Origin of the sequence: Microtetraspora malaysiensis (genome assembly GCF_001528665.1) — a bacterium.
GTDB classification, from domain to species: domain Bacteria; phylum Actinomycetota; class Actinomycetes; order Streptosporangiales; family Streptosporangiaceae; genus Microtetraspora_A; species Microtetraspora_A malaysiensis.
Genome location: NZ_BBYJ01000010.1, coordinates 1 through 113,957 on the forward strand (window position 1 = coordinate 1; position 113,957 = coordinate 113,957).

At 71.6% G+C, this 113,957-nt stretch carries 104 protein-coding genes and 1 tRNA gene (1 of these 105 running past the window's edge); 53 read left to right on the top strand and 52 right to left on the bottom strand.

Translation table 11 applies throughout. The annotated features are described in order from the left end of the window. Positions 1-214: HNH endonuclease signature motif containing protein (locus AWQ71_RS13630; RefSeq protein ID WP_169806564.1), on the top strand; the 214-nt coding region annotated here is incomplete at its 5' end. A gap of 637 nt (positions 215-851) precedes the next feature. On the opposite strand, the gene AWQ71_RS13635 is transcribed toward AWQ71_RS13630, so the two are convergent. After that, positions 852-1,358 carry a DinB family protein gene (locus AWQ71_RS13635; protein WP_067132406.1) on the bottom strand — a complete coding sequence of 169 codons (507 nt, stop codon included), beginning with the start codon at positions 1,356-1,358 and terminating at the stop codon, positions 852-854. Between the two features lie 288 nt (positions 1,359-1,646). On the opposite strand from AWQ71_RS13635, the gene AWQ71_RS13640 reads away from it, so the two are divergent. Together AWQ71_RS13640 and AWQ71_RS13645 are read left to right on the top strand one after the other, a co-directional pair. Beyond that, on the top strand, positions 1,647-3,434 hold the full coding sequence (locus AWQ71_RS13640) for an RNA ligase family protein (protein WP_067132411.1): 1,788 nt from the start codon (positions 1,647-1,649) through the stop codon (positions 3,432-3,434). A 34-nt stretch (positions 3,435-3,468) separates the two neighbouring features. After that, a complete protein-coding gene (locus tag AWQ71_RS13645) occupies positions 3,469-4,587 on the top strand; it encodes an RNA repair domain-containing protein (RefSeq protein WP_084258860.1) in 1,119 nt (372 codons plus the stop codon). A gap of 142 nt (positions 4,588-4,729) precedes the next feature. Here the strand turns inward: AWQ71_RS13645 and AWQ71_RS13650 are convergent, their stop codons facing one another. Beyond that, a complete protein-coding gene (locus AWQ71_RS13650; protein ID WP_067132412.1) occupies positions 4,730-5,743 on the bottom strand; it encodes a questin oxidase family protein in 1,014 nt (337 codons plus the stop codon). A 59-nt stretch (positions 5,744-5,802) separates the two neighbouring features. On the opposite strand from AWQ71_RS13650, the gene AWQ71_RS13655 reads away from it, so the two are divergent. Beyond that, positions 5,803-6,114, top strand: coding sequence for an ArsR/SmtB family transcription factor (locus tag AWQ71_RS13655; RefSeq protein ID WP_245658271.1), 312 nt, complete (start codon positions 5,803-5,805; stop codon positions 6,112-6,114). Positions 6,115-6,154: 40 nt separating this feature from the next. Here the strand turns inward: AWQ71_RS13655 and AWQ71_RS13660 are convergent, their stop codons facing one another. The 6 genes from AWQ71_RS13660 to AWQ71_RS13685 form a co-directional block, all read right to left on the bottom strand. Next, positions 6,155-6,505 carry an MmcQ/YjbR family DNA-binding protein gene (locus AWQ71_RS13660; RefSeq protein ID WP_067132414.1) on the bottom strand — a complete coding sequence of 117 codons (351 nt, stop codon included), beginning with the start codon at positions 6,503-6,505 and terminating at the stop codon, positions 6,155-6,157. A gap of 35 nt (positions 6,506-6,540) precedes the next feature. Continuing rightward, positions 6,541-7,047 carry a MarR family winged helix-turn-helix transcriptional regulator gene (locus tag AWQ71_RS13665; RefSeq protein ID WP_067132419.1) on the bottom strand — a complete coding sequence of 169 codons (507 nt, stop codon included), beginning with the start codon at positions 7,045-7,047 and terminating at the stop codon, positions 6,541-6,543. A 69-nt stretch (positions 7,048-7,116) separates the two neighbouring features. Then, complete coding sequence (locus AWQ71_RS13670) at positions 7,117-7,302, bottom strand: YbdD/YjiX family protein (protein WP_067132422.1); 186 nt, start codon at positions 7,300-7,302, stop codon at positions 7,117-7,119. After that, positions 7,299-9,500: a carbon starvation CstA family protein gene (locus AWQ71_RS13675; RefSeq protein ID WP_067132425.1), complete on the bottom strand. Its 2,202-nt coding sequence runs from the start codon at positions 9,498-9,500 to the stop codon at positions 7,299-7,301. Before AWQ71_RS13675 ends, AWQ71_RS13670 begins: the two co-directional genes overlap by 4 nt. A gap of 154 nt (positions 9,501-9,654) precedes the next feature. Beyond that, complete coding sequence (locus AWQ71_RS13680; RefSeq protein ID WP_067132427.1) at positions 9,655-9,843, bottom strand: hypothetical protein; 189 nt, start codon at positions 9,841-9,843, stop codon at positions 9,655-9,657. 294 nt (positions 9,844-10,137) lie between these two features. Beyond that, entirely contained in the window at positions 10,138-11,349 is a 1,212-nt protein-coding gene (locus AWQ71_RS13685; RefSeq protein WP_245658272.1) for an alpha/beta hydrolase family protein, read from the bottom strand. A gap of 363 nt (positions 11,350-11,712) precedes the next feature. On the opposite strand from AWQ71_RS13685, the gene AWQ71_RS13690 reads away from it, so the two are divergent. The 6 genes from AWQ71_RS13690 (at position 11,713) to AWQ71_RS13715 (ending at position 18,847) form a co-directional block, all read left to right on the top strand. Next, positions 11,713-13,359 (top strand): AMP-binding protein, encoded by a 1,647-nt coding sequence (locus AWQ71_RS13690; RefSeq protein WP_084258861.1) that lies wholly within the window; start codon positions 11,713-11,715, stop codon positions 13,357-13,359. Positions 13,360-13,548: 189 nt separating this feature from the next. After that, a complete protein-coding gene (locus tag AWQ71_RS13695) occupies positions 13,549-14,013 on the top strand; it encodes a hypothetical protein (RefSeq protein ID WP_067132430.1) in 465 nt (154 codons plus the stop codon). Positions 14,014-14,265: 252 nt separating this feature from the next. Beyond that, positions 14,266-16,536, top strand: coding sequence for a protein translocase subunit SecD (secD, locus tag AWQ71_RS13700; protein ID WP_067132432.1), 2,271 nt, complete (start codon positions 14,266-14,268; stop codon positions 16,534-16,536). 106 nt (positions 16,537-16,642) lie between these two features. Then, positions 16,643-17,569: a helix-turn-helix domain-containing protein gene (locus AWQ71_RS13705; protein WP_157570339.1), complete on the top strand. Its 927-nt coding sequence runs from the start codon at positions 16,643-16,645 to the stop codon at positions 17,567-17,569. 186 nt (positions 17,570-17,755) lie between these two features. After that, a complete protein-coding gene (locus AWQ71_RS13710) occupies positions 17,756-18,166 on the top strand; it encodes a VOC family protein (protein WP_067132438.1) in 411 nt (136 codons plus the stop codon). A 177-nt stretch (positions 18,167-18,343) separates the two neighbouring features. After that, complete coding sequence (locus AWQ71_RS13715; protein WP_067132440.1) at positions 18,344-18,847, top strand: HAD domain-containing protein; 504 nt, start codon at positions 18,344-18,346, stop codon at positions 18,845-18,847. Between the two features lie 12 nt (positions 18,848-18,859). On the opposite strand, the gene AWQ71_RS13720 is transcribed toward AWQ71_RS13715, so the two are convergent. Then, complete coding sequence (locus AWQ71_RS13720; RefSeq protein ID WP_067132447.1) at positions 18,860-19,636, bottom strand: maleylpyruvate isomerase family mycothiol-dependent enzyme; 777 nt, start codon at positions 19,634-19,636, stop codon at positions 18,860-18,862. A 51-nt stretch (positions 19,637-19,687) separates the two neighbouring features. After that, entirely contained in the window at positions 19,688-20,560 is an 873-nt protein-coding gene (locus tag AWQ71_RS13725; protein WP_067132450.1) for a 1-aminocyclopropane-1-carboxylate deaminase/D-cysteine desulfhydrase, read from the bottom strand. Between the two features lie 72 nt (positions 20,561-20,632). On the opposite strand from AWQ71_RS13725, the gene galK reads away from it, so the two are divergent. Next, positions 20,633-21,754, top strand: coding sequence for a galactokinase (gene galK, locus AWQ71_RS13730; RefSeq protein WP_067132453.1), 1,122 nt, complete (start codon positions 20,633-20,635; stop codon positions 21,752-21,754). 147 nt (positions 21,755-21,901) lie between these two features. Here the strand turns inward: galK and AWQ71_RS13735 are convergent, their stop codons facing one another. Both AWQ71_RS13735 and AWQ71_RS13740 read right to left on the bottom strand, forming a co-directional pair. Beyond that, positions 21,902-22,705 carry an enoyl-CoA hydratase-related protein gene (locus AWQ71_RS13735; RefSeq protein ID WP_067132456.1) on the bottom strand — a complete coding sequence of 268 codons (804 nt, stop codon included), beginning with the start codon at positions 22,703-22,705 and terminating at the stop codon, positions 21,902-21,904. A gap of 127 nt (positions 22,706-22,832) precedes the next feature. Continuing rightward, a tRNA-Asn gene (locus tag AWQ71_RS13740) sits at positions 22,833-22,908 on the bottom strand. A 155-nt stretch (positions 22,909-23,063) separates the two neighbouring features. Between AWQ71_RS13740 and AWQ71_RS13745 the strand changes: the two genes are divergently transcribed. Continuing rightward, positions 23,064-23,378, top strand: a complete 315-nt coding sequence (locus tag AWQ71_RS13745) for a hypothetical protein (RefSeq protein ID WP_067132459.1) — start codon at positions 23,064-23,066, stop codon at positions 23,376-23,378. A gap of 56 nt (positions 23,379-23,434) precedes the next feature. Here the strand turns inward: AWQ71_RS13745 and AWQ71_RS13750 are convergent, their stop codons facing one another. The 4 genes from AWQ71_RS13750 to dnaG form a co-directional block, all read right to left on the bottom strand. Continuing rightward, entirely contained in the window at positions 23,435-23,959 is a 525-nt protein-coding gene (locus AWQ71_RS13750) for a hypothetical protein (RefSeq protein WP_084258862.1), read from the bottom strand. A gap of 42 nt (positions 23,960-24,001) precedes the next feature. After that, positions 24,002-25,246 carry an MGH1-like glycoside hydrolase domain-containing protein gene (locus tag AWQ71_RS13755; protein ID WP_067132462.1) on the bottom strand — a complete coding sequence of 415 codons (1,245 nt, stop codon included), beginning with the start codon at positions 25,244-25,246 and terminating at the stop codon, positions 24,002-24,004. 594 nt (positions 25,247-25,840) lie between these two features. Then, positions 25,841-26,944 (bottom strand): RNA polymerase sigma factor RpoD, encoded by a 1,104-nt coding sequence (gene rpoD, locus AWQ71_RS13760; protein ID WP_245658273.1) that lies wholly within the window; start codon positions 26,942-26,944, stop codon positions 25,841-25,843. Between the two features lie 178 nt (positions 26,945-27,122). Beyond that, a complete protein-coding gene (dnaG, locus tag AWQ71_RS13765; RefSeq protein WP_067132468.1) occupies positions 27,123-29,135 on the bottom strand; it encodes a DNA primase in 2,013 nt (670 codons plus the stop codon). Between the two features lie 139 nt (positions 29,136-29,274). On the opposite strand from dnaG, the gene AWQ71_RS40135 reads away from it, so the two are divergent. Beyond that, positions 29,275-30,204, top strand: a complete 930-nt coding sequence (locus AWQ71_RS40135) for a M23 family metallopeptidase (protein WP_084258864.1) — start codon at positions 29,275-29,277, stop codon at positions 30,202-30,204. Positions 30,205-30,276: 72 nt separating this feature from the next. Here the strand turns inward: AWQ71_RS40135 and AWQ71_RS13775 are convergent, their stop codons facing one another. The 3 genes from AWQ71_RS13775 to ppdK form a co-directional block, all read right to left on the bottom strand. Further along, a complete protein-coding gene (locus AWQ71_RS13775; RefSeq protein WP_067132471.1) occupies positions 30,277-31,503 on the bottom strand; it encodes an NAD(P)/FAD-dependent oxidoreductase in 1,227 nt (408 codons plus the stop codon). A 111-nt stretch (positions 31,504-31,614) separates the two neighbouring features. After that, positions 31,615-32,886, bottom strand: coding sequence for a deoxyguanosinetriphosphate triphosphohydrolase (locus AWQ71_RS13780; protein ID WP_067132473.1), 1,272 nt, complete (start codon positions 32,884-32,886; stop codon positions 31,615-31,617). 156 nt (positions 32,887-33,042) lie between these two features. After that, positions 33,043-35,679, bottom strand: coding sequence for a pyruvate, phosphate dikinase (ppdK, locus tag AWQ71_RS13785; protein ID WP_067132476.1), 2,637 nt, complete (start codon positions 35,677-35,679; stop codon positions 33,043-33,045). 372 nt (positions 35,680-36,051) lie between these two features. On the opposite strand from ppdK, the gene AWQ71_RS13790 reads away from it, so the two are divergent. Beyond that, a complete protein-coding gene (locus AWQ71_RS13790; RefSeq protein WP_067132479.1) occupies positions 36,052-37,548 on the top strand; it encodes an alpha/beta hydrolase in 1,497 nt (498 codons plus the stop codon). A 242-nt stretch (positions 37,549-37,790) separates the two neighbouring features. Here AWQ71_RS13790 and AWQ71_RS13795 read toward each other — a convergent pair whose 3' ends face one another. Both AWQ71_RS13795 and AWQ71_RS13800 read right to left on the bottom strand, forming a co-directional pair. Beyond that, positions 37,791-39,176 (bottom strand): glycine--tRNA ligase, encoded by a 1,386-nt coding sequence (locus tag AWQ71_RS13795; protein WP_174550704.1) that lies wholly within the window; start codon positions 39,174-39,176, stop codon positions 37,791-37,793. A 161-nt stretch (positions 39,177-39,337) separates the two neighbouring features. Further along, positions 39,338-39,649: an antibiotic biosynthesis monooxygenase family protein gene (locus AWQ71_RS13800; RefSeq protein ID WP_067132482.1), complete on the bottom strand. Its 312-nt coding sequence runs from the start codon at positions 39,647-39,649 to the stop codon at positions 39,338-39,340. Positions 39,650-39,719: 70 nt separating this feature from the next. Between AWQ71_RS13800 and AWQ71_RS13805 the strand changes: the two genes are divergently transcribed. From AWQ71_RS13805 to AWQ71_RS13830, 6 genes are all read left to right on the top strand, one after another. Next, complete coding sequence (locus AWQ71_RS13805; RefSeq protein WP_084258865.1) at positions 39,720-40,181, top strand: DUF6703 family protein; 462 nt, start codon at positions 39,720-39,722, stop codon at positions 40,179-40,181. A gap of 113 nt (positions 40,182-40,294) precedes the next feature. After that, positions 40,295-41,230, top strand: a complete 936-nt coding sequence (locus tag AWQ71_RS13810) for a metal ABC transporter solute-binding protein, Zn/Mn family (protein WP_157570340.1) — start codon at positions 40,295-40,297, stop codon at positions 41,228-41,230. A 25-nt stretch (positions 41,231-41,255) separates the two neighbouring features. Further along, positions 41,256-42,050, top strand: a complete 795-nt coding sequence (locus AWQ71_RS13815) for a metal ABC transporter ATP-binding protein (protein ID WP_067133108.1) — start codon at positions 41,256-41,258, stop codon at positions 42,048-42,050. After that, complete coding sequence (locus tag AWQ71_RS13820; protein WP_067132486.1) at positions 42,047-42,880, top strand: metal ABC transporter permease; 834 nt, start codon at positions 42,047-42,049, stop codon at positions 42,878-42,880. Before AWQ71_RS13815 ends, AWQ71_RS13820 begins: the two co-directional genes overlap by 4 nt. Next, on the top strand, positions 42,877-43,266 hold the full coding sequence (locus tag AWQ71_RS13825) for a Fur family transcriptional regulator (protein ID WP_067132489.1): 390 nt from the start codon (positions 42,877-42,879) through the stop codon (positions 43,264-43,266). Before AWQ71_RS13820 ends, AWQ71_RS13825 begins: the two co-directional genes overlap by 4 nt. Before the next feature lie 82 nt (positions 43,267-43,348). Continuing rightward, the gene (locus AWQ71_RS13830) at positions 43,349-43,897 is read left to right on the top strand and encodes a CGNR zinc finger domain-containing protein (RefSeq protein WP_218001778.1); all 549 of its coding nucleotides are present in this window, start codon (positions 43,349-43,351) and stop codon (positions 43,895-43,897) included. Positions 43,898-43,906: 9 nt separating this feature from the next. Here AWQ71_RS13830 and AWQ71_RS13835 read toward each other — a convergent pair whose 3' ends face one another. From AWQ71_RS13835 to recO, 3 genes are all read right to left on the bottom strand, one after another. After that, complete coding sequence (locus tag AWQ71_RS13835; RefSeq protein WP_067132492.1) at positions 43,907-44,980, bottom strand: glycoside hydrolase family 18 protein; 1,074 nt, start codon at positions 44,978-44,980, stop codon at positions 43,907-43,909. Between the two features lie 361 nt (positions 44,981-45,341). Then, positions 45,342-46,118: an isoprenyl transferase gene (locus AWQ71_RS13840; protein ID WP_067132495.1), complete on the bottom strand. Its 777-nt coding sequence runs from the start codon at positions 46,116-46,118 to the stop codon at positions 45,342-45,344. 31 nt (positions 46,119-46,149) lie between these two features. After that, positions 46,150-47,001, bottom strand: a complete 852-nt coding sequence (gene recO / locus AWQ71_RS13845) for a DNA repair protein RecO (protein ID WP_084258866.1) — start codon at positions 46,999-47,001, stop codon at positions 46,150-46,152. Positions 47,002-47,232: 231 nt separating this feature from the next. On the opposite strand from recO, the gene AWQ71_RS44370 reads away from it, so the two are divergent. Then, a complete protein-coding gene (locus tag AWQ71_RS44370) occupies positions 47,233-48,822 on the top strand; it encodes a CDP-alcohol phosphatidyltransferase family protein (RefSeq protein ID WP_067132499.1) in 1,590 nt (529 codons plus the stop codon). Next, positions 48,819-49,532 (top strand): DUF5941 domain-containing protein, encoded by a 714-nt coding sequence (locus tag AWQ71_RS44375; protein WP_067132503.1) that lies wholly within the window; start codon positions 48,819-48,821, stop codon positions 49,530-49,532. Before AWQ71_RS44370 ends, AWQ71_RS44375 begins: the two co-directional genes overlap by 4 nt. A gap of 73 nt (positions 49,533-49,605) precedes the next feature. On the opposite strand, the gene AWQ71_RS13860 is transcribed toward AWQ71_RS44375, so the two are convergent. Next, a complete protein-coding gene (locus AWQ71_RS13860; protein WP_084258867.1) occupies positions 49,606-50,091 on the bottom strand; it encodes an ATP-binding protein in 486 nt (161 codons plus the stop codon). Between the two features lie 300 nt (positions 50,092-50,391). On the opposite strand from AWQ71_RS13860, the gene AWQ71_RS13865 reads away from it, so the two are divergent. Further along, on the top strand, positions 50,392-51,285 hold the full coding sequence (locus tag AWQ71_RS13865; RefSeq protein WP_500778564.1) for a Sco1979 family transcriptional regulator: 894 nt from the start codon (positions 50,392-50,394) through the stop codon (positions 51,283-51,285). A 30-nt stretch (positions 51,286-51,315) separates the two neighbouring features. On the opposite strand, the gene AWQ71_RS13870 is transcribed toward AWQ71_RS13865, so the two are convergent. Continuing rightward, positions 51,316-52,227 (bottom strand): LysR substrate-binding domain-containing protein, encoded by a 912-nt coding sequence (locus tag AWQ71_RS13870; protein WP_067132505.1) that lies wholly within the window; start codon positions 52,225-52,227, stop codon positions 51,316-51,318. A gap of 356 nt (positions 52,228-52,583) precedes the next feature. Here AWQ71_RS13870 and AWQ71_RS13875 point away from each other — a divergent pair, with 356 nt between their 5' ends. The 3 genes from AWQ71_RS13875 to rocD all read left to right on the top strand — a co-directional run bounded on the left by AWQ71_RS13875 (position 52,584) and on the right by rocD (position 55,246). Next, positions 52,584-53,024 carry an Lrp/AsnC family transcriptional regulator gene (locus AWQ71_RS13875; protein WP_067132508.1) on the top strand — a complete coding sequence of 147 codons (441 nt, stop codon included), beginning with the start codon at positions 52,584-52,586 and terminating at the stop codon, positions 53,022-53,024. Between the two features lie 162 nt (positions 53,025-53,186). Further along, positions 53,187-54,038, top strand: a complete 852-nt coding sequence (gene ddaH / locus AWQ71_RS13880) for a dimethylargininase (protein ID WP_067132512.1) — start codon at positions 53,187-53,189, stop codon at positions 54,036-54,038. Further along, complete coding sequence (gene rocD, locus AWQ71_RS13885; RefSeq protein WP_067132516.1) at positions 54,035-55,246, top strand: ornithine--oxo-acid transaminase; 1,212 nt, start codon at positions 54,035-54,037, stop codon at positions 55,244-55,246. The genes ddaH and rocD overlap by 4 nt, the downstream gene beginning before the upstream one ends. Here rocD and AWQ71_RS13890 read toward each other — a convergent pair. Together AWQ71_RS13890 and AWQ71_RS13895 are read right to left on the bottom strand one after the other, a co-directional pair. Beyond that, positions 55,233-56,813, bottom strand: coding sequence for an alkaline phosphatase D family protein (locus tag AWQ71_RS13890; protein WP_245658274.1), 1,581 nt, complete (start codon positions 56,811-56,813; stop codon positions 55,233-55,235). The two genes, rocD and AWQ71_RS13890, sit on opposite strands and share 14 nt — an antisense overlap. Before the next feature lie 100 nt (positions 56,814-56,913). Next, positions 56,914-57,420, bottom strand: coding sequence for a MarR family winged helix-turn-helix transcriptional regulator (locus AWQ71_RS13895; RefSeq protein ID WP_084258868.1), 507 nt, complete (start codon positions 57,418-57,420; stop codon positions 56,914-56,916). 147 nt (positions 57,421-57,567) lie between these two features. Here AWQ71_RS13895 and AWQ71_RS13900 point away from each other — a divergent pair, with 147 nt between their 5' ends. From AWQ71_RS13900 to AWQ71_RS13910, 3 genes are all read left to right on the top strand, one after another. After that, positions 57,568-58,671, top strand: a complete 1,104-nt coding sequence (locus AWQ71_RS13900; RefSeq protein ID WP_245658275.1) for a substrate-binding domain-containing protein — start codon at positions 57,568-57,570, stop codon at positions 58,669-58,671. 141 nt (positions 58,672-58,812) lie between these two features. Next, positions 58,813-60,234, top strand: coding sequence for an APC family permease (locus AWQ71_RS13905; protein WP_067132522.1), 1,422 nt, complete (start codon positions 58,813-58,815; stop codon positions 60,232-60,234). After that, positions 60,231-61,241, top strand: a complete 1,011-nt coding sequence (locus AWQ71_RS13910; RefSeq protein WP_067132524.1) for an acetamidase/formamidase family protein — start codon at positions 60,231-60,233, stop codon at positions 61,239-61,241. The genes AWQ71_RS13905 and AWQ71_RS13910 overlap by 4 nt, the downstream gene beginning before the upstream one ends. 39 nt (positions 61,242-61,280) lie before the next feature. Here the strand turns inward: AWQ71_RS13910 and AWQ71_RS13915 are convergent, their stop codons facing one another. Beyond that, complete coding sequence (locus tag AWQ71_RS13915; RefSeq protein ID WP_067132529.1) at positions 61,281-62,198, bottom strand: Gfo/Idh/MocA family protein; 918 nt, start codon at positions 62,196-62,198, stop codon at positions 61,281-61,283. Between the two features lie 66 nt (positions 62,199-62,264). Between AWQ71_RS13915 and AWQ71_RS13920 the strand changes: the two genes are divergently transcribed. Both AWQ71_RS13920 and AWQ71_RS13925 read left to right on the top strand, forming a co-directional pair. Beyond that, the gene (locus AWQ71_RS13920) at positions 62,265-62,594 is read left to right on the top strand and encodes a PadR family transcriptional regulator (RefSeq protein WP_067132531.1); all 330 of its coding nucleotides are present in this window, start codon (positions 62,265-62,267) and stop codon (positions 62,592-62,594) included. 1 nt (position 62,595) lies between these two features. Then, positions 62,596-63,084, top strand: coding sequence for a hypothetical protein (locus AWQ71_RS13925; RefSeq protein ID WP_067132536.1), 489 nt, complete (start codon positions 62,596-62,598; stop codon positions 63,082-63,084). Here the strand turns inward: AWQ71_RS13925 and AWQ71_RS13930 are convergent, their stop codons facing one another. Both AWQ71_RS13930 and AWQ71_RS13935 read right to left on the bottom strand, forming a co-directional pair. Then, the gene (locus tag AWQ71_RS13930; RefSeq protein ID WP_067132539.1) at positions 63,085-64,014 is read right to left on the bottom strand and encodes an NAD-dependent epimerase/dehydratase family protein; all 930 of its coding nucleotides are present in this window, start codon (positions 64,012-64,014) and stop codon (positions 63,085-63,087) included. Positions 64,015-64,054: 40 nt separating this feature from the next. Then, positions 64,055-64,402, bottom strand: a complete 348-nt coding sequence (locus tag AWQ71_RS13935; RefSeq protein ID WP_067132542.1) for a YrdB family protein — start codon at positions 64,400-64,402, stop codon at positions 64,055-64,057. Positions 64,403-64,514: 112 nt separating this feature from the next. Between AWQ71_RS13935 and AWQ71_RS13940 the strand changes: the two genes are divergently transcribed. From AWQ71_RS13940 to AWQ71_RS13950, 3 genes are all read left to right on the top strand, one after another. After that, on the top strand, positions 64,515-65,213 hold the full coding sequence (locus AWQ71_RS13940; RefSeq protein ID WP_067132545.1) for a TetR/AcrR family transcriptional regulator: 699 nt from the start codon (positions 64,515-64,517) through the stop codon (positions 65,211-65,213). 79 nt (positions 65,214-65,292) lie between these two features. Next, on the top strand, positions 65,293-65,928 hold the full coding sequence (locus AWQ71_RS13945; protein ID WP_067132548.1) for a type IV toxin-antitoxin system AbiEi family antitoxin domain-containing protein: 636 nt from the start codon (positions 65,293-65,295) through the stop codon (positions 65,926-65,928). A 16-nt stretch (positions 65,929-65,944) separates the two neighbouring features. Continuing rightward, positions 65,945-66,847, top strand: coding sequence for a nucleotidyl transferase AbiEii/AbiGii toxin family protein (locus AWQ71_RS13950; RefSeq protein WP_067132550.1), 903 nt, complete (start codon positions 65,945-65,947; stop codon positions 66,845-66,847). Positions 66,848-67,033: 186 nt separating this feature from the next. Here AWQ71_RS13950 and leuA read toward each other — a convergent pair whose 3' ends face one another. After that, on the bottom strand, positions 67,034-68,758 hold the full coding sequence (gene leuA / locus AWQ71_RS13955; protein ID WP_067133121.1) for a 2-isopropylmalate synthase: 1,725 nt from the start codon (positions 68,756-68,758) through the stop codon (positions 67,034-67,036). A gap of 267 nt (positions 68,759-69,025) precedes the next feature. Here leuA and AWQ71_RS13960 point away from each other — a divergent pair, with 267 nt between their 5' ends. From AWQ71_RS13960 to AWQ71_RS13990, 7 genes are all read left to right on the top strand, one after another. Continuing rightward, positions 69,026-69,271, top strand: a complete 246-nt coding sequence (locus tag AWQ71_RS13960) for a DUF2630 family protein (RefSeq protein ID WP_067132552.1) — start codon at positions 69,026-69,028, stop codon at positions 69,269-69,271. Between the two features lie 124 nt (positions 69,272-69,395). After that, the gene (locus AWQ71_RS13965; RefSeq protein WP_067132554.1) at positions 69,396-70,379 is read left to right on the top strand and encodes a GNAT family N-acetyltransferase; all 984 of its coding nucleotides are present in this window, start codon (positions 69,396-69,398) and stop codon (positions 70,377-70,379) included. A 40-nt stretch (positions 70,380-70,419) separates the two neighbouring features. Beyond that, complete coding sequence (locus AWQ71_RS13970; RefSeq protein ID WP_067132557.1) at positions 70,420-72,717, top strand: glycoside hydrolase family 6 protein; 2,298 nt, start codon at positions 70,420-70,422, stop codon at positions 72,715-72,717. Positions 72,718-72,776: 59 nt separating this feature from the next. Next, positions 72,777-74,924: a glycoside hydrolase family 6 protein gene (locus AWQ71_RS42640; RefSeq protein WP_067132560.1), complete on the top strand. Its 2,148-nt coding sequence runs from the start codon at positions 72,777-72,779 to the stop codon at positions 74,922-74,924. Positions 74,925-75,008: 84 nt separating this feature from the next. Beyond that, positions 75,009-75,401, top strand: coding sequence for a hypothetical protein (locus tag AWQ71_RS13980; protein ID WP_067132563.1), 393 nt, complete (start codon positions 75,009-75,011; stop codon positions 75,399-75,401). Between the two features lie 70 nt (positions 75,402-75,471). After that, positions 75,472-77,892 (top strand): DUF4132 domain-containing protein, encoded by a 2,421-nt coding sequence (locus AWQ71_RS13985; protein ID WP_067132564.1) that lies wholly within the window; start codon positions 75,472-75,474, stop codon positions 77,890-77,892. A 131-nt stretch (positions 77,893-78,023) separates the two neighbouring features. After that, positions 78,024-78,503 carry a hypothetical protein gene (locus AWQ71_RS13990; protein ID WP_157570341.1) on the top strand — a complete coding sequence of 160 codons (480 nt, stop codon included), beginning with the start codon at positions 78,024-78,026 and terminating at the stop codon, positions 78,501-78,503. Positions 78,504-78,667: 164 nt separating this feature from the next. On the opposite strand, the gene era is transcribed toward AWQ71_RS13990, so the two are convergent. The 7 genes from era to AWQ71_RS14025 form a co-directional block, all read right to left on the bottom strand. After that, on the bottom strand, positions 78,668-79,573 hold the full coding sequence (gene era, locus AWQ71_RS13995) for a GTPase Era (RefSeq protein WP_067132566.1): 906 nt from the start codon (positions 79,571-79,573) through the stop codon (positions 78,668-78,670). A gap of 1 nt (position 79,574) precedes the next feature. Beyond that, positions 79,575-79,910, bottom strand: coding sequence for a cytidine deaminase-like protein (locus AWQ71_RS14000; RefSeq protein ID WP_067132569.1), 336 nt, complete (start codon positions 79,908-79,910; stop codon positions 79,575-79,577). Next, the gene (locus AWQ71_RS14005; protein WP_067132573.1) at positions 79,907-80,563 is read right to left on the bottom strand and encodes a hypothetical protein; all 657 of its coding nucleotides are present in this window, start codon (positions 80,561-80,563) and stop codon (positions 79,907-79,909) included. Before AWQ71_RS14005 ends, AWQ71_RS14000 begins: the two co-directional genes overlap by 4 nt. Before the next feature lie 455 nt (positions 80,564-81,018). Next, positions 81,019-82,308, bottom strand: a complete 1,290-nt coding sequence (locus tag AWQ71_RS14010; protein WP_067132576.1) for a hemolysin family protein — start codon at positions 82,306-82,308, stop codon at positions 81,019-81,021. Between the two features lie 7 nt (positions 82,309-82,315). Continuing rightward, positions 82,316-82,792, bottom strand: coding sequence for an rRNA maturation RNase YbeY (gene ybeY / locus AWQ71_RS14015; RefSeq protein ID WP_067132583.1), 477 nt, complete (start codon positions 82,790-82,792; stop codon positions 82,316-82,318). Positions 82,793-82,853: 61 nt separating this feature from the next. Next, the gene (locus tag AWQ71_RS14020; RefSeq protein WP_067132586.1) at positions 82,854-83,873 is read right to left on the bottom strand and encodes a PhoH family protein; all 1,020 of its coding nucleotides are present in this window, start codon (positions 83,871-83,873) and stop codon (positions 82,854-82,856) included. A 53-nt stretch (positions 83,874-83,926) separates the two neighbouring features. Next, positions 83,927-84,271 carry a histidine triad nucleotide-binding protein gene (locus tag AWQ71_RS14025; RefSeq protein WP_245658276.1) on the bottom strand — a complete coding sequence of 115 codons (345 nt, stop codon included), beginning with the start codon at positions 84,269-84,271 and terminating at the stop codon, positions 83,927-83,929. Between the two features lie 247 nt (positions 84,272-84,518). Here AWQ71_RS14025 and AWQ71_RS14030 point away from each other — a divergent pair, with 247 nt between their 5' ends. Together AWQ71_RS14030 and AWQ71_RS14035 are read left to right on the top strand one after the other, a co-directional pair. Next, entirely contained in the window at positions 84,519-84,998 is a 480-nt protein-coding gene (locus AWQ71_RS14030) for a SigE family RNA polymerase sigma factor (RefSeq protein ID WP_067133127.1), read from the top strand. Next, on the top strand, positions 84,995-85,702 hold the full coding sequence (locus tag AWQ71_RS14035; RefSeq protein ID WP_067132589.1) for a hypothetical protein: 708 nt from the start codon (positions 84,995-84,997) through the stop codon (positions 85,700-85,702). The genes AWQ71_RS14030 and AWQ71_RS14035 overlap by 4 nt, the downstream gene beginning before the upstream one ends. Before the next feature lie 18 nt (positions 85,703-85,720). On the opposite strand, the gene AWQ71_RS14040 is transcribed toward AWQ71_RS14035, so the two are convergent. From AWQ71_RS14040 to hrcA, 3 genes are read right to left on the bottom strand one after another with little or no spacing between them, the layout of a single operon-like run. Then, entirely contained in the window at positions 85,721-86,464 is a 744-nt protein-coding gene (locus tag AWQ71_RS14040; RefSeq protein WP_067132592.1) for a 16S rRNA (uracil(1498)-N(3))-methyltransferase, read from the bottom strand. Between the two features lie 27 nt (positions 86,465-86,491). Continuing rightward, a complete protein-coding gene (gene dnaJ / locus AWQ71_RS14045; protein WP_067132595.1) occupies positions 86,492-87,625 on the bottom strand; it encodes a molecular chaperone DnaJ in 1,134 nt (377 codons plus the stop codon). Next, positions 87,626-88,639 carry a heat-inducible transcriptional repressor HrcA gene (gene hrcA, locus AWQ71_RS14050; protein WP_067132599.1) on the bottom strand — a complete coding sequence of 338 codons (1,014 nt, stop codon included), beginning with the start codon at positions 88,637-88,639 and terminating at the stop codon, positions 87,626-87,628. Between the two features lie 161 nt (positions 88,640-88,800). Between hrcA and AWQ71_RS14055 the strand changes: the two genes are divergently transcribed. The 3 genes from AWQ71_RS14055 to AWQ71_RS44380 all read left to right on the top strand — a co-directional run bounded on the left by AWQ71_RS14055 (position 88,801) and on the right by AWQ71_RS44380 (position 91,219). Further along, positions 88,801-89,496 (top strand): hypothetical protein, encoded by a 696-nt coding sequence (locus tag AWQ71_RS14055; protein ID WP_084258871.1) that lies wholly within the window; start codon positions 88,801-88,803, stop codon positions 89,494-89,496. Positions 89,497-89,586: 90 nt separating this feature from the next. Further along, the gene (locus AWQ71_RS14060) at positions 89,587-90,396 is read left to right on the top strand and encodes a DUF3097 domain-containing protein (protein WP_174550705.1); all 810 of its coding nucleotides are present in this window, start codon (positions 89,587-89,589) and stop codon (positions 90,394-90,396) included. A 73-nt stretch (positions 90,397-90,469) separates the two neighbouring features. Then, entirely contained in the window at positions 90,470-91,219 is a 750-nt protein-coding gene (locus AWQ71_RS44380) for a DUF4870 domain-containing protein (RefSeq protein ID WP_067132602.1), read from the top strand. Between the two features lie 22 nt (positions 91,220-91,241). On the opposite strand, the gene hemW is transcribed toward AWQ71_RS44380, so the two are convergent. The 3 genes from hemW to lepA all read right to left on the bottom strand — a co-directional run bounded on the left by hemW (position 91,242) and on the right by lepA (position 94,869). Next, on the bottom strand, positions 91,242-92,459 hold the full coding sequence (gene hemW / locus AWQ71_RS14070; protein ID WP_067132605.1) for a radical SAM family heme chaperone HemW: 1,218 nt from the start codon (positions 92,457-92,459) through the stop codon (positions 91,242-91,244). Positions 92,460-92,544: 85 nt separating this feature from the next. Next, positions 92,545-92,865, bottom strand: a complete 321-nt coding sequence (locus AWQ71_RS14075) for a hypothetical protein (protein ID WP_067132608.1) — start codon at positions 92,863-92,865, stop codon at positions 92,545-92,547. Between the two features lie 177 nt (positions 92,866-93,042). Further along, positions 93,043-94,869 carry a translation elongation factor 4 gene (gene lepA, locus AWQ71_RS14080; protein ID WP_067132610.1) on the bottom strand — a complete coding sequence of 609 codons (1,827 nt, stop codon included), beginning with the start codon at positions 94,867-94,869 and terminating at the stop codon, positions 93,043-93,045. Between the two features lie 122 nt (positions 94,870-94,991). On the opposite strand from lepA, the gene AWQ71_RS14085 reads away from it, so the two are divergent. From AWQ71_RS14085 to AWQ71_RS14110, 6 genes are all read left to right on the top strand, one after another. Continuing rightward, entirely contained in the window at positions 94,992-95,984 is a 993-nt protein-coding gene (locus AWQ71_RS14085) for a glycoside hydrolase family 18 protein (protein ID WP_067132612.1), read from the top strand. A 159-nt stretch (positions 95,985-96,143) separates the two neighbouring features. Continuing rightward, a complete protein-coding gene (rpsT, locus tag AWQ71_RS14090; protein ID WP_067132614.1) occupies positions 96,144-96,416 on the top strand; it encodes a 30S ribosomal protein S20 in 273 nt (90 codons plus the stop codon). 375 nt (positions 96,417-96,791) lie between these two features. Beyond that, positions 96,792-99,428, top strand: coding sequence for an FtsX-like permease family protein (locus AWQ71_RS14095; RefSeq protein ID WP_067132616.1), 2,637 nt, complete (start codon positions 96,792-96,794; stop codon positions 99,426-99,428). Next, positions 99,425-101,935 (top strand): FtsX-like permease family protein, encoded by a 2,511-nt coding sequence (locus AWQ71_RS14100; protein ID WP_067132617.1) that lies wholly within the window; start codon positions 99,425-99,427, stop codon positions 101,933-101,935. The genes AWQ71_RS14095 and AWQ71_RS14100 overlap by 4 nt, the downstream gene beginning before the upstream one ends. Further along, entirely contained in the window at positions 101,919-102,839 is a 921-nt protein-coding gene (locus tag AWQ71_RS14105) for an ABC transporter ATP-binding protein (RefSeq protein ID WP_084258873.1), read from the top strand. The genes AWQ71_RS14100 and AWQ71_RS14105 overlap by 17 nt, the downstream gene beginning before the upstream one ends. Beyond that, complete coding sequence (locus AWQ71_RS14110; RefSeq protein WP_067132620.1) at positions 102,836-103,519, top strand: ABC transporter ATP-binding protein; 684 nt, start codon at positions 102,836-102,838, stop codon at positions 103,517-103,519. The genes AWQ71_RS14105 and AWQ71_RS14110 overlap by 4 nt, the downstream gene beginning before the upstream one ends. Before the next feature lie 10 nt (positions 103,520-103,529). Here AWQ71_RS14110 and holA read toward each other — a convergent pair whose 3' ends face one another. From holA to AWQ71_RS14145, 7 genes are all read right to left on the bottom strand, one after another. Then, the gene (gene holA, locus AWQ71_RS14115; RefSeq protein WP_067133136.1) at positions 103,530-104,492 is read right to left on the bottom strand and encodes a DNA polymerase III subunit delta; all 963 of its coding nucleotides are present in this window, start codon (positions 104,490-104,492) and stop codon (positions 103,530-103,532) included. Positions 104,493-104,720: 228 nt separating this feature from the next. Then, positions 104,721-107,195, bottom strand: coding sequence for a ComEC/Rec2 family competence protein (locus AWQ71_RS14120; RefSeq protein ID WP_084258874.1), 2,475 nt, complete (start codon positions 107,193-107,195; stop codon positions 104,721-104,723). Further along, positions 107,192-107,911, bottom strand: a complete 720-nt coding sequence (locus tag AWQ71_RS14125) for a ComEA family DNA-binding protein (RefSeq protein WP_157570343.1) — start codon at positions 107,909-107,911, stop codon at positions 107,192-107,194. Before AWQ71_RS14125 ends, AWQ71_RS14120 begins: the two co-directional genes overlap by 4 nt. 393 nt (positions 107,912-108,304) lie before the next feature. Further along, on the bottom strand, positions 108,305-109,159 hold the full coding sequence (locus AWQ71_RS14130) for a DegV family protein (RefSeq protein ID WP_067132623.1): 855 nt from the start codon (positions 109,157-109,159) through the stop codon (positions 108,305-108,307). Positions 109,160-109,242: 83 nt separating this feature from the next. After that, positions 109,243-110,451 (bottom strand): imidazolonepropionase, encoded by a 1,209-nt coding sequence (hutI, locus tag AWQ71_RS14135; RefSeq protein ID WP_067132626.1) that lies wholly within the window; start codon positions 110,449-110,451, stop codon positions 109,243-109,245. A gap of 600 nt (positions 110,452-111,051) precedes the next feature. Continuing rightward, positions 111,052-112,455: a GTPase HflX gene (gene hflX / locus AWQ71_RS14140; protein ID WP_245658277.1), complete on the bottom strand. Its 1,404-nt coding sequence runs from the start codon at positions 112,453-112,455 to the stop codon at positions 111,052-111,054. Positions 112,456-112,639: 184 nt separating this feature from the next. Further along, complete coding sequence (locus AWQ71_RS14145; protein ID WP_067132631.1) at positions 112,640-113,320, bottom strand: DUF4097 family beta strand repeat-containing protein; 681 nt, start codon at positions 113,318-113,320, stop codon at positions 112,640-112,642. Positions 113,321-113,508: 188 nt separating this feature from the next. On the opposite strand from AWQ71_RS14145, the gene aceB reads away from it, so the two are divergent. Beyond that, on the top strand, positions 113,509-113,957 hold the 5' end (the start) of the coding sequence (gene aceB, locus AWQ71_RS14150; protein ID WP_067132633.1) for a malate synthase A. It continues 1,138 nt past the right edge of the window; only the first 449 of its 1,587 coding nucleotides appear in the window; it begins with the start codon at positions 113,509-113,511; its stop codon lies beyond the right edge, outside the window.

Sequence of the window (113,957 nt, forward strand, 5' to 3'; positions counted from 1 at the left end):
CGCCTACCTGGCCGAGATCGACCACATCGAACCCTGGTACCCGACCGGCCGCACCAACCTGGACAACCTCGCACCACTGTGCGCCGCGGACAACAAATGGAAGTCCCGCCACCCCGACCGGGTAGAAGTGATCGATCAAGGGGACGGGACCGTCTCAATGCGGTTCCACCGCTATTCCAAGCTCCGACCCCGACGCTGGACCGACAGACAGTGACCAACAATCCCGCGAACAGCCATCCGCGATCCGCGGTCAGTGACCCGCGGTCGGTGATCCGCGACCCGCGAACGGCGAGCCGCGAGTCCCGATCCATGATCGACGAACGGCGAGCCGTGACCCGCCACCGTGATCGACGAGCTTGATCGCGGCGGCCACCCGATGATCAGGCCCCACCCACGGGCCGGGCCCGCAGCATGCCCGAACTCCACGCGCCAACGCCCCACACGCCGGAGCCCACACGCCGGGGCATCCGCATGCCGGAACTCCCATGTGCCCCGGTGGCGTGCGCCTCGACGGAGCAGGCCATCGAGGCGCACGCCGAGGCCGTCATCGGCCCCGGACCGGGTCACCCATACGACGAGGGCAGCCGACCGGGCCCCTCCTTCGCCGCCGGCTGCGACACCTGCCCGCGCCAGACCTCGACGACCAGGGAGTGCAGGAAGTGCAGATGTCGAACGTCGGCCGCGGCGACACCAACTCGGCCGCGAAGGCGATCATCCAGTCGCCGTGCCCGCGCCACCGCTCGCATACCCGCGGCCGACCCGGCACAGCGTCCGCACGCCCGCGGCCGCCGCCGGCCGAAGCCTTTCGCCGCCGTTCCGGTGCTTTCGGCCTCAGCGCTGGGGGCGCGCGGTCACTCGCCGGTGGCGCCGTCGATGCGCTCGCGCAGCAGGTCGGCGTGCCCGTTGTGGCGGGCGTACTCCTCGATCATGTGGACGAGGATCCAGCGGTGGGAGCAGTCCTGGCCGTGGCGCTGCCGCTTGCTCACCGCGTCGAGCGGCACACCGGCCGAGATCTCCCGGGCGCGCTCGATCTCGGTTCGCCACGTGGCGAACGCCTCTTCGGCCGACGCGCCGTCCACGTCGTCGAAGTCGGCGTTGGGGGCGGCGTCCTTGCCCCACAGCCGGGGGATGTCCTCACCGTCGAGGATGATGCGGAACCACGCCCGCTCCACGTGGGCAAGGTGCCGGACCAGTCCGAGCAGCGACATGCTCGACGGCGACGCCGAACGCTCGCGGAGCTGCTCCTCGGAGAGCCCGGCGCACTTGACGGCGAGCGTACCGCGATGCCAGTCGAGCCAGTTGTTCAGCATGGCCCGCTCGTCGCCGATGAACGGCGGAGGCACACGGTCGTCGATCATGCCCGCATAGTACAGGGCGACTTATCCGGTTATCGATGGATTATCGGCGTATCGCCGCTTCCGTTCCGGCGTGTCGAATCCCCGCCGACGGCGCTCCACTCCCCGGGTCCGGCCCCTGCCGATAACGCTCCGTTCTCCCGGATCCGGAGCCCGGCCGATAACGCTCCTCCCGGACAGAGGCGCACGGGTTATTCGATGGCCCGGCCCGTGTTCGCTCTCGTACAGTCACCGGGGCAGTCACCCGGCCAGTCACCCAGGCCAGGGCGTCATCAGCAGGAGAGCGAGAACATGCGCGTCCACTACCCTCGCACCCCGCACCTGCCCTGGTCGCCCGGAACGACGGCGGACGATGTACGGGCGGGCGGCGTGTCCGGTCTGGTGGGCCGGGAGGTCGTCGTCACCGAGAAGCTCGACGGCGAGAACACCACCATGCACGCCGGCGGAGTCCACGCGCGGTCGCCGGACTCCGGGCACCACCCGTCCCGCGCCTGGGTCAAGGCCCTGCACGGCAGGGTCGTCCGCTCGATCCCGCCCGGGTGGCGGGTCTGCGGCGAGAACCTGTACGCCCGGCACTCGATCGCGTACGCCGACCTGGAGAGCTGGTTCTACGCCTTCTCGGTCTGGGACGGCGACCGCTGCCTGGACTGGGACGCGACCGTACGCTTCGCGCGGCGGCTGGGGCTCCCAGTCCCTCCGGTGCTGTGGCGCGGTGTCTTCGACGAGCGCGTCCTGCGGGCCCTGCGCCTGGACACGGCGCGGTGCGAGGGATACGTGGTGCGGACCGTCGAGGGGTTCCGCCGGGAGGAGTTCCCCCATCGCGTGGCCAAGTGGGTGCGTCCGAGCCATGTGCGTACGGACGAGCACTGGATGCTCGCGCCCGTCGTCCCCAACGGCCTGGGCCCGGCCTCCGCGCTGTGGGAGATCCGCTCGGGGGGCGCTCCTGCCGCGCCGTCGCTTCTCGCCGCGCTGGGGATGGCGACGACCGAGCACGCGACAGCCGTGCCGGACGAGGCGGCGGTCGCGGAGGTCACCGCCCGCCTCGACGTGCTGGGCCGTACGGGCGACGCGCGGCTCGCGGGTGTGCTGGCGGCGCTGTTCAACCGCACGCGCCGGGCGTGGCTGGCGCCCCGGCTGGCGGCCCCGCTCGGCATGGGGCTCGCGCGGCGGGTGGCCGACCTCGTCGGCCTGCACGCCCGGCTGCGTACCCCGTTCCCCGACGACGAGCGCCGGGCAGGCCTGGCGCTGATGGCGGCGGCGGCCGACCTGGGCGTCCTGCACGCGGTCGCCGCCGCCGCGCTGACCGGCCGCCGTGACGGCGACGCCGCCGAGGCGCGCGAGCAGATCGCCTGGTCGGAGCTCCACGCCGAGGACGCCGGGCTGCTCGCGGAGGACCCGCTGCGCCCGCTCGCCGAGGGACTGCGGGACGCGCTCGACGGCTGCGCCCCGGACGCGGCGGACCGCTGCTGGGCCGAGTCGCGGGACGCGTACGCGCGGGGCCGGATCTCCACCGCCGAGGAGGCCGTGGCGGCGACCTGGCGGTGGCGGTCGGGCCGGTTTCCCCGGCTGGTCGTCATGGTGGGACCGTCGGGCAGCGGGAAGAGCACCCTTGCCCGGAAGATCGCGTCCGGTGACCGCGACGCCGTGGTGGTCTCGCTCGACGATCTGCGCGAGGCCCGCGGATCGCGGTCGGACCAGCGGGCGAATCCCGCGATCCTCGCCGAGGGCCTGCGCCGGCTCGACGCGCTGCTGGCCGGTGGAGAGACGATTGTGTGGGACGCCACCTCCCTCAACCGGCGGCAGCGCTCCCTCGTCCACGCGGTGGCCCGCCGCCGCGACGCGCTGACGACGCACGCGGTCATGCTGGTCGGCGGCGAGGAGCTGGCCCGGCGCAACGCCGTACGAGCGGACGCGGTGCCGCCCGAGGTGCTCACGGCGCAACTCCGGCGCTTCGATCCGCCCTATCCGTGGGAGGCGCACCGCACCTGGTACGCCGATCAGGACGGCGGCGTCCGGGACACCTGCGGAGCTCTCGGCAGTACGGACCGATACGGACCGATACGGACCGACACGGACTGACACGGACTGACACGGACTGACACGGACTGAGCCGATGCGAACGAGCGAAGAAATCTATCACCGGGTGCGCTGGGATCCGCGCTTCGATCCGGCGCGCTTCGTGCTGGGGATCAACGTGCGCGGGGCCGCGCCCGCGCGGGTGCCGCTTCCCGATTTCGTGGCCGGAGGCGACATCCCCTGGCACCGCGTCGTCTTCATCGAGGCGGACGGCGAGACGGTCTGGGACCGCGCCTCCGGCGTGGACCGGCTGGACGAGACCCTGGCCGGGCGGGTGCGCGAGCCGCGCCGGCTCCGCGAGCCGTCGTTCACCGCCTGCCCGCCGTACGTCTGGGATCCGATGGCCGGGTGGCGTCCGGCTCCCCCGGTGCGGGGCGAGGGGGCGCGCCCGGGGACGGCGCTGCGCGTGCTGACCTGGAACACCCTGTGGGACCGCTACGACGGCGACCGCATCCACACGTCCCGGCGCAGGCCGCTGCTGCTGGAGGCGCTCGAATGGGCCGACGCCGACGTCATCGCGCTGCAGGAGGTGGAGAGCGAACTGCTCGGCATGCTGCTGCGCGCGCCGTGGGTCCGCTCCGCGTACACCCTGGGGTCGGACCCGACCGGCCGGGACGTGCACGACACCGGGCTGCTCCTGCTCAGCCGCCTTCCGGTGCGGGAGGCGGCTCACCACGTCCTCGGCCCGCACAAGGCCGTCGCCGCCGTCACCGTTGAGTCGGGCGCGGGCCCGATCGTGGTGGCGGCCACGCACCTCACCAGCGACCACGCGGAGGACGCCGCGTCCCGGCGCGACGCCGAGCTGGCCGGTCTCGCCGGCGCGCTGCGCGGTGTGGAGGGCGACCTCGTCTTGCTGGGCGACTTCAACGACGGCGGAAACGCTCCCGCCGACGCGCTCGGCCTGCGGGACGCCTGGACCGAGGTGTACGGCGTCGACGACCGGACGCCGACCTTCGATCCGCGCGCGAACCCGCTGGCGGCGATCTCCTCTCTGACCGGCCGGGCGGTGCGGATCGATCGCGTGCTGCTGCGCGGCCGCGGGCTGCGCGCCGTCACGGCGGAACTGCGCGGCGACTCCCCCGCGACCCCGGACGGCCTGTTCGTGTCCGACCACTACGGCGTCGCCGTGGATCTCGTCGCCTGCGAGAGCTCCTGAGAGAGCGCTTACGAGAGCTTCTGCGCGAACGCCTGAGAGAGCGACCGCGAGAACGGCTGAGCCCGCCTTGGCCGACCGGGGTCGTCCGGGGTCGGCCGGGGTCGGCCGGGGTCGGCCGGGATCGTCCGGGGTCGTCCGGGCCTCACCTGCCGAGCAGCTCCACCGAACGGGCGGCGGCGTGAAGGAAGACCGGGTCGCCGGTGAGCGCGTGTTGGCGCAGCGCCGCCTCGGTCAGCTTGATGGCGTGGGCGTCGCCGGTCTCGGCCGCCCGCCCGGCCAGCTCCTCCGGTGCCTGCGGAGCGTCGGCCGGCAGCGGCTCGACCGTCGCCCGGTAGGCGTACCCGCTGTACAGCGCGGCGGCCACCTGCCACAGGGCGTCGTACGTCGGGCGCCACTGTTCGGCGGGCAGGTGCTCCAGCACCGACGACACGGCCACCGGCGCGGTCACCGCGTGGATGAAGTCGATCGGCGCGTGCCTGCCATGGGTCAGGAACACCCCGGCGAACACCCGGGTCAGCTCGGTCAGGTCGGCGGCGACGTCCGTCGGCGGCCGCAGGGACGAGACGGTCGCGGGGAACCCCGGCAGGTCCCGCAGGTGCGCGAGGTGCGCCACGATCCGCTCGGTCGGCGCGAGCTCCAGGATGGGCAGGACGGCGACGGCCTGGTCGAGCGTGCGCGCGCCGCCGGTCAGCGGCCGTCCCGGCAGCTCGACGTATCCGGACGCCCAGTACGCCAGCGCCTGGGCCAGCTCGACGAGCCTGGGCGGGGTCTCCCGTTCGGCGAGCGCCCGGACGGCGTGCGAGGTGCGGATCACGCCGTGGGTGGCGCCGGCGGCCAGGCCGGGGGTGAGCCGCGGCCACCACTCGGTCAGCACCTCGCGCCAGGGCGCCTCGGCGAGGCGTTCGGTGAAGTAGGCGGTCCAGTCGCCGATCCGGCGCCGGTCACCGAGCGCGGCCCGCCAGTCGGCGATCCGGTCGCCCCGGCTCGGGCCGTCTTCGAGTTCCGGCAGATAGCCGGAGACCCAGCCGGGGATCGTCTCCGCCGCGCCGAGCCGTACCAGCGCCTCGACGACCATCGGACCGTGGTTGGACAGGCCGCCGCGGTACTCGGGGCCGGCGGGCGCCAGCCGGACGAGCGCCTCATCGAGATGATCCATATCGCTTCCCCTCTATATAGAAGCAAGCCTATATAGCTTCCAGGCGATATGCTACCCCCGTGGACGTTGAGGTGCTCCGGGCGCTGGCCCATCCGGTTCGGCTCGGGATCGTGCGCAGGCTCGCGGCCGAACCCGACATCTGCGCGTGCGACTTCACCGACGAGTTCGCGGTGAGCCAGCCGACGATCTCCGCCCATCTCAAGGTGCTGCGCGAGGCCGGTCTGGTGCGTACGCGGCGCGAGGGCACCACCATCTGCTACTCGCTCGTGCCGGAAACGCTCGCCGGGATCGCGTCCGAGATGCAGCGGCTCGCCGGTGCCGAGAGATCGGCGGCCGGACCCGCCGCCATGGCCCCGGCCGGGCACGCCTGACACATGGGCCGGATCCCTGCCCGGCGAGGGCCGCGGACGGCTACCGGACGACGACGCCGAGATGCGCGGCGGCCACACTCTTGGGGACGGCCATGCGCCACGCCTCGACGACGATCTCCCGCATCTCGGCCCGGCCGACGGCGGCCGTGGTGAGTTCGACCCAGTTGAACCGCATGTCGGACGGGCGCGGCAGGTGGAACTTCTCCGGCTCCGCCGCGACGAGCGCCGCGCGCTCCTCCTTCGGGAAGGCGAACCCCATCGTCGTCTCGTCGGCGGAGAAGGCGACGTAGACGATCCGGCCGACCCGGAACTTGATCCGGTCCCTGATCAGGTGCTCGGTGGTGCGCGGCAGCGCCAGCGCCACCTGGCGCACGTCGTCCACAGTGATCATCTGTCGCCCGTCCTCTCCGGCCCGCCCCGCGCGGCTCACTCCGTAGCAGAGTGGCCGGGCGCGGGCGGCAGGTCCAGTCCGGACCCGGCGATGCGGTCCCGGAACGACATGCGCCGCAGCGCCTGTACGGCCTCCGCGAGCAGGTCGGCGAGGGGCATCGGCAGCTCGGCGTCGAGCCCTCGGGCGGCGGCCGCGGTCGCGGCCCACTCCGCCTCGATGACCGGCAGGATCTCGCGGGCCCGCGGGGTGAGGCTGACGATCCGCTGGCGGGCGTCCGCGCCCGGTTCGAGCACGACCAGGCCGGAGCGGGCCAGCTGCGCCACGGTCTGGCTGGCGGCCGAGTGCGTCACGCCGACCTTCGCGGCCAGCTCACGGATGGACGCGGGCCCGTCGATCATCAGCACCCGGACGTACGGCGAGAAGCGGGGCCGGTAGTCCGGCAGGCCCAGCTCGTCGTAGACCTTCGCCACGTCGCCGTCGAGCAGCTCCAGCACGTGGCGCAGCAGGGTCCCGAGGGCGGCGTGTTCCGGCATCGTCTCCATAGGATCAATGTAACAGTACTGTCACAACTGCACCGGAGCCCGGCAACCGCCCCGCGCGAGATCCGCGCGTCAGCAGCACCGGGCGCCGGGGTCGGCGTCCCTCCGGTCGATCCGCAGCCGCTCGTACTCCCGCCGGGAGAGCGGCGGTGTGGACGCGTGGGCGCGGTGCCGTTCGAGGTACCGGTCGTACTCCGCCTCCCCGGTGATCTCCCGGACGTACCACCGGACGAAGCTCAGCAGGGAACGCGGCGTCACGGCGTCTGCGCCTCCTCGCCGCGCCCGGCGGCGCCGGCCCCCGGACCCTCGGCCGCTCCCGCGTACGCCGGCGCGCGCCGCTCGGCGGCGGTGGAGAACAGCCCGGACGGCGCAACGATGCGCGACTCGACGTACGGCGCCTCGGCGGTCGGCAGCGGCTCCCGGGCGCGTACGGCCCGCACGCAGACGACCAGGGCGTTGCCGATGACCAGGAGGACGAGCAGCGCGAACATCGCGGCGAGCACGCCGTCGACGGTGGAGTTCACGACGACCGTGTGCATCTGGTCGAGGTTCTTGGCCGGGGGGAGGACCTTGCCCGCCGCCAGCGCGTCCGCGTACCGGGCCCGCTGGGCGAAGAAGCCGATCTTGGGGTCGTCGTGGAAGACCTTCTGCCAGCTCGCGGTCAGCGTCACCGCCACGTCCCACAGGAGCGGGACGGCGGTGACCCACGCCCACCGCAGCTTGCCCGACTTGATCAGGAGCGTGGTGCAGAGGGTCAGCGCGATGGCGGCGAGGAGCTGGTTGGCGATGCCGAACAGCGGGAAGAGCTGGTTGATCCCGCCCAGCGGGTCACTGACCCCGGAGTAGAGGAAGTAGCCCCAGGCGAGCACGACCAGCGCGCTGGTGCCCCACAGACCGGGCTTCCAGCTCACCCGCCCGATCGGCTTCCAGATGTTGCCGAGCGTGTCCTGCAGCATGAACCGGCCGACGCGGGTGCCCGCGTCCACGGTGGTCAGGATGAACAGCGCCTCGAACATGATCGCGAAGTGGTACCAGAACGCCTTGAACCCCGCCCCGCCGAAGATGCCGGACAGGATCTCCGAGATCCCGACGGCGAGCGTGGGGGCGCCTCCGCTGCGCCCGATCACGGTCTGCTCCTCGACCGCCGCCGCGGCCGCCCGCAGGTCGTCCGGGGTGATGACGAATCCCAGCTTGCCCACCGCGGCCGCCGCGCTCTCGGCGGTGGTGCCGAGCAGCCCCGCGGGCGCGTTCATCGCGTAGTACAGGCCGGGTTCGAGGGCGGACGCGGCGATCAGCGCCATGATGGCGACGAACGACTCCGTCAGCATCGCGCCGTACCCGATCAGCCGGACCTGCGACTCCTTCTGGATCATCTTCGGCGTGGTGCCCGAGGCGATGAGCGCGTGGAAGCCCGACAGCGCGCCACAGGCGATGGTGATGAACACGAACGGGAAGAGGGAGCCGGCGAAGACGGGCCCGTCGCCGTTGAACGCGAAGGACGTGACCGCCTCGTTCCGCAGGTGCGGGGCCGCGACGAGCACGCCGACGGCGAGCAGCCCGATCGTCCCGACCTTCATGAACGTCGAGAGGTAGTCGCGGGGGGCGAGCAGCAGCCAGACCGGGAGCACCGACGCGAAGAACCCGTAGACCACCAGGCAGACGACGAGGGTCTGCGGGCTGAGCGTGAACGCGCCGGCCAGCGGCGAGCCCTCGATCCAGCCGCCGCCCGCGATGGCCAGCAGGAGCAGCGACACCCCGATCACGCTGGCCTCCATGACCCGGCCGGGACGCAGAACACGCAGGTAGATCCCCATAAAGAGGGCGATCGGGATGGTCATCGCGATGGAGAACGTGCCCCAGGGCGACGAGGCGAGGGCGTTCACCACGACCAGGGCGAGCACACCGAGCAGGATGATCATGATGGAGAAGACCGCGAGCAGCGCGGCGGCGCCGCCGACCGGGCCCATCTCCTCGCGGACCATCTGGCCGAGACTCTTGCCGTCCCGGCGCATCGAGAAGAACAGGGTCACCATGTCCTGGACCGCGCCGGCCAGGATGACACCGACGATGATCCAGATGGTCCCCGGCAGATAGCCCATCTGCGCGGCGAGCACCGGGCCGACCAGCGGGCCGGCGCCCGCGATGGCGGCGAAATGGTGGCCGAACAGCACGCGGCGGTCCGTCGGCTGGAAGTCGACGCCGTTGTCGAGCCGCTCGGCGGGGGTGGCCCGGCGGTCGTCCACACCGAGCACCCGGCGGGCGATGAAGCGGGAGTAGAAGCGGTACGCGATCGCGTACGAGCCGAGGGCGGCGGCCACCAGCCAGATGGCCGAGATCTTCTCGCCTCGGGACAGGGCGAGGACACCCCAGGCCACCGCGCCCACCGCCGCGACGGCGGTCCACAGGAAGATGGATCTGGGCGTGGCTTTCGCGCCGGCGGGGCGGATTCTGGACATGGATGATCCTTCTGAAATCAGGGCAGGGCTGAACGCCGCGGAGATCGCCGGAAAAGATCGGATCAGCCTCCCGGGGGTTGAGGCGGAGCCGCTTTACCGTCACCACACGCCCCCGCAATTACGGCATTACGGGCGGCGCGCGGCGCATTCACGATCAGCGCGCGTTCTGGCCATACCCGCGCCGCGCGCGGTGGGCATGACCGATCGCATTGATCGCGTAATTGGTGGACACCGTTTTCTCGCCCGTCGCGATCAGCCCGGCCACCACGACCGTCCTGATCAGGACGGCCTCGGCGGGCCGATCGCGTCGCGACGCGGACGCGGACGCGGCGACCATGAACACGACACTCCCCGGCACCCGGCAATCTGACACCAGAAGAAAAACCACATTCCGGACAAATATGGCACATCGTGGAATACCAAGGTACCCAAATGAGCACCGTCAACGAAAATGCGGGGCAGACCTCAGCAGGAATCTTCCGTACCATCCGACACGGCTTCACCACCGGCGCCCTCAGGAATTTCCGCGGCCTGATGCGCAGAGCCGCGGAATCAGGCGTTCCGGATTACCCCGTTTATCGGGGAAATTTCGCTTCTACCGACCGAGGGCCCGGCGCAACCGCGCCCCCGGCGTCCGTCAGCGCCAGAACCTCGCCTCGGGATAGCGCCGGGACGGACGGTCGAGCAGCGACTGCGGCCGCCGGCGAAGGTGCTGGTCGAAGAAGGCGGCGACGTACTCGCGGGTGATCTCCACAGCGCGGGCGCCCTTCAGCGGGGTGCCGAGATCGACGCCGATCTGCTCCGAGAGACGGGAATAGTCGGTGAAGGACCCGTGGCCCGCTCCCTCGACGCTGAGCCAGCGCTTCCAGCCCGTCATGCGCTCGAAGGCGCGGTCCCACGTCGGGTCCTCTCCGGGGACACCGCCGCTCGCGCCCAGCATGAGGAACGGCCGGGAGAGCCCCTTCTTCGGGATCGGGACGAAGAACGTGCCGTCCATGTTGATCCCCGCGCGTACACGCGAGTCGTTGACCATGGTCCAGGACGTGCTGGCGCCGCCCAGCGAGTGCCCGGCCATGCCGATCCGGGAGCGGTCGATCAGCTCGCTCCCCTTCCAGACGGCATGGCGTCCGGTCAGCCGGTCCAGCACGAAGGAGACGTCCGCCTGCCGCCCCTTGGCCGCCTTCGCGCCGAACACAATAGGGTCCCCGGACGCACCGGGACAGGCCACGCAGGTCGCGGTACGGCCGCCCGGAAGGCTCGTGCCGAACGACTCGTAGGTGTGGTCGATCCCGGCGACGACGTACCCCCTGCTGGCCAGGTCCTCGGCCAGGGTCGTGAGCGACGAGCGGGGCCAGGTGAACCCCGGCGACAGCACCACAAGGGGAAGGCCGTTCCTGCGGCCGGTGGGCGCGGCGTCGGCGATCGCGTTCGTGCGGGTCCGGCTCAGCACGTCGCTGGGCACGCCGGTGATCTTCTGCTCCTTCAGCAGCAGCGTCGACTCCTCGGCGGTCATGTACGGCGCCCGCCGCCCGCCGGACGGCTTCGCCGGGTACCACAGCGAGACCATGAGCTCGCGCTTCTTCACCGACGGTACCCACGGGTCCGGGCGGGAGCCGTCCACCAGGTGCAGCGTGGTCGTGCCGACCCGGTGCGGGCCGGTCGGCCGGGGCAGTACCGAGGCCTGGACGGCGCGCCGGGTCGTGGACGGGCTCGGTGCGGGGGTGGAGGCCGGGGCCGCGGAGGGCGCGGAGGGAACCGGCTCGGCGGCGCCGGCCGCCGTCGTGGACATCGCGAGCGCGACCGACGCGAAGCCGGCGGCGAGCGCGCCACGGTTGATCGTCTTTGACATGACCACGATGCTTCCGGCGCCCGGACGCGATCACCTCGGCCCTGGGATCCATCCGCTGGTGCGACTTTCGGGTCAGGCCGGAGTCGCGGTTACGCCCGGAATCGGAACGGCGGGTGCGTCCGGGGACCGACAACGCGCGGTCCGGGTTCCGGCGGCGTCGTCGTGGAGGGAGGTCCCACTGAGCGGGACATCAGGCCCACAAGATCACATATGGGCTGGTAATCGACGTGACGACCACCGAACCGGCCGACCCGTCACGGCACGGCACGGGACGCCGCCCCAGCACGATCCCTCCGATCCCCCCCGATCCCCCCGATCCACACGGCTGCGGATAAATCGCGATAACCCGCCAAGGAGACGCCAGTGCCCGAGGACGCCAGCCAGCCCCTCCTCGCCGATGACCGCCCCGGCCGCCCGATCACGTTCGCCGAGCTGGTCGCGGCGCGGGCGGACGACGACCGGCCGGGGCTGAGGTTCGAGGACCGGTGCTGGAGCTGGCGGGAGGTCGTCGCCGAGGCCCGGCGGCGCGCCGGGATCGCCCGCGACCTGCGGCGGCCCGGCCCCTGGCACATCGGCCTGTTCCTGGAGAACACCCCCGAGCACCTGTTCTGGCTGCTCGGCGCCGCCCTGACCGGGGCGACCGTGGTCGGGGTCAACCCGACCCGCCGCGGCGCCGAACTGGCCCGCGACATCGACTTCACCGACTGCGGGCTCCTGGTCACCGAGACCGGGCGGCACGGCCTGCTCGACGGCCTCGCGCTGAACTGCCGCGACCGGATCCTGACCGTCGACTCGGGCGACTACGCCGAGGCGCTGGCCGGGACCACTCCCCTGGCCCCCGGCGGGGACGGGATCGCCCCCGGGGCGTACTTCTCGCTGATCTTCACCTCGGGGACCACGTCCGCGCCGAAGGCGGTGATCTGCAGCCAGGGTCGGCTCGGGCGGATCGCCCTCCAGCAGCGGCAGCGGCGGGGGCTCCGCCCCGACGACGTGTTCTACGTCGTGATGCCGATGTTCCACTCGAACGCCATCATGGCGGGCATCGCGCCGGCCGTCGCCTCCGGCGGGTGCGTCGTGCTGCGGCGCAGGTTCTCCGCGTCCGCGTTCCTGCCCGACGTGCGCAAGTACGGCGTGACCTTCTTCAACTACGTCGGCAAGCCGCTCAACTACATCCTCGCGGTGCCCGAGAAGCCCGACGACGCCGACAACCCGCTGCGCATCGCCTTCGGGAACGAGGCGGCCGACCGCGACATCGAGGAGTTCGCCCGGCGGTTCGGCTGCGCCGTCATCGACTCGTACGGCTCCAGCGAGGGCGAGGTACGGCTGAACCGCGTACCGGGGACCCCGCCCGGCTCCCTGGGGGTGGCCGAGGCGGGCACCGTCGTCGTCGATCCGGAGACGTTGCGGGAGTGCCCGCGCGCGGAGTTCGACGAGGCGGGCGTCCTCCTCAACGCCGACGAAGCGATCGGGGAGATCGTCAACACGGTCGGGGCCGCCGCCTTCGAGGGCTACTACAAGAACCCCGAGGCCACCGTGGCCCGGGTGCGGAACGGCTGGGTGTGGTCGGGCGACCTCGCCTACCGCGACGCCGCGGGCTTCTGGTACTTCGCCGGGCGGAACGGCGACTGGCTCCGCGTGGACGGGGAGAACTTCGCCGCCGCCCCGGTCGAGCGGCTGCTCGCCCGATTCGAGGCGTTCGCCGACGTCGCCGTCTACGCCGTGCCCGACCCCGTGGTGGGCGACCAGGTGATGGCCGCAGTCGTGCTCGCCGACGGCCACGCCTTCGACCCGGAGAGCTTCGCCGGGTTCCTCGCCCGCCAGCCGGACCTCGGCACCAAGTGGGCGCCCCGGTACGTCCGGATCATCGGCGAACTGCCGCGCACCGCCACCAGCAAGGTGATCAAGCGGCCGCTGCGCGACGAGGGGTGGCACACCGCCGACCCCGTGTTCGTACGGCACGGCACGCCCCCGTCCTACCGCCTCCTCGAATCCGCTCCCCCGGAGCAATGACCGGCTGACCTCCCACCGGCCACCGACAAAACCGGCAGATAACGCCGCAAATAGGGCCGCAGATAAAGCTGATGGGCAAGGGACGAGCACGGAACGGCCACGGCGGCCCCGCGGCGGCGTTGCGGCTCTCTGCCGCTCGTGGACCTGGTTAGGCTGACCGGAACGTCTGCGCGGGGGAGGAGGGGAGCCGTGCGCCAGCGATCACCGCTCCTCGCCGGGCCCGCGAGATGGCTGATCTGCCTGATCTTGCCGCTCCTGGTCAGCGGCGTCCCGGCGGCGGGTGTGCTCGGCGCGCTCCCCCAGACCGCCGTCGCGGCCACGTCCGCGTCCTCCGTCCTCTCCCCCGCGAAGTCGCGCACCGCCGCACTCCACGCCGCCGAGCCGGACGACCACGCCTCGGCCTCTCCCCACTCGGCTCCCCACCCGAACGACCACAGCCCGGCCCCGCACGATCTTTCCGGCCGTCCGCACAAGGCGGTCATCGGCGCGAACCGCGGCATCACGGGAGCGGGCCAGACGGCCGTGCTCGCCGACCGGCGCCGTCCCACGACGGCGCCCGCGCGCGTCGACGCCGCGCCGTCGTCCGACGGCAGAGCGGATCCGCTGGCCGCCCCCGGCGTCTCTCCCGGGCGCGCGCCACCCATCACAGGCTGAGAGCGACCACCACCCGCTCTCGATCCCGGTATGCCCGCGCGCCCTCGTCGCGCGACGCTCTCCGATCGGTGAACGCCGACGCTCCGGCTCCCCGCGCCGTCCACGACGCGGGCGGGCGTCGCGCCGGTCCGCCACGCCCTGGTCCCGCCCCGCGCGCGGCCGTTCGCGTACCCGGCGCGGCGTGTCCCGATCCCGGTATGCCTGCACGCGCCCTGCGCGGCGCGTCATCCCACTCCGCCTGTGGAGGCTCTCATGTCGCGTGCCCCCGTGGTACGCGCGTTGGCGGCGCTCGCCGTCATCGCGACATCGCTCGTCCTCGCTCTCACCATGTCGCCGCGTCTCGGTCTCGACCTGCGCGGCGGCACCCAGCTCGTCTTCGAAACCCGGGACTCGCCGACGACCAAGGCCGACGCCGAGGCGACCGACCGGGCCCTGGAGGTGCTCCGCCGCCGCACGGACGCGCTCGGGGTCGCCGAGCCCACGCTCGCCCGCTCCGGCGAGCGCCGCATCATCGTCGAGCTGCCCGGCGTGCTCGACCCGCGCAAGGCCGCCGAGACCATCGGCACGACCGCGCAGCTCGCCTTCCACCCCGTGCTCGACTATCCGGACGACTCGGCCAAGCCCAAGGAAGGCGAGCGGATCCTTCCCGACGAGGACGGCCGCACGCTGCTCCTCGGCCCGGCCGGGCTGACCGGCGCCGCGGTCAGCGATGCCAGGGCCGGGATCGACCCCGAGCGCGCCAGCGGATGGTTCGTCTCGCTCGACTTCCGCGACAACCGCCCCTGGGAGAAGCTGACCGGCCAGGCCGCCTGCGCTCCGGCGGGCGACCCCAAGCGCCGGGTCGCCATCGTCCTCGACGACGAGGTCATCTCCTCGCCCCAGGTGAACGACACCGTGCCGTGCAACGTCGGCATCACCGGCGGGAAGACCGAGATCAGCGGATCCTTCACCACCGAAGAGGCGCAGAACCTCGCCATGCTCGTCAAGGGCGGCGCCCTACCGGTGCCGGTGGAGATCGTCGAGCAGCGGACGGTCGGCCCGACCCTCGGCGCCGCCGCCATCGAGGCGAGCGCCAAGGCCGCGATCATCGGCGTGGCGCTCACGGCGATCTTCCTCGTCCTGGCGTACCGGCTGGTCGGGCTCCTGGCCACGATCGCCCTGGGATGCTACGCGCTGATCTCCTACGCCGCCCTGGTCGCGGTCGGCGCCACGCTCACCCTGCCCGGCCTCGCCGGCTTCGTGCTCGCCATCGGCATGGCCGTCGACGCCAACGTGCTGGTCTTCGAACGCGCCAGGGAGGAGTACACCGAGGCCCCGGGCAAGGGGCTGCGTCCCGCACTGCTGAAGGGGTTCCATCACGCGTGGAGCGCCATCGCCGACTCCAACATCACCACGCTGCTCGCGGCCGGACTGCTGTTCTTCCTCGCCTCCGGTCCCGTGCGCGGCTTCGGCGTGACGCTCTCCCTCGGTGTGCTGGCCTCGCTCGTGTCCGCGATGCTGATCACGCGGGTGCTGGCCCAGTGGGCCGTCGGGCGGCCTGCCGTCGGCTCGCGTCCCCTTCTGTCCGGGCTCGGCTCGGTGGGCCGCCTCCGGACCTGGCTGACGAAGAAGGACCCCGACCTCATGCGGCGCGGCCGGCTCTGGCTCGCCATCGGTGGCACAGTCGCCGCCGTCGCGCTCGCCGGGCTGTTCGTACGCGGGCTCGAGTTCGGGGTGGAGTTCACCGGCGGCCGCATCGCCGACTACTCCACGTCCGCTCCGGCGAACGTGGACACCGCGCGGCAGGCCGTCTCGGACGCCGGTTTCCCGAGCGCGGTCGTCCAGCGATCGGACGACGGCCTCACCGTCAGGACCGGCCAGATCACCGCGGACGACGCGGCGAAGATCGAGTCGGCGCTGGAGGGCGTGGCCGGGCCGATCACCAAGCTGCGTGACGAACTGGTCGGGCCGAGCCTCGGAGACGAGCTGCGGCGCAACGCCCTCATCGCGCTCGGCGTGGCCCTCGCCGCGCAGCTCGCGTACCTGGCGTTCCGCTTCCGCTGGTCCTTCGGCACGGCGGCGGTGCTCGCGCTGGCGGTGGACGTGGCGGTCGTGGTCGGCGCGTTCGCCTGGATGGGCAAACAGGTCGACGGCGTGTTCCTGGCCTCGGTGCTCACGATCATCGGATACTCCGTGAACGACAAGGTCGTGGTCTTCGACCGGGTACGCGAGATGTGGGGCGCGTCGCCCAAAACGCCCTTCGCGCGGATCGTCAGCACCTCCGTGGTGCAGACGGTGCCGCGCACGGTGAACACGGGCCTCGGCGCGCTGTTCATCCTGGCCGCGCTCGCGCTGCTCGGCGGCGACTCGCTCACCGACTTCGCGGTCGCGCTGCTGATCGGCGTCGTGGTGGGCACGCTCTCGTCGGCCTTCGTGGCGGCTCCGCTCTCCGTCGAGTTCGAGCGGCGCAGCTCGGCGCCTCCGCCGCAGCCGGCGAAGAAGCGCGCCTCCCCCTCGCGCCAGGGCTCGGGCGCGGTCGTCTGAGCCGGCGACGCCCGGGTCGGCGGGACGCCCCCGCCGACCCGGGCGCTCAGAACGGCGCTCCCCCAATTCAGCGCATCGGTAGAACTGGCGGGAGAGAATGGACACCATGGCTGATCCGGACATCGGCCGCCCGACGGCCGAGTTCGTAAGAAGGCGTCCCGCGCCGCCGTTGCGCGGATTCGTCGCCGACTACATCGGTTATCGCGAGGCCGGCGTTCCCCCGGCCCGGCACCGGGGGCTGCCCTCGCCGTACCTCACGCTGATCGTCACACTCGACGACCCGCTCGTGGTGGACGCGCATCCCGACCCGCTGGCCACGCCCGGCACGTACGACACCCTCGTCGGCGGCCTGCACACCACGCCCGCGCTGATCAGTCATGACGGCCGTCAGTCGGGCGTCCAGCTCGCCCTCACGCCGCTGGGCGCGAAAGCGCTGCTCGGCGTACCCGCCGGAGAGCTGTCCGGCGCCGACCTCGACGGAACGGACGTCCTCGGCGGCGCCGCGAACGAGCTGCGCGAGCGCCTCCTGGAGGCGACCGGGTGGCCCGAGCGCTTCGCCGTTCTCGACACGATGCTCACCAGGCTGTCCGGCTCGGCGCCGGAACCGGGAGCGGGTCCAGGCCGCGGACGGCGGCCGGGAAGCGGCACGAAGACCGCCCTGCCCGCCGAGGTCGCGTGGGCGTGGCGGCGGCTGCTGGAGACCGGAGGCGGGCTCGGCGTTTCCGATCTGGCCCGCGAAATCGGGTGGAGCACGCGCTACCTGAGACGGCGCTTCCAGGAGGAGATCGGCCTCGGCCCCAAGGAGGCGGCCCGGGTGGTGCGGTTCGACCGTGCCCGCCGTACGCTGCAGCGCCAGGCCGCGGCAGGCTCCTCTCCCACCCTCGCCACGCTCGCGGCGTCCTTCGGCTACTACGACCAGGCCCATCTCGCCCGCGAGTTCGGGGCGCTCGCCGGATGCTCCCCGAGCCGCTGGCTCGACGAGGAGTCCCAGAGCTTCACAGCCGGCTCCCCCACCGCCGATCGCCCCACCTGACGATCACCCACTGCACTGCGCTGATCACATGCCGTTCGCGAAGTCCGACGACGTCAGGTTCACGTCGCGGGCGTTTCGGAGACCGACGCCCGCTTCCCGGAGTTCTCCTGACGGCAGAGCCGGCGGCTCGCTGAGGAATTCCGAAACGTCCAAGCCCGGGCGGGGGTGCGGCCGGAGACTGGCGGCATGACGGACAACACACCGGCACCCCAGGTCTGGCCCACGCTGCGCGCGCGTGACGCGCGCGGCCTCATCCGCTTCCTCGTCGACGCGTTCGGCTTCGAGGAGACCGCCGTGTACGGCGAGGGCGAGCGGGTCGATCACGCCCAGCTCTCGTGGCCTCCCGGCGGCGGCATCATGCTGGGCTCGGACCGGGACACGCCGGGCGACAAGTGGTCGCTGCGGCCCGGCACCTTCGGAGCGTACGTCGTCACGGACGATCCGGACGCGCTCTACGCGCGGGCGACGGCGGCGGGCGCGCACGTCCTCCAGGAACCGCAGGACACGAACTACGGCTCGCGCGAGTTCGCGGTCCGCGATCCGGAGGGCAACCTCTGGTCGTTCGGCACCTACCGCGGAGAGCCGCGCAAGGGCTGAGCGCGCGGGACCCGAGCCGGCAGGCCACCGGGGCGCCGGTGCGCGACGTCGATCGCGCGCACCGCCGCCCCGGTCAGCACAAATCTCACGAAACTCCCACAAATGACTTATGTCCCAAGAGTGGCCGTTTGAGTAGCGTGTACTGGTCGCGCAGTACCGGCCGTCCTGGAGGAGATCGTGACGACGTCCGCCCGTCCCCTGGTGCTGCTCGACGTGGACGGGGTGCTCAACCCGTTCCACCGCCCCTCCTCCCGATTCGCCAGGCATGAGTGCGTTGTGGACGGCCTCACGTACCAGGTGCTACTCGACGAACGGCACGGCGCGGAGCTGCGCGACCTGGCCGAGAACACCGGCGCCGAGCTGGTCTGGGCCACCACCTGGGAGGAGAGCGCCAACGAGGAGATCGGCCCGCGTCTCGGCCTGCCCCGGCTCCCCGTGATCGAGGTGACCACGGGAGCGCGCGCGGCGGACGGCCCGCTCTTCAAGACGGGGCCGGTCGCCGAGTATGTCCGAGGCCGCCCGTTCGTGTGGTTCGACGACGAACTCACGCCCGCCGACTGGGAGTACCTGACCGGCCACCCGGACGTCGGCGAGTTCCTCCTGATCGAGGTCGACCCCCGGAGCGGGCTGTCCGGATGCGACATCGACCGCGCCCGGGACTGGCTGGCCGCCCGCCCCTGAACCCGGGGCCCCTCAGATCGGCGTGTTCTCCAGCCAGCGGGCGAGCAGGGTCTCGTCGCCGAAGACCTCGAACCTGCCGCCGTCCGGCCGCAGCCGCCCGTACATGAGCAGCAGCAGGTCGCTCGCCGTTCCGCGCACCGCGACCGTGCCCTTGCCGTGTCCGCGCGCCCACGTGAACCCCTCGGGCCCGAGGGTGATCATCCACTCGCCGTCGGCGTCCGTCGCGTGCAGGTGCAGCGTCTCGCCGTCGCCCCGCAGCGTCGCGAGCCGCTCCGCGATCCACTCGGCGTACGGCAGGATGCCGAGGAACTCGTCCACGCCGTCGATCGCGGTCGCCGCGTCGATCTCCGGCTCGCGCCCCAGCGCCAGCTCGGCGTCGGCGAGGTGGACCACCAGCTCGTGCAGCATCCGCCGGGACCAGAAGGCCGCCCGCTGCTCGCCGGCCCAGGACCAGACCGGCGTGCCGGCCGGGGTGGCGCGCAGCGTGGCGAGGAGCCGCTCGGCCCCGGCCGAGAGCCAGGCCGCGGGGTCGTCGCCCTCGCGCAGCCGGTCCATCGGCACGTCGCGGGACATGGCCCGCCCGGAGGCGCGGGTGCGCACCAGATGCTCCGCCCAGCGCTGGGTGATCCCCACGTGCTTGGCCAGCTTGGCGATCGTCCAGCCGGGGCAGGCGGGCACGGGAGCGGCCGGGTCGGCCTCCGCGACCAGCGCGACCAGCCGGGCCGCGTCCGCCTCGATCGCTGCGCAGTACTCCTCATGGGACCGGTCGCCGTAGATCAACTCAGTCATGTCGCCGACCGTACCCCGCCTGTCCCGGAAGCGGTACGGCCCCAGCCCCGGTCAACCGGTGATCAGGGCGACGACGACCGTGCCGGGCGCGAGCTCGCCCGCCAGCGCGTAGATCCCGTACATCATCTTGGCGACGTAGACGAGGTCGAGGCGGAGGCCGTGCCGCGCCGTGAAGCCCTCGGCGAACGCGCGCAGCTCGGGCGTGGCCCGCGCGTAGCCGCCGAAGTGGAAGCCGCACTCGACCCGCCAGTTGTCCGTCACCCGGCCGAGCGCCTCACGCTGGAGCCGGGCGACTTCTCCGCCCAGGAACTCGCCACCCTTCAGCACCGAGAAGCCGACCGCCTTCCGGCCGGGGGCGAGCCCGGCCGCGAGGCCCGCGAGGGTGCCGCCGGTGCCGACCGGGCAGCAGACCAGGTCATACCGCCCGCCGAGCTGCGCGTCCAGCTCCGGCGCGATCTCGGCGCACCCGCGTACGGCGGCCGCGTTGCTGCCTCCCTCGGGCAGGAGGCGGAACTCGCCGAACTCGGCGCGCAGCGCGTCGATCACCTCGGGGGTGTGCTTGCGCCGGTACGCCGACCGGTCCAGGTAGGTCAGCCGCATCCCCTGTTCCACCGCGTACGCCAGGGAGGGGTTGAGGGGCAGGTGCTCCTCGCCGCGGATCACGCCGATGGTCGCGAAGCCGTAGCGCGCCCCGGCCGCCGCGACGGCCCTGATGTGGTTGGAGTACGCCCCGCCGAACGTGAGCACCGGGCCGGGTCCCAGGTTGTACTTCAGCTTGCGCCACTTGTTGCCGGGGATGTCGGGGTGGATCAGGTCGTCGCGCTTGAGCAGCAGCCGGACCCCTCCGAGGCGCTCGTCGCGCACCTCCTCGATCGGCGAGGGGATCCGCGCCGCCGGCGCCTCCAGACCTGCCGCGACTTCCATACCGTCAAGGCTGGCACAGGTGCGGGGACTCGCTACCCTACGTTCAGGCCGTTTGTTGAGGAGTGTTCGATTATGCGGATTCTTGAGGCTTTCCGTGCGGCGTACGGTGACGAGCCCACGGGGGTCTGGCACGCGCCGGGGCGGGTCAACCTGATCGGCGAGCACACCGACTACAACGACGGCCTCGTGCTGCCCTTCGCCGTCCCGTGGGGTGTGACCGCCGCGGTCAGCCCCCGCGCGGACGGCGTCGTACGGCTCGCGTCGCTCCAGGCGCCCGGCGAGGAGCAGACGGTCGAGGACCTCGACCAGGCGCGCGGCTGGGCCCGTTACCCGGCGGGCGTCGTGTGGGCGCTGCGCGAGGCGGGTCACCGGGTCGGCGGCGCGGACATCATGATCGACGGCGATGTCCCCCGAGGAGCCGGGCTGTCGTCGAGCGCCGCATTGGAGGTCGCCGTCGCGGTCGCCCTCGACGACCTGTACGGCCTGGCCCTCCCGAGGATCGAGCTGGCGAAGATCGCGCAGCGGGCCGAGAACGCCTTCGTCGGGATGCCGTGCGGGATCATGGACCAGGCGGCGTCGGCGCTCGGCGAGGAGGGCCGCGCGCTGTTCCTCGACTGCCGCACGCTGGGCAGCCGGACCGTGCCGCTCGACCTGGCCGCGAACGGCCTGCGGCTGCTGATCATCAATACGGGCGTCCACCACGAACTGGCCGACGGGCAGTACGCGAAGCGCCGCCAGGACTGCGAGAACGCCGCCAAGCGGCTCGGCGTGCCCGCGCTCAGGGACGTCACCGACCTGGCCGGGGCGCTTGCGCGGCTGAGCGGCGACGAGCGCCGGCGCACCCAGCACGTGGTCACCGAGAACCACCGGGTCGAGGCGCTGATCGGCCTGCTGCGGGCGGGCGCCGTACGCGAGATCGGCGCGCTCCTGAACGCCTCCCACCTGTCGCTGCGCGACCAGTTCGAGGTGTCGTGCCCCGAGTTGGACACGGCCGTCGAGGCGGCGGTCAGGGGCGGCGCGCGCGGGGCCAGGATGACCGGCGGCGGCTTCGGCGGCTCCGCCATCGCGCTCGTCCCGGAAGAGCGCCTGGCGGCGGTCCGCGACGAGGTGCTGCGGTCCTACCAGGCGCGCGGCTGGGCCGCCCCCACGTTCCTGGAGGCCGTCCCCGCGCCCGGCGCCCGCCGCCTCCGCTGAGGACGGCCGGAGCCCGCGCGAGCGGCCCTCACAGCGCCCGCAAGCCCGGCGCGGTCACAGCGGGCGCCCGGGAAGTCCCGGCGGGCGGTCAGAGGGGCCGGGAAGCCCCGGAGGGTGGTCACAGCGCGCCCGGAAGTCGGCAGGCGGTCAGAGTGGCCGGAAGCCCGGCGCCCGGCGCTCCAGGAAGCTGGCCACACCCTCGGAGAAATCGGGCTGCCCGAACGACTCTCGCATCAGCATGACCGCCCGGTCCCGCGACTCGTCGAGCCCCCGCTCCCAGTCGTCCCACACCTGCCGCTTGATGACCGCCATCGACGCGGGCGAGCTGTGCGTTGCCAGCTCCTCCGCGTACGCGAGGGCCTCGTCGAGCACCCGCTCCCCCGGTACGGCACGGCACGCCAGCCCCAGCGCGTACGCCTCCGAGCCGGGGAACGTGCGGCCGGAGAGCAGGAGCTCCATCGCCCGGGCCTGTCCGGCGAGCTTGGGCAGGATCCAGGCCAGGCCGTACTCGGCGATGAGGCCGCGCCGGGAGAACGCGGTGGTCCATTTGGCGTCCTCGGCGGTGAACACGAGGTCGCAGACGAGGGCGTAGACCATCCCGAGCCCGGCGCAGGCGCCGTTCACCGCGGCGATGACCGGCTTGCGGAGGGTGATCGGGAAAGTGGTGGGCCGGGGGTCGAGCTCGAACCCGGGCCCGTCCGGCACCTCGCCCGCGCCCACGGCGGCGAGCGCCTGGAAGTCGGCCCCGGCGCAGAACCCCTTCCCCGCGCCGGTGACCACGACGACCCGTACGGAGGGGTCGCGGTCGGCCTCCTCAAGGAGATCGAAATAGCGCCGCCCCAGATCGGGGGTCCAGGCGTTCAACCGCTCCGGCCGGTTGAATGTCAGGATCCGCACGGCGCCACGGCTCTCGGACAGCACCAGGTCGTGGTTCTCGGACAGCATCGGCATGTCGACCTCCCTGCGCAGAACTATGTTCTACACCAGTGTGAGGCGGTCGATCGACCTCGGGGACGCCGGATCGGGCCGGAAAACGCCGCGAGGCCGGGTGATCTTTCGATCACCCGGCCTCGGCCGATGGCTCCCGCGATAGGACTCGAACCTATAACCTGCCGGTTAACAGCCGGCTGCTCTGCCGATTGAGCTACACGGGATTGGAGCTTTGCTCCGCCTTTCGGGCCTTTCAGCCTTCCTTGCGGCGCGGAACTAGATTAGCGCACTCCGAGGGGTTCTTGTCACATCGGTTGCGCTTGGATAGAGCGTGGCCCCCAGGGTAGGAGGCCGGAGACATTGAGTGGGGAGGTGGAAGATGCGCTACAAGGCGATGTTCGCCGCCGGACTGGCCATCGGTTACGTCCTTGGCACTCGGGCCGGGCGGGAGCGGTACGAGGAGATCAAGCGCCTGGCACAGCGGGTGGCGGATAACCCGACGATCCAGGAGGCTGCGGGCCTGGTGGGCGCCCAGGCGGCCCGCGTCGCGGACAAGGCCAAAAGCGTGATGGGCGACAAGTTCAGCGGCAAGGTCCCGTTCATGCGCAGGCCCGAGACCGAGCACGAGCCCAAGGAATGGATGGCGGAGCGAGTGCCCAGCGGGGCCGGCTGGCCCGACCCCGGAACAACCTGATCCGGCCGCCCCGTCCGCGTGTCGCGCGCCGGCCGCTCTCCCCGGCCGCCGGCGCCTCAGACGCCGAGGCTGCGGCGCACCTCCTCGAGCGCCTGCTCGGCGAGGGCGCGCAGTCCCGGGTCGTCCGCGTCGAGGCCGGGGTCGAAGGCGAAGTCCCAGCGCGGCTGATCGGAGCCGGGCACCCGCCGGGCGACCAGCCGCACCCCTCCTCGCGCGTCGAGTGTCACGTGCCTGCTCGCCACGATCGACGAGGTGACCCGCTCGCGGATCGTCTCCGGCAGCAGGCCGGGCTCGGGCAGCGCCACCGCGTGGGTCTCGCCGTCCGTCATGACGACGATGAGGCCGTTCTCGTCCCATGTGGCCTTGTCCACCAGATGCCAGGGCAGCCGCTTACCGCCGGGCAGGTGCAGGGCCAGCGTCGTGGCGACCGCGTATCCCCCGCCGTCCGCGGTGCGCGCGTGGCTCAGTAGCCGCTCGCCCGGTTCCAGGGCCAGGGCCGTACGCACCTCGGAGGGCAGGCGGGTGCCCAGGAGGGCTCCGGCGAGACCGGAGAGCGCGCGGGAGAACGAGGATCCAGCCAAGGGGCACCGCCCGACAATCGCAACAATCGCTACAGCGGCAGGCTATCTCCCGAGCAGATCGAGGGTGAGCGCGGCCGACCAGGAGAAGTCCCGGCACCCGTGCCCGGTGCCGTCGAAGGGGTCGAAGCACTCGCGGAACCCGCCCTGCCGGACCAGCCGCAGCGTGCTCGCGACGAGGATCTCGCTCAGCCGGTCGAGGCCGTGCGCGGCGGCCGCCTGGGCGAGCAGCCAGTTGGTGCTGATCCAGGACGGGCCGCGCCAATACTGGCCGCGGTCGAACTCCGGCGCCCTGATGTCGCAGCTCGGCACGGGATATCCGGCCGCGCCCATGAAACTGGCCGACTCCAGGAGTGCGGTCAGCGCCTCGACGACGGGCCGGGGCAGCCCGGGGTCGAGCATGGGACCGAAGCCTCCGACGGTGCAGACCGGGACCAGCCGCCCGGCGCGGACGTCCCGGGCGTAGAAGGCGCCGTCCCACAGCCGGTCGAGCAGCGCGGCCCTGATCCGCGCGGCGGCCTCCAGGAAGGGCTCGGGGTCGGCGCCGACGACCTCGGACGCCAGCCGCGCCATCGCGTCGCAGGACAGCAGCCAGATGCCGTTGAACAGCGGGTCCTCGACCGCGAACGGGTGCTCGTCCCGGTAGTAGGACGCCGCGTAGCCATGGTCCCGGCAGAGCACCGCGAGCCGGAAGTACCGGTCGTGGTAGCCGTCCCCGCACCGGCCCGCCTGCGACGCCGCCAGCGGCTCGTCCCAGGCGGGGCTGTCGTCCATGCCGGACTCCCAGGGGTGGACGATCGCGGCCAGCCCCGCCCCTCCGGCGTCCCTGGTCTCCAGGTACGCGTGCTGGGCCACGAGGGACGGCCAGGCCAGCCGGACGAACCGGGCGGCGAGGTCGCGGTCGGCGGCCTGCCGCCAGACCCGCCAGACGGCGTACGCGTGCAGGGGCGGCTGGGTGAGGCCCGAGGTGTGCGTGCCGAGCGGGGCGTCCGGGGCCTCCGCCGAGCGCCACATGGACGGCCCGGGGAAGTAACCGCCGGCGTGGTGGAAGACGATGTGCGGGATCATCCCGGTCCGCCACTGGCCGGCGAGCAGCGAGAGCAGCTCCTGCCCGGCCCGCGCGGCGTCGTGCCGGGCGAGGCCGATCGCCACGAACGCCGAGTCCAGGCTCCATTGATGGGGATAGACGCCGGGTGCGGGCACGGTGGAGACACCCGTCCAGTTCGCGTCGAGAACGGCCAGGGAGGCCCGCCCGAGCGCGGCGTCGTCAACAGCAGGACGCCCCTCCATCGATCCAGATTAATCCCCTAAAGCCGGAAAATCACTGGATATGGTGGGGCCGGATTCGTCAGTCGCTCGCGTGCGCCGGGGCCGGCGCACGCGCCGCCTGCCGGGGGCGCACGCCACGCGACGCTCTGAGCGGCGGCGAAGGCCGTGGCCGATCCTTCGCCGCCACCCGGAAGGGCAGGTCACACCGCCGGAACCGGTGCGCGCCAAGAAGCCCGGAAGCGGGGTGAAATGCCCTCTGCATCAAGCATGACGGATATTAACTGACTTTCTTGACATGTAGCCACACCGGATTGATGAGTTATATAACCCATACATGGCGAATGCGGCATTTGATGCTTAATGTCGGCATAGTCCGCATCGCGGAGCGCCGGCGGCGCACCGAGTGTCCGGCGTCCGCCTGCCGGGGTTCGGCACCAGGTCGCGGGCACAGCCGCCTGGCCTCTTCTCCGGAGCGGGCCGGCCTCCGGACGTACTGGAGACCGGCCCCGCACGCGGCGCATCGAGCCGGACAACGGGTCCGGCCACCCGGACGGCCGGGCGGGCCGGGCCGAACGGCCCTGGCCCGGCGGAGACCGGGGGCGCGCGTACGACGCGCTATTCGAGGTAGTCGCGGAGCATCTGGGCCCGGGTCGGGTGGCGCAGCTTGGCCAGCGTCTTGGACTCGATCTGGCGGATCCGCTCACGGGTCACGCCGAACTCCCGGCCGACCTCCTCCAGCGTGCGGGGGTGGCCGTCGGACAGCCCGAACCGGAGCTGGATGATCCGCTGCTCACGCTCAGAGAGAGTCGCGAGGATGTCGTCGAGCTGGTCCTGCAGCAGGATGAACGCGGCGGCCTCGATCGGCACCACCGCGTCCCCGTCCTCGATGAAGTCGCCGAGGTCGGAGTCCTCCTCACCGATGGGCGACTGCAGCGACACCGGCTCCTGCGCGATCCGCTGGATCTCCACCACCCGGTCGATCGGCAGGTCCATCTCGGCCGCGATCTCCTCGGGCACCGGCTCGCGGCCGAGGTCCTGGTGGAGTTGTCGCTGCACCCGGACCAATTTGTTGATCGTCTCGACCATGTGGACCGGAATTCTGATCGTCCTGGCCTGGTCCGCGATGGCCCGGGTGATCGCCTGGCGAATCCACCACGTGGCGTAGGTCGAGAACTTGTATCCCTTGGCGTAATCGAATTTCTCGACCGCGCGGATCAGCCCGAGATTGCCTTCCTGGATGAGATCAAGAAAGAGCATTCCACGACCGACATAACGCTTGGCGATCGAAACCACGAGCCGCAGGTTCGCCTCGATCAGGCGCTGCTTGGCACGCACCCCCTCCCAGACCAGATCCTCAAGATCGAAGCGGCCGAGCCGCACCGCCGAGCCGTCACACAGCTTGTCCTCGGCGAACAGTCCGGCCTCGATCGCCTTGGCGAGCTCGACCTCCTCCTCGGCTGTCAACAGCGGAACCCGGCCGATCTCCCGCAGGTAGATGCGGACAAGATCGCTGGTCGGAGCGCGCCGGCCGTCGTCGTCCTCCCCCTTGGCCGGTTCGTCGTCACCCTGGGGTTCGAGGACCTCGACCCCGTTCTCGGCGAGCATCCGCACGACGCGCTCCAAGGCGTCAGACGGAAGCTCGGACCTGTCGAGCGCGGCGGCCACGTCGTCCACCGTGACGCTGCCGCGTTCCCTTCCCTTCGCAACGAGGTCCGCCACCTGGTCTACCGATGGCGGCCCACTTGGTAGCACCGATGCACCCACGCATCACAGTCTGCGGTATGAGCACCACAAAGCGGCAGGCCTATTTTTGTCACCCAAGGTAAGGCAGAAGTCAATACCCGATCGCAATCTAAATCGGCGTTTGCCGGTTGTTGAGATTGGAAAGGAAAGTAATTCATGCCCCGGCGGCGCGCTCACGCAACACCCGCCGCTGCTGTTCCAGCGCGACCAGTTCGCCGAAGAGCCGGTTGTACTCCTGCTGCTCCTCCACCGGGTTGAGCCGCTGGAGCCGCGACTTGATCTGCGCGACCGACCGGCCCACCGCCGTCTCCAGCAGCCGGGCGAGCACGGCCGCGGCGTACCGCTCCTCGCCGCCCGTCTCGACGCGCGGCTCCTCGACCGCGAACCGGGTGAGCGCGGGCCGCAGCTCGTCACCGGCCGCCGCGAGCAGGCGCTCGACCCACTCCTGCCCGCCGGGGCCGCCGGCGACCGTGCCGCCCACCGCCACGATCACGCCGTACAGCGCGGCGTGCTCGGGGCGGGTGAACGCCTCGCCGCCGAGGGCGTCGAACTCGGGGCCGAGCAGGGCGGGCCGCTGGACGGCGAGCTTCAGGGCCTCCGCCTCCAGCATCGCGACCGGATCGGCCTTCTCCCGCGGTTCCTGCGCCGTCGCGCGTCCCTGGGCGGGGCCGCCGTAGCGCCCCTCGTCCGGCCCGCCGTACGGGCGGCCCTGCCGCCGGCCGTACTGCTGCGACCCCTGCTGCCGGCCGTACGGGCCGGGCTGGTCCTGGTGCCCGTTCCGGCCGCGGTCGCCGCCCTGGCCCCCCTGGCCACCCGGGCCGCCCTGGCCGATCGCCTGCTGGACCCGCTGGATCACGAACCCCTCGTCCATGAAGCCGAGCCAGCGGTCCAGGTCCACGACGTACGTCTTGCGCAGCCCGGGGTCCTTGATCGAGGCGATGACGGGGGCGGCGGCGTCGAGCGCGCCGAGCCGCCCCTCGTTGGTCGTCAGGTCGTAGCGGGAGATGACGCTGCGGATGGCGAAGGCGAACAGCGGCTCACGGCTCGCGATCAGGTCGCGGACGGCGGCGTCGCCGTGCTTCAGCCGCAGGTCGCACGGGTCGAGCCCGTCGGGCTGCACGGCGACGAACGTCTGGGTGACGAACTTCTGCTCGTCCTGGAACGCCCGGAGCGCGGCCTTCTGCCCGGCGGAGTCGCCGTCGAAGGTGAAGATCACCTCGCCGCGGAACTCGGCCTGGTCGAGCAGCAGCCGCCGCAGGACCTTGATGTGCTCCTCCCCGAAGGACGTGCCACAGGTCGCCACCGCTGTCGGCACCCCGGCCAGATGGCAGGCCATGACGTCGGTGTAGCCCTCGACGATGACCGCCTGCGAGCGGCGGGCGATCTCCCGCTTGGCGAGGTCCACGCCGTACAGCACGGAGCTCTTGTGGTAGATCGGGCTCTCGGGCGTGTTGAGGTATTTCGGACCGTCGTCGGAGTCGAGCAGCTTGCGCGCGCCGAAGCCGATGACGTCGCCGGTGATGTCCCTGATCGGCCAGACCAGCCGGCCGCGGAACCGGTCGATCGGTCCTCGGCGGCCCTCCCGGACCAGGCCGCCCTTGATCAGCTCCTGCGACGTGAAGCCGCGGGCCATCAGGTGCCGGGACAGCGCCTCCCACCCGGCGGGCGCGTACCCGACGCCGAACCGCTCGGCGTCCACCCGCTCGAAGCCGCGCTCGGACAGGAACCGCCGGCCCGGCGCGGCGTCCGGCGTGGCGAGCTGCTCGGCGTAGAACTCGGCCGCGGCGCGGTGCGCCTCGATCAGCCGGACCCGCTCACCCTGCTCGCGCCCGGGGACGTAGCCGCCCTCCTCGTACCGGAGCTGGATCCCGGCGCGCTGCGCCAGGCGCTCGACGGCCTCGGAGAAGGTCAGATTCTCGATCTTCCGGACGAACGTGATGACGTCGCCGCCCTCGGCGCAGCCGAAGCAGTAGTAGTAGCCGCGCGCGGGCGTCACGTTGAACGACGGGGACTTCTCGTCATGGAAGGGGCACAGCCCCTTCAGGTTGCCGCCGCCCGCGTTCCGGAGCTGGATGTGCTCCCCCACCACGTCGGCGATCGGTGAGCGCTCCCGCACGAGCGCGATGTCCTCGTCGCTGATCCGCCCTGCACCGCTACGCCCTGCCACGCTCGCGAGTTTAGGCCCTGGAAGGGAGGTCTTGGGCGTGGGTGTCCCAGGACCGAATCTCGGTAACGGGTCGTGACCGAAATCCGCGTCAGTTACAAAGGAACGGTCGGATCTCGCTAACGTCGAGCGGGTGGAGATCATGCGATCGGGCAGACTGGCCGCCGTCGCGGCCGCCGCCATGGCCGTCGCCGGACTGACCGCCGCCTGCGGAGCGCCGGCCGGGGTCGCCGGAGTGAGCTCATTGCCGTCCGTGCCCCGCGCCGAGGAGCCGCCCCCCGAAACCTCGGGTGGCGCCGTCGCCGCCTCGAAGGGAGGGGGCGCCGTCGGCGACAGCGACCACATGCGCTCCGTCGTCCCGCCCCCCGCCCCCGACCCTGTACGGCTCCCGCCGCCCAAGGTGTCGGCCTACACGTACGCGTTCCCGGTCAAGGGGTGCCGGGTGTCGTACGCGCGGCAGCTTCTCGTGCTGCCCAAGACCGTGATCTGGGCGGGCAAGGGCTGCGCGTTCGTCTCGCCGGTGAACGGCGTGGTCCGCGAGGTCAACGTGCAGAACCGGTGGGTCCCGTCCACGGACCGCGGCCAGGACCGCGAGGGCCGGTACGTGACGGTCCTCGGCGAGGACGGCGTGGTCTACCTGGGCGGCCACCTCGACTCGATCGAGCCGGACGTGCGGCCGGGCGCCACGGTGAAGGCGGGCCAGCGGCTCGGCCGCCTGGGCAACTCCGGGAACGCCCGCGACACCGCCAGCAACCTCTACTTCGCGATCTCCTGGCCGGTCCCGCCGGAGTACTGGTGGATCAGGCGCGGCATGGTCGAGCCGTGGGACTACCTCGACGCCTGGTACGACGGCAACCGGACGCTCTCCCCGAAGAAGGCCGTGTTCGCGCTGCGCAAGCGGGTGGGCAAGCTACCCGCCTGCGACCGGCTGTGCACCGCGAAGACGCCCCCCACGACGAAGAGCGGCGCGGTCGAGAAGGCCGAGAAGGCCGACACGACCACGAAGACACGGGCCAGTGTCAGGCGGCAGAACCAACCCGAGGACGAGCCGACCATGGTCACCCCGGGGTAGATCCGCACGGCCCGCGCGCCCGGCCGCATGGAAGGGCGGGGCCGGGCGCGAAAAGATCAGCGCGAAAAGAGGTCAGCGCGGCAGGAGGTCGCCGAGCGGGACACCGGGGTCGACAAGCCGGGCCGGGTCCACGGCGGCGCCCCGCTGCCCCGCCTGTACGAGTGCCTGGATGTCGCCGGTCACGTCCCAGACGTTGACGTTCATCCCGGCGAGGACCCGGTCCTCCCGCAGCCAGAAGGCGATGAACTCCAGGCTCTCCGCGGACCCCCGGTAGACCACCCGGTCGTGGCCGGCGATGTCGCCGGAGAACTCCATCCCCAGCTCGAACTGGTCGGTGAAGAAGTACGGCACGCGGTCGTACACCACGTCCTGACCGAGCATGGCCCGGGCCGCGGCCGGGCCGCCGTTCAGCGCGTTGGCCCAGTGCTCGACCCGTACGCGGCGGCCGAGCAGGGGGTTCATCGCCTCGGCGACGTCGCCGGCGGCGTAGATGTCGGGGTGCGAGGTGCGCAGGGAGGCGTCCGCGACGATGCCGTCGGCCACCTCCAGCCCGGCGCGGCTGGCCAGCTCGTGGTTCGGGGCGACGCCGATGCCCACGACCACGTCGTCGGCGGGCAGCGAGCGGCCGTCCGAGGTGACCACCGTGCGGACGTGCCCGGGGCCCTCCAGGCGGGCGGCGGAGGCGCCGAGCAGCACCTCCACACCGTGCCGGCGGTGCAGCGCGGCGAAGATCTCCCCGATCTCGGGGCCGAAGGTCCGGTAGAGCGGTGCCGGGTCGGGCTCGACGATCGTCACCGCACAACCCGCCTGGCGGGCCGCCGCGGCGGTCTCCAGCCCGATCCAGCCGCCGCCGATGACGACGACGTTCCCCTGGTGGGCGAACGCGGCGCGCAGTGCCTGGCTGTCGGCGAGCGTGCGCAGGTAGTGGACGCCCTCCAGGTCCGCGCCCTCGACCGGGAGCGGGCGCGGCGTCGCCCCGGTGGCGAGCAGCAGCTTGTCGTACGGCTGGCGCTGCCCGGTGGCGAGGTGGAGCTCGTGCGCCGCGGGGTCGACGGCGGTGACGGCCACGCCCAGCAGCAGCCGCACGTCGTGCTCGGCGTACCAGTCCGGTTCGTGGACGTAGACCTTCGCCACCTCGGTGGTCCCCTGCAGGTAGCCCTTGGAGAGCGGGGGCCGCTCGTAGGGGCGCTCCTGTTCGGCCCCGATCAGCACGATCTCGCCGGTGAAGCCCTCCTCGCGGAGCGTCTGGGCCGCCTTCGCCCCCGCCAGGCCCGCCCCCACTATCGCGTACGTCGACATCTGCACCTCTCACTCCCGGCTTTCGCGCAGTATCCGCCCGCGCTCCGCCCGAGTCGACCGGAACGCGCCGGACGGGTACCAGGTGCCCGGGAACGGCGTCCGGATTCCTCGTCAGGCCAGGCGCCGGTGCCAGGCGACGGCGGAGACGTCGGTCAGCGACGCGATCTGGTCGACCACGGCGCGTAGCCGGCCGGCGTCGTCGGCGGCGCGCTCGAAGGCGGGACGCAGCGCGGGTTCGAGCGTGGCGGGCGCGCCCGCCCAGATCAGCGCGGCCAGCTCGGCGATCAGCTCCCGCTGCCGCGCCTGGGCCGCGTGGTGCGCCGCGCGGGACATCACGTAGTGCGCGGTGACGCCCTTGAGCAGGGCGCACTCGAGGCGCGTGGTCCTGGGGACGACGAGGTCCGCCGTGTGCCGCCCGGCCGGCGGTTCCGCGTACGCGTACGCCTCGCGGGTGGCGTCCTGGGCCGACCGGCAGAAGCGGCCGATGAGCGAGCTGGTGAGGCGCTTGAGCGCGGCGAGGTCGTCGATGCCGCCGACGAACGGACCGGCGAAGCCGGCGGGCCAGACCGGGTCGGCGACCAGCCGGGCGAACGTGTCGGTCAGCTCGGCGACGTCGGCGTCCGGGGCGTACCACTGCCGGGTCTGGCGGCAGACCTCCAGCCGCTCCTCGGGGTCGCGCAGCGCCTCGGGGGTGACGTGGCCGCAGTGCAGCGCGTCCTCCAGGTCGTGGACGGAGTAGGCGACGTCGTCGGCCCAGTCCATGATCTGCGCCTCGAAGCTGACCCGGTAGCCGGGGCTGCCCTCCCTCACCCAGGCGAAGACCTCCGCCTCCTCCGGATAGACGCAGTACGGCCCGTCGTCGCGGGCGTGGGGAAGGCCGGGGACGCGGTGGGAGCCGCTCGTCCAGGGGTACTTGCAGACGGCGTCGAGCGCAGCCCTGGTGAGGTTGAGGCCGGCGCTGCGGCCGTCCTCGGTGAGGACCTTGGCCTCCAGCCGGGTGAGCAGCCGCAGGTTCTGCGCGTTGCCCTGGAAGCCGCCGCAGGGGGCGGCCACCTCGTTCAGCGCGGCCTCGCCGTTGTGGCCGAACGGCGGGTGCCCGAGGTCGTGGGCGAGGCAGGCGGTCTCGACGAGGTCGGGGTCGCGGCCGAGGAGCTTGCCCATCTCCCTGCCGATCTGGGCGCATTCGAGGGAGTGGGTGAGCCGGGTGCGGTTGCTGTGCAGGCTGTGATCGGACGGCGTCACCACCTGGGTCTTGGCGGCGAGCCGGCGGAGGGAGGCGCTGTGCATGACCCTGGCCCGGTCGCGCTCGAAGGCGCCACGTTCGGGGTTGCCCGGAGGTTCGGGCACCCATCGTGCCTGGTCGTGCTCGTCGTAGCGGATCATCTGTCCTCCTTCCCCGACGTATCGGGGAAGGAGGACAGTACCCCTTTGGACCTCATTTCACGACAAATACCCCAGAAACTCTCAATGACCGAAGGCCATTCGAGGGCCCGCACAGACCCGCCCGCGCTCCACCGCACCGGGCGCGGGCGGGCGGCTTCAGCGGGTGTCGGAGCCGTCGGAGGCGAGCGCCGCGCGCCCCGCCTCCAGCCGGGCCACCGCGACCCGGAACGGCGAGCACGACACGTAGTCGAGGCCGATCTCGTGGCAGAAGTGCACCGACGCCGGGTCGCCTCCGTGCTCGCCGCAGATGCCGATCTTGAGGTCCGGACGGGTGCGCCGGCCCTCCTCCACCGCGATCCGCATCAGGCGGCCGACGCCGTCCCGGTCGATCGACTCGAACGGAGAGACGCCGAAGATGCCGAGGTCCAGGTACTTGCCGAAGAACGCGCTCTCCACGTCGTCCCGCGAGAAGGCCCAGGTCATCTGGGTGAGGTCGTTGGTGCCGAACGAGAAGAACTCGGCCGCCTCGGCGATCTGACCGGCGGTCAGCGCCGCCCGCGGCACCTCGATCATCGTGCCGACCATCGCGTCCACGCCCTTGTCGGCGAGGATGCGCAGCGCCTCCTCGCGTACGCTCTCCAGCTCCTGCACCGCGCCCACCAGCGGGATCATGATCTCGGCCCGGGGGTCGGCGCTCTCCTTGGCAGCGTCGGCGATCGCGCGTACCTGCATCGCGAACAGGCCGGGGATGACCAGGCCGAGCCGCACGCCGCGCAGGCCGAGCATCGGGTTCTGCTCGTGCAGCCGCTTGACCGCGTCGAGCAGCCTGCGGTCCTTCTCGTCGGCCGCGTCTCCGGCGAGCGCGACCTTGACGGCCAGCTCGGTGTAGTCGGGCAGGAACTCGTGCAGCGGCGGGTCGATGAGCCGGATGGTGACCGGCAGGCCGTCCATCGCCGCGAAGATGCCGGCGAAGTCGGCCTTCTGCAGCGGTTCGAGCGCGTCCAGCGCCGCCTGCCGCTCCTCGCCGGTGGAGGCCAGGATCAGGTCCTCGACCAGCTTGCGCCGGTCGCCGAGGAACATGTGCTCCGTACGGCACAGCCCGATGCCCTGGGCGCCGAACGCGCGGGCGCGGGCGGCGTCCTCCGGCGTGTCGGCGTTGGCCCGTACGGCGAGGCGCCGTACGGCGTCGGCGTGCCGCATGATCCGGTCCACCGCGACGACCAGCTCGTCCTCGGCCGGGCCGCCGTCGAAGTACTCCATCACCGGTGAGGCCACCACGGGCACCTCGCCCAGGTAGACGGCGCCGGTGCCGCCGTCGATCGAGATCACGTCGCCCTCGCTGACGACGACGCCACCGGGAGCGGTGCAGCGGCCGGCGCGCGTGTCCACGACCAGTTCCTCGGCGCCGCACACGCAGGTCTTGCCCATGCCGCGGGCGACCACGGCCGCGTGTGAGGTCTTGCCGCCGCGCGAGGTGAGCACGCCCTGGGCGGCGATCATCCCGGCCAGGTCGTCCGGGTTGGTCTCCCGCCGGACGAGGATGACCGGCTCGCCCCGGCCCGCCAGCTCGACGGCCTTGGCCGAGGTGAAGACGGCCTTGCCCACGGCGGCGCCGGGCGAGGCGTTCATGCCCGTGGTGAGCCGGGTGTTGTCGGCGGTGGCGGAGAAGCGCGGGAACATGAGCTGCGCGAGCTGGTGGCCGGAGACGCGGCTGACCGCCTCGTCCATGTCGATCAGGCCCTCGTCCACGAGCTGCGCGGCGATGCAGAAGGCCGCGCCCGCCGTACGCTTGCCGACCCGGGTCTGCAGCATCCAGAGCTTGCCGCGCTCGATGGTGAACTCGATGTCGCACAGGTCGCGGTAGTGGTTCTCCAGCGTGCTCATGATGTCGAGCAGCTGACGGTAGGAGGCGGGGTCGATCCGTTCCAGCTCCTGCAGCGGCACGGTGTTGCGGATGCCGGCCACCACGTCCTCGCCCTGCGCGTTCTGCAGGTAGTCGCCGTACACGCCCTGGTGGCCGGAACCGGGGTCGCGGGTGAAGGCGACGCCGGTGCCCGAGTCCATCCCGATGTTGCCGAAGACCATCGCGACGACGTTGACGGCCGTGCCGAGCTCGGCCGGGATGCGCTCCTGCCGCCGGTAGAGGACGGCCCGCGGCGCGTTCCACGAGTCGAAGACGGCCCTGATCGCCAGCTCCATCTGCTCGCGCGGGTCCGAGGGGAACTCCCGCCCCTTCTGCTCCCGGACGATCCCCTTGTACGTCTCGACGAGGCGCTGGAGGTCGCCCGCGTCGAGGTCGGTGTCCTGGCGGGAGCCCTTCAGCTCGTCGAGCGCGGCCTCGAACAGCTCGCCCTCGATGTCGAGGACGGTCTTGCCGAACATCTGGATCAGCCGGCGGTAGGAGTCCCACGCGAAGCGCTCGTTGCCGGACTGCTTGGCCAGCCCGAGCACCGAGGCGTCGTTGAGGCCGATGTTGAGGACGGTCTCCATCATGCCGGGCATGGAGAACTTGGCGCCCGACCGGACGCTGACGAGCAGCGGGTCGGCGGCGTCGCCGAGGCGCTTGCCCATCCTCGTCTCCAGCGCCTCGAGGTGGACGGCGATCTCGGCGGCGAGACCGTCGGGGACGTCGCCCTCCGCGAGGTAGTGCCGGCAGGCGTCGGTGGTGATCGTGAATCCCGGGGGGACCGGGAGACCGAGATTGGTCATTTCCGCAAGATTGGCACCCTTTCCACCGAGAAGATCCTTGAGATCCTTGTTGCCCTCGGTGAAGTCATAAACAAACTTGCGCACGCGAGCTCCTTCGGCCACTTCAATTACACGGGTCCGTCCGCATTCGCACTGTACCGAGCAACAACCCGACGAAACATCACCACTCACGAGATATCGTGTTTACCCAGCTAGACGGGCACACGGAGGTCTAATCCACTCCACCCTAGATTAAAAATGAGCATTTTTCTCGGATCGCCAAAGAGTGGTGTAAACCAATTCCATCCGACATTGGAGATCATTCATCTCGCGTTAATTGGTGTAGACCATTACACCTTCCAGTGGCGTACGGCTTTCGGAGACGGGACACGGCGGCCGGGTAACGGGAACACCGGAGCCACGGGGCCTAGGATTGATCCACCCCTCCAAAGATGATCTGTAGCGGAGGGTGTTTGCATGTCACGAAAGTTCCGGCATATCGCTATCTCGGGGGTCGTAGCACTCGCCGTGATGAGCTGTGGGGCCGGCCGGACCGAGATCTCCCCCACGCGGGTGGACGGCGTCTCCACCATCGACCCGTCCCCGCAGTCCCTCAAGTGGGGGGCGTGCGAGGGAGTGCCCTCCTCCGCGGGCTTCCAGTGCGCCACGCTGAAAGTGCCGCTCGACTACGCGAAGCCGTCCGGCGAGGCGATCGGCATCGCCCTCGTCCGCCGCCCCGCCACCGACAAGAAGAACCGGATCGGCTCGCTCGTCTTCAACTTCGGCGGGCCCGGCGGCTCCGGCGTGTCCACCCTGCTCGACGCCGCGGGCGCCTTCTCCACGCTCAACAAGCGCTACGACCTGGTCAGCTTCGACCCCCGCGGGGTGGACCGCAGCAGCGGGATCAGGTGCCTGAACAGCGCCGAGCTGGAGCGGTACCTCGCCCGCGAGCCGAGCTCCGACACCGTCGAGGAGACCCACCTGCTCACCCAGTTCGCCAAGGCCTGCGAGCAGAACGCCGGGCACGTCCTGCCGTACGTCGGCACCCTCAACGCGGCGCGGGACATGGAGGTCATGCGCGCCGCGCTCGGCGACGAGCGCCTGAACTACCTCGGCTTCTCCTACGGCACCCACCTGGGCGCCCTCTACGCGACGCAGTTCCCCAAGCACACGGGCCGCATGGTGCTCGACTCCGCGCTCGACCCGTCCGTGGGGATGCTGGATACGGCCCGCACCCAGATCAAGGGCTTCCAGAAGGCGTACGAGAACTACCTCACCGCCTGCGTGAAGCAGCCGCACGGGTGCCCGCTCGGCAAGACCACCGCGGCGGCGAACGCGGCCGTGCTCAAGCTCATCGACGGCCTGCAGGCGCGCCCCGCCAAGTCGGGCGACCGCGAGGTCACCGCCACCGTGGCCAGGACCGCCGTCGCCCAGGCGCTCTACAGCCAGATGGCCTGGCCGCTGCTCACCGAGGCCCTGGAGCAGGGGATGAGGGGCAACATGGCCGGGCTGCTGGCCCTCGCCGACCAGTACGGCGGGCGCCAACCCGACGGGACGTACTCGACCCTGCAGATGTCACTGCCCGCCATCCTGTGCGCGGACACCACCGAGCGGCCGAACGTCGAGGACGCGGAGAAGGTGGCGCGCGAGCTCAAGGACCAGTCGCCCATCTTCGCCATCACCGCGGCCAGCTCGGCCATCTGCAGCGTGTGGCCCGTCCCGGGTGAGGACACCAACCGGCACATCGACGCGTCCGGAGCCAATCCGATCGTGGTCGTCGGCGTGACCCACGACCCCGCCACGCCGTACGAGTGGGCGCCGAGGCTGACCCAGCAGCTGCGCAGCGCCGTCCTGGTGACGCTGAAGGGCGAGGGACACGGCGCCTACGGGCAGAACAACCCGTGCGTGGACAACGCCGTCAACTCCTACCTGCTGCAGGGGAAGGTCCCGCCCAAGGGCCTGATCTGCGGCTGACCTGATCCTGACCTGAACCGCCGCCGATACGACCGAAGCCGCCCCCGGGGACAGCCCCCGGGGGCGGCTTCCGCATGAGACCCGGGACGCGGTGTCCGGGAACCCTCGACCAGCCCGCCGATCCCGCGGCCCAGGTGCGGCGGTCCGCACACGGAAAAGCACCCGCCGGACGGGCCGGCGGGTGCTCTTCCCTGCTCCGATGTCGCCCCGCGCCCGCTCTTCACGGGCGGCGGGGCGGGCACTCAGTCGTTGAGGTGCGTCCGGAGGTAGGACTCGACCTGGTCGATGGAGACCCGCTGCTGCGCCATGGAGTCGCGCTCGCGGATGGTCACCGCGTTGTCCTCCAGGGTGTCGAAGTCCACCGTGATCGCGAACGGCGTGCCGATCTCGTCCTGGCGGCGGTAGCGGCGGCCGATGGCACCCGCGTCGTCGAAGTCGACGTTCCAGCGGCGGCGGAGCTGGGCGGCGAGGTCACGCGCCTTCGGCGACAGGTCGGCGTTGCGCGAGAGCGGCAGCACCGCGACCTTGACCGGCGCCAGCCGGTGGTCGAGGCGCATGACGGTCCGCTCCTCCATGACGCCCTTGGAGTTGGGCGCCTCGTCCACCGTGTACGCGTCGAGCAGGAAGGTCAGCGTCGCCCGGTCCACACCGGCCGCCGGCTCGATCACGTACGGCACGAAGCGCTCGCCGGAATCCTGCTCGAAGAACGACAGGTCGGTGCCGGACGCCTTGCCGTGCGCGGTGAGGTCGAAGTCGGTGCGGTTGGCGATGCCCTCCAGCTCGCCCCACTCAGAGCCGGTGAAGTTGAAGCGGTACTCGATGTCCACCGTGCGCTTGGAGTAGTGGGACAACTTCTCCTTCGGGTGCTCGTAGAGCCGGATGTTGTCCTTGTTGATGCCGAGGTCGACGTACCAGCGCAGGCGCTCGTCGATCCAGTACTGGTGCCACTCCTCGTCGGTGCCCGGCTTGACGAAGAACTCCATCTCCATCTGCTCGAACTCGCGGGTGCGGAAGATGAAGTTGCCCGGCGTGATCTCGTTGCGGAACGACTTGCCGATCTGGCCGATGCCGAACGGGATCTTCCTGCGTGCCGACTGCTGCACGTTGAGGTAGTTGATGAAGATGCCCTGCGCGGTCTCCGGGCGGAGATAGGCCAGGCCGGACTCGTCCTCCACCGGGCCGAGGTACGTCTTCAGCAGGCCGCTGAACTGCCGGGGCTCGGTGAACGCGCCCTTGTTGCCGCAGTTGGGGCAGGTGATGTCCGCGAGGCCGCCCGCGGGCGCCTTGCCGTGCTTCTCCTCGTACGCCTCGACGAGGTGGTCGGCGCGGTAGCGCTTGTGGCAGGACTGGCACTCGGTCAGCGGGTCGCTGAAGGTCTCCACGTGGCCGCTGGCCTGCCACACCTCAGGCGCGAGGATGACGCAGGAGTCGAGGCCGACGACGTCGTCGCGGCCCTGCACCACGGCCTTCCACCACTCGCGCTTGACGTTGTTCTTCAGCTCGACACCGAGCGGCCCGTAGTCCCACGACGCGCGCAGGCCTCCGTAGATCTCGCTCGACGGGTAGACGAGCCCGCGGCGCTTGGAGAGGCTGACGATCGTTTCCATGACGTCGGTGCGACGTGCCATTGGTGAGAACTCCATCCGGCTGGGTGTCGGGTTGGGATCGTGCGCGCATGTGCGGGGCCGCGCCGACGGGCCTGTCGTCGCCCGGGCGGAAATCGCGCCCGCTACCTGCTCGATCTCCTCCAAGCTTAGGGGAACCTCGGCCCGGCTCGCTCATAGCTCGCTCAGGTCTGATCGAGCACCGCCGACGGGGCGGCCGGGGACGCGTCCACCGGTTCGAACGCGCTCGGCTCGTTGATCATCAGGGTCATCAGCGGATACATCGCCATCCGGGCGGCGCCCAGCGCCCGGCGGTAGAAGCCGGCGCCCTCCCACTCGCTGACCAGAGCCCACAGATCGGGCTCGTCGACGGACCTGCCGAGCTGGCCGCGCAGATATCCGGGCTGGGCGGCGAACAGGTCGAGGATGTCGCGGGCCTGCGCGACGAACTCGTCCGCTTGCGCGGCGGGCACGGCGTAACGGATCAGGGCGAGCATGGGCCCAGCATCCCACGCGGTCGGCGGTGAGCGGGTGCGCCGGGGCGGCGCGCGTGACTAGGCTCGGCACGTGGCAGGTGACACAGGGCAGGACAAGGGGCCGGGCGCGCCGAAGGTTCCGGCGCATCCCCTGGCCAGGAAGCCGGCCGGCGATCCGGCGCGCGTCGGGGGACGCGGTCCGGGACGGCCGGGGGGCAAGGGGGCCGGGCGTCCGCTCCCGCCGGGCGAACAGTTCTTCACGCCGGGCGCGACCGGCCTGCGGCGGGCGGTGGAGACCAGGAGCGCGACGGCGCTGGTGTTCCTCTTCCAGCTCCCGCGCTGGGTGGTCCCGGTCGTCATGGTCGTCCTGATGCTGACCGGCGTCGTGGTGGCCGACTGGCGCGGCGGACTGGCGGTGCTGCCGGTGCTGGCGTTCGTGCTGTGGCTCGCGTACATGTCGTGGCCGTCGCTGCGCCCGGGCGCGCGCCTGCTGCGGGTGGCGCTGGTCACCTTCCTCGCCCTGCTCACAGCCACCCGTTTCGGCCTGTTCTGACAGCGGCCGCCCTGGTTCAGGGCGCTCGGAGGTGCCCTGAACCGGTTCGACGCACACTGTCGGTTTTGACAATGGTTTTCATTTTGCCGGATACTTGTGGCGTGATGTCCCGTATGCGCTCTCTCGTCCTCACCGGCGCCCTGCTGAGCGCCACCACCGCCACCGCCGCGGCCTGCGGCTCCGGAGGCGCCGCCACCGGCGACGGCAAGCCCGCGGTGATGGCCGCCTTCTATCCGCTCCAGTGGATCTCGCAGCAGGTGGGCGGGCCGGACGTGTCCGTCGCCGGCCTCACCAAGCCCGGCACCGAGCCGCACGACCTGGAGCTGACCGCGCGCCAGGTCGCCGACATCCAGGACTCCTCGCTCGTCGTCTACATCAAGGGCGTCCAGCCGGCGGTGGACGAGGCGGTCGAGGGGCACGCGTCCGCCAAGGCGTTCGACGCCGCCTCCGCCGTGGCCACCCTGCCCGCGACGGCCGGGGAGGAAGGGCACGACGAGCACGGGGAGCACGGGCGCTCCGGCGTCTCCTACGACCCGCACATCTGGCTCGACCCGAGCCGGCTCGCCACCGTCGCCGGCAAGCTCGGCGAGCGGCTGGCCGAGGCCGACCCCGCCCACGCCGCGGCGTACCGGCAGCGCGCCGCCACCACGGCCGCCGAGCTGAACAAGCTGGACGAGGCGTACCGGACCGGCCTGACCGGGTGCGGCAAGAAGGCGATCGTGACCAGCCACAGCGCCTTCGGCTATCTGGCCGCGCGGTACGGCCTGGAGCAGATCGCGGTCAGCGGCCTCGACCCGGACGCCGAGCCCTCCCCCACACGCCTCGCGCAGGTGGCCGACGTCGCCAAGCGAGAGAATGTGACTACCATTTTCACCGAGGAACTCGTCAGCCCCAAGGTGGCCGAGATCCTGGCCAAGGAGGTCGGCGCCAAGACCGCCGTGCTCAACCCCATCGAGAGCGAGCCCGATGGCGGTGACTACCTCTCCGCGGCCAAGCAGAACCTGGAAGCCCTGAGGAAGGCCCTGGAATGCCCCACGACGGAAGGGTGAGCGTGCGGTGAGTGCCGCGTTCACGATGACCGGCGGCGAGGTCGCCCTCGACGGCCGGCCCATTCTGCGGGGCGTCGACCTGACGGTGCGGGACGGGGAGTTCCTCGTCGTCCTCGGCGCCAACGGCTCCGGCAAGTCCACGCTCATCCGCACCCTGCTCGGGCTCGTCCCGCTGTCCGGCGGCTCCGTCCAGCTGTACGGCACGCCGCCCGGCAAGTTCCGCGACTGGGGGCGGATCGGCTACGTGCCGCAACGCCTGTCCGTCGGCGGCGGAGTGCCGGCCACGGTCCGCGAGGTGGTCTCGTCGGGTCGCATCGCCCGGCGCCGCCGCTTCCGCCGGACCGCCGCGGAGGACCGGCGCGCCGTCGCCGACGCCCTCGACGCCGTGGGGCTCGCCGACCGGGCCGGATATCCCGTACAGGCCCTGTCCGGAGGCCAGCAGCAGCGGGTGCTCATCGCCCGCGCGCTGGCCGGCGAGCCGGACGCGTTCGTGATGGACGAGCCGACCGCCGGCGTGGACGCCGACAGCCAGCGCCTGCTCGCGGACACCCTCGCCGGGCTGCGGGAACGCGGCAAGACGGTGGTCCTGGTCGCGCACGAGCTGGGCCCGCTCGAACCGCTGATCACCCGCGCCATCGTGCTGCGCGAGGGCCGCATCGCCTACGACGGCGCGCCTCCGGCCGCGGCGGAGGCGGGGGTCGACACGGCCGGGCACATCCACGCGCACGCCCACGCGCACACCGGCGTGCTGAACGGCTGGCCGGACGTCATCGGATCACGGGCGGCGGCCGCCGAGGCCGGCGCGACGGGAGAGGCATGAGCGGCATCCTGCAGTACGACTTCATGGTCCTCGGGCTGGTCGCGGCCGTCTTCGTCGGCCTCGCCGCCCCCGTCGTCGGCACGTTCATCGTCCAGCGCCGCCTGGCGCTGCTCGGCGACGGCATCGGGCACGTGGCGCTGACCGGTGTCGCGCTCGGCTTCCTGACCGGCACCGCGCCCCTGGTGACCGCCATCATCGTGGCCGTGCTGGGCGCCGTCGCCATCGAGATGGTGCGGGCCCGGGGCCGGACCAGCGGCGACGTGGCCCTCGCCCTGCTGTTCTACGGCGGCATCGCCGGCGGCGTGCTGCTCATCTACCTGTCGCCGGGGCAGAGCAACTCCACGCTGACGTCCTACCTGTTCGGCTCGATCTCCACGGTGGCCGAGCGGGACGTGTGGGTGATCGGCGGCCTGGCGGTGGCCGTGCTCGGCGTCGTCGCCCTCTTCGGACGCGAGCTGTTCGTGCTCTGCCAGGACGAGGAGGTGGCCCGGGCGAGCGGCCTTCCGGTGCGCTTCCTCAGCCTGCTGCTCGCGGTGACCGCCGCCCTCACGGTCGTCATCGCCATGCGCGTGGTGGGCCTGCTCCTGGTGAGCGCCCTGATGGTCGTCCCCGTCGCGACCAGCCAGCAGATCATGCGCAGCTTCCGCGGCACCATGGTCCTCGCCACGGCGCTCGGCGTGGTCGCCACGGTCGGCGGCCTCACCACCGCGTTCTACATCGACGTCCCCCCGGGCTCGGCGATCGTACTGATCGCGCTCGCCGGGTTTGTGCTCTCCCTGCTGATAGGTAGATTCGTACGGCGAAGCCGTACCTGGGAGTCGACACCATGAGTAAGAGCAGTGACGCCGTTCACGCGATCCTGCGGCAGAGCGAGGGGTTCCGAAGCGCCCAGGACATCTTCACCAAGATGCGGGCGGATGGCGCCAAGATCGGACTGACCACCGTCTACCGGGCGCTCCAGTCGCTCTCCGACGACGGCCGGGTGGACATGCTGCGCACCGACGACGGCGAGTCGGTCTACCGCGCCTGCGAGAGCGACGTCCACCACCATCATCTGGTGTGCCGCCGCTGCGGCCACACCGTCGAGGTCGCCGGGCCCGACGTCGAGCGCTGGGCCGAGGCCGTCGGAGCCGATTACGGGTTCACCGAGGTCACCCACACGGTCGAGGTCTTCGGCACCTGCCCCGACTGCGCGTCCGCCGCCGGGAGCCGCTGACCGGTTTATGACGATCCACCGCTCGGCCGCCCGCCGGCCCCCTCCGCGGGGTACGCTGCCCCCGCCGACATAGGGAGATGCCGTGCCGTTCAGCCATGACATGGTGTACTCGCTGGCCACCGCGGTCGATCTGCTCAACACCTCGCCCGCGGCGGGCGGCGACGAGGGCCTGACCAGCGTCGAGGACCTCCGCACGTTCGTGGGCCGCCGCGTGATCAGCGACGTGGAGAACCTGGACGACCGCGACCTCGTCGAGGTGCGCGAGCTGCGTGACGAGTTCTACGAGGTCTTCACCGCGCCGGATCGGGAGACCGCGGTTTCCCTGCTGAACACGCTGCTCGGCCGGACGCGCATCACGCCGAGCCTGGCCGAGCACGACGGCTTCTCCCTGCACATCCACTACTTCGCCCCGGGGGCGTCGCTGGCCGAGCACCTGGCCGCCGACTGCGGGGTCGCGCTCGCCCACGTATTGGTCGAGGACGAGCGTGACCGGCTGCGCACCTGCGCGGCGCCCGATTGCGCCCACGTTTTCGTGGACGAGTCGCGCAACCGCTCCCGGGTGTACTGCGACAGCCGTACCTGCGGGAACCGGATGCACGTGGCCGCCTACCGGGCCCGCCGCCGCGCCTAAAGGGCGACGTCAGCTCTGCCGTAGGGCGGGCATCGGGATGGGGATGGCGTACGCGGTGGCGCCGCCGCCCACTCCTCCTTCGCAGGAGTTCGGAGGCGTGGTGGTCACGCCCTTGGTGGAGGGCTGTTCGGCGGCCCAGAACATGTATCCGAGCATGCCGGGGGTGAGGCCGGCTCCCTTCGGTGCGGCCGTCTGGACGAACGATCCTGTGGACTTCTGCAGCGAGGCGGTGAAATCCGCGCATTCGGCGCGGACCTTGTTTCCTTCGGCGATGTAGAACGCGCCGGTGAACTTCGCCGGAGCCAGCGGCGGGATCGGCGGAGAGTAGGTGGGCTTTCCGTCGATGTGCTCCTGCCAGTTGGCGATGGCTTCGGAGCTGCTGGGCTGGCGGGCGGGCACCATCGCGTTGGCGTAGTCCAGGACCGGGGTGTCGGTGCGCAGCCAGTCCGCGGTGGCCTTCCTGCCGATGTCGATGAGCCACCGGTCACCTGCGGCGAGGTCGATGGTGAGCCGGGCGGCCGGGTTCGCGCCGCTCGGATCGTACGGCAGGACGGAGCGGTAGGCGTCGATGAAGGCCTGCAGCCCGACCAGGTCGGGCTTACTGTTCTCCTCATAGTCGATCTCGATGCCGACGCCGAGTCGCCGGGCGACCTCGGCCGCATTGCGCCCGAACTGCGCCGCGTTCTCCGCCAGGGCGGAGTTCCACGCAGTGGTGTACGTGATGCCGCCGATGGAGAGCATCACGCGAATGCCACGGCTGGTGAAGTAGTTCACGATGTCAGCGGTCATGCCGCGCGGCACGCCGTCGAGCGTCTGCGCATCGGTGGTCTTGTGCAACAGCTTGACCGGGTGGACGAAGCTGAGCACCACGACGTTGACCGACGGGCGGCCGTCGCCACGGTCGATCAGCCAGTGGTTCTTGGCGTCGAAGTCCACTGTGCTGCGGACGTTGCCCCAGATGCAGGCGTCCTCACCGCAGTGCCAGGCACCGTAGACCTGCAGCGGGGTCGCCGCGGCCTGGGCGGGGGCGGGAAGGAGGAGGGGGAGGAGAAGTAGGGAGACGAGTGCAGCCAGGCGGCGCATGCTGATACCTCCGTACGCGAGAAATCAGTGCCCCTGCTGGCAATCTTTGCCCCGTCGCGTCGCCAGGACGGCAGCTCACCGCGTTATCGCACCCCGCGAAAACTCCTCACAAGCTCGTCACAAGCTCGGACTTTCCGCGGGCCAGGGAATGTCGGCCGTAGGCTCCGCTACGGCGTCCTCCGCTTTGCGATGCACCACCCCGGACACCGCTCCTTCCGAGCCAGACCCTGCCGATCACGGCACTGGAAAGAACGTTAACCAATCCTGCGTGGTGCTGTCCCTCGCCTGGAGGACACATCCGCTTCCTTCTCTCGGCTCGGTGCCACGCTCTCCATCGGCGTGATCGCGACCAGGCTGGTGCCTAAGGAGTGACCGAGTTGGGGATGGCTCCGCCGTACCTGCGGTCGCGCTTGGCATAGATCTCGCAGGCCTGCCACAGGTCCCGGCGGTCGAAGTCGGGCCAGAGCTGGTTGAGGAAGACCATCTCGGCGTACGCGGCCTGCCAGATGAGGAAGTTGGACGTGCGCTGCTCGCCGGAGGAGCGCACGAACAGGTCCACGTCCGGGATCTCGGGCTCGTCGAGATAGCGGGCGAAGACCTTCTCCGACACCTTGCCCGGTTTGACCCGCCCGGACGCGATGTCCTGGGCGAGCTTGACCGCCGCGTCCACGATCTCGGCGCGGCCGCCGTAGTTGACGCAGAACTGCAGCGTCATCTTCGTGTTGTCCCTGGTCATCTCCTCGGCGTCACACAGCTCGGAGATGACGCTCTTCCACAGCCGTCCGGGACGGCCGGCCCAGCGGACCCGCACCCCCATCGCGTGGAGCTGGTCGCGGCGGCGGCGGATCACGTCCCGGTTGAAGCCCATGAGGAAGCGCACCTCGTCGGGCGAGCGCTTCCAGTTCTCGGTCGAGAACGCGTACGCCGACAGGTGGGGGATGCCGAGCTCGATCGCGCCCTCGATGACGTCGAAGAGCGACGCCTCGCCCATCTTGTGGCCCTCGGTCCTCGGCAGGCCGCGCGCCTTGGCCCAGCGGCCGTTGCCGTCCATGACGATCGCGACGTGACGCGGCACGAGGTCGCGCGGGATCGCGGGCGGCGTCGCGCCCGAGGGATGCGGAGACGGAGGACGAACCATGGCCACGAGCGTATTGGGTGTGACAGGGTCCTCAGGCGCGGAAAATGTGAGAGTTCGGTGTGGATTTCGGGTCGAATCCACGCGCCGCCCCGGGCGGTGACACCGCTCCGGGCTCCCCCGCCGACGGCCACCACTCACGGCCGGGCTCCCGCGCCTGCTCGCGCTCGACATGGCGCAGCGAACGGATCCCGTGCTCCAGGTGCCACTGCAGGTAGGCGGCCACGAGGCCGCTGCACTCGGTGCGGTGCCGCGGCTCGGACGCGTCGGCCATGGGCCAGTCGCCGCGCAGCAGCGCGATCATCAGGGTGATCGTCTCCGCTGCGGGCACCGTCGCGGCCGGCGGCCGGCAGCTTCCGCACACGACGCCGCCCGCCGCGATCGCGAAGGCGCGTACGGCCTCGGCGCCGCATCGGGCGCACTCCGACAGGGCGGGCGCGTACCCGGCCACGGCGAGGGAGCGCAGGAAGTAGGCGTCGAGCACCAGCCGGGCCTCGTGCTCGCGCTCGGCGAGGGTGCGCAGCCCTCCGACGAGCAACAGGAACTGGCGCAGGGCGGGTTCCTTCTCGCCCAGGGTCAGCCGGTCGGCGGTCTCCAGCATGGCGGTCCCGGCGGTGTAGCGGGGATAGTCCGCGACCAGCGCCTCGCCGTACGGGCGGATGGTCTCGACCTGGGTGATCACGTCGAGGGAGCGGCCCTCATGGAGCTGGAGGTCGACGTGGCTGAACGGCTCCAGCCGCGCGCCGAAGCGCGAGGTGGTCCGGCGCACCCCCTTGGCCACGCCGCGCACCTTTCCGGCGCGCTTGGTGAGGACCGTGATGATGCGGTCGGCCTCGCCCAGCTTCTGGGTGCGCAGCACGACGCCCTCATCCCGGTACAGACTCACCAGGCCATCGTATGACCTCCCGCTGACTCCCCCCTGAGATCACAAACGGTGAAATTTCAGTAATGATGCGGACTCGACGCTAACTGGACATCGCCATCAACGTGGACATTTCGGAACGTTCCCGGGAGGCTGGATGCACCGACTTGACCGAAAGGTCACTAAGCTTTGCCCCCTGGCGGACTTCCCCGCGCCTCTTCTAAAAGGCCCTGCCCCCGTGTTCGAAAGGGTGCCATGACCCTCGTGGTCCTGCTGGGCTCATCGCCCGGCCCGATCGGTTCTCTGCCGCCGGGATCCGGCGGCCGCCCCGTCCCGCCGACGGACCTGAAGCTGACATCACTCCCCGGCGCCCCCACGGCGTACGGCAGGCTGCTGGGGCAGATGGCCTCGCTCGGCCCGCAGCCGGTCACGATCGCCCGCCCGGCCGACGCGTACGCGTACCGCGAGCAGGGCGGACGGGTCGTCGAGAGCGCCGGCGTCGCCGAAGACCTGTGGGCCCTCGCCGACCTGGTCGAGCACACGACCGACAACGTGCTGATCATGCCGGCCAACTCGCTCGTCCACGACGAGCTGATCTACCAGATCACCAAGGCGAAGCGCGCCGCGCTCGCGCTGATCCTCCGCGAGGAGCGGGACGAGAACGCGCCCGAGCCGCCCCCGATCGAGGAGGCCGAGCCCGAGATCGGGCGCAACGCCCTGGAGGGCCTGCCGCAGCGCACCCGCGCCGGCCGCGGCCGCGTCATCTCGGTCGGCACGTCGTACCACGCCGTCACCCGGCCGAACGCGGCGCTGCTCGGGCCGATCCACCTCCACCAGCGGCACGCCGCGGTGCTCGCCGACGTCGCCCGCGAGCTGGCCGGCATGGCGCACCTGTTCGGCCCCGAGGACGACGTCACCGAGCTGCTCGTTCTCGGCCTGGTCCGGCGCGGCGTCTCGGTCGGTGTCCGCGGCCGCCGCGACCTGTTCTACCGCCGCCTCCACACGCTGGAGGACACGACCGAGGCCGAGCGGGACTTCGCCGGCTTCGACGAGGACCGGGCCCGCCTCGACAACGCGGTGAAGGGCGCCGACGGCTTCTTCACCACGTTCTTCGTCAGCACGTACTCCCGGTTCATCGCGCGCTGGGCGGCCCGCCGCGGGCTCACGCCGAACCAGATCACCCTCGTCTCGATCTTCTTCGGTCTGCTGTCGGCCGCGGCGTTCGCCACCGGCACGCGGCCGGGGTGGATCGCCGGCGGGGTGCTCATCTACCTCGCCTTCGTCTTCGACTGCGTGGACGGGCAGGTGGCGCGGTACGCCAGGAAGTTCGGCGTGCTCGGCGCCTGGCTGGACGCCACGTTCGACCGGTTCAAGGAGTACGCGGTCTTCGTCGGCCTGGCGATCGGCGCCACCGTCTCCGGCCAGTTCGGCGACGGCGAGGGCGTGTGGACACTCGCCCTCGCCGCGATCGCGCTCCAGTCGGTCAAGCACCTCCTGGACTTCTCGTTCGGCGCGGCCAACCGCCGCAAGGCGCCCGTCCCGCTGCCGACGCTCGACCTGCACGTCGCCGACGACAGCCCGCTGCGGGTCGCCCTGGAGGAGCGGCGGGTCAGCCGCAGCACCGGCGTGCGTGGCCTGCTGAAGCTCTGGACCAGGGCCGGGAAGTTCCGTCCCGTGCACTGGGCCCGCAAGATGATCGTCTTCCCCATCGGCGAGCGCTTCGCCGCGATCGCGATCACCGCGGCCTTCTTCGACCCCCGCGTCACCTTCATCACGCTGCTGATCTGGGGCGGCGTCGCGGCCACCTACACCCTCACCGGACGCATCCTGAGGTCTCTCGCATGATCACCCAGCCACAGGTCACCCCCACGCCCGACCCGGACGAGGAGCGGCGCCGCATCCAGACGGAGCGGCTGCTCGCCTACCGCGACGACGGCCCCCTGGTCGCCGCGCTCAAGGGCCGTCTCGGCCGTGGCCTGCCGCCCGTGCCCACGGTGCTCGTCGCACTGATCGCGATCATCGCGCTGGCCGTCACCGGCTCGCTCAAGGACGGCCCGATCCTGCTCGTCCCGGCGCTGGTGCTGGTCCTGCTGGTGGTGCCCAGCGCGCCGCGCGACCACCTCGGCCGGCTCGACTGGCTGACGCCGCCGCTGCTGCGCGGCACCGAGTTCCTCACGATCATCCTGCTCGGCCTCGCCGCGGGCACGCCCAAGTGGCTGCTGTTCGTGCTGCTCTACGTCGTCGGCTACCACACGTACGACACGGTCTACCGGACGCGGCAGAGCATCTGGCCGCCCGCCTGGATCTTCCTGGCCGGGCTCGGCTGGGAGGTGCGCCTGCTCATCCTGGGCGTGGGCGCGGCCCTCGGGCAGCTCACCCTGGTCACGGCGATCCTCACCGTCTACCTGCTCCTGCTGTTCTCCATCGAGAGCGTGGTGAGCTGGGTCCGCCTGGACAAGGCGTCGGCGCAGGCCAACGCCGACCACGAGCAGGACCTGGAGCAGTCTCCCGAGGACGCCGCCGAGCAGGTCACCGGAGACGCGGAGCACGTCTGACCGTCGCCGCCTCGATGTCCGGCCCCGTGCGATCGCCGATCGCGCGGGGCCGCGCGTTTTCCGGACGGCGCGCTCAGGCGGAGTGGTCGAGCAGCGCCCAGACGATCTTTCCCCGGCCCCTGATCAGGATCCACCCCCAGGTGAGGCTGACCGCCTCGATCAGGTGGAGGCCGCGGCCGGACTCGGCGAACTCGTCGTCACTCGGCCCCGGCAACGGCGCCCGCTCGCTGGGGTCGTGTACCGCGCAGAGCACATGCGGCCCCTGGGTGAGCAGCCGAAGCTGGATGTGCGCGTCCGGAACGGCGGACAGCGCGTGACGCAGGGCGTTGGTGACCAGTTCCGAGACCACGAGCTGCGCGTCGTCGATGAGGCCGCCCAGGCCCCACCCGCCGAGAGTGTGGGCGGTGAAGTCGCGAGCGGCGGAGGCGGAGGCGGAGGCCCCGTGGAGCGCGCAGGTCGCGAGCGGCGCGGATGACGGGCCGGTGCTGGCAGGACCGAACGCCGGCGTGGCCCACGAAGGTGCGGCGCCGGCTCTTCTGCCTGCCAGGTCTGCGGTCATCGGATCCCTACGCGAGTTGGTGTCACATGGGTGCGCTGCCGCCGTCTATCGTTCCCTGAGCCTTGTCAGGGCAAGCGCGCCCGCACTCGCAATTGCGGGAACTTAGCCGCGTCCTGCGTTGATTTACCGAAACCGTGACGTTGTCCGGCCGGAACCGCGATCATCTACTCGTCACTCTGACGAAATGAGACACTGGTTGACTGTCGTCGGAAGCCGACTGCCATAGGAACCGTCAAAGCACAAAGTCGTAGGAATCTGTCCGTAGGAATCCGTCCGCGCAATGGAGTCCATGTGAAATCCCTGCAGGTCGCCCACGCCGATCCCCGATTAACGGGGCGCCCCCGAGGCGGGCCGACCGTGCTGCGCATGCTGCTCGGAGCCCAGCTTCGCCGGCTCCGGCGGGAGAGGAACATCACGCCGGAAGAGGCGGGCCACGCCATCCGGGCCTCGCACGCCAAGATCAGTCGCCTGGAGCTCGGCCGGGTCAGCTTCAAGGAGCGCGACGTCGCCGACCTGCTCACCCTGTACGGCCTGGCCGACCCGGACCAGCGGACGACGCTGCTCGACCTCGCCCGGCAGGCCAACGCCCCCGGCTGGTGGCACAAGTTCAACGACGTCCTCCCGCACTGGTTCGAGGTCTACGTGGGCCTGGAGGAGGCCGCCTCGGTCATCCGGACGTACGAGCTGCAGTTCGTGCCCGGCCTGCTGCAGAGCCCCGACTACGCCCGCGCGGTCATCCTGCTCGGGAACGCGGGCGCGCCCGAAGACGAGATCTCCCGCCGCCTCGACCTGCGGATGCGCCGCCAGGAGCGGCTGACCGGCCCGGACGCGGTCCGGCTGTGGGCGGTGGTGGACGAGGCCGCGCTGCGCCGCCCGATCGGCGGGAACAAGGTCATGCGCGGCCAGATCGAGCATCTGATCGAGGCCACCGCCAACCCGAACGTGACAGTGCAGATCGTCCCCTTCGACCGCGGCGGGCACTCGGCGGCGGGAGGGCCGTTCACGATCCTGCGCTTCGAGGAGACCGAGCTGCCCGACGTCGTCTACCTCGAACAGCTCACCAGCGCGCTCTACCTCGACAAGCCCGAGGAGACCGACGCCTACCGGCAGGTGATGAACACGCTGTGCGTGGAGGCGCGGCCGGCGACCGCCACCCGCGCCTATCTGGAGGAGATCCTCTCCGACCTGGAGTGATCCGGTTCCTCGCGGTGGGAGCCCGGTCGGTCAGGAGAGGTTCGCGAAGAACGCCTCGCAGGTCTCGGTGAACGCGGTGGCGCGGGCGGTCAGCCGCACACCGCGCATCGAGGCCAGGACGATGTCGAGGAACGGCACCTCTTCGCTGATCGGCCGGGAGACGACGTAGCCGCCGTCGTACGTCTGGTCCGTGACGGCGCGCTGGTTGAGTATGGAGTAGCCGTGGCCTCCGGCGACCAGCGCCCGCACGGTCTCGTAGCTGGAGCTGCGGAACCGGACGCGCGGCTCGACCGGGTGCAGCGCGCGGAAGTAGTCCCGGCTGTGCGGCAGGTCGAGCAGGATCATCGGCTCGCTGGCCAGCTCGACGAGCGAGACCGCCTCCGCGTCGGCCATCGCGTGCCCGGACGGCAGCAGCACGTACGGCCGGACCCGGGTGAGGACGCGGACGTCGAGGTCGAGGGCGAGGTCGATGGCGTACAGCAGGGCGACCTCGCACCGGCCGTCGACGAGGGCGCGCTGGACGGCCGAGATCTCCCCTTCGGAGAGCGTCACCCGCACGCCCGGGTGCCGGTCGGCGAACTGGCGCAGCAGCTTGGGCAGGTAGAACGGCGACAGCGTGGTGAAGCAGCCGACCGCGAGCTCGCCGCTCAGCGAGCCGGCCAGGCCGCGCGCCGACTCGGCGAGCGCCGCCGCGTGGGAGAGGAAGTCACGGGCCTCGACGAGGAACCGCTCGCCCGCGCGGGTGAGTGAGAGACCTCTGGCGTGGTGCCGGATGAGGAGCTGGACGCCGAGCTCCCGCTCAACCTGCGCGATGGCCGCCGAGATGGCCGACTGCGCCACCATGAGCTCCCGGCTGGCCGCGGTCATGCTTCCCAGCTCGGCCGCTGTCACGAAGTAACGCAGCTGGACGAGTGTGAAATTGACGTCCGCCACGTCACCCATTGTGACCTCCTGACCGTAGGGCGCTCGCAGAAATCACTTCAAGGCTGCGTCGCGGTTCCGGCTGGATTTTTCGCGTTTCAGGCGTTCTCGCACTGGAAGGCCCGTCTGCCGACGGCCGCGCTCACGGTCCCCCACAGGACGGGCGCCGAGACGTACGAGCCGGAGAACAGCTCGCGAACGGCTTCGACAAGATACCGGAAAGGCGTGAGCCTGGACAGGAGGTCGAGCGCACCTGAAGCAGACGGTATCGGCGGGAACGCGCCCGCTCGGGACGGCGGCGTTCCCGCCACGCGCCGACGGGGCGCTCCACGGCGCCGATCGCGGGTTCCCGTCCGGTTCGCGATATACAGGTCCGCGTGAAGTTGGACGGATTGGATCGCGCCATCATCGGGGTTCTCGTGGAGGACGCTCGGGCGACATATGCCGAAATTGGTGCTCGGGTAGGCCTGTCCGCTCCGGCGGTCAAACGACGGGTCGACCGGCTTCTCGCCAGCGGCGCGATCACCGGGTTCAGTGCGCGGGTCGAGCCCTCCGCCCTGGGCTGGACCACCGAGGCGTACGTCGAACTCTTCTGCCGGGGGAAGACGTCCCCCGCCGAGATCGGCGTGGCGATCGCCCGGCACCCCGAGGTGGTGTCCGCCTGCACGGTGACCGGCGAGGCCGACGCGCTGCTGCACATCCGGACCACCGACGTACGGGACGTGGAGCGGGTGATCGAGCGCATCGCGGCGGAGCCGTTCGTGGTCCGCACCAAGAGCGCGATCGTGCTCTCCCGGCTGATCGACGAGAAGCTCTGAACCCCTCGCCGCGCCGGGCCGGGCGGACGGTTAACGGATTGCCACAAAAGCCGGGAATAACGCAACCGATCCACGGTATGGCGCAATGGCGCGGCATTGGCCGGTCATGTCCGTTTTTCTAGGCTGAGGAGCAGTCCAACCGCCTTCTCCCTGGAGTTCCGCATGCCTCTTGCGACCCTGCCCGCCGCCACGAGCGGCGACCGGACGGGTACGGCGCGCCACTATCTCATGTGCCGCCCCGAGTTCTTCGCCGTGACGTACGCGATCAACCCGTGGATGGACCCGGACCAGGGCGCGGACACGGCTCAGGCCGTCCGGCAATGGGAGGAGCTGCGCGCGGCCTACGAGCGGCTGGGCCACAAGGTGAGCCTCATCGACCCGGTGGACGGCCTGCCCGACATGGTCTTCGCCGCGAACGGCGCCCTCGTGGTGGACGGCCGGGTCTACGGCGCCAAGTTCACCCACGCGGAGCGCACCGCCGAGGGGCCGGCCTACCTGCGCTGGTTCGCCGACCGGGGTTTCGAGACGATGGAGCCGACGCACACCAACGAGGGTGAGGGCGACTTCCTCACGCTCGACGACGTGGTGCTCGCCGGCACCGGCTTCCGCACCGACGTGGCGGCGCACGTGGAGGCGCAGAAGTTCGTCGGCCGCCCGGTGGTCACGCTGCGGCTGATCGACCCGCGCTTCTACCACCTGGACACCGCCCTGTTCCCGTTGGACGGCCACAACGTCGCCTACTACCCGGGGGCGTTCTCCGAGGGGAGCCGCAACGTGCTGCGGCGGATGTTCCCCGACGCGGTCATCGCCACCGAGGAGGACGCCGCCGTCCTCGGGCTCAACGCGGTCAGCGACGGCGCCAACGTGCTCATCAACGCCGAGGCGACCGGCCTCTCCCGCGAGCTGGAGCGGCTCGGCTACAACGTCGTCCGCGTCGAGCTGTCCGAGCTGCGCAAGGCGGGCGGCGGACCCAAGTGCTGCACGCTGGAGATCCGGGAGGCCACAGGAGCATGAACGCCGCCGACCTCATCGCACTGAGCGAGCGCCGGAGCGCGCACAACTACCACCCCCTGCCGGTGGTCATCCAGTCGGCCGAGGGCGCCTGGGTGACCGACGTCGAGGGCCGCCGCTACCTCGACTGCCTGGCGGGCTACTCCTCGCTCAACTTCGGGCACGGCAACCCGGTGATCCTCGCCGCCGCCCGCGAGCAGCTCGACCGGCTCACGCTGACCAGCCGGGCGTTCTTCCACGACCGGTTCGCGGAGTTCGCCGCCGGTCTCGCCGACCTGTGCGGCAAGGACATGATCCTGCCGATGAACACCGGCGCCGAGGCGGTCGAGACGGCCATCAAGGTGGCCCGCAAGTGGGGATACGAGGTCAAGGGCGTCCCCGCCGAGCAGGCGAACATCATCGTGATGGAGGACAACTTCCACGGTCGCACCACCACGATCGTGAGCTTCTCCACCGATCCGGACGCGCACGACGGCTTCGGGCCGTACACGCCGGGGTTCCGGGTCGTGAAGTACGGCTCGGCGGAGGCGATCGGCGAGGCGATCGACGAGAACACGGTCGCCGTGCTGCTCGAGCCGATCCAGGGCGAGGCGGGCGTGCTCGTGCCGCCGGACGGCTACCTGCGCGCGGTACGCGACCTGTGCTCGGAGCGGGGCGTCCTGTTCATCGCGGACGAGATCCAGTCCGGGCTCGGCCGCACCGGCCACACCTTCGCCTGCGACCACGAGGGCGTCGTGCCCGACATGTACATCCTGGGCAAGGCCCTCGGCGGCGGCGTCGTGCCGGTCTCGGCCGTGGCGGCGAACGCCGACGTCCTCGGCGTCATCCGGCCCGGCCAGCACGGCTCGACCTTCGGCGGCAACCCGCTCGCCTGCGCGGTCGGCGCCGCGGTCGTCGGGCTGCTGCGCACCGGCGAGTTCCAGGCCAGGGCGCGCGAGCTGGGCGAGCACCTCCACGGCCGGCTGCGCGAGCTGGTCGGCGCGGGTGTCGTCGCCGTACGCGGGCGCGGCCTGTGGGCGGGCGTGGACATCGACCCCTCGCTCGGGACCGGCCGCCAGGTGAGCGAGGCCCTGCTACGCCGCGGCGTGCTGGTGAAGGACACGCACGGCTCGACGATCCGCCTCGCCCCGCCGATCGTGGTCTCCCGTGAGGACCTGGACTGGGCGGTCGACCAGCTCGTCGAGGCCCTGCGGGAGCTCAGGACAGCCTGACCGAGCCCAGCTCGGCGTCGTGGGTCCGCCAGGTCACGGTGGCGGCGTCCTGGGCGAAGTCCACGGTCGCCAGCGCGTTGTCGAACCAGGGCCCGGCCGTCAGCCGCCACCGGATCGGGGGCGGGGGCAGCCGGGCCGCCAGCGCCGCCAGGCGCCCGAGCGGGCCCGCCGCGGCGACGGCCGCCACGACGTTGGCCGCCCGGAGCGCCCGGCTCAGCGGGTTGCGGATCGGCGAGCAGACGATCTGGTGGATCCGGGAGCCTCCCTCGCCGCGCGGCGGCCGTACAGAGGCGAGATAGGAGTAGTGGACGTCGCCGGACAGCACCAGCACCGTGGCCGGCGGCCGTCCCCTGCCGCCCGCGGCCACGTCGGTCAGCAGCCGGGCCAGGTGCTCGAACGACCCGCGGAACGCCGCCCAGTGCTCCAGGTCGAGGAACCGGCGCAGGCGCTCGCCCCACCGGGCGGCCCGGCGCCCCCACACGCCGTCGCAGACGGCCTCGCTCCAGCTCTCCACGTGGTGGATGGCCGGGGGCAGGAGCACCGGCAGCGAGGAGCCGACGATCAGGTGGTCGACGTCGCCGGCGGCCGATTCCTCGAGCCACGCGCGTCCGGCGTCGTCGAGCATCCGGCGGGCGCCCGGGGTGAGGACGCGGCCGCACCTGCTGTCCAGCATGATCAGCCGGGTGGACCCGATGTCGCGGCGGTAGCTCCAGCGGGCCGATCCGGGGGCGGCGTCGGCCCGCTCCGCGAACGCGTCGAGCGCCGCGCCGCCGTCGCCCGCCCTGAGCGCGGCGAGCACGGGGTCGGCCGCGCGTTCCGCGACCGTGAGGTTGCCGAGGTGCTGGTAGACGTAGTAGGCGCCCAGCCCGGACACGATGCGCCGCCGCCACCACGGCGCCTCGGCCATGTGCTCACGCCACGCCGCCGAGGTGTTCCAGTCGTCCCTGATGTCGTGGTCGTCGAACATCATCAGGGTCGGCACCGCCGCCATCAGCCACCGCACGGCCGGGTCCGACCAGGCTCGGCGGTAGAGCTCGGCGTACTCGTCGAAGTCCACGACCTCTTCGGGCCCCTCGCCGCGTCGCCCGGCGATGAACTCCTTCATGTCCGGGGACGGCTCGTCGGCGTACACCTGGTCGCCGAGCATGATCAGCAGGTCCGGCGGCTCCCCCGACTCCATCAGCCGCGCCCCGTACGCGCGCAGGACGTCCACGCCGTGCGTCCGCGCGTATGGCCCGTCGTGCGGCACGCTGGTCCGGCAGGTGCCGAAGACCAGGCGGCGCAACCGGGTGAGCGGCCGGATCGCGGTGGCCGGCAGGTCCGGGAGCGGCCACACGTCCGCGCCGTCCAGCTCCACCGTGTACGGCACGCCTCCGGGCGGCGGGCCGGGCGGGAGGGCGACGTCGACGACCGCGTAATGGTGCCCGTGGACGGTGAAGGTGCGTTCCTCCGAACGCGCCTCGCCCGCCCGCACCGTGACCGCGCACGGCTCGCTCGTCTCCACCCAGATCGTCGCGCTCGCCGCGTCGACGTGGCGGAGCATGGGGCCGATCACCAGATGTGCCACGCCTACAGATCTACTGCGGCGCGGCGCCGGGCGCGAGGGGGCGTCCGCCCCTGACGATCACCTCCTGCCGTAACAGGTGACCGGCTGATCGCGGCGGCCGTCAGGCGTTCAGGGCCCGCACCAGGTCGTCCAGCTCGCGCATGAGCCGCGCGGTGCGCTCCGCGCCGTACACCGCGAGGACCGCCCGGCGGTGCTCGTCGATGCCCTCCTGCAGACGGCCGAGGAGGTCACGCCCGCGGTCGGCCAGGAAGACCGCCACCTTGCGGCGGTCGACGGGGTCGTGCCCGCGGTAGACGAGGGCGCGCTCGACGAGCCGGTCGACCGCCTTCGTGAGGGTGGGGTGCGGCATCAGTGCGGCCTCGGCGAGGCCGCCCATCGAGTGGCCGCGCCCGTCCGCGAGCGCCTGGAGGATGCGCCACTGCTCGACGCTGACCTCCTCGGCCGTGAGCGCCGCCGACAGCTCGCGGTTGACCGCGCGTTCGGCCCGGCTCAGCAGGTACGCGAGCGAGGACGCGAGGCCCGACGGCGCGGCCGCCCCGACCGGCCCCTCCGGCCTCTGGACCGGTAGGGCGACCCGGCTCTCGCCGGTGGATCCCGCCGCCGTCACGCGACCCCCGCCCCGTCCGCGACGTGGCGCGGCATCGTCATCATGACCATTGCGGGCCCCTTTCGTGTGTTCGGCAGTACTTTGCCGTGACGTCCCACACTTTCCGATGGTTCCCTTCACGGGGGCGGATGGACGATACTTTCCCCCGTGACCGATCCGGCCGCGATGGTCATCGACCCCCTGGAAGCGCACCTGCTCAGGGCCGACACGCTGCGCGTATGCCTGGTGGCGCCTGTCTCCGGCGTGCTGGGCCTCGTCGGGCCGGGCGCGATCAACTGCGCGCTGCTGGCCGCCTCCGAGGTGAACGACGCGGGCGGGCTGCTCGGCAGGCCGATCGAACTGGTCCTGGTGGACGGCGGCCGCGCCCCGGCCGAGGTCGGCGCGGAGGTCGCCGAGCTGGTGCGGGCCGGAGCCGTGCAAGCGGTCGTCGGCACCCACGCCAGCGACGTCCGCGTCGGGATCGAGCGCGCGCTGCGCGGCGCGGCGCCGTTCGTCTACACGCCCCCGTACGAGGGCGGCCCGCGCTCTCCGGGCGTCTACTTCCTGGGCGAGCAGGCGTCCTCGCAGGTCGCCCCGGGCATCGACTGGCTGGTCGGCCACCGGCGGGCACGGCGCTGGTTCCTGCTCGGCAACGACTACATCTGGCCGTACCTGGTTCACGCGTCCGCGCGGGCGCACCTCACGTCCCGCTCCGCGCGCGTCGTCGGCGAGCGGTTCCTGCCCGCCGGCACCCGCGACATGGGACGGGTCATCGAGGAACTGGCCGCCGCACGGCCGGACGCGGTGCTGCTCAACCTCATCGGCAGCGACCTGATCGAGTTCAACCGGGCGTTCGCGGCGAGCGGGCTGGGCTGCGCCCGCCTGTGCGGCGCGCTGGAGGAGCATGGCCTGCTGGCGATCGGAGGCGACTTCAGCGGCGAGCTGTACACCGCGATGGGGTACTTCGGCGGCATCGCCACCGACGACAACCTCGGGCTGTACGAACGCTACACGCGGCGGTTCGGGCCGGACGCGCCGCTGCTCAACGGACATGGGCACGGGTGCTACGAAGGCGTGCTCATGCTCGCCGCCCTCGCCGCCCGCGCGGGCTCGCTCGCGGTGCCCGCGGTCGAGGCGATCGCCGACGGGACCACCGTCATCACCGGCCGGGGTCCGCTCACGCTCCGGGATCGGCAGGTGTCGCAGCGCGTGTACGTGGGGCGCGCCGACGGCCTGGATTTCGATCTCGTGACCTCCTCCCCCGGACGATGACACCACCTGTGCCGGGACGCCGCATGACGCCCGTCTGACCGTCGCCGTCATGGCCTGCCACAAAGATTTACAAACGAAATCTTTTCCTTTTCAAGGAATAGTCCTATCGTACGCTCTGCCCCCCGCGTGCGAAGGAGTCTCATGTCTTCCCCCTCCACCACGCCCTCCTCGTCGGCGGCGCCGCAAAGCGCGGCGACCGGCGTGGAGCGGTTCGGATATCAGCAGGAGTTGCAGCGCTCGCTGAGCTTCACCGACCTGCTCATCTACGGCCTGATCTTCATGGTGCCGATCGCGCCGTTCGGCATCTTCGGCGACGTCTTCCAAGGCTCGGGCGGCATGGTCGCGCTGGCCTACATCATCGGCATGGTGGCGATGGCCTTCACCGCCCTGTCGTACGCCCAGATGTCCAAGGCGTTCCCGATGGCCGGCTCGGTCTACACCTACGCGGGCCGCGGGATCGGCGCCCCGGTCGGCTTCCTCGCCGGCTGGGTGATCCTGCTCGACTACATCCTCGTGCCCACGCTGCTCTATCTCGTGGCGAGCGCGGCCATGGCGTCGTTCGTGCCCGCGATTCCCATCTGGGCCTGGCTGATCATGTTCATCGTCTTCAACACGGCGGTGAACTACTTCGGCATCCAGATGACCGCGCGGATGAACAAGATCATGCTGGTCGCCCAGCTGATCGTGCTGGCGATCTTCCTGGTCGTCGGCGTCATCGCCCTCGCCCAGGGCAAGGGTCACGGCGACGCGTTCAGCCCGATCTTCGACTCCTCGACGTTCTCCGGGCCGCTCGTGTTCGGCGCCGTCTCGGTCGCGGTGCTGTCCTTCCTCGGCTTCGACGGCATCTCGATGCTCGCCGAGGAGAGCCGGGAGGACGCCCGCAAGCTCGGCCGCGCCATGGTCGGCGCGCTCGTGCTGGCCGGCCTGCTGTTCATCACGCAGACCTGGGTCGCCGCGCTGCTCGCGCCGAACCGCGAGGAGCTGCTGGCCAACGGCGGGGACAACGCGTTCTACGACATCGCCGAGTACGCCGGCGGCCCCTGGCTGAGCGTGCTGACCGCCGTCGCCACCGCGATCGCCTGGGGCTTCGCCAACTCGCTGGTCGCCCAGGCCGCCACCTCGCGCCTGCTGTTCGCCATGGCCCGTGACCGGCTGCTGCCCCGGTTCCTGGGCAAGATCCACCCGAAGCACAAGGTGCCGGTCAACGCCACGTTCCTCACCGCCGCCGTCTCGCTGGTCCTCGGACTCATCCTGGCCAACAACGACAAGGGCATCGGGCAAATCGCCTCGCTCATCAACTTCGGCGCGATGACCGCCTTCCTCGCCCTCCACGTCTCCGTCGTCGTCCACTACGTCGTACGGAAGCGCAGCCGGGACTGGTGGCGGCACCTGATCGCCCCGGCGATAGGCTTCCTGATCCTGCTGTACGTCGTCATCAACGCCAAGGTCGCCGCCCAGGCGGTCGGCCTGACCTGGCTGGCGATCGGCGTGCTGATCCTGATCGGCTTCATCCTCATGGGCCGTCGCCCCACCCTTCCTGACGAGACGGAGGTCTCCGAGTGAACGTCGTCTCCTTCCGGCCCACGGCCGAGGACCTGGCCTACACCTTCGGCGGGCGGCCCGCCGTGGCCCGGATCGCCCCCGGAACGGTCCTCGAACTCTTCACGGAGGACTGCTTCGGCGGGCGGGTGCGCGGCCCCGAGGACCTGCCGTCGAAGGTGTGCGAGTTCCCCTTCCTCAACCCGGTCACCGGCCCCTTCCACGTGGAGGGGGCCGAGCCGGGCGACACCCTCGCCCTGCACTTCGTCTCCATCGAGCCCGCCCGCGACTGGGCCGTCTCCACGACGTTCCCCCACTTCGGGGCGCTCACCGGCACCCACACCACCGCGACGCTCCAGCCTCCCCTCGACGAGGTCGTCTGGATGTACGACGTGGACGTGGAGAAGCGCACCGTCCGCTACCAGGCCCGGAACAGCGACTTCAGCGTGGAGATGCCGCTCGACCCGATGCACGGCACCGTGGGCGTCGCTCCGGCCGCCTCCGAGGCGCGGATGACGATCACCCCGGACGCCCACGGCGGCAACATGGACACCCCCGAGCTGCGGGCCGGCGTCACCGTCTACCTCGGCGTGAACGTGGAGGGCGCCCTGTTCTCGATCGGGGACGGGCACTGCCGCCAGGGCCACGGCGAGGTCTGCGGCACCGCGGTCGAGGCCGCGATGAACACGGTCGTCGCGGTCGAGCTGGTCAAGGGCGTCGGCACCCCGTGGCCGCGCCTGGAGGACGACGACCACCTGATGTCCACCGGCTCGGCCCGTCCCCTGGAGGACGCCTACCGCATCAGCCAGCACGACCTGGTCACCTGGTCGGCCGCGCTCACCGGGCTGGACGAGCTCGACGCGTACCAGCTCGTCAGCCAGGGCGGCGAGGCGCCGGTGGGCAACGTGTGCGACACGAACTACACGATGGTCGCCAAGCTGCCCAAGGCCTACCTCGGCCGCCCCGAGGTGTACGAGTCGGCCCACGCGCGCCTGCGCGCGCTCGGCGCGGAGTACCTCTCCTCGCGCTGACCTTCCGTGGCCCGATCCCGTCCCCTTCGGGGGGCGGGATCAGCTCGTCAGCGCCACCAGATCCGCGTCGGCGAGCGCGGCGGAGACGATGTCCTCGCACATCGCGTGGGTGACGAGCGCGTCGTCGGCGCGGAGCACGCGGCCCGCGCGGACCGCGTCCAGGAACGCGTGGCAGATCTGCTCGATGCCACGCTGCCGCGCGACCGGCGTCCACGGCGGCCTCCGGGACAGGATCTCGCCGCCGTCGTGATCCACCACGTCGCCGAGATCGACCACCCGCCGCTTGCGCCCGCCGCCCATGACCTCGCAGGTCTCCTCTGTCGCACCGCCGACCCGGTTCATGACGCCGATGGCGGTGAAGCCGTCGCCGCCCAGCTCCAGCACGACGTGTTCGAGCAGCCCGGACCGCACGCGGGTGCGCACCCGGACGTCGGCGACCTCGCCGGGCACGAGGAACCTCAGCGTGTCGACCACGTGGATGAAGTCGTCGAAGACCACCGCGCGCGGCACCGCCGCCTCTCCCACCCGGTTCTTCTCCAGGATCACCAGGTCCCGCGGCAGGTCGCGCAGCGCCGCGTAGCCGGGGGCGTACCTGCGGTTGAACCCCACCATCAGCGACCTGTCCCGCGTCCGGGCCAGCCGTACCAGCCGCTCGGAGTCCGCGAACGTGTCGCTGAGCGGCTTGTCCACGTAGACGTGCACGCCCGCCTCCAGGAGTGCCTCGACGATCGGCGCGTGCGCGCTCGTCGCGGCGTGGACGAACGCCGCCTCGACGCCCGATTCGAGCAGCTCCTCCACACCGGTGAAGAGCCGGTCGATCCGGTACGCCGCCCCGAGCGCGGCCAGCGTGGCCTCGTCGCGCGTGCACAGGTGCGGCACGATCCCCGGCGTGGCCGCGAGCACCGGCAGATAGGCCTTCTTGGCGATGTCCCCAAGTCCGATGATCCCAATTTTCATGGACGGGAGCCTATCGTCGTTGCTAAGTTCCACTTAGTAAGTGAAACTGAATAGAGGAGGTGCCCCATGGCCCGTCGCCAACCCGATCTGGGACGTTTCACCGACGTCGCCCTGCTGGTGCTCGTCAGCCTGGCCGAGGGCGACAAGCATGGCTATCGCATGATTCAGGACATCGAGGAGTTCTCCGGCACAACGCTTGAACCCGGCACCCTGTACGGCGCGCTCATGCGGCTGGAGGAGCGCGGGTGGATCGAGCCGCTGCCGGTGGTCGAGCGGCGCCGGCCGTACCGGATCACGCCGGGGGGCCGCGAAGCCCTGGCCGAGCAGCTCGCCACGCTGCGCCGCATCGAGGAGGCCGGCAGCAAGCGGGTCCGGCCGTCATGGGGGGTGGCCTGAGATGCGACCGCTGGCGTACCTGCTGCTCCGGCTCTACCCGCGCGCCTGGCGGGACCGCTACGGCGACGAGATGCGCGACCTGCTGGCCGCGCGCCCCGTGCGCCTTCGCACGCTGGCCGATCTGTGCTTCGCCATGCTCGACACGTGGACCCACCGGAAGCTCATCCCGTCGGGTCGGGGCTCGTTCCTCCAACCGGTGCCCCTGCTCGCGATCGGCGCGTGCACGCTGTGGGCATTCTGGAACCCTGCCACACGGGACGTCTCCAGCCTGAACAGGGGATGGGCCAACGCGCTGGCCGCCGGTGTGACCGCGCTCGGCTGGATTCCCGCGATCGTGCTGACCGTGTCGGGGGCGTCCGGCATGTCGGTCTGGTTCCTGATCCCCGTCGCGGTGAGCGCCCTGGTCAGCCTGGCGATGTGCGTCGCGGTCGCGCGGTTCGCGCTGTCCATGCCCCGGCCTGCGGGGCTCCCCGAGCCCGCGACCGCCTGATCAGCGGGTTCGTGACGAGGCGATGGTCTCCTCCAGCGCCTCGTCCATCGGGGTGGCGGCGACGCCGAAGGTCGCGGCGAAGGCCGACGAGTCCACGACGAAGGGCCGGTCGAACTGGTAACGCGTCTCCCGCATCTCGTTGAGGAGCGGCGAGACGACGCCCGCGGCCGTGAGCACCCAGCCCGGCAGGCGGCCGAGCTTGGGAGCGGGCGCCCCGGCCAGCTCACACAGCCGCTCCGCCATGGCCCGGATGCTCCGTGCCGGGCTCGTGGGGATGTGCCAGGCACGGCCCCAGGCGCGCTCGTCGGTCGCCACCGTGACCAGAGCCGTCGCCACGTCGGGAAGGTAGGTCCAGCTGTGCGGGATGTCCGGGCCGCTGAGGATCATCGCGCGCCGCCCCGAGAGCAGCGGTCCGACGAAGCGCCCCCCGAGGAACGACTGGTCCGACGCGCCCGGACCGAAGTAGTCGGAACCGCGCACCTCCGTGATCCGCGCCCGCCCGGCCTGGTGCGCGGCGAGCGCCTGCTTCCACATCGCGGCGCGCACCCGCCCCTTGATTCCCGTGGCCGCCAGCGGCGTGTCCTCGGTCATCGGCCCGTCCACGGGGCCGTAGCCGTACAGGTTGCTCAACGTGACCAGGACCGCTCCCGTCGCCTCCGCCGTGCGCAGCAGCGAGTCCGCGATCGGCGGCCAGTCCTGGGCCCACTGGTGGTACTTCGGGTTCGCGCAGTTGTAGAGCGCGTCGGCCCCCTCCGCCGCCCGGCACATCCTGGCAGTGTCCTGGGCCCGGGCGGCGACCCGTGTGATCCCGGCCCGGTCCGGACCCGAGCCCGAACGGGTGACCACCACCACCTCGTGGCCCGCCTCCGCGAGCGCCTCGGCGACCCTGCCTCCGACCTGACCGGCTCCGACGACGACGTGCTTACCCACGATCGCTCTCCTGTTCGTTCCTACGGGCGGGTGGTGATCCTCAGACCTGGTGCCAGACCAGGCGCAGGATGCCGTTGACGATGTAGAGGCCGGCGAAGACCACACCACTCGTGACCAGCCCGGACGCGACGAGGGCGGCCGCGCCGCCGCCGAACCAGGCGATCTCGAACGCCGCCCTGGCCAGGCCGTGCAGCTTGAACCTCGCGCCGTTCGCCGCCGCGAAGAGTCCCCAGAGGGTGCCGAACACCATGGGTGCGCCGAGCCCGGCGAGGATCCGGACCGCGAGAGGGGCGGAGAGGGTGAACCCCCAGGACCCCACCGAGACCAGGACACCGAGTTCGAGGAAGAACATCAGGGCGAGGTTGACCCCCTTGGCCACGGCGAGCATCGGCACTCCTTCGATTGTCGCTCTCGTTCGAGAGCAATGCTCTCTTATGAGAGCGGCTATCGTCAAGAGCAGTGCTCTCGAATTCTGTCGCCGCTCTGGTAGCCTCCGGGACATGAGCGCGAGCCGTACCGCACGGGAACGAGTCAGAGCCGAGCTGATCAGGGAGATCACCGACATCGCCCGCCGCCACCTGGCCACCGAGGGCGCGACGGGGCTGTCCCTGCGCGCGGTGGCACGGGAGATGGGCATGGTCTCCTCGGCGATCTACCGCTATTTCCCGAGCCGGGACGACCTCCTCACCGCGCTGATCATCGACGGATACAACGCCCTCGGGGAGGCCGCCGAGAAGGCCGACGCCGCCTGCGCGCGGGACGACTACACGGGACGCTGGCTGGCGGTCTGCCACGCCATACGCGGATGGGCACTCGCCCACCCGCATGAGTACGCCCTTCTCTACGGCTCGCCGGTGCCGGGCTACCGCGCCCCCGAAGACACCATCGCCCCGGCGGCGCGGGACACCGCGGTGTACGGCCGGATCCTCGCCGATGCCAACACCGCCGGGCGTCTCGTCCCGCCCGCCATCCTGCCCGAACCACCGGCGATCATCGCTCCCGACGCGGAGGCGATCCGCATGCTCATCCCGGGGGTGTCGGACGACGTGATCACGCGGGCGGTCACCGCCTGGACCGGCCTGTTCGGCATGGTGAGCTTCGAGCTGTTCGGCCAGTTCGTCGGCACGATCGACCACCGAGCCGAGTTCTTCGAGCACAACATGACCGGCCTCGCCCGCCTCCTCGGCCTCCCGGCCTGACCGCGCCATGGCACGAACCTTTCACATATGAAAGTGATGTGCCATGGCACGAACGTCTCGCTGTTGAGACAATCGCGCCATGAGTCTGGGTAACGCCCTTGGCAGCCTGTCGGCTCTCGCCGAGGCACAGTACGGCCTGGTGACGACGCGCCAGGCGGAGCGCAGCGGAGCGCACCGGCGCGACCTCAGCCGGCTCGTCGCCACCGGAGCCCTCGACCGCCTCGCCCACGGCGTGTACCGCGTGGCTGGCGCGCCGCGCCCCTCCCTGGAGGAACTGCGTGCCGCCTGGCTCCAACTCGCCCCCGCCCTCCAGGCGGACCAGCGAGGGACCGCCGACGGAGTCGTCTCGCACAGCAGTGCAGCTCTTGTCTACGACGTGGGACTTCTTGACCCCCTGCGGTGGGAATTCATCATCCCCCCACCGCGTCGTTTCCGACCCCGCCGACATGATGTGGTCATTCACCGCGCGCCGCTCACCGATGATGATGTCCAATGGCACGACGGACTCTATGTGACCAATCCATGTCGGACCGTATCCGATCTGGCGTCGATCCGTTTTGACGGTGGCCATCTGGGCCTTGTCGCGGCGGACATGCTGGAGCGGGAGCTGGCCCACCCCGATGATCTCGCCGCGGCGCTGGCGCCACATGCCTCGGCTTACGGACTGCCCGACGCGGCCGGTCAGGAGTTCCTCAGGCATCTCACCGACCGATGAGGACAAGCGGCATTCCATGCAAACCACCGGCGAGACGTTTCCCTACGCCACCTCCCAGGCTTTCGGGGCAGCCATCACGGATCGTCTCAAGAAGACCTGTGGCGATTCGCCATATTCGACCACACAACGTCGACGACAGTTCGCCTACGACCGGCTCCTCGCCCGCCTCTTCACGACGGATGAGACCGGCTGGATTCTCAAGGGCGGCGTGGCACTGCTCGCCCGCCTCTCCACCGCCCGTCACTCCGCGGACGTCGACGTCGTGGCCCACGCCGATTCACCCGAGGCCGGATTCGTCGCGCTGCGCGCGGCGTCCGAAGCCGAATTGGGCGATTTCTTCGCTTTCCGCTTCGATCGGCCCCGCTCTCTCGTCCAGGGTGTCGAGGGCATACGAGTGGGCGTGGAAGCCTGGCTGGGGCCTCGTCGCTTCGAAAGGTTCGGAGTCGACCTGGTAACCGGAGCGGTCATCACGGGCCAACCCGAGATGTCCCCGCCGATCCTCGCGCTCGACATCCCAGGGCTGTTCCGGCCCTCGTACCGGCTCTACCCTCTGGTCGACACGGTCTCCGACAAGGTCATGGCCATGATGGAGGACCACAATGGCAGGCCGAGCACGCGGTTTCGCGACCTCGTCGATCTGGTCCTCATCGCGCGGTCGCGATCACTGCGGGCCGGGGAGCTCGGCACCGCGTTCACGTCAGAGGCGCGTCGGCGGACGCTGCTTCACGACGCCAGGCTCGAAGTTCCGGACGAAGCGATGTGGACGGCGGGGTACGCGAGCCTGGTCGCCGAACTCCCCTGGATCGCGGAACGGTCGCTCCCTGAGGCGATGGCGGTGGCCAAAGCGCTGGTCGACCCGATTCTGTCCGGACAGGTCCTTTCGGGTACCTGGGACCCGGTGACGCTGAGCTGGAGCTGATCCTTCGAGGAGCCACCGCACCGGGGTGACCGTACGGAACGGGGCGGTGGCCGTGGGTCGCACGGCCACCGCCCCTCCTCATGGCTTTGGCGCCCGGTCGTCGCGGCCTCGTGGGCCTGACCGGATGTCGTCGGTCCCGGGAGCCGGGCAGATCGTGCCCGCGCTCCCGTCACCGGTGCGCGGGCGTCAGCGGCTCGCGCGGTTCACGGCGGAGATGATCGCCTTCAGGGACGCGGTGGTGGTGTTGGCGTCGATGCCCACGCCCCACAGTGTCTGGGAGCCGCCCTCGAAGGCGACCTCGCACTCGACGTAGGACGCGGCCTTGGCGTCGGCGCCCGCGCTCATCGCGTGCTCGGTGTAGTCGAGGACCCGAACGTCCACGCCGATGCCGCGCAGGGCGTCGCAGAAGGCCGAGATCGGGCCGTTGCCGATCCCCTCGATGTCACGGATCTCGCCGTCGACGCGGATGTCCGCGTTGATCACGTCCTTGTCGTCCACGGCGGAGGCCCCACGGTGCGCCAGGAGGCCGAGCCGGCCCCACGGCTTGGCGGGGTTCGGCAGGTACTCGTCGGCGAACGCCTCCCACATGGCGGCCGGGGTGACCTCACCGCCCTCGGCGTCGGTCTGCGCCTGGACCACACGGGAGAACTCGATCTGCAGCCGGCGCGGCAGGTCGAGCTGGTGGTCGGCCTTCATGATGTAGGCGACGCCGCCCTTGCCCGACTGGCTGTTGACCCGGATGACCGCCTCGTAGCTGCGGCCGATGTCCTTCGGGTCGATCGGCAGGTACGGCACGGCCCACGTGAAGTCGTCCACCGGGGTGCCGGCCGCGGCCGCGTCGCGCTCCAGGTGCTCCAGGCCCTTCTTGATGGCGTCCTGGTGGGAGCCGGAGAAGGCGGTGTAGACCAGCTCGCCGCCCCAGGGGTGGCGGGGGTGGACCGGGAGCTGGTTGCAGTACTCGACGACGCGCCGGATCTCGTCCATGTCCCGGATGTCGACCTGCGGGTCGATGCCCTGGGAGAACAGGTTCATGGCCAGCGTCACCAGGCACACGTTGCCGGTGCGCTCGCCGTTCCCGAACAGGCATCCCTCGATGCGGTCGGCCCCGGCCAGGTAGCCCAGCTCGGCGGCGGCGACGGCGGTGCCGCGGTCGTTGTGGGGGTGCAGCGACAGCACGATCGAGTCGCGGTAGGCCAGGTGGCGGTTCATCCACTCGATCTGGTCGGCGTAGATGTTCGGCGTGGCCATCTCAACCGTGGCGGGCAGGTTGACGATCACCTTGCGGTCGGGGGTGGGCTGCCAGACGTCGTTGACGGCGTTGCAGACCTCGACGGCGTACTCCAGCTCGGTGCCGGTGAAGGACTCCGGGGAGTACTGGAAGTAGATCTCGGTGCCCTCCATCTCGGCGGCCATCTTCTTGCACAGCTTGGCGCCCTCGACGGCGATGGCCGTGATGCCGTCCTTGTCCTGACCGAACACGACCCGCCGCTGCAGCGTCGAGGTCGAGTTGTACAGGTGGACGATGGCCTGCTTCGCGCCGCGCAGCGACTCGAAGGTGCGCTCGATCAGCTCGGGCCGCGCCTGGGTGAGGACCTGGATGACGACGTCGTCGGGGATGCGGCCTTCCTCGATGATCTGCCGGACGAAGTCGTAGTCGGTCTGGGAGGCGGCGGGGAAGCCGACCTCGATCTCCTTGTAGCCCATGCGTACCAGCAGCTCGAACATCATGAGCTTGCGGTGGGCGTCCATGGGGTCGATCAGGGCCTGGTTGCCGTCGCGCAGGTCGACGGCGCACCATTGCGGCGCCCGCTCGATGACCTTGTCCGGCCACGTGCGGTCCGCCAGCCGGATCGGCTCGAACGGCGTGTAGCGGTGGTAGGGCATGGGGCTGGGCTGCTGTTGCGGGTACATCATGCTCCTCGATGGACGCGCCGGTGCGAGCGGGCAAAGACGGGCATCCCGATCAGGAAAAAGGGGCTCGCCACCGGTAAATGACCTGGGGCGGCCGACGCGCACGGCAGTCTCCGCGGCGAGGGAGCCGGCCTCTTACAGGCCCTCGCCGCGGCGGATAAGAAGAAGCCCGCGCAGCACGCCATGGAGACTAGCAGACGGCGTCGAATGCTCCGGACGGTGAGGGGCCGGACACATAACCGGCCTTCCGCTGGAAAGGGGGCGAACATGAGGGACGACGAGATCCTCCGCCGCATCGACGAGCTCATCGACGAGGAGCACACCCTACGCGGAAGGCTGGCGGCGGGAGAGCTCACCACCGAGGACGAGCACGAGCGGATCCGGACGCTGGAAAGCGCGCTCGACCAGTGCTGGGACCTGCTCAGACAGCGCCGGGCCAGCAGGGACGCCGGAGAGGACCCCGACATCGGCATACCGCGGCCGGTCGACGAGATCGAGGACTACGAGCGGTGACGCGCGTCCGCGGCCGCACATAGGCGAGCGCCGGGGCCGTCCCGCCGCCGCGCTGGGGCGGCCCGGATGCTCCGTCCGGATAATCGGTCGCACCCCGACCGGCCCGTGCGGTTTCCTGGTGCGCATGCACTTCGAGCGCCTCCGCCTCTCCGACCCCGGCGACCGGGTGGCCGGCCTGTACGCGATCCACCAGGCCGTGGACGACCCCGGAGCCCCGATGTCGCCGCGGCACTTCTCGTCCATGCTGGAGAGTGGCTGGACGGGCGAGCCCGGGGAGAGCTGGGTCGTCAGGGTGGACGGCGAGATCGCCGGCGGCTACACCCTGTACTACCCGCGGGAGGACAACACCCATATCGCGAACCTGGTCTTCCTCCTCGTCCACCCCGATCGACACCGCCGGGGCCTGGGCGGGGCTTTGCTGGACCACGCGATCGGCCGAGCCCGCGACGAGGGGCGCAGTCTCCTCATCGGCGAGACGCCGACGGGCGGTCCGGGCGAGGCCTTCGCGAAGGCGAAGGGTTTCGCGAAGGCCACGGCGGAGGCGCGCCGCGTCCTCGACCTGCGCACCGTGGACTGGGCGTCCTTCGAGCTCATGCGGGCCGACGCGGCCCGCCACGCGCGGGGGTACACGCTCGAACGGTGGGCCGGCCCGGCGAGTGACGAGTTGCTCGACGACCTGGCGCTCCTGGCGGCGTCCATGAACGACGAACCGCTGGGCGACCTGGAGATGGAGGGCCATCGCTGGACCGCCGAGCGGATGCGGGCCGGCGACGAGGAGGTGGCGCGGGCCGGGCTCACGGCCTACACGATGATCGCCCGGCATGCCGCCGGCGGCGAGCCGGCGGGCTTCACCCGGATCCTGGTGGACGCGGAGGAGCACCGCGGCTGGGCGCGGCAGGTGGACACCGGCGTGCTCCGGGCGCACCGCGGCCACCGGCTCGGGGCGGTGCTCAAGCTGGCCAACGCCGCCTGGCTGCACGCCTGCGAGCCGGCTGTCGAGCGCATCATCACCTGGAACGCCGATTACAACGCGTACATGCTGCGGATCAACGAGCTGATGGGGTTCCGCCTGCTGGACACCTGGAACGCGTGGCAGCTCCGCGTCTGAACGGCTGGCTGGGCCCCGGGTCGCTGGTTATGATCCCGCAGTGGCGTCAAACGGTGGAAATCCCGATGAATCCCCGACAGGTGACGCCCTGCGCGAGGGGGATCCTCGCCGGGTCGGACCGTTCACCCTGCTCCGCCGGCTCGGCCAGGGCGGCATGGGCACCGTCTACCTCGGGCGCGCCCCCGGCGGCGACCCGGTCGCGGTCAAGCTCATCCACCCGCAGTGGGCCGCCGACCCCGACTTCCGCCGCCGCTTCACCCGCGAGATCTCCGCGGCCCAGCGCGTCGCCCGCTTCTGCACCGCCCCCGTCCTGGCCGCCGACGTCGAGGGCGACACCGCCTATCTCGTCACCGAATATGTCCCGGGGCCCACGCTCCAGCAGGCCGTACGCGACCACGGGCCGCTCAGCGGCTCGCATCTCGAGAGCGTCGCGGTGAGCGTCGCGGTCGCACTGCAGGCCATCCACGCCGCCGGGATCGTCCATCGCGACCTCAAGCCGGGGAACGTCCTGTTGTCTCCGCTCGGTCCCAAGGTGATCGACTTCGGCATCGCCCAGCTCGCCGAAGCCGGCGCCAACGTCAGCAGCGCCATCGTCGGCACCCCCGCCTACATGCCCCCCGAACAGGCCAGAGGCGAACACGTCACCCCCGCCTCCGACATCTTCGCCTGGGGCGCCCTCGTCGCCTACGCCGCCTCAGGCCACGCCCCCTTCGGCGACGGACCACCGCCCAGCGTCCTCTACCGCGTCGTCCACCACGAACCCGACCTCACCGCACTCGAACCCCACCTACGCGCCACCGTCGCCCACACCCTCGCCAAAGACCCCGCCCACCGCCCCACCGCGCAACAACTCCTCGACACCCTCACCCGCCGCACCCCCGCCGGTCAGGCCCCGTACGCGCGGGACAGCGCCGAGCCCGTTGAGACCAGTGGAACGCATGAGACCGGTGGGCCCGGCTCCACGGCGAGCACAGGCGGTATGGCGCACGAGGGCACGGTCGTCGCACGACGCAGGACCGGGGTCCTCGCCGGGGCGGCGGCCGCCGCCGTCGCGCTCCTGACGGCCGGGGTGGTCGTCGCCCTGCGGATCGGCGCGGCGGGCGGCGACGACGGTTCGCCGGGACAGGCGATCACCTCGCGGAGCGCGTCCGCGCCGCCCGCGGCCACCGCCGCCACCTCCCCCGCCGCGGCGGGAGGCGGGACCGGCGGGGAGTCCGACGATGTGAAAAACAACGCGAAAGACGACACGACAGGCGACACGACAGACGGCGCGAACGACGGCGCGAAGGACGGCAACCCGCTGACCGGCCGTGCCGTCCGGCTCTATGTGAGCCCCGACGGCGACCCGGCCCGCCAGGCGTCTGCCTGGCAGGCGGCGGGGCGGCACGGCGACGCCGCCCTCATGCGGGCGCTCGCCCGGGTCCCGCGGTCGGTCTGGCTGGAGGCGCGCATGACCGACGCCGACGCCGCCCGGATCGTGAACACGGCACTCGACGCGGCAGGGAAGCAGGGGGCGGTCCCCGTGTTCGTCACGGACCGCCTGCCGCTGCGCGACTGCTACCCCAACGGCGCGCCCGACTCGCGGGCGTACGCGTCCTGGATCGGCGCGATCGCCACCGCCATCGGCGACCGCCCGGCCGTGGTCGTCCTGGAGCCCAACAGCCTGAGCAAGGTCCCGGGCACGCCGGGCTGCGCCCTCGGTGGCCCGAACGGCGAGCAGACCCGCTACGACCAGCTCTCCAGCGCGGTCAAGCGGCTCGGCGCACTCCCGCGGACCGCGGTCTACCTCGACGGCGGACAGCGGTACTGGCCGTCGATCGAGGACGCCGCGAGCCGCCTGATCAAGGCGGGCCTGGACCAGGCCGACGGATTCTTCCTCAACGCCTCCGGCTTCCAGCCGACCGACACCGTCGAGGCGTACGGCGTGCGGCTGGCGAAATGCGTGCACCTCACGAAGACGGGCGGCGGGAGCCGCTGCCTCGGGCCCGAGGTGGACGCGGTTCCCGACGACACCCCGGGGCTGCCCCATTTCGTCATCGACACCGGCAGGAACGGCAGGGGCGAGTGGCGTCCGCCGGCCAAGAAATACAAGCAGGCCCAGGAGTGGTGCAACCCGCCCGGCCGGGGTCTCGGCCCGCGCCCCGCAACGGACACCGCGAGCGGGCTGGCCGACGCCTACCTGTGGATCCGCGACCCCACCAAGTCGAACGGCACCTGTACACGCGGCGCCTCCGGGCCGGAGGACCCCGTCTACGGGCTGGTGGCGCCGCGCGGCGGCGAGTTCTGGCCGGACCTCGCCCTCCAGCGGGCCAAGGACGCCGTCCCGCCCCTGTCCTGACGACGGCGACCTCCGCGGCCGGCCGATCACGAGCACGCAGCGACCCACGGATGGGACCGATGACGAACGATGACGTGGGCGAGCCGCTCCGCGACGGCGATCCCCGGGAGGCGGGCGGCTACCCGCTCCTGCGCCGTCTGGGGCAGGGCGGCATGGGCACCGTCTACCTCGGGCGCGCCCCCGGCGGCGACCCGGTCGCGGTCAAGCTCATCCACCCGCAGTGGGCCGCCGACCCCGACTTCCGCCGCCGCTTCACCCGCGAGATCTCCGCGGCCCAGCGCGTCGCCCGCTTCTGCACCGCCCCCGTCCTGGCCGCCGACGTCGAGGGCGACACCGCCTATCTCGTCACCGAATACGTCCCTGGACCCACCCTCCAGCAGGCCGTACGCGACCACGGGCCGCTGACCGGAGCGAGCCTGGAGGCGGTCGCGGTCAACGTGGCGGTGGCTCTGCGGGCGATCCACGACGCGGGCGTGGTGCATCGCGATCTGAAGCCCGCCAATGTCATCCTGTCGCCGGTCGGTCCCAAGGTGATCGACTTCGGCATCGCCCAGCTCGCCGAAGCCGGCGCCCACGTCAGCAGCGCCATCGTCGGCACCCCCGCCTACATGCCCCCCGAACAGGCCAGAGGCGAACACGTCACCCCCGCCTCCGACATCTTCGCCTGGGGCGCCCTCGTCGCCTACGCCGCCTCAGGCCACGCCCCCTTCGGCGACGGACCACCGCCCAGCGTCCTCTACCGCGTCGCCCACCACGAACCCAACCTCACCGCGCTCGAACCCGGCCTGCGCGCCACCGTCGCCCACGCCCTCGCCAAAGACCCCGCCCACCGCCCCACCGCGCAACAACTCCTCGACACCCTCACCCGCCCCGCCGCGGATGTCCGTACGGGCGGGGAAACGGATGCCGTCGAGAGCACCGAGGGTGGAACGGCGCTGAGCCGGCAGCGCCGCAAAAGGGTCGTCGCGGGCACCGCCGTCGCCGCGCTCGTCACGGCGGGCGTGCTCATCGCCACCCAGGCGCCGCAGGCGCGCGAGGGGCAGGGTGAGACGGCGCGATCCACCGCCGCGAGAGCCACACCATCGGGCGAGCCGTCGCCGCCGCTCCCCTCGCCGGGAGCGACCGGAGCGACCGGAGCGGGGGCACAACCAGGCGGGCATCCGCTGGCGGGAGACGGCGTCCGGTTCTACGTCGCCCCGGACGGCGACGCGGCCCGCCAGGCGTCGATCTGGAAGGCGGCCGGGCGGGGCGGGGACGCGGCCCTCATGCGGGCGCTGGCCCGGGTGCCACAGGCGGTCTGGCTGGACCGCCTGACCCCGGCAGAGGCCGCCGCCACCGTCACCTCGGTCATGGGGACGGCGACCCCGCAGGGGACGGTGCCCGTCCTGGTCACCGACCACATCCCGCTGCGCATCTGCGAAGGCGGCGAGGACGGCGGCGCGGCCGACTCGGCCGGTTATCTCGCCTGGATCGACGCGATCGCCACCGCCATCGGGGACCACCCGGCCGTGGTCATCCTGGAACCCAACAGCCTCGTCATGCCGCCCGGGTCCCGAGAATGCGATCGCGACGGCCCGGAGGAGGCGGAGGCCAGGTTCCGCGACGTGGCGGCGGCGGTCGACCGGCTCGGCGAACTGCCGCGCACCGCCGTCTATCTCGACGGCGGCGTGGACGGCTGGCCCGACCTCCGCACCTCCGCCCTCCGGCTGATCAGGGCGGGTGTCGACCGGACCGCCGGCTTCTACCTCAACGTGTACGACCACCAACCCACGCGACGTCTCACCACTTATGGGACGAAGCTCTCCAAATGCCTCCAGGTCATGACGTCGAACGCGAGCGGGACCTGCACCGACGCCGAACTCGACGCCGTCTCCGTGGACCCCCCCGGGCTCGCCCACTTCGTGATCGACACGGCCCGGAACGGCAGGGGCGCGTGGCGCCCGCCCGCCGGAAAGTACGCGGACCCTCAGGAATGGTGCAACCCACCGGAGCGCGGCGCGGGTGTCCGCCCCACCACCGACACGGCGAACGAGCTGGCCGACGCCTACCTGTGGATCCGCCCGCCCGGCGCGTCCAGCGGCGCGTGCACCCGCGGCGGCCCCGGCCCCGAGGACCCGGCGTACGGAACCGTCGCCCCGCATTTCGGCGCGTGGTGGGACCGGCTGGCCCTCGAACGCGCGCGGAACGCCGTGCCGCCGCTGCGCTGAGGGCGTAGGCGGCGGGGGACGGGGTTCTGTCGGCCCAGGATGCTAAGAATCTCGCATCGCCCCCGACGAGCGAAGGGACGTCCGATGGCGTTGGTCACCTTCCGCGATGAGACCGCGACCGGCAGGTCGCTGGACGAGTTCGTCCTGCCCGGCCTGCCCGAACGGATCACCGCCCGAGAGCTGGTACGGCTGCGCGTGCGCGAGGAGGTCGCCCGATACAACGCGGCTCCGTCGGCTCACTTCCGCGGCCTGGTCCGGCCGACCGAGGCCGAGGCCGAGCTGAACGGCTACCGGATGCGCGCCGCCCGCAGGCTCGACTGGGAGCGGCAGGCCGACGCCGCCGAGGCGGCGTTCGCCCGCAACGGCTTCATCCTCCTGGTCGGCGACCGGCAGATCGAGGACCTGGCCGACGAGATCGACCTGACGGCCGACCCCGTGGTGTCCTTCGTCAAGCTCGTTCCCCTGGTCGGGGGCTGACCGTGGGCGTCGTCGACGAGCTTGCCCACCGGTCCGGCCCGCCGTTCGAGAAGGGCGACCGCATGCTGTCGTGATCCTCCCCACGGAGTTCCTCCTCGACGACATCCTCAACGACATCGCCGTCGCCGATCCGGCCGTCGCCCCGCCACATCAAGGGATGATCCTGATGCCCCTCTCTCCCGCCGCGCTGACCCTGCGCGCGCTCATGACCGACCCGGCCGCCACCGGCGACCCGTGGTTCGAGCAGTCCTACCTGACCGCCTCCGACCTGGGCACGCTCCTGCCGTACGCGTACCGGACGACGGGGAGCGGACGCACGTCGATCTCGGCGAGGTTCGTGGTGGAGGACGCCGTCAAGGAGCGCCAGCCGTCGTTCACGCCGGAGGCGTGCGCCGACCTGTTCCTGGCCCTCGTGGACGGGCTGCCGGAACGCGAGTGGTCCGACCTTCCCCTGGCGGCGGCGGCGCTGGTGCGCTGCCCCGGCGGCCCGCCGCATGCCGACCTCGCCGAGCCCGCGCGGGAACTGGTGCGCTTCCACCTCGCCGCGGACCGCGTCGAGCACCCGCACGCGCTGCTGGTGGTCGCCGGGCTCGCCGGGCTGGACGAGGAGGTGGCCGCGGTGCTCAGGGACGCGCCGGGTTCGATCGCCGTGGGCGAGATCGACCTGCTGCTCGGGTGGGAGGCGGAGCGCCGGGCCCTGCTGGCCGAGGTCACCGAGAGGAGCTACGGCTGCCCTCCCCCGCTGCCCGACGCCTGGGAGCGGCTGGCCGCGATCCCGGAGTACGCGGCCTTCGCCCGCTCCGCGCTGGAAGCCGCCGACGCCAGGGTCGCCGCCATCCACGCGGGCGAGATCCCCTATCGCGCCGACCGCGCCTTCGACGACAAGGAGAAGGACGTGCTCGGCCGGGCCGTACGGCTGGCGCTGCGACAGGACGAACCGTGGCTGCCCGACCTTTTCGACCGGCTGGCGCGCGGCGTGGCCGTGGCGCCCACCGCGGCGCGGACGCTGCCCTCCCAGGGCCTGCTGTACGAGATGGCCCGCGCCGCCGTGGAGTTCCCGACCCCGGAGGCGATCGACGCGCTGCGGGCCGCGCGGGAGGTGACGCGGCACGCGAGCGTGCCCAAGCGACTCGACCGCACGACCAAGGGGATCGAACGCGCGCTGGCCGATCGGGTCGAGGTGGCCTTCCGGATGCCGGACCTCGGGTTCGAGCCGGGCGGCCGGCTCCGCGTGCCCCTCGGCGGGCACGCGGCCGTGATCTCCGTCGGCGACGACGTCGAGCTGACCTGGTGGCAGGGTGACAAACGGCTCAAAGGGGTGCCCGCGGCGGTACGGCGAGACCACGCCGACGAGGTCAAGCGCCTGCGCGACCTGACCGGGCGAGCCCGCCGGCAGCTCACCACGCTGATCCGCGCGCTGGAGGCGGGATTCCCCGGCGAGACCGCCCATCCGTACGCGACCTGGCGGCGGCTGGCCGGCCATCCGATCGCCGGGACCGTCGCGCGGCGGCTGATCTGGGAGATCGAGGTCTCCCCCGGGCGGCGGGTGAGCGTACTGGGCGGCGCCTCGGACACCGACATCGCCGGAATCGCCGGGGTCGCGCCGCCACCCGACGCCCCGGTCCGGCTGTGGCATCCGGCCCGCGCCTCTCTCGACGACGTTCGCGCCTGGCGCGAACGGGTCAGCGAGGAGCGGATCAGGCAGCCGTTCAAGCAGGCGTTCCGCGAGATCTACCCACTCACCCCCGCGGAGGAGCGCACCGGCGGCTACTCCAACCGGTTCGCCGCCCACGTGGTGGACTACCGGAAGCTGTACGCGCTGTTCAAGCAACGCGGCTGGGCGGCCGACATGCTGGGCCCGTGGGACGGTGGCCGCCACGGCGAGGCCCAGTGCGTGCTGGCCGGAGGACGCTGGCGGGCGTCGTTCCTCCACGAGGCCGACGATTCGGGCGAGCACGCCACCACCGACCAGATCCGCTTCAATCGCAACGAAAACGGCGAGTGGCGGCAGGTGGCGCTCACCGAGGTGCCGCCGCTGGTGTTCAGCGAGGCGATGCGGGACGTGGACCTGTTCATCGCGGTCACGTCGATCGCCACCGATCCCGGGTGGGCCGACCGCGGCGACGGCCACCGCGACTACTGGCATACTGCCGCCTTCGGCCCGCTGCCGCCGTCGGCCGAGGTCCGTCGGGACGCGCTGGCCCGCCTGCTGCCGCGCACCGCGATCGCGGAGCGCTGCGTCCTGACGGACCGCTATTTGATGGTCCGGGGCGATCTGCGGAGCTACCGGATCCATCTGGGCAGCGCCAACATCCTCATGGATCCCAGCGACGTCTACCTGTGCGTCGTCAGCGCCCCGCACGCGGCCGACGACGTCTTCCTGCCGTTCGAGGAGGACGGGCGACTCGGGCTGATCCTCAGTAAGGCGTTCCTGCTGGCTCGCGACAGCGAGATCGAGGACGAGTCCATCCTGCGGCAGATCAAGGGGTGACCCGGCACGCCTCTCCCGTGCCATGCCGTACGGCCGCGGGACGCGCTCCGTGCCGCTCCCCACACAACCACCGGCACGGGGCGCGTCCTCGGACGATGGCAGGGCGGCGCCCCGGGCCGTAGCCTGTGATCGTGGCCGACCTCACTTCGCCCCCGCACAGGGTTCCCACCGGGAGCGGCGGGGGGACGCTGATCTCCATGGCCGTGATCGTCACCGGCCTGGCGCTCGCCGTCACCGCGGTCCTTCCCTGGGCCGGGGTGACGGCGGAGTTCGGCCTGGTGGGCACCGAGCTCACCCAGGCGATCCGCGGCATCGACCGGGCCCCGGGCTGGTTCGTCCTGGGCGCGGGCGTCACGGCCACGCTGCTGGGCGTTCTCGGGATGACGCGGAGCCGGCTGTTCACCGGGTTCGCGATCCTGCCCGGCGCCGTCGCCGCGTTCGCGCTGGCCATGTTCCTGACCGATCCGCAGGAGTGGGTCGAGCGGCTGAGCTTCCGCATCCCCGGCCTGGTGGACGTGCATCCCACCGTTCAGTACGGCTGGTTCGCCGCTCTGATCGCCTCCGTCGTGGTCGCCGCCCTGGCCGCCGCCGCCCTCCTGCGCCGCCGCTGACGGCACGGCCCCGGCCCGGCGAACCGCCGCCCGCGACCTCCACCCGCGCGATCGGCCCGCGGCGCCGGTTACCGCGATCCCACGCCCTGAAGGCGGACACCCGCCGCCGCGAGGTCGTGGCGGCGGAGGCCGGACGGCCGCCCACGTTCGAGAGGCCCCCGGACTCAGTCGTAGAAGCCGAGGCGGCGGAGCTGCTTGGGGTCGCGCTGCCACTCCTTGGCGACCTTGACCCGCAGGTCGAGGTAGACGCGAGTGCCGAGCAGGGCCTCGATCTGCCTACGTGCCCGGGTGCCGACATCCTTGAGCCGGGCGCCCCCCGGACCGATCACGATCGCCTTCTGCGACGGCCGCTCCACGAACATGTGGGCGTAGATGTCGAGGAGGTCGTCCCGGCCCTCGCGCGGGCCCATCTCCTCCACGACGACCGCGATCGAGTGCGGCAGCTCGTCCCGGACCCCTTCGAGGGCCGCCTCGCGGATCAACTCGGCGACGAGGACCTGCTCGGGCTCGTCGGTCAGCTCGCCCCCGGCGTACAGGGGCGGGGACTCGGGCAGCCGCGCGGTGAGCAGATCGACGAGCACGTCGAGCTGTTCACCACTCTCGGCGGAGACCGGCACGATCTCCTCGAAGTTCGCCAGGGACGAGACCGCGAGGAGTTGCTCGGCGATCTGCTGGCGGCTGGCGAGGTCACACTTGGTCACCACGGCGACGAGCGGCGTCTTCTTAACCGCGGCGATCTTCTCGGCGATGAACCTGTCGCCCTTGCCGATCGGCTCGTTGGCCGGCACGCAGAAGCCGATCAGGTCCACCTCGGTCAGCGTGGACAGCACGAGGCTGTCGAGCCGCTCGCCGAGCAGGGTGCGCGGCCGGTGCAGGCCGGGGGTGTCCACGATGACGAGCTGTGCGTCGGGCCGGTGCACGATCCCGCGGATGACCCGCCGCGTGGTCTGCGGCTTGGACGAGGTGATGGCCACCTTCGTGCCGACCAGCGCGTTCATCAGCGTGGACTTGCCCACGTTCGGCCGCCCGACGAAGCAGGCGAAACCGGCGCGGAATTCGGGAGTGCTCACGTCAGACGTACCGGCCCTTCATCACACCGTCGGGACCGGCCAGGAAGATGGGGGCCTTGCCGAGGTCCCGGACCACGGCGACGTCCCGCTCGCCCGGCTCGTCCACCGCGCCGACCAGCGCCACGGCCTCCAGAGACGCCGCCCCACTGGAGACCGCCATCGCCACCGCCACCTGCGTCGCGGACAGCTCCAGCGAGGGCAGGGCGACGTTCGTCGCCACATAGGTCCGCCCGGTCTCGTCCCGTACGGCGGCGCCCTCGGCGGAACCGTTGCGCGCCCGGGCCGACCTGGCCAGCGTGATGATCTTTTGGTCTTCGGGGTCGAGTGTCTCAGTCACAGGTCAAGGGTACTGACCCTTCCGGCCAGGACTCTGGCGAGTGCCGCAGTGCCCTTGACATCCGGCGACGCGACGCCCCCGTGGACGAGGGTGATCAGCGCGTCCCCCTGCCGCGCCACCACCAGGTGCATCTCGTACGGATATCCGCCGACCCGTCCCTTGAACCGCCGCGCCTCGACGCCGTCGCCCACGCCTTTGATCCGCAGCCGTGACACGCGCAGGCGGTCGCCCTTGCCCGCGCCCCCTGCGGCGGCGACGCGGCAGCTCCGCATGGCCCGCTCCAGCCGGTCGAGCACCCCGCCCGCCGCGTGGTCCCCGTAGACCGCGAGGCCGACGGCCGCGGTCTCGCCCACGTGCTGCCCCTCGTACGTGGTGGCGGTCCCGGCGACGAGGTCGCGCGTGGGCGGCCGGCCCGCCGCCGCGTCGAACAGGGCCCGGCAGGCATCGCTCTTGGCCCGGAACGGCGGTCGCCATCGCTCGCGCTGGTGGTCGGAGAAGCCCTGGGGCAGGTCGTCGATCCCGCCGAGCAGGACCTTCAACCGTCCGGCGTCCAGAGCCGCGTGCTGTGCCGGCTCTCCGCCGCCGCCGCATCCCGCCAACGCGGCCACGAGACAGGCCGCGGCCGCGCAGACACCACCGCCGATGATCCGCATTCCGGTGTCCCCCGTTCTCCGGCGGGTCCGGAAGATCCCCGCCGACGGCTTTCTTCCCCAACGGCAAAAGCGGCAATCACCCTGAGTAACCAACATGGGCCTCTCACCCGATCAATTCGGGCGAGAGGCCTCATGGAACTCCCCCGTGTTTCCCCCGGAGGAAGGGAGCCGGTGCGCCGCGAACCCCTCCCGGCGCGCCGGTTGTTCCCCTCAGAACGCCCCGGACGCCCGGGCGTCTGAGGAGATCCTCGCCGACCCCACTTGTAGCCCACTTGAACCCCACTTGCCCGGTCTCCGGCCGGTAGTGCACCGGCCGCACACGTACACCGGGATCGAGGGAGCGGAGCGAAAGGGAGCGAGGACCGCAGGTTCCTCCCCGCGAGGGGACCGATCCCGTCAAAGTTCGCGGGTACCCCGAACTGGAGCGGCGGATCCCCGGCGCACCAGCTGGGACATCAGTCCTGTTCGACGCGGGCGCTCATGGTGTCATCCCCGGCCGGCTCGATCCGGCGCACCACCACGGTGCTGATCCGGTTGCGGCGGCCCGCGAGGTTCTCCGCGGTCAGCCGCAGCCCGTCGACGGTGGCCTCGGAACCCGCGATCGGCACCCGGCCGAGGGCGTGCGCGAGCAGCCCGCCGACCGTGTCCACGTCGTCCACGTCGATCTCGACGTCGAAGAGTTCGCCCAGCTCGTCGACCGGCAGCCGCGCCGTCACCCGCACCGACCCGTCGTCCAGCCATTCGACCGGCGGGATCTCCTGGTCGTACTCGTCGGTGATCTCGCCGACGATCTCCTCGATCACGTCCTCGATCGTCACCAGGCCGGCGGTGCCCCCGTACTCGTCGATCACGATCGCGAGGTGGATCTGGCGCGCCTGCATCTCACGCAGCAGGTCGTCGATCGGCTTGCTGTCCGGCACGAACGTCGCGGGACGCATCAGCTCCTGGACCCGGGCGGCACCGTCGCCGGTCTCCTGCATCCGGCGCACGATGTCCTTCATATAGGCGATGCCGACGACGTCGTCCTCGTTCTCGCCGGTCACCGGGATGCGCGAGAAGCCGCTGCGCAGGGCCAGCGAGAGCGCCTGGCTCAGCGTCTTGTGCCGCTCGATGATGACCATGTCCGTACGGGGGACCATGACCTCGCGGACCAGCGTGTCACCCAGCTCGAAGACCGAGTGGATCATCTCGCGCTCGTCCGGCTCGATCACCCGGCGTTCCTCGGCGAGGTCGACCAGGTCACGCAGCTCGGCCTCGGAGGTGAACGGCCCTTCGCGGAACCCCTTGCCCGGCGTCAGCGCGTTGCCCAGCAGGATCAGCAGCTTGGGCAGCGGGCCGAAGATCCGGGTCAGCCCGTACACGATGGGCGCGCCGGCGAGCGCCACCCGGTCGGCGTGCTGCCGGCCGAGCGTACGCGGCGACACCCCGACGATGACATAGCTGACCAGGACCATCACGACCGCCGCGGCGACGTACGCCTGGCCCTCGTCGCCGAGCCAGTCGATGAAGAGCAGGGTCGCGATCACCGTCGCGCCCAGCTCGCAGATCAGCCGCAGCAGGAGCAGCAGGTTGAGGTAGCGCGGCGGGTCCTTGACGATCGCCTGCAGACGCAGAGCGCCGCGCCGGCCCTCCTTGACGAACTCTTCGGCGCGTACGCGCGAGATGCGCGACAGCGCCGTCTCCGCGCTCGCGATCAGGCCGCCGACCACGATCAGGACGACGGCCGAGAACAACCAGACGTTCATCGGTCGCTCACCGCTTCCCGCGCGACTCCCGCCACGACGCGAGCAGCTCGCCCTGGAGCCCGAACATCTCGGCGTGTTCCTCGGGCTCGGCGTGGTCGTAGCCGAGCAGGTGCAGGATGCCGTGCGTGCAGAGCAGCTCCAGCTCGTCCTGCGTTCCGTGCCCGGCCTCGGCCGCCTGCCGGGCGGCCACCTGGGGGCAGAGCACCACGTCGCCGAGGAGCGCCGGGTCCGGGGAGGCGTCCTCGTCCCGGCCGCCGCCCTGCCCCGGGCGCAGTTCGTCCATCGGGAAGGCGAGCACGTCCGTGGGGCCGGGCTCGCCCATCCACTGCTCGTGCAGCTCGGACATGGCCGGCTCGTCGACGATCAGGATGGACAGCTCGGCCAGGGGGTTGATCCCCATCTTGCCCAGGACGTGACCGGCCAGTTCCGCGAACACCGCCTCGTCGACCTCGACGCCCGACTCGTTGGCGACTTCGACACTCACCGGTTCTCCTCGCTCCGCGGCCCGGACAGGGGGCGCGGGCCGCGCCGTTCCGTTCTCTCGTTCACCGTCTCCCCCGGGGACGTTTGTCCATCGTCTTCGGGTCCGACGCCATCGCCGCGTCGTACTTGCCGTACGCGTCGACGATGTCGCTCACCAGCCGGTGGCGGACAACGTCGGCGCTGGTCAGCCGACTGAAGTGGATGTCGTTGATGCCGTGGAGGATGTCCTGGACGACCTTGAGGCCGCTGTCCTGCCCTCCGGGGAGGTCGATCTGGGTCACGTCACCGGTGACGACGATCTTGGAGTTGAACCCCAGCCGGGTCAGGAACATCTTCATCTGCTCGGGCGAGGTGTTCTGCGCCTCGTCCAGGATGATGAACGCGTCGTTCAGCGTGCGCCCGCGCATGTACGCCAGCGGCGCGACCTCGATGGTGCCCGCCGCCATCAGCCGCGGGATCGAGTCGGGGTCGAGCATGTCGTGCAGCGCGTCGTAGAGCGGCCGCAGATAGGGGTCGATCTTCTCGTACAGGGTGCCCGGCAGGAAGCCCAGCCGCTCTCCCGCCTCGACCGCGGGCCGGGTCAGGATGATGCGGTTGACGTGCTTGTTCTGCAGGGCCTTCACGGCCTTGGCCATGGCGAGATACGTCTTGCCGGTGCCCGCGGGCCCGATGCCGAAGACGATCGTGTGCTTGTCGATCGCGTCGACGTATCGCTTCTGGTTGACCGTCTTGGGGCGGATCGTCCGGCCGCGCGTGGAGAGGATGTCCAGGGACAGCACCTCGGCGGGGCGGTCGCTGGTCATCCTCAGCATCGCGATGCTGCGCTCGACGGAGTCGATGGACAGCTCGGCGCCCGAGCCGACCAGCTCCACCAGCTCCTCGAAGAGCCGCACGACGAAGCCGCTCTCCTCTGGCGAACCGGTGATCGTGATCTCGTTGCCGCGCACGTGGATGTCGGCGCGGAAGGCCTTCTCGATGACCCGCAGCAGCTCGTCCTGCGAGCCGAGCAGGCTGATCATCGGCTGTCCCTCGGGGATGAGGACCTTGGCCTGGGTCTGGTTCGTGGTCTGTGACTCGGACATGGGCGGCCGTTACGGCCTGCTCGCCTCCCTAGTTCCTACGGTCATGCTATCCGTTAGCCGGGAGGCCACGTCAGGCCGCGGCCGCCCAGTACGTGCGCGTGAACGTGGAACACGGTCTGCCCGGCGCCCTCGCCGGTATTGAAAACGACGCGATATCCGCTCTCGGAGACACCCTCCTGAAGGGCCACGTCATGGCATGCTTTGAGGACGTCGTCGGCGAGGCCGTCGTCCGCCTGGGCGAGCGCCGCGGCATTCTTGTGATGCGACTTGGGGACGACCAGGACGTGTGTGGGCGCTTGGGGGTTGATATCGCGGAACGCCAGCGCCCGCTCGGTTTCCAGGACGATGTCGGCGGGAATCTCCCTGGCCACGATTTTGCAGAACAGGCAGTCGGTCACGATCGAGAAGCGTAGCCGTTGCCAATCAGTGATGCCGTTGAAAGATCCCCCAGATAGTGTGAATGTGCGACACTGCACCGACAAAAACACCCCTAGTGTCGGGCGAGGACACAACTGGGTCATGCCCTCTAATGATGCGGAAGAGCGTAAACCCCCCGGAGAGGACGAGCGTCCTACTGACGTGACCACCGAGACCCTCGTGGCCGACAGGTCGCTGGGGGCGGTGCCCGTCGGATGGGACGCCGACATGGCCGTGACCGCGCTCTACAGCGCGCACTATCGGTCCCTTGTGCGTCTCGCCGTGCTGCTGGTCCGCGATGTGGCCAGCGCCGAGGAAGTCGTGCAGGACGCGTTCGTCGCCATTCACGGGGCATGGCGGCGGCTGCGCGACACCGACAAGGCACTCGCCTACCTGCGCCAATCGGTCGTCAACCGATCTCGCTCAGTGTTGCGCCACCGCGCCGTCGTCGAGAAGTACGCTCCAAAGGGGCTCCCCGACGCGCCGAGCGCCGAGAACGGCGCGATCGGCGAGCTCGAACGATCCGCGGTCATCGAGGCTCTGCGCCTCCTGCCCACCCGGCAGCGCGAGGCACTCGTCCTGCGCTACTACGGTGACCTGTCCGAGGCCGAGATCGCACACGCGATGGGCATCAGCAAGGGCGCGGTGAAGAGTCACACGGCCCGCGGCATGGCCGCCCTACGGATGGCACTGGAGCAGTTCTCATGACCTTCCCCACCGACGACGAGCACGGCGAGATCCTGCGCCGCGCCATGCGGGCGGAGGCGGACTCGGTCGTTCCTTCGCCCGAAGGGCTCGACATCATCCGGCACCGCATCGAGGAGCGGGGCGCCCGCGGCCTGCGCGGCCTGTTCTGGTGGCGCGTCGGCGCCTCGGTCGCCGGGGCGGCACTGGTGGCGGGCACCGTCGTGATGCTCGTCCCCGATCTGCGCACCCAGGTGATCCACAGCACGGTCTCCAACACCGGGGACGACTCGCGGCTCCCCGACACCTCGTCCGTGAATCGCCCTCCGAAGCCCAACAACGACCCGCCTCCCGTCACCGGCCCGCCGACTCGGGGCGACGAGCCCTCGCCCCCGCCCGTGGCGACGCCGCGTACCAGCCCTTCGGCGGTGGCGCCGTCACCGTCGCCGTCGCCGTCCCGGAGCAACCCGTGCGCGCCCCCGGAGACGACGGGCCAGGGCGCCGAGCCGAACCCCTCCGGATCGGCGGCGTGCCCCACGATGACGGCGACGCCGACGCCGCCGGTCGGGCCGTCCCCCCGTCCCACGCCGAGCCGTACGCCGACCGGGTGCTCCGGCAGGCACTGCGAGACGTCACCCACGCCGAAGCCGTTGCCCTCGCCGACCGCGAGCCCGTCGGACAGCGTCGTGGTCAGCCCGGAGCCGATGGCCGAGTCGCCCACGCCGTAGCCGCCGGAGCGCGTCGGGTCACCAGCGGCCGCAGCGGGTCAGCAGCACGGCCGCGGCGGCCACCCCGGCCGTCGAGGTGCGCAGCACCGTCGGACCCAGCAGCGCGGGTACGGCTCCCGCCGCCCGGAAGGCGGCGATCTCCTCGTCGGTGATGCCGCCCTCGGGGCCCACGACCACGACGACGTCGCCGTCGGCGGGCAGGGGAAGGCCGCTCAGCGGCCGGGCGGCCTCCTCGTGCAGCACGACGCCGAGCGCGGCTCCGGCGAGCAGCTCGGCGACCTGTGTGGTCGTCGCCTGCTCGGTCACCTCGGGCAGATGGAAGCGGCGGGCCTGCTTGCCCGCCTCACGCGCGGTGCTGCGCCAGCGGGCCAGCGCCTTGCCGGCCCGCTCGCCCTTCCACTGCGTGACGCAGCGGGACGCGGCCCACGGGACGATCACGTCCACGCCCGCCTCGGTCATCATCTCGACCGCGAGCTCTCCCCTGTCGCCCTTGGGCAGCCCCTGGACCACGACCAGGCGCGGGCGGGCCGCCTCCACCTCGTATCGACGGAGCACCTCGGCGGTGAGCGAGTCCTTGGCCACGTCGCGGACCACGCACTCGGCGACCAGGCCGGCGCCGTCCGTCAGGTCGATCCGCTCTCCCGGGCGGAGCCTGCGTACGGCGGCGGCGTGCCGCCCCTCGGGGCCGTCCAGCAGGACACGGTCGCCCTGACCGCCGGACGCGGCCGCCGAAAGGTCGGCGAGGAACACGGGAACGCTCATGACATCACCAGTCGCGCGGGCACGGCGTCAGCGGCCGTTGAACGCGTCTCTCAGCCGGGAGAAGAACCCCTGCTGGCCCGGGGAGAACTTCCCTGGCGGCCGCTCCTCGCCGCGCAGCTTGGAGAGCTCGCGCAGCAGCTCCTCCTGCTGCGGGTCGAGCTTGGTGGGCGTCTCGACGTTCACGTGGATCAGCAGGTCGCCCCTGCCGGTCTCGTTGAGCCGCTGGATGCCCCTGCCGTACAGAGGGATCACCTGGCCGGCCTGGGTGCCGGGGCGCACGTCGATCTCCTCGGCGCCGTCCAGGGTCTCGACCGTGAGGGAGGTGCCCAGGGCGGCCGCGGTCATCGGGATCTGGACCGTGCAGTGCAGGTCGTCGCCACGCCGCTCGAAGATCGAGTGCGCACGCTCGGCGATCTCCAGGAAGAGGTCGCCGGGCGGGCCGCCGCCGGGACCGACCTCGCCCTCGCCGGCGAGCTGGATGTGCGTGCCGTCCTCGACACCCGCCGGGATGCGGACCTTGATCGTACGGCGGGTGCGGACCCGGCCCTCGCCCGAGCACTCCAGGCAGGGGTTGCGGATGACGCTGCCGTAGCCGCCGCACTGCGGGCACGGCCGCGAGGTCATCACCTGGCCGAGGAACGAGCGGGTCACCTGCGAGACCTCACCCCGGCCGTGGCACATGTCGCACGTGTCGGGGTGGGTGCCTTCGGCGGCGCCGGAGCCCTGGCACACGTCACACAGCACCGCGGTGTCGACCACGATCTCGCGGGTGGTGCCGAAAGCGGTCTCCGCCAGGTCGAGCTCGACCCGGATCGTCGCGTTGCGGCCGCGCCTGGCCCGGGAACGCGGCCCACGGGCGCCTCCGGCGCTGCCGAAGAAGGCGTCCATGATGTCGCTGAACGGGAACCCGGCGCCGAACCCGCCGGCCCCGGCACCCGCTCCGGAGCTGAACGGATCGGCTCCGAGGTCGTACATCTGGCGCTTGTTGGTGTCGGACAGGACCTCGTAGGCCTGCGTGATGTCCTTGAACCGCTCCTGCGTCTCCGGGTCAGGATTGACGTCCGGGTGCAGCTCGCGGGCAAGGCGGCGATAAGCCTTCTTGATCTCTTCCTGGCTGGCGTCCCGCCGGACCCCGAGGGTCGCGTAATAGTCCTTGGCCACTTACGACCCCGCCAGGATCTGGCCGACGTAGCGCGCCACCGCGCGCACCGCACCCATCGTCACCGGATAGTCCATTCGCGTCGGGCCCAGCACTCCAAGCCGGGCCAGTTCCTTGTCGCCCGCACCGTACCCCGCGGCCACGATCGAGGTGCCGCGAAGTCCGGTGTACGGGTTCTCGGAGCCGATCCTCACGGTCAGCCCCGGCAGGTCATCAGTCTCGCCGAGCAACCGCATCAGCACGACCTGCTCCTCCAGCGCCTCAAGCACCGCGCGCAGGCCCACGCTGAAGTCGGGGGCCGCGAGGTTGGCGGCGCCGGCGAAAACGATCTTCTCTTCGTGCCGCTCGACCAGGGTCTCCAGCAGCACTGACAGGATGGTCGCGGCCACCGGCCGATCCTCGATCGGCAGCCTGTCAGGGAGCTCCGCCACCGTATCCGGCACATCGGACAGGCCGCAGCCGTCCAGGCAGGAGTTCAGCACCGCGCGCAGGTGGGCGACGCGGTCGTCCGCCACCGGCTCGGGCAGCTCGATCACCCGCTGCTCGACCCGGCCGGTGTTCGTGATCAACACCAGCATGACCCGCCGCTCCGCCACCGGCACGATCTCCACGTGCCGGACCGTCGAGCGGGTCAGCGAGGGGTACTGCACGACGGCGACCTGCCGCGTGAGCTGGGCGAGCAACCGAACCGTCCGCATGACGATCTCGTCGAGGTCCACGGCGCCGGCGAGGAAGGTCTCGATCGCCCGGCGTTCCGCCGCGGACAGCGGCTTGATCTGCGAGAGGCGGTCGACGAACAGGCGGTATCCCTTGTCCGTCGGCACCCGTCCCGCGCTGGTGTGCGGCTGGTGGATGTATCCCTGCTCCTCCAGCGCCGCCATGTCGTTGCGGATCGTGGCCGGCGAGACGCCGAGGTGGTGTCTGTCGGCGAGGGCCTTGGACCCGACCGGCTCATTGGTGGACACGTAGTCCTCGACGATGGCGCGGAGCACGGCCAGCTTGCGTTCGTCGAGCAAAGTGTCACCTCCCTGTGCATCGGGAACACGCTGTCTGGCACTCCGTGTTCCCGAGTGCCAAGTGTACGGCTACCGCCCACGGGGTGCGATAACACCAATCGGGCCGACTACACAAGCTGCCCGCAATCGCCTCACAAGTTGCCCTCGCTAGGGTCCCGGTCATGACCGACAACCACAACCCCTTCCCCGGTGACGGCCACGCGCCGTCGCCGCCGTACGCGCAGGCCATGCCGCCGCTGGGCGCCGCCGGCACGCCCTACGACCCTTCGCAGGCCGGGCCGTACGCGCCGGGCGGGTACGGCCCGCCGCCGTCGCCGGGCCCGGTGCGGCCGCGGATCCTGTGGATCGTCCTCGCCTGGGTGCTCTTCGTCGTGCTGCTGGTCGTGGGCGTGGCCGGATTCGCCCGCGGGCTGGGCTCCGCCGTCAAGGACGCCGCCTCGCTCGCGACGTTCGCCACCGGTGAGTCGGTGAGCGTGCGGCTCGACCCGAAGGACAGGCCCGCGATCTACGCCTCGGCGGAGCAGGCGGCGGACGTGAGCTGCAAGGTCGAGGGCGCGCCGGGCCTGGACATCCGCCTCACCCGGCCGAGCGGCACCCAGAGCATCACGTACGGCGGGACCACCTGGGAGATGGTCTTCCAGATCGGCGCCCCGGCCGCGGGCGACTACCAGGTCTCCTGCACGGGCGAGGGCGTCAAGTTCGGCGTCGGCAAAGAGCTCATCGGCAGCGTGGGCAAGGTGGTCGGCGGCGCGGTCGCGATGATCGCGCTCCCCACGGCCGGCTTCCTGATCGCGGTCGTCGTCACCATCGTCGTGCTGGTCCGGCGCGCGGGCGCCCGTAAAAAGGCGATGCGTTGACCGGCCCGCGGTCGTGCTCAGGTGCCCATGGAAGGCGAGCGCGCGCCGGACTCCGGCCGGAGGATGCCCGATTTTGCTAGCGTTCCCGCCATGTATGGGCAGGACGTGCTTTCCGGAGACTGGCGGCGGCCCGGCAGAGGGAAGATCCCCGAGGTGCCCGCGGAGCGGGATCTCGTGGTGGAGGACGCCGAAGGCCGCTTCTGCGGCGCCGTGGTGGCCTGCGACAAGGAGGCCGTCACCCTGGAGGACCGGTTCGGCCGGCGCCGGATCTTCCCGCTCGCGCCCGCCGCGTTCCTCCTGGAGGGGCGGCCGGTGACGCTGGTACGGCCGTCCGAGGCGCCGGGCGGGGCGCGGCGCAGCGCCTCCGGGTCGATCGCCGTCGAGGGCCTGCGGGCGCGGGTGGCCCAGGAGAGCCGGATCTACGTGGAGGGCGTCCACGACGCGTCCCTGGTGGAGAAGATCTGGGGCCACGACCTGCGGGTGGAGGGGGTGGTCGTCGAGTTCCTCGAAGGCGTCGACGACCTGCCCGCGATCGTGGCGGAGTTCGCGCCCGGCTCCGGCCGCAGGCTCGGTGTGCTGGTCGACCACCTCGTCCCCGGGTCGAAGGAGAGCCGCATCGCCGCGCGGGTGTCCGGCTCGGACGTGCTGGTCGTGGGCCACCCGTACGTGGACATCTGGCAGGCGGTCAAGCCGTCCGTCCTCGGCATCCCGGCCTGGCCCGAGGTGCCGCGCGGCCTCCCGTGGAAGGAGGGCGTGATCGCCGCGCTCGGCTGGCGGATGGAGCCCGCGGACGCGTGGCGGCACATCCTCGGCCGCGTGACGGCGTACACGGACCTGGAACCGGAGCTGCTCGGCCGGGTCGAGGAGCTGATCGACTTCGTCACGGAGCCCGGAGACTGACCTGCGGAAGGCCGCCCGGCCCGGCCCGCGGCCGCTTAGGGTCGAGTAAGGACAACGCAAAGGGAGGTCGGGCATGACCGGCGATCCGCGGGAGCCGCACGAGGGCGAGAGCGGGCACGAACGCCCCGGTCAGGGCGGGTCCGGACGTGAGACGCCCGGTCAGGGTGCCGGCGAGGCACAACCCGAGACCCCGCCTCAGGGCGTCCCCGGGCCCGCCGATCACGGAAACCAGGGCTACGGCGCTCCCGGCTACGACTCCCCCGGTTATGGTGCTCCCGGCTACGGCGCCCCCGGTTACGGTGCTCCGGGATACGAGCCGGGCCAGGGCATGCCCTACGGCGCCCCCGGCGGCCCGGGGTACGCGTCCGGGTACGACGCGGCGCCCGGCTATCACGGATACGGCGCCCCGGGGTACGGCTATGGCGCCGCCGGGCCGTATGTGCCGGGGCAGTACGGCCCCCGGCCGGGCACCGACGACACCAACATGGCGATGCTCGCCCACCTCGCCGGGCTGGGCAACCTCTTCGCCTGGCCGCTCGGCGCGGTCGGCTCGCTGGTGATCTACCTGACGCGGAAGGACCAGTCGCCGTACGTCCGGGACCAGGCGGCCGAGGCGCTGAACTTCTGGATCACCGCCACGATCGCCTTCATCGCCGTGGTCGTGGTCTCGACCGTGCTGTCCGCGGTCCTGGTCGGGGTCCTCGGGTTCCTGCTGCTCCCGGTCATCTGGGTGTACACGCTCGTTGTGGGGATCATGGGCGCGATGGCGGCCAACCGCGGGGAGAACTACCGCTATCCGATGACGATCCGCCTCGTCACCTGATCGCGCGAGGACGACTCCCCGCTCAGGCCAGGTCGCGGATCAGGGCGTCCGCGAGGAGCCGGCCGCGCAGCGTCAGCACGGCGCGGCCGCGCTTGAACGGCTCGACCTCGAGCAGGCCGTCGGCCAACGCCTTGGCGCAGGCCGTACGCGCGGACGGCCGCACGTCGGCGAGCGGGAACCCGGTCACGAGCCGGAGCTCCAGCATCAGCCGTTCGACCACCCGGTCGTCCTCCGTCAGCACCTCACGGGCGTAACCCGGCGACTCCCCCGCCGCCAGCCGCGTCGCGTATGGCGCGGGGTGCTTGACGTTCCACCACCGGGTGCCTCCCACGTGGCTGTGTGCGCCCGGTCCGACGCCCCACCAGTCGCCGCCGGTCCAGTACAGGAGGTTGTGGCGGCAGCGCGCCTCGTCCGAGACCGCCCAGTTGGAGACCTCGTACCAGCGGAACCCGGCCGAGGTGAGCATCTCCTCGGCGATGAGGTAGCGGTCCGCGGCCACGTCGTCGTCCGGCATCGGCAGCTCGCCGCGCCGGATCCGCGCCGCCAGCCGGGTGCCCTCCTCGATGATCAGCGAGTACGCCGAGACGTGGTCGGGGCCGGCGGTCAGCGCGGCCTCGAGCGAGGCCCGCCAGTCGTCGTCGGTCTCGCCGGGCGTCGAGTAGATCAGGTCCAGGTTGACGTGGTCGAACCCGGCCTTCCGGGCCTCCTGTACGGCCGCACCGGCCCGGCCCGGCGTGTGGCGGCGGTCGAGCACGGTGAGCACGTGCTCGCGGGCGCTCTGCATGCCGAAGCTCATCCGGGTGAACCCGCCCTCGCGCAGGACCTCCAGGGACCGCTGGGTGACGGACTCCGGGTTGGCCTCCGTGGTGACCTCGGCCCCGGGGGCCAGCCCGAACTCCTCGTCCACCACGCGGAGGATGCGGACGAGGTCCTCGGGAGGGAGCAGCGTCGGCGTGCCTCCGCCGACGAACACGGTCTCCACGGGCAGCTCGGCGTCGCCGAGGACGCGCCGGGCGAGCCGCACCTCCTCGATCGCCGTCGAGGCGTAGTCCCGCTGGGAGGCGCCGGGCCCGAGCTCGGCGGCCGTGTACGTGTTGAAGTCGCAGTAGCCGCACCGGGTGAGGCAGAACGGCACATGGATGTAGAAGCCGAACGGGCGGGAGCCGAGGCTGTCGAGAGCGCTGGAAGGCAACTCGCCGGAGGCCGGGATCGGGTCGCCGTCGGGAAGAACAGAAGGCACGCCTCCAGTCTGCCGCCATCCGGCCGGTGCCCTCGCCTCTCCTCCCCCGGACCACCCCTCTCACTCGGTTTCCCGGACCTCGCTCTCACCGCCGCTCGGGCACGAGGGGCTGGGGTGGGACGAGGGGCTTCGCGAGGGCCGCCAGTTCGAGCAGCGGGGCGAGAACGGCCTGCCGGGGATCTTCTCCCGGATCGTCTGGCGGCCGGAAGCAGGTGGCGGCCGCGTCGAGCACCGCCGTGATCACGGTGGAGTCCGGGAACGGGATCTCGACCCCGACGGCGCCGTCCTGGCCGGGTGGGGAGTCCCCGGCGTGGAGCCGAAGGAGCCGCTGCGTCTCCACGGCCATGGCCACGCCGAGCATCGCGGCGCGCATGAACCGCTCGGCGGCGTGAGCATCTGCGATCATTTCCGACCTCCGAATCGCACAGGCGTTCGATCCGAAGGTATGCCAGGGGACTGACATTTTTCCGCTAAATCGCGGTGACCGGCATCGCCGGATCCGGCCTACCTCCCGACAGCGAATGATCGCCACGATCGGCTCCCGGCGGGCGGGCGCGCGGGCCACCGGCCCGTGCGCGCCGTGTCACTTCTTCGGCTTGTCCGCCGACGACGTCTCGGTCGAAAGGGCGGCCACGAACGCCTCCTGCGGCACCTCGACGCGGCCGACCATCTTCATCCGCTTCTTGCCTTCCTTCTGCTTCTCCAGCAGCTTGCGCTTACGGCTGATGTCGCCGCCGTAGCACTTGGCGAGGACGTCCTTGCGGATGGCGCGGATGTTCTCGCGGGCGATGACGCGGGCGCCGATGGCGGCCTGGATGGGCACCTCGAACTGCTGCCGCGGGATGAGGTCCTTGAGCTTCTTGGCCATCTCGACGCCGTACGCGTAGGCCTTCTCGCGGTGGACGATCGCGCTGAAGGCGTCGACGGCCTCGCCCTGCAGGAGGATGTCGACCTTGACGAGGTCGGCGGCCTGCTCGCCGAGGGGCTCGTAGTCGAGCGAGGCGTAGCCGCGCGTCTTCGACTTGAGCTGGTCGAAGAAGTCGAAGATGATCTCACCGAGCGGCAGCGTGTAGCGGATCTCGACCCGGTCCTCGGACAGGTAGTCCATGCCCTGGAGGTTGCCGCGCCGCCCCTGGCAGAGCTCCATGATGGCGCCGATGAACTCGGAGGGCGCGAGCAGCGTGGCCTTGACCACCGGCTCGTGGATCTCGGCGATCTTGCCTTCGGGGAACTCGGACGGGTTGGTGACGATCAGCTCACGACCGTCCTCCATGACCACGCGGTAGATCACGTTGGGCGCGGTGGAGATGAGCGACAGGTTGAACTCGCGCTCCAGCCGCTCGCGCACGATCTCCATGTGGAGCAGCCCGAGGAAGCCGCAGCGGAAGCCGAACCCGAGCGCGGCCGACGTCTCGGGCTCGTAGACGAGCGCGGCGTCGTTGAGGCGCAGCTTGTCGAGCGCCTCGCGCAGCTCGGGGTAGTCGTCGCCGTCGATCGGATAGAGCCCGGAGTAGACCATGGGCTTGGGGTGCTCGTATCCGCCGAGCGGGTCGACGGCCGACCTGGTCGCGCTGGTGACGGTGTCGCCGACGCGCGACTGGCGGACGTCCTTCACGCCGGTGATGAGGTAGCCCACCTCGCCGACGCCCAGTCCGGCGGACGGCATGGGCTCGGGCGAGATGACGCCGATCTCCAGGAGCTCGTGCTGGGCGCCGGTGGACATCATGAGCAGCCGCTCGCGCTTGGAGAGCTGGCCGTCCACGACCCGTACGTACGTGACGACGCCGCGGTAGGTGTCGTAGACCGAGTCGAAGATCAGCGCGCGGGCGGGCGCGTCGGCGACGCCGACGGGCGCGGGGATGGTCGCCACGACGTGGTCGAGCAGCTCCGCGACGCCGACGCCGGTCTTGCCGGACACGCGCAGCACGTCGGACGGGTCGCAGCCGATGAGGCCGGCCAGCTCCTCGGCGTACTTGTCCGGCTGGGCGGCGGGCAGGTCGATCTTGTTGAGGACCGGAATGATGTGCAGGTCGGCGTTCATGGCCATGTAGAGGTTGGCCAGCGTCTGCGCCTCGATGCCCTGGGCCGCGTCGACGAGCAGGACCGCGCCCTCGCACGCCTCCAGCGACCGGGACACCTCGTACGAGAAGTCCACGTGGCCGGGCGTGTCGATCATGTTGAGCACGTGGCCGTTCCACGGAAGCCGCACGGCCTGCGACTTGATCGTGATGCCGCGCTCTCGCTCGATGTCCATGCGGTCGAGGTACTGCGCGCGCATGGAGCGGTCGTCGACCACACCGGTGAGCTGCAGCATCCGGTCGGCGAGAGTGGACTTGCCATGGTCGATGTGCGCGATGATGCAGAAGTTGCGGATCAACGCGGGGTCGGTCTGGCCAGGCTGAGTGCGCACCGGGGTCCGTTTCAACAGGGTTTGTGACTGCGAGCGACGGATCGGGCCGTGCCGTCTCCGGATCGGCCTCGTCTCCCGTCATCGGCTGGCGAACCAGCCAACCTCCATGGTGGCATGTCCGGATGCTTGCCTTGACCATCACCAAGCGGGTGATCAGGTGGACTGCGATCGTCCTGGCCGTCCTGCTCGCCGCCGTCCTGCTCGCCGCGGCGGCGTTACGCCTGCAGTTCACCGGCTCTCCGGCCGCCTGGGCCCGGAGCACGGGCAACGACGCCCTCTGGATGGGGCACGCGTGGGTGGACGGCCGCCGCGGCGCCGCCGACGTCGACGCCATGGCCGTACGACTGGGCTCCGTCAAGGACGTGTACGTCCACAGCGGTCCGTTCTCCTACGACGGCACGCTATCTCCCGACAAATATCCCAATGCTGGAAATTTCTTGAAATGGTGGAAGAAGCGGCATCCGGGGGTGCGGGTGTCCGCCTGGCTGGGGCAGCGCCTCGACCCCGGGTTCCTCGATCTGAGCGACCCGGCGACGAGGGAGCGGGTCGTGGCCGGCGCCAAGGCCCTGGTCGATCTCGGCTACGACGGCATCCACTACGACTTCGAGCCGGTGCCCGACGGCGACCCGGACTTCCTCGACGTTCTCCGCGCCACCCGCGAGGTCATCGGCTCGCGCCCGCTGTCGGTCGCCACCCAGCAGATCGAGCCGATGCCCGGCGCCGCGCTCCCCGCCCGCCTGGTGATCGGTCACGAGAAGTACTGGAGCCGCGACTACTTCCGCCGGGTGACCGATCTCACCGACCAGGTCGCGATCATGACATACGACTCCTGGACCTTCCTCCCCTCGCTCTACGGCGGCCACGTCGTACGGCAGGCCGACATCGCGCTGGACCTCGTGCCCGAGGACAAGACCCTGCTCATCGGCGCCCCGGCCTACCACGAATACGCGGGCGACTACGCGGAGAGCGTGGCGACGGCGGCGGAGGGCGCCCGGCTGGCCCTGACCGGCCACGGTCCCCGCGACAAGGTGGGCCTGGCGATGTACGTCGACTTCGCGGCCACGGAGGAGGACTGGCGAGAATACGACGCGTCCTGGGTCAGGCCGCACGCCTGACGGCGCCGGTCCGGGTTAGGATTAGGGCGCAGGTGACTACGCGGGCGCTCGATTTGAGCGACATCGCGAGCTGTTGGTACCCTGTTCAACTGCGTGTGGCGCGCCCTCTCTCGAGCCCGCGCGCCCCATCCGACCAAGACTCACACCGAGGCTTTCTTCGTGGCGAACATCAAGTCCCAGATCAAGCGCAACCGGCAGAACGAGAAGGCCCGGCTGCGTAACAAGGCTGTCAAGTCGTCCCTGAAGACGGCGGTCCGCAAGTTCCGCGAGGCCGCTGACCAGGGCGACGTCGAGACGACCCTGGCCGCCCTGCACACCGCGAGCCGTCAGCTCGACAAGGCCGTCAGCAAGGGCGTCATCCACAAGAACCAGGCCGCGAACCGCAAGTCGGCGATCGCCAAGCGCGCCGCCGCCCTGCAGGCCGCCAAGTAGCCACTCCGTCGCCCGCGTCGTCGCGGGCACGCGGATGTGTCACGCCGCATCCCCTCCCCGGGGGTGCGGCGTTTCGGCGCTCTCGCCCTTTTTCGCACTCCCGGGCTCGCCCACGCGTGTCCGCGTAACGGCGCATCTCCCGCCTGATATGACGGTAAATCCGGACCGCCCCCCACTTTCGGGCATTACCGCGGTTTCGGGAAGCAAGGCCCATAGCAGATAATTGCGCACGATCTATTCGGGAAATGTCCCGATTTCGATATCACACCGGGATCGCCGCCGCGCATCGACTCCATCACCGATCTTTCTGGCGCTTCCCCGATCGCCCTATGGTGAGGCGATCGGGAGAATATCCGACGAGCCAGAGGACGATACATGCGGGGGCGGACACCGCTGGTATTCCGGCGCGCACTGAGCGAACCGCTCCTGCTGGCGGCGGCGTTCGGCTCGATCCTGCTCGCCACGACCACGCTGGTCGCCCTCATGACGTACGCCGCCTCGGTGACCAACCTGGGCGTGCGGCAGGCGGTCGAGACGGCGCCGCCCACTCTCACCTCCACCACCGTCACGTCCTCGGTGAAGGCCGACGACTACGCCGGCATCGACCGGACGGTCCGCGACGGCATCACGCGCGGGTACGCCGGGCTCCCGCACCGCGTGGTGAGCGGCGCCCGGTCCGACTCGTACGCGATGCCCGGCCAGGAGGGGCGCGAGCGGCCCGACCTGACCCGGTTCGCCACCTACGACGACCTGCGGGAGCGCGCCGATCTGGTCGCTGGCGCGTGGCCGGCCGAGAGCCCCGCCGGGACGGTGGAGGCCGCGCTCTCCCAGCCCGCCGCCGAGGCGATGCGGGTGACCTCGGGCGGCGAGTTCGCGATCGTCGGCCGATTGGACGGCAGCACGGTCAAGGTCAAGATCTCCGGGATCTTCCGGCTGCGCGCCTCCGACGGTGGCCGGTGGGCGGGCGACGAACTACTCCGCAACGGCACCCAGGTCGGCGACTACACCACGTACGGGCCGCTCGTGATCCCTGCGACGACGTTCGTCAGCCGGTTCGCCACAAGCGTCACGGCGAGCTGGACGGCCGTGCCCGACCTGAGCGGTCTGACCCGCGAGGACCTGCGTCCCCTGGCCGCGTCGGTCACCGGCATCACGGCCACGCTCCGGGGCGGATGCGCGGGATGCACGGTCACCACCGGCCTCCCCGCGATGCTCACCCAGCTCGACCGGGCCGCGCTCGTCGCCCGCTCGACGATGTTGATCCCGGTGTTGCAGCTTCTGGTGCTCGCCGCGTACGCGCTGACGCTGACGGCGCGGCTGCTGTCCGACCACCGCCGGATGGAGGTGGCTCTGCTGCGGTCGCGCGGCGCGGGCTCGGTCCGGCTGGCCGCTCTGGCGGGCGGCGAGGCGCTGCTGGTCGCGCTGCCCTGCGCGGTGGCCGCGCCGTACCTGGCGCCATTCCTGCTCGCGCTGGTCGGCGGCACCGGGACGCCGCTGTGGCAGAACCCGGGCGCGACGGCCTTCGCCATCTCGGCCGCCGTGGCGCTGGCCTGCGCGGTGTTGCTCGCGCTCCCCGCGGTGCTCGGGGCGCGCCGGACGTACGTCGAGGAGCAGGGGGCGCGCGGGCGTGGCGACCGGCAGGGCATCCTCCAGCGGGCCGGGGCCGACCTGGCGCTGCTGGTGGTGGCGGCGCTGGCGATCTGGCAGCTCCAGCGCTACGGCGCGCCGGTGACCGAGACGACCAGCGGCGATCTGGGCATCGACCCGCTCATCGTGATCGGCCCGGCGCTCGCGCTGCTCTGCGGCGGCCTGCTGGGCCTGCGGCTGGTGCCCCTCGTCTCCCGGCTCCTTGAGCGGGCGACGACGCGGCGGCCCGGCTTCGCGGCCGCCGTCGGGGTGCGCCAGGTGAGCAGGCGGCCCGCCCGCTACTCGGGGCCCGCGCTGCTGCTGACGATGGCCGTCGCGATCGGGGCGCTGTCCCTGGCCACCTCGGCCACCTGGCGGCAGTCGCAGGACGACCAGGCCCGGCATCTGGCCGGCGCCGACCTGCGGGTGACCGCCCAGCAGGGGGACACCGGGGACGGCTTCTCCGCGCTGCCCGGCGTCACCGCGCTCACGCCCGTCCACCGCGTACGGGCCTCCATGGGAGACGGTGACGTCGATCTTCTCGCGGCGGACGCGGCCCGGCTGCCGGAGGTCATGCTGCTACGTCCGGACCTGTCCGACGCGCCGCTCGCCACGCTGGCCTCCCGTCTCTCCGGGAACGGCACGGCGCTGCCGGTCGTGGTCACCGACGACCTGGCCAAGGAGCGCACCCTCACCATCGACTCGTCGCCCGTCCCGATCGACGTGGTGGGGACCGTACGGGCCATGCCGGGCACGCCCGCGGGCGCCTCGGCCGTCCTCGCCGACCTGGCCGCGCTGCGTACTGCCACCGGGGCCTCGGTCAAGGCGACGGAGTGGTGGCTGGCCGCCTCCGGCCACGACACCTCGGCCGCCGCGGCGGCGCTGGCGAAGCAGGGGGCGAGCGTGACCGAGGTGACCGCCCTCGGCCGGCAGCTCAGGGACGATCCGCTGGCGGGCGGGCTGCGGGGCGCGCTGGTGCTCGGCTTCGTCGCCGCGCTCGCGTTCGCCGTGCTGGGCTTCCTGGTGAACGCGGCCGTGTCCGCGCGCGAGCGCCGGTCGGAGTTCGCCCTGCTCGGGGCGCTCGGCGTCGGCTTCCGGCAGATGCTCGGCCTGCTCGCCGTCGAGCAGTCGTTCGTCATCGGGCTGTCGCTGGTCGGAGGCGTGCTGCTGGCGGCCGGGGTCGCGCTGGCGGTGGTGCCGTCCATCGTCCTGACGGGGCAGGCGACGGCGGTGACGCCGCCGGTGGTGCTGGATATCCCGTGGCCGGGCATCGCCGCGCTCGCCCTCGGGGTGGGGGCGGTGCTGCTGGCGGTCATATTCGGGCTGGCCCGCTCGCTGCACCGGCGCGGGCCGGGCGGCGTGCTGCGTTCGGGGGAGGACCGATGATCCGGCTGTTCGCGGCCCACCGGGGTACGGCGGCCCTGCTCGCGCTGCTCACGCTGGCCGGGTCACTGCTACTGGCCGGGCTGCCCCGGGCTCTGGAGGCGTCCCTGGACAAGAGCGCGGAGACCATGCTGCGGACCTCGCCTCCGCTGACGACCGCGCTGACCGTCGTATTGGACGGCGCCTACAGCTTCAGCCAGCCGACGAGCGTCGACGCGATGACGCGGGCGAACTCCTCGTGGCGGTCCGCGATGCCGCCGACCGGACGCGGCATCCTGGACGGCATCCCCAGGTTCGGCCACGGGATGCGGAACAAGATGCAGATCGGGCGGCACCGCTACCTGACCCTCGGCTGGGACAACGACATCGCCAACCGGATCAGGTATGTCGCGGGCGGGCCTCCCGGTCCGAGTGACGAGCAGAGGCAGTACGAGGTCTCCTTCCCGGCCGCGCCCGCCGCCGAGCTCGGCATCAAGCTCGGCGACACGATCGGGTTCGAGGGGTACCAGGCCGTGGTCAGCGGTCTCTGGGAGCCGCTGGCCCCCGACGACGTGTACTGGACCGCATACCACAGCGGAGCAGCGAAGATCGTCAAATCCCGCCCACCGGGCGGCGACGAGGACGATCTGCTGATCTCCGGTCTGGCCAACGGAGACGCGCTGGCGAGCGGAGATCTCCAGCTGATCTACAGCTGGACCTTTCAGGTGAACCCGGCGGCCGTCACCGCCCGCAACGGGCGGGACGTGCTCGACGCCCTGGCCGAGGCGGACCGCGTGGTGAGATCCGCCCCGCGCGGTTTCTCGGTCAGCACGGGGATCCCCTTCCAGGGGGAGGACACCACTCTCGTCACCGGGCTCGACCAGCTCATCAAGGAATTCCTCGATCGGCTCGCCACCACGCGCGCGCTGATGGCCGTGCTGCTCGGCGGGTTCGCCGTGGCCTGCCTCGGCACGATCGCGCTCGCCGTACGGCTCATCGGCGCGCGGATGCACGGCGCCCTCTCCCTGATGCGGGCGCGCGGCGCGTCACTGCCAAGGGTCACGATCGTGGGCGGCGGGGTCGTCGCGCTCGCCATCGCGCCCGCCGCACTGGTGGGCGCCGGGCTCTCGCTGCTGGTGCCCGGGCCGTTCCTGCCGATCCTGCTGCTCGGCCCCGTGGCCTTGGCCGTCGCGGCCATCGCGTACGCGGGTGGGGCGACGGCGCACACCCACCGGCAGCCCCTCAACGAGCGCAGGGACGACGTGGTGACGCGCCGGCCGTCCCCCCGGCGGATCGCGCTGGAGGTCCTGGTCGTCCTGCTCGGAGCCGGAGGCGTCCAGCTCCTGCGCACCCGCGGCCTCGGCGACGACCCGTTCATGATGGTGGTGCCCGCGCTGCTCACGGTGGCCGCCGCGCTGGTCGCGCTGCGCGTCTACCCGTTCCCGCTCCGGCTGCTGCTGCGCCTGGCCGCCCGCCGCCGGGACGCCGCGCCGTACCTGGGGCTGGCCATGGCGGCGCGGGCCGCGACCGGCGCGACCCTGCCGGTGCTGACGCTGCTGCCCGCGCTCGCAATCTGCGCGTACAGCGCGGTGACCGCCGACGGCCTCTCCACGGCGCAACGCCTGGCCGCCTGGCAGCAGGTCGGCGCCGAGATCCGGGTGCAGCGGTCGGAAGGCATCCCCGCCGACCTGATCGAGCGGATCCGGAAGACGCCCGGGGTGAACCAGGTCGTGCCCGCCGCGGTCGGCAAGACCCACGCCGAGGTGGGGTTCACCGGCCGGGACACCGCCGTCGTGGCGGTCGACCTGAACGCCTACCGGAAGCTGGTGGCAGGCAGCCCGCTGGAGGTCCCCACGGCGCCCGCGAGCGGGGCCCTCGTGTCCTCCGACATGGCCACGATGGCGAGCTTCGACATCGCCTGGCCCGAGCGGCTGACCGTACAACCCAAGGGGAAGATCGCGTCGCTGCCGGGGGTGGACACCACCGACCTGGGGCTCATCGTCCTCCCCGCTCTGCCGCAGCACACGAACACCCTGCTGATCAGCGGCGACGCCGAGGCCGTCAAAGCTGCCATGCCAGCCGGCACGGTGATCCACACCGTGGACGGCACGCTCACGGAGATCACCTCGGTGCCGCTCACGTCCACCCTGATGACCGGGCTGCGCGTCGTCACGCTGGCCCTCGCCGCGTACGCGCTGGCGGCCGTGGCGATCATGCTGGTGTCCGGGGCGGCGGAGCGGTCCCGCGCCCTGATCCTGCTGCACGCGATCGGCCTGACCCGCCGCCAGGCGAAGGGCATGACGGTGCTCGAAATCGGCCCGGTGCTCGTCCTCTCCGTTCTCGCCGGGCTCGCGCTCGGGCTCGGCCTGCCCACGCTGTTCGGGGACGGCATCGACCTGTCCGCGTACGCCGGGCTGCGGTTCGGCGACTATCCGATCGACCCGGTCATGCCCGCCCTGCTGGCCGGCGGGATGGCCGTCGCCGCCCTCGCGGGCGTCTACCTTGGAGGCAGCCGTGCAAAGTCTCGCTGACCTGGAGGCACAGGCCGGAGCGGCGAACGCCGCGTTCGGCGCGACCGCCCACATTCTGTGCGACAACCTGGTGCGCATCTACAAGACCGAGGGCGTCGAGGTGGTCGCCCTGCAGGGGCTCGACCTGCTGATCGACAAGGGCGAGCTGATCGCGATCGTCGGTGCGTCCGGGTCGGGTAAGTCGACACTGCTCAACGTGCTCTCCGGGCTGGATGTCCCGACCGCCGGGCTGGCCCGGGTCGCCGGCATGGACCTGCTGTCGATGACCGCCAAGGACCGGCTGCGGTTCCGCCGCTCCGTGGTCGGGTTCATCTGGCAGCAGACGGCACGCAACCTGCTCCCCTACCTCAGCGCGCAGGAGAACGTGCTGCTGCCCATGCGGCTGGCGACCGGAAAGGTGGACCGGGCGCGGGCGGGCGAGCTGCTCGACCTGCTCGGCGTGGCCGACTGCGCCGGGCGGCGTCCCGGCGAGATGTCGGGCGGCCAGCAGCAGCGCGTCGCGATCGCTGTGGCGCTGGCCAACTCGCCCGAGGTGATCCTGGCCGACGAGCCGACCGGCGAGCTCGACAGCGACACCTCCGAGCAGGTCTTCGGCGCGCTGCGCCGGGCCAACCGTGAGCTCGGCGTCACCGCCGTCATCGTCACGCACGACCCCCTGGTCGCCGACGAGGTGGACCGTACGATCGGCATCCGGGACGGGCGGACCTCCAGCGAGACGCTCCGCCGTACCTCCGAGGACGGAGGCGTGGTCGCCGAGGAGTACGCCGTGCTCGACCGGGCCGGCCGGATGCAGCTCCCGCGTGACTTCATGACCGCGCTGGACATGGAGCGCCGGGTACGGCTGGAGCTCGAACACGACCACATCGGGGTGTGGCCCGCCAACCAGGGAGACGAGCAGTCATGACCGATCAACCGCTGGTCGTCGTCGACGGCGTGCGCAAGGTCTACCCCAAGGGGGTCGAGGCGCTGCGCGGAGTGTCGTTCGAGGCGTACCCAGGGGAGCTGGTCGCCCTCCGCGGCCGGTCCGGCTCGGGGAAGACGACACTGCTCAACATGGTCGGCGGCCTGGACCGGCCGGACGAGGGCCGGATCGAGGTCGCCGGGCAGACCGTGACCGAGTTGCCCGAGGCCGCCCTGCTGGAACTGCGCCGGGACGTGATGGGGTTCGTGTTCCAGTCGTTCGGGCTGATCCCGGTGCTGTCCGCGGCCGAGAACGTCGGGGTGCCGCTCCGCCTGGCCCGCGCGGCGGTCGCCGAGCGCGAGGAGCGGGTCCGGATCCTGCTCAGCCTGGTCGGTCTGCGCGATCACATGAACCAGCGGCCGTACGAGCTGTCCGGCGGGCAGCAGCAGCGGGTGGCCATCGCCCGCTCGCTGGCGAACCGGCCCCGGCTGCTCATCGCCGACGAGCCGACCGGTCAGCTCGACTCACACACCGCGCTCCAGATCATGCAGTTGCTCCAGGCGCTGGTCCGCAGTGAAGGGGTGACGGCGCTGGTCGCCACCCACGATCCCAAGCTGATCACCCTCGCCGACCGCGTACTGGAGCTGCGCGACGGCGCCATCCTGGAGGAAACCGCCGTCTGAGCCGCCCGGATCAGCGGCCGGTGCGGCTCGCGACGATGATCTGCACCGCCCGTTCCAGGGCGTACGCCGGGTCGGTGCCCGCTCCCTTCACCTGCTCGTCGGCGACGGCGACGGCCTGCATGGCTCGGGAGATGCCGTCCTGACCCCAGCCGCCGAGCTGGCGCTTCACCCGGTCGATCTTCCACGGAGGCATCCCGACGTGGCTGGCGAGCTGGCCGCCCCGGAGGTTGCGGGGGGCGCCGCCGACCTTGGCGAGCGACCGCAGGCCGCCCGCGAGGGCGCTGACGATCAGCACGGGCGCCACCCCCGTCGCCAGCGCCCACCGGAGCTGTTCGAGCGCCTCGCCGAGCCGCCCTTCGATGGCCAGGTCGGCGATGGTGAATCCGCTGACCTCGGCCCTGCCCCGGTGGTACCGGGCGACCGCGGCCTCGTCGATCTTGCCCTCGGTGTCGAAGGCGAGCTGGCCGCAGGCGGCGGCGAGCTCACGCAGGTCGCTCCCGACCGCGTCGAGAAGCGCCTGCGCGGCGCCCGGAGAGATCGACCGGCCGGCGCGCTTGATCTCCCCCTTGATGAAGTCCAGCCGCTCGGCGGGCTTGGTCAGTTTGGAGACGGTGACGACGTCCGCTCCGGCCTTCTTCACGCCCTCGACGAGCGCCTTGCCCTTCACGCCGCCCGGATGCGCCAGCACGAGCACCGCGTCCTCCGCCGGATGGGCCGCGTACTTGACGACCTCGGCGATGACATCCTTGGCGAGGTCCTGGGCGGACCGGATCACGATCACGGACCTCTCGCCGAAGAGAGAGGGAGAGGACAGTCCGGTGAGCTCTCCGGGCTCGACCTTCCCGCCGACCAGGTCGTGGACCTCGGCCCCGGGATCGTCCGCGCGCACAGCCGCCACGACGGATGAGACCGCCCGGTCGGCCAGGAGTTCCTCGTCGCCGACGACCAGGGTCACGGGTGCTGCAGTGGCCATGCCTGGCAGCATGCCACGCCCAGCCCCGCCGCCGGGAATCGGACGTGGCCTCGGAGCCCGTCGGATGTCCGCAACCCTTGGCCGCGCCGCCGGTCTGGACGTGCTCCAGACCGGCGGCACCGCCGTGGGCCCCGCAGCCGTGAACAGCGAGGGCGGGGCGAGCCACGCCCGGCCCGGGTCCTTCGTCTGCCACGCGACCACGGCCGACGGACGCCGGGTCCAGGTCCCTCATCGGCCGCGGGGAACGACCGCGAGGCGGCCGGCACGTTCGACGACGGCGACGTCGCCGGACAGATCGGTCCGATAGGTACGCATCCCCAGCAGGTGTAGGCGGGCCATGGTCAACGGGGCGGGATGCCCGTAGTCGTTGCCGGCGCCGACGCTGACCAGCGCCGCACCCGCCCTCGTCGCGGCCAGGAAATCGGGGTCCTGGCGAAGCGAACCGTGGTGCGGCACCTTCAGCACATCGACCGGCGGGACGCCGTGGCGCAGCAGCCTGGCCTGCGCCTCGGTCTCCACGTCGCCCGCGAGCAGCGCCGACCCGATCGGCGAGCCTCTCGCGTCGTACCACCGTACGAGCAGGACGACGCTGGCGTTGTTCGCGATGGCCCCCTCTCCGGACCCTTCCTGGGGCGCCTCGGGCTCGGGGGCGAGCACGGTGAGCTCGGCGGCGCCGAACCTCCACCGGCCACCCGGCGGCACCACCCACTCCGGAATGCGCCGCGCGCGCAGTTCCGCGGAAACGCGCGCGCTCTCGCCCTCGGGTAGCCGTCCCGGACTGACGACGACGGCGCCCACACTTCGTCCACGGAGCACTCCGGTCAGCCCGCCGACATGATCGAGGTGAGCATGGCTGAGGAACAGAAGCGGCACCCGCGTGACTCCCAGATCACGTAGGCATCGGTTCGCCGACCCCGGCTTCGGACCGGAGTCGATCACCACAGCGCTGCCGGGTCCGGTGGACAGGGCGAGGCCGTCGCCCTGCCCTACGTCGCACGCGACGAGCAGCCATCCCGGAGGCGGCCACGGCGACGTCGCCGGGCCGACGACCAGAACGGCGACGAGCGCGGCGGCCAGCACCCCCGCGACGAGGTACCGGCGGAACCTGCGACGCAGGATCAGCCAGCCCAGGGTGGCCGCGACGCCCAGGAGCGCGAGCCCCGGGACACCCCCCGGCCAGCCGACCGTCGCCGCCGGGAGCGCCGCCGCCCGTTCCGCGACGGCGATGATCCACGCGGCGGCCAACCCCGCAGGCCGGACCAGCAGTTGGGCGGCGGCCATGCTGACGGGGGCGACGATCGCCGCGCCGAAGCCGAGCAGGGTCGCCGGCGCCACGGCCGGGCCCGCCAACAGGTTCGCGGGGATCGCCACCACGTCGAGTTGCCCGGACATGAGCACCAACAGCGGCGTGACGGCCACCTGCGCCGCCGCCGGTACGGCTATCGCCTCGGCCAGCCAACCGGGCATCCGCGCCGCCATCCGATTTCGCCATCGGGGAGCCAGCACGAGGATGCCGCCGGTGGCGAAGACCGACAGCGCGAAGCCGTACTGCCGGGCGAGCCCGGGATTGAAGAGGATCAGGCCGAGCACCGTGGCGGAGAGCGCGGCCAGGCCATCCCGGGACCGTCCCGTGCCCAGGGCGAGCGCCGCCACGATCCCCATGGCGAGCGCCCGGACCACGCTGGGCGAAGGCCGGGCGACGATCGCGAACCCCACCATGGCGAGGGCCGCCAGGATCGCCCGCGCGGGGAGCGGAAGCCCCATGAGTCTTGCGATCGCCAGGGCGGCACCGGCGATGAATGCCAGGTTGGCCCCGGACACCGCCGTCAGGTGGGTGAGACCGGCGGCCGCGAAGTTCTCCTTGATCTCCTCGTCCAGGCGTGAGACGTCCCCGACGACCAGGCCGGGCAACAGTCCCCGCGGGCCCTGCGGAAGCACGTCACTCGCCTCACGCAAGCCCGCACGCAGTGCCCCGGCCGCCCGCTGCACCGCGGAGGGAGCGGACAGCACCTCCGGCGGGCCCCGCACCACCAGCACGGCAGCCGTCAGATCTCCCCGGTCGGCCGTGCCCAACCGGCCGCGCACGCGGACGCGCTGGCTCGGCAGCAGAGTCCCCCATCCGTCGCCCGACGCGAGGACGACCACCGGCACATCGCCCCGAACCCGGTCGCCTTCCGCGACCTGGACGAAGAGCATCCGCGCTTCCACCACGAAACTGTCTCGGCGTGTCAGGCCGCCACGCTGCGGTCTCGTCCGCGGGTCGTCGCCGATCTCGACCTCGGCGACGACGGTGGCGTGCCGAGCCGCGAGCTCCGCCACGGGTCCGGTGCTGACCGTGTGCACCTTGACGGCCACGACCGCCGCGGTCGCCGCACTACAGGCCAACGCCGCGAGAGCCGTACCGGCCACGGGGCCGCGTGATCGCCCGGCACCGGAAACCGTCGATCCGCCCCTGGGACGACGACCGCTCCTGGTCAGCGCCCAGACCAGCAGCGCGGCGGACGCGAAGCCGACGGCCACGACGGCACCCGCCGTAGCGGAGCATCCGAGAAGCACGAGCGCGACCAGCCACGACACGATCGCCGGGCACACCAGGCGCAGGGAGTGGCCTGACGCCCACGGGGTGCCGCCCTTCGCGGAAGAGATCTCGCCGGGCGGCTCGGTGGCCGTGCCCGAACCGAGCCGGCGATCCGGACCGCTCACGGCGTGACCCTGCCTTTCAGGTCGGCGAACTTCTGCGGTCCTATGCCTGAGACGTCCTGCAGCTGATCGACGCTCTGAAATCCTCCGTGGGCTTCGCGATATTCGACGATCCGCTGTGCCAGCACCTCGCCCACGCCGGGTAGGTCCTGCAACTGCTCGTACGTGGCCGAACTGAGGCTGATCATCGTCGTGCCGTCGCCGCCGACCGCGGCTGCCGCGCCCTGCCCGGCGGCGGGGGCTCCCACCACGATCTGCTCGCCGTCCACGAGGCGGCGGGCGAGATTCAACCCGTCAGGTGACGCACCCGGGCGGGCTCCCCCGGCCGCCTGGATGGCGTCGACGACCCTGGACCCCGGCGGGAGCGTGAGCACTCCAGCCTTTCGCACCTTGCCCGTGACATGGACCGTCACCCCCGGCGTCGGCGGGGGTGAGGCGAGCCCGACGGCGCCCGGAACGGCACCGGACGGCGCGGCAGCCGGCACTCCTTCGGCGGAGCCGACGCCGATGGCGGCCGCCCCCGCGGGAGCGGGCGGGACCAGCGGGTCGGCGACCGGCTGTGATCGCCACGCGTAGATCCCCGCCACGGCCGCCGCGAGCACCCCGAGCACCACCAGGACCCGCAGACCGGGACGCCCGGGGTCGAGCAGCGGGGCGGTCTCCCTGATCACCCGGCTTCCCCCGGCGAACGCTCGTCCCTTCGACAGCATGCTCGCCATCAGGCCGGCGCCCGGCCCTTCGCTGTCCGACCGTCGAGGCGCACCGCCACTGCCGGGCGGCGACGCCCCCGCCGCGTCGGCCGCCCGCGACGACCGGTCACTCAACGCGAGCCGGGGCCCCTCGGCCTCGGCTTCCCGGTCCTCGTCCGCGTGCGCCGTTGCGACGGACCGTCTCTCAGCGGCCGAATCGGCCGATCGCCCGAGCCCACCCGCTGTTCCGGAAGCCGACGATCCCTGAGGAGAAGGAACAGGGCGGCTCGGCCGGGGCTCGAGCAGGAGGCGGAGGCGTGCTTCGGCGGCGAGGTGGTGGTCCGGCTGCTCCCTGGTTCGCACGCAGGCGACGTTAGGCGCGGTCACGCCCCCGCCGGGGCCCCGTGCCGCGGCCTGTGGAAATCAGCCCGCCTGTGGATGGGCCGGGGCGATCGTCACCGCGAGCAGGCCGGGGCCGACGTGGGCTCCGATCACCGCTCCCACTTCCACCAGGAGCGGCCGGGACGCCCTGGGGAGCCGGGACGCGAGGGCGTCCACAAGCGCCCCGGCCCGCTCCGCCGCTCCCAGATGCTGTACGGCGACGCGTACCTCGCCGGCACCGGCCGCCTCGACGGCGAGGTCCACCAGCCGGGCGATGGCGCGGTTCGCCGTCCTGACCTTCTCCAGCACGGTGATCGTGCCGTCGGCGAGGTCGAGCAACGGCTTGATCGCGAGCGCGGAGCCCAGCAGGCCGGCGGCCGCGCCGATCCGCCCGCCCCGCCGGAGGTACTCCAGGGTGTCGACGTAGAAGATGCTGCGGGTCGCGGCGGCGGACGCCTTCGCCGTGGCCGCCACGTCCGTGAGCGGGCTGCCCAGACGGGCGGCCTCGGCGGCGGAGAGGACCGGGAATCCGAGGCCCATGCCGACGGATCCGCTGTCGACGACCTCGACCGGGACCGGAGACTCCTTGGCGGCCAGCCGGGCGGCCTCCACCGTGCCGGACAGGGAGCCGGAGAGATGGACCGAGACCACACCCTCGGCTCCCCCGGCCGCCGCCTCGGCGTAGGCGGCGGCGAAGTGCTGCGGCGCGGGCTGCGAGGTGGTGACGGACGCGTGCTCGCGAAGCGCCTCCGCCACTCCCACAACCGCGGGGTCCGCCGTGTCGGCGTGCTCTCGGCCGTCGATGACCACCTGGAGCGGGACGACCGTGACGCCGAGTGCCGCGACCACCGACGCGTCCAGGTAGGCAGTGGAGTCCGTGACGACGGCGACCGGCATGGCACGAGGCTACCGGGAGGTCATCTCTCCCCCTGTGAAAAATGCGGTCCGGTTCACCCCTCGGTCGCGTCGGAGCGGCGGCGTCACTGAACGGGGGTGCCACCGCGCCACACCCGGCGCGGCTTGAGGCCGAACGACCAGGCGAAGGCGCCCTCGTGGTCCGCGTCCCACTGCACGATGTCGGCGAGCCGCCCGGGCGCGAGCACACCGCGGTCGGGGGCGCCGAGCACCTGCGCGCCGCCGAGCGTCGCGGCGCGCAGCGCGTCGCCCACGCTCATCCCGAACCCGGCCACCGCCAGGCTGATCACCAGGGACATCGACGTGATGCCGCAGTGGCCGGGGTTGTGGTCGCTGCCGAGCGCGACCGTGACGCCCTGGGCGAGCATCCGGCGCACCGCCGGGAGCCTGCCGTGCTGGAGGGCGGTGCCGGGGCACACGACGGCGGGCACGCCGTACCGCGCCATCAGCGCGATGTCCTCGTCCGAGGTGTGGTGCAGGATGTCGGCCGACGCGCAGCCCATCTCGGCCGCGAGCTGGACGGCGCCCCGCCTGCTGTGCGCGCCGGCGTGGATGCGGGGCAGCAGACCGACGTTGCGGCCGGAGGCGAGGACCCAGCGGGCCTCGTCGATGCCGAAGTGTCCCTCGTCGCAGTAGACGTCGACGCTGTCGGCCCCGGCGGCGGACGCGTCCGCGCACCATGCGGCGGCCGCCTCGACGTAGTCGCGCTGGCGGCCGAAGTATTCCGGCGGGACGACGTGGGCGGCCAGGAACGTGACGTGCACCCGCGGCATCATCGGCTCTTTCTCGAGCTCGCGGAGCAGTCGGACGTCGGCCAGCTCGCCGTCGCGGGTGAGGTGGTAGCCCGTCTTGGCCTCGACCGTGGTGGTGCCGCTGAGCAGCCACTCCCGCAGCCGCTCGCGGACGCCGTTGCAGAGCGTCCAGGGGTCGGTGCCACGGGTGACGGTGATGGTGGAGAGGATGCCGCCGCCGGCCGCCGAGATCGCGGACGCGGTGGAGCCGCCGGAGCGCATCGCCATCTCGGCGTACCGGTTCCCGGCGTACACGGGGTGGGTGTGGGCGTCGATCAGCCCGGGGGTGACGAGCGCGCCGCCGAGGTTCTCGACGTGGTCGACGTCGACGATGTCGTCGACGACGCCGGGCACGCTCTGCGGCAGGTCCGCGGCGCGGCCGACCCAGGCGATGCGGTCACCGTGCACCAGGATGGCCGCGTTGCTGCACACGTCGTGGCCGGTCCAGAGACGGCCGATGTTGGTCAGGAGGCGAACGGTCATCCGACCACCTGCTTCGCGGCCAGGGACAGCGAGCAGGCATCGATCGCGGGCGAAGCGCCCGCCGGGCCCGATCGGTGTCCGGAGGTCATCGGGGGTCTCCTGCCTCATCGCGCACTTCGTGCGATGACCCTGTCGCCGAGGTCGTGAACCCAGGCGATTTCAGTCCAGTTACGTTATTTCACAGGTCGGCTTGCTGTACAGGGTTATCGGGAAGAACGCCGCTTCGCCGCGGCAAGGTCGGGACGGCCGGAGTGTTTCCCTGTCACCGACGATGTCGTCTCCGCAGGTCAGAGACCGTGATCATGTCGGCCTTCACGCGTAACAGCATTTGATGGCGCCGCCATACTACCCGCACAGAATGTCTCATAAGGGCTTGCGAAAGCCTAGCAAGGTCAACGGGAATGAGCCAGCATTTCCGTCGCTAATCCCTTAAGTACTGCTTTCGAGCCAAATATCCAATAAGTCAGGAAATGTCACGCTTGTGACTCAGGTGCAGCACGTGACGTACGGCCCCGCAGAATGTCCCGGACCCGTGCGCCGAAACGGACGAACGCCGCCCCCGCGAACGGGAGCGGCGTCGAAAGCGGAATCCGCGCCGGGTCAGACGGTCTCGACCGGCTTGGCCACCCGATCCAGCTCGGCGTAGAGGTCGCCGGGGACGCGGGCGTGCAGCACGGTGCCGTCACCGGTGTGCTCCACGGAGAGCACCTCGCCCTCCTCGTGCGCCCGTGCGATCAGGTCGCCCCGCTCGTACGGCACCAGCATGTGGACCTCGTGGTCGAGCCGCGGCAGCTCGCGCTCGATCAGCTCCATGAGCTCGGTGATGCCGGAGCCGGTCCGGGCGGAGACGACGATGCTGTGCCGTTCCCTCATGGTCAGCCGGGCGAGCACGACGGGGTCGGCGGCGTCGGCCTTGTTGATGACCACGACCTCGGGCACGTCGAGGGCGCCGTCGATCTCGGCCAGGACCTCGCGCACCGCGCTGAGCTGGGACTCGGGGTCGGGATGCGATCCGTCCACGACGTGCAGGATCAGATCGGCGTCGGCGACCTCCTCCAGCGTCGAGCGGAACGCCTCGACGAGCTGGTGCGGCAGGTGCCGGACGAAACCGACCGTGTCCGCGAGCGTGAACAGCCGGCCGTCGGGCGTGCGCGCCTTGCGGACGGTCGGGTCGAGGGTCGCGAACAGCGCGTCCTCGACCAGGACGCCCGCGCCGGTCAGCCGGTTGAGCAGCGACGACTTGCCGGCGTTGGTGTAGCCGGCGATCGCCACGGCGGGCACCTGACGGCTGCTGCGCCGGGACCGCTTGGTCTCCCGGGCGGTGTACATCTCCTTGATCTGCCGGCGCAGCTTGGACATCCGCTCGCGGATGCGCCGCCGGTCCAGCTCGATCTTGGTCTCACCGGGGCCGCGGCCGCCGATGCCGACGCCGCCCGCGGCGCGTCCGCCGACCTGGCGGGACAGGTTGCCACCCCAGCCTCGCAGGCGGGGCAGGAGGTACTGGAGCTGCGCCAGCTCGACCTGGGCCTTGCCCTCACGACTCTTGGCGTGCTGGGCGAAGATGTCGAGGATGAGCGCGGTCCGGTCGATGACCTTGACCTTGACCACGTCTTCGAGTTGCCGGAGCTGGCCGGGGGTCAGCTCGCCGTCGCAGATCACGGTGTCGGCGCCGGACGCGGCCACGATGTCACGCAGCTCGGCGGCCTTGCCGGAGCCGATGTACGTCGCGGGGTCGGGCCGGTCGCGCCGCTGGATCAGGCCCTCCAGGACCTCGGATCCGGCGGTCTCGGCGAGGAGCTTGAGCTCCTGGAGCGAGTTCTCCGCGTCGATCACCGTGCCACTGGTCCACACGCCCACCAGGACGACCCGCTCCAGCCTGAGCTGGCGGTATTCGACTTCGGTAATGTCTTCGAGCTCTGTCGACAGACCCGCCACGCGCCGGAGCGCCTGGCGCTCTTCGAGGTCGTAATCGCCGTTGGCGAGATCTTCGGGCTCGTTGCGCATATACGTCATCTCTACTAGACCAACACGTCGACACCCCTGGTGTCTTCCCCACGATGGTGACACGCGGCCCGGCGTCGACGCATCCCCTTATCCGCCCAGGTCAGCGAGGAGCCTCCAGCTTCCCTCTGACCAGTGCCGCAGCCGCTCGTGCTCCGGCCGCGTCCCCCTCCGCGCGGCCGGACGGTCAAAGCTTGAGCACCTTGACGTCGCCCACGCCGCTGGTGACGACGACCTTCCGGGGCGAGGAGGAGTCGTGGTCGACCTCGATCTCCCGATTACCGAGCCCGGCCTCGGCCGTCACGTTGTACGTCTCCGCCGGAAGCCAGAGCGTGATCTCGCCGGTGCCGGCCTCCGCTCTGACGTCCTCGGGCGCTGCCACGTACTTCAGCTTCACCTCTCCCGTGCCGGTCTCGACCGAGACCTTCCGGCTCGCGAGCCCGGTCGCGTCGACCTCGCCGGTGCCGGAGTGCAGCTCGACCGGGCCGCTCAGCTCCCGGAGCGTGACGTCGCCCGCGCCAGTGTCGATCTTCACGTTCATCGCGCGCGGCACCTCGATGCGGTAATCGACCCCGCACCTGTTGCAGTCGTATTCGAGGGTCAGCGTGTCGCCGCTCACCCGGTGCCCGTCGCGAGGCTTGTTGCCCCTCCACCACAGCGTTTCGGTGACCTTGATGTCGGATCTGTCGGACGCGTTCACCGTCACGTCACCGCCTCCGGTCCGCACGGTCATCGCGGCGACCTTCTCGCCGACGTCGTACGTCAGCGTGTCGCGTTCGGCGTTGCCGTCGAACCGCAGGTCACAGGCGGCAATGGTGAGGCCGAGGCCGAGCGCGAGCCCCAGGACGGCAATGTTCTTCCTTCTCATGCCCCTGATTTTGCTGGCGGCCGGGGATGGCGCTCATCGGGGAAGCCCCCTGCCCTCCCCTGAGACGACCCCCGACATTGACCTTGCTCTCACCCGGAGAGTACCGTTCAATTCCATAATCCAGAATTCATTTTCCGCATTGTGGAAACAGAACGCGTGGAAATGCAACGCGTGGGAAAGGAAGCGCGATGGAAGGCGTTGAGATCAGAGGTCCGCTCCTGGACCGGTTCGACGAGATCCTCACCACCGAGGCCCTCGACTTCGTCGCCACCCTCCAGCGGGAGTTCAACGCGCGCCGGCTCGAGCTGCTCGACGCGCGGCAGGCCCGCCAGGCGGAGCTGTCGGCCGGCGCGACGCTCGGCTTCCTCCCCGAGACCGGGAACGTCCGCGAGTCGTGGTGGCGGGTCGCGCCCCCTGCTCCCGGCCTGGAGGACCGCCGGGTCGAGATCACCGGCCCGGTCGACCGCAAGATGACGATCAACGCGCTGAACTCGGGGGCCAAGGTGTGGCTCGCCGACTTCGAGGACGCCAACGCCCCCACCTGGGAGAACACGGTCAACGGGCAGCTCAACCTGCGGGCCGCCCTCGACCGCGAGATCGACTTCGAGACCGGCGGCAAGACGTACGCGCTGCGGCC

What these genes read in the sequence shown, in the direction of transcription:
- AWQ71_RS13940 (WP_067132545.1), top strand. Translation starts at nt 64,515, where the DNA reads ATGAGCGCGAGCCGTACCGCACGGGAACGAGTCAGAGCCGAGCTGATC.
- AWQ71_RS13775 (WP_067132471.1), bottom strand. Translation starts at nt 31,503, where the DNA reads ATGTCGACGTACGCGATAGTGGGGGCGGGCCTGGCGGGGGCGAAGGCG.
- AWQ71_RS14005 (WP_067132573.1), bottom strand. Translation starts at nt 80,563, where the DNA reads ATGCGGATCATCGGCGGTGGTGTCTGCGCGGCCGCGGCCTGTCTCGTG.
- ddaH (WP_067132512.1), top strand. Translation starts at nt 53,187, where the DNA reads ATGCCTCTTGCGACCCTGCCCGCCGCCACGAGCGGCGACCGGACGGGT.
- AWQ71_RS14075 (WP_067132608.1), bottom strand. Translation starts at nt 92,865, where the DNA reads ATGATCGCAGATGCTCACGCCGCCGAGCGGTTCATGCGCGCCGCGATG.
- secD (WP_067132432.1), top strand. Translation starts at nt 14,266, where the DNA reads ATGTCGCGTGCCCCCGTGGTACGCGCGTTGGCGGCGCTCGCCGTCATC.
- AWQ71_RS13915 (WP_067132529.1), bottom strand. Translation starts at nt 62,198, where the DNA reads ATGAAAATTGGGATCATCGGACTTGGGGACATCGCCAAGAAGGCCTAT.
- AWQ71_RS14055 (WP_084258871.1), top strand. Translation starts at nt 88,801, where the DNA reads ATGACCGACAACCACAACCCCTTCCCCGGTGACGGCCACGCGCCGTCG.
- AWQ71_RS14145 (WP_067132631.1), bottom strand. Translation starts at nt 113,320, where the DNA reads ATGAGAAGGAAGAACATTGCCGTCCTGGGGCTCGCGCTCGGCCTCGGC.
- AWQ71_RS14100 (WP_067132617.1), top strand. Translation starts at nt 99,425, where the DNA reads ATGATCCGGCTGTTCGCGGCCCACCGGGGTACGGCGGCCCTGCTCGCG.
- AWQ71_RS14095 (WP_067132616.1), top strand. Translation starts at nt 96,792, where the DNA reads ATGCGGGGGCGGACACCGCTGGTATTCCGGCGCGCACTGAGCGAACCG.
- AWQ71_RS13825 (WP_067132489.1), top strand. Translation starts at nt 42,877, where the DNA reads ATGAGTAAGAGCAGTGACGCCGTTCACGCGATCCTGCGGCAGAGCGAG.
- AWQ71_RS13635 (WP_067132406.1), bottom strand. Translation starts at nt 1,358, where the DNA reads ATGATCGACGACCGTGTGCCTCCGCCGTTCATCGGCGACGAGCGGGCC.
- AWQ71_RS13720 (WP_067132447.1), bottom strand. Translation starts at nt 19,636, where the DNA reads ATGACTGAGTTGATCTACGGCGACCGGTCCCATGAGGAGTACTGCGCA.
- AWQ71_RS14060 (WP_174550705.1), top strand. Translation starts at nt 89,587, where the DNA reads ATGTATGGGCAGGACGTGCTTTCCGGAGACTGGCGGCGGCCCGGCAGA.
- hutI (WP_067132626.1), bottom strand. Translation starts at nt 110,451, where the DNA reads ATGACCGTTCGCCTCCTGACCAACATCGGCCGTCTCTGGACCGGCCAC.
- AWQ71_RS13840 (WP_067132495.1), bottom strand. Translation starts at nt 46,118, where the DNA reads ATGGTTCGTCCTCCGTCTCCGCATCCCTCGGGCGCGACGCCGCCCGCG.
- AWQ71_RS14030 (WP_067133127.1), top strand. Translation starts at nt 84,519, where the DNA reads ATGGCCGTGACCGCGCTCTACAGCGCGCACTATCGGTCCCTTGTGCGT.
- AWQ71_RS13820 (WP_067132486.1), top strand. Translation starts at nt 42,047, where the DNA reads ATGAGCGGCATCCTGCAGTACGACTTCATGGTCCTCGGGCTGGTCGCG.
- AWQ71_RS13705 (WP_157570339.1), top strand. Translation starts at nt 16,643, where the DNA reads ATGGCTGATCCGGACATCGGCCGCCCGACGGCCGAGTTCGTAAGAAGG.
- rocD (WP_067132516.1), top strand. Translation starts at nt 54,035, where the DNA reads ATGAACGCCGCCGACCTCATCGCACTGAGCGAGCGCCGGAGCGCGCAC.
- AWQ71_RS13790 (WP_067132479.1), top strand. Translation starts at nt 36,052, where the DNA reads ATGTCACGAAAGTTCCGGCATATCGCTATCTCGGGGGTCGTAGCACTC.
- AWQ71_RS13815 (WP_067133108.1), top strand. Translation starts at nt 41,256, where the DNA reads ATGACCGGCGGCGAGGTCGCCCTCGACGGCCGGCCCATTCTGCGGGGC.
- AWQ71_RS14010 (WP_067132576.1), bottom strand. Translation starts at nt 82,308, where the DNA reads ATGAACGTCTGGTTGTTCTCGGCCGTCGTCCTGATCGTGGTCGGCGGC.
- AWQ71_RS13960 (WP_067132552.1), top strand. Translation starts at nt 69,026, where the DNA reads ATGAGGGACGACGAGATCCTCCGCCGCATCGACGAGCTCATCGACGAG.
- AWQ71_RS44370 (WP_067132499.1), top strand. Translation starts at nt 47,233, where the DNA reads ATGACCCTCGTGGTCCTGCTGGGCTCATCGCCCGGCCCGATCGGTTCT.
- hflX (WP_245658277.1), bottom strand. Translation starts at nt 112,455, where the DNA reads ATGCGCAACGAGCCCGAAGATCTCGCCAACGGCGATTACGACCTCGAA.
- AWQ71_RS13745 (WP_067132459.1), top strand. Translation starts at nt 23,064, where the DNA reads ATGCGCTACAAGGCGATGTTCGCCGCCGGACTGGCCATCGGTTACGTC.
- AWQ71_RS13945 (WP_067132548.1), top strand. Translation starts at nt 65,293, where the DNA reads ATGAGTCTGGGTAACGCCCTTGGCAGCCTGTCGGCTCTCGCCGAGGCA.
- AWQ71_RS14020 (WP_067132586.1), bottom strand. Translation starts at nt 83,873, where the DNA reads ATGTCCGAGTCACAGACCACGAACCAGACCCAGGCCAAGGTCCTCATC.
- AWQ71_RS14040 (WP_067132592.1), bottom strand. Translation starts at nt 86,464, where the DNA reads ATGAGCGTTCCCGTGTTCCTCGCCGACCTTTCGGCGGCCGCGTCCGGC.
- AWQ71_RS13870 (WP_067132505.1), bottom strand. Translation starts at nt 52,227, where the DNA reads ATGGGTGACGTGGCGGACGTCAATTTCACACTCGTCCAGCTGCGTTAC.
- AWQ71_RS13660 (WP_067132414.1), bottom strand. Translation starts at nt 6,505, where the DNA reads ATGATCACTGTGGACGACGTGCGCCAGGTGGCGCTGGCGCTGCCGCGC.
- AWQ71_RS13925 (WP_067132536.1), top strand. Translation starts at nt 62,596, where the DNA reads ATGCGACCGCTGGCGTACCTGCTGCTCCGGCTCTACCCGCGCGCCTGG.
- galK (WP_067132453.1), top strand. Translation starts at nt 20,633, where the DNA reads ATGCGGATTCTTGAGGCTTTCCGTGCGGCGTACGGTGACGAGCCCACG.
- AWQ71_RS42640 (WP_067132560.1), top strand. Translation starts at nt 72,777, where the DNA reads ATGACGAACGATGACGTGGGCGAGCCGCTCCGCGACGGCGATCCCCGG.
- AWQ71_RS13795 (WP_174550704.1), bottom strand. Translation starts at nt 39,176, where the DNA reads ATGGCACGTCGCACCGACGTCATGGAAACGATCGTCAGCCTCTCCAAG.
- AWQ71_RS44380 (WP_067132602.1), top strand. Translation starts at nt 90,470, where the DNA reads ATGACCGGCGATCCGCGGGAGCCGCACGAGGGCGAGAGCGGGCACGAA.
- AWQ71_RS13810 (WP_157570340.1), top strand. Translation starts at nt 40,295, where the DNA reads ATGCGCTCTCTCGTCCTCACCGGCGCCCTGCTGAGCGCCACCACCGCC.
- AWQ71_RS13905 (WP_067132522.1), top strand. Translation starts at nt 58,813, where the DNA reads ATGTCTTCCCCCTCCACCACGCCCTCCTCGTCGGCGGCGCCGCAAAGC.
- AWQ71_RS13650 (WP_067132412.1), bottom strand. Translation starts at nt 5,743, where the DNA reads ATGGATCATCTCGATGAGGCGCTCGTCCGGCTGGCGCCCGCCGGCCCC.
- AWQ71_RS13665 (WP_067132419.1), bottom strand. Translation starts at nt 7,047, where the DNA reads ATGGAGACGATGCCGGAACACGCCGCCCTCGGGACCCTGCTGCGCCAC.
- AWQ71_RS14110 (WP_067132620.1), top strand. Translation starts at nt 102,836, where the DNA reads ATGACCGATCAACCGCTGGTCGTCGTCGACGGCGTGCGCAAGGTCTAC.
- AWQ71_RS13965 (WP_067132554.1), top strand. Translation starts at nt 69,396, where the DNA reads ATGCACTTCGAGCGCCTCCGCCTCTCCGACCCCGGCGACCGGGTGGCC.
- AWQ71_RS13860 (WP_084258867.1), bottom strand. Translation starts at nt 50,091, where the DNA reads ATGACCGCAGACCTGGCAGGCAGAAGAGCCGGCGCCGCACCTTCGTGG.
- AWQ71_RS14130 (WP_067132623.1), bottom strand. Translation starts at nt 109,159, where the DNA reads ATGCCGGTCGCCGTCGTCACGGACTCCACTGCCTACCTGGACGCGTCG.
- AWQ71_RS13735 (WP_067132456.1), bottom strand. Translation starts at nt 22,705, where the DNA reads ATGCCGATGCTGTCCGAGAACCACGACCTGGTGCTGTCCGAGAGCCGT.
- AWQ71_RS13710 (WP_067132438.1), top strand. Translation starts at nt 17,756, where the DNA reads ATGACGGACAACACACCGGCACCCCAGGTCTGGCCCACGCTGCGCGCG.
- AWQ71_RS13725 (WP_067132450.1), bottom strand. Translation starts at nt 20,560, where the DNA reads ATGGAAGTCGCGGCAGGTCTGGAGGCGCCGGCGGCGCGGATCCCCTCG.
- AWQ71_RS13920 (WP_067132531.1), top strand. Translation starts at nt 62,265, where the DNA reads ATGGCCCGTCGCCAACCCGATCTGGGACGTTTCACCGACGTCGCCCTG.
- AWQ71_RS44375 (WP_067132503.1), top strand. Translation starts at nt 48,819, where the DNA reads ATGATCACCCAGCCACAGGTCACCCCCACGCCCGACCCGGACGAGGAG.
- leuA (WP_067133121.1), bottom strand. Translation starts at nt 68,758, where the DNA reads ATGTACCCGCAACAGCAGCCCAGCCCCATGCCCTACCACCGCTACACG.
- AWQ71_RS13640 (WP_067132411.1), top strand. Translation starts at nt 1,647, where the DNA reads ATGCGCGTCCACTACCCTCGCACCCCGCACCTGCCCTGGTCGCCCGGA.
- AWQ71_RS14085 (WP_067132612.1), top strand. Translation starts at nt 94,992, where the DNA reads ATGCTTGCCTTGACCATCACCAAGCGGGTGATCAGGTGGACTGCGATC.
- AWQ71_RS13675 (WP_067132425.1), bottom strand. Translation starts at nt 9,500, where the DNA reads ATGTCCAGAATCCGCCCCGCCGGCGCGAAAGCCACGCCCAGATCCATC.
- AWQ71_RS13980 (WP_067132563.1), top strand. Translation starts at nt 75,009, where the DNA reads ATGGCGTTGGTCACCTTCCGCGATGAGACCGCGACCGGCAGGTCGCTG.
- AWQ71_RS13780 (WP_067132473.1), bottom strand. Translation starts at nt 32,886, where the DNA reads ATGATCCGCTACGACGAGCACGACCAGGCACGATGGGTGCCCGAACCT.
- AWQ71_RS13835 (WP_067132492.1), bottom strand. Translation starts at nt 44,980, where the DNA reads ATGCGCCGCCTGGCTGCACTCGTCTCCCTACTTCTCCTCCCCCTCCTC.
- AWQ71_RS14035 (WP_067132589.1), top strand. Translation starts at nt 84,995, where the DNA reads ATGACCTTCCCCACCGACGACGAGCACGGCGAGATCCTGCGCCGCGCC.
- AWQ71_RS13685 (WP_245658272.1), bottom strand. Translation starts at nt 11,349, where the DNA reads ATGTCAAAGACGATCAACCGTGGCGCGCTCGCCGCCGGCTTCGCGTCG.
- AWQ71_RS13935 (WP_067132542.1), bottom strand. Translation starts at nt 64,402, where the DNA reads ATGCTCGCCGTGGCCAAGGGGGTCAACCTCGCCCTGATGTTCTTCCTC.
- AWQ71_RS13800 (WP_067132482.1), bottom strand. Translation starts at nt 39,649, where the DNA reads ATGCTCGCCCTGATCCGTTACGCCGTGCCCGCCGCGCAAGCGGACGAG.
- AWQ71_RS40135 (WP_084258864.1), top strand. Translation starts at nt 29,275, where the DNA reads ATGCGATCGGGCAGACTGGCCGCCGTCGCGGCCGCCGCCATGGCCGTC.
- AWQ71_RS13645 (WP_084258860.1), top strand. Translation starts at nt 3,469, where the DNA reads ATGCGAACGAGCGAAGAAATCTATCACCGGGTGCGCTGGGATCCGCGC.
- AWQ71_RS14125 (WP_157570343.1), bottom strand. Translation starts at nt 107,911, where the DNA reads ATGGCGAGCATGCTGTCGAAGGGACGAGCGTTCGCCGGGGGAAGCCGG.
- AWQ71_RS13950 (WP_067132550.1), top strand. Translation starts at nt 65,945, where the DNA reads ATGCAAACCACCGGCGAGACGTTTCCCTACGCCACCTCCCAGGCTTTC.
- holA (WP_067133136.1), bottom strand. Translation starts at nt 104,492, where the DNA reads ATGGCCACTGCAGCACCCGTGACCCTGGTCGTCGGCGACGAGGAACTC.
- AWQ71_RS13755 (WP_067132462.1), bottom strand. Translation starts at nt 25,246, where the DNA reads ATGGAGGGGCGTCCTGCTGTTGACGACGCCGCGCTCGGGCGGGCCTCC.